This window comes from Ensifer adhaerens (genome assembly GCF_020035535.1).
Lineage (GTDB): Bacteria > Pseudomonadota > Alphaproteobacteria > Rhizobiales > Rhizobiaceae > Ensifer.
This window is the reverse complement of record NZ_CP083350.1, coordinates 2,010,068-2,125,410: the sequence shown is the minus strand read 5'-3', so window position 1 is coordinate 2,125,410 and position 115,343 is coordinate 2,010,068. Positions and strand designations below refer to the sequence as shown.

Sequence of the window (115,343 nt, the reverse complement as noted above, 5' to 3'; positions counted from 1 at the left end):
GGTGCGGGCGATCACCGGACGGATGCCGAGAGCCGCGCAAGAATCGAAAAGCTCGCTGTGCGGAAAGCCGACGATGTTTTCGACGCCTTCAATTTGAAGGACCTTTGCTACCAAGTCGCTGCCTGTAAGTTTCATCTTTTTTCCTCCTTAGGAATTCGGGGCTGACAGAACGCGGTCCTTCAGCCAATTCACGTATTCATGCATCCGTTGTCTCAGGGGCGCTGGAGCCCACCCGAACTCAGTCTGCATTCGGCTGATGTCGTAAGCTCCCCATTGCCCTGCTCTACGGTCCGGGTCGCACTTCACGTTCGCCTTCGCCAGGTCCGTTTCCGTTGCGCTCACCGGCAGAATTATCGCGACGTGGTCCACGAGGTCGCGGACTGTCTCCGCGCTTCCATAGGCGACGTTGTACGCTTGATGCTGCACCGTTTCGGCGACGACGAGGCATCGAAGTGCTTCGGCCACGTCCGCAGTGTTTATCCAGTCCCCGACACCTTCGAAGGAATGCACCAGCAACGGCTTGCCCGCGACGGCGAGGCTCGCCACGAGATTGGGCGTTCCTTGAACGTTCCGGACGTGGTTGGGCCTGTCCATGGGACCGAAAACCGACGCGAGTCTGGCCGACACCACCGACAGGCCGTAAAGCTCCCCGTACCGGCGGACGATCATTTCCGCGGAATACTTGGAAATCCCGTAGAGCGTCTGGGGAGCGACATAGCCCTCTTCAGGCAGCGGCTGCCCTGGTTCGGCGGGACCAATGTCGCCGTACACCGAACCGGTGCTGACATAGACGAAACGCCTTATCCCACCCCGGTGGCGTGCAAACTCCAATGCCGCGACCGTGCCTCCTACATTAACTTCGATGACCGTAGTGGGGGCCAAGCGTTCTGGATCGCAGGTAGCACCGGTCGACGTTACGTATGGGTGGGGCGTAACAGTCGCCCCGTGGACTATCGCGTCGATGTCCAGATGCGCGATCTTGGCGCTCCAGCCCTCCAGATCGAGTATGTCTGTCTGGACAAAGTCGATGCGATCCTGGACCGCTTTCAAAAAGCGCGCGCATTCGGCGTCGGCCGGGGACGCATCCAGTATCGTCACGCGAGAACCGGGGTACCGTTCCAGCCAGTGACGCACGAAGTTACTCATGACGAACCCATGTCCGCCCGTGACAAGCAGATTCATTGTCTCACCTGTAATGTTTCAATGTGAGGTCGCGTGCGGGGCGAAGCCCGCTACGGGTTCATTCCCGTCGGTTTGTGGTCAGCATGCGGTGTACCCTCCGTCGACAAGGATATCGGTGCCCGTAATGAAGGATGCCGCGTCACTGGCGAGGAAGCACACTGCTTCCGCCACCTCGGCCATCGTTCCTAAGCGGCCAATCGGGTGCATCTTGGCCCCCCACTCCTTTTCGGCGATTTCAATGCCGCCCCACTGATCGGCCATACCCTGCGTGGCTATGCCGCCCGGCGAGACCGTGTTTACCCGAATACCGTCAAGTGCGTGATCTAGCGCCATCGCCTTCGCCATCACGAGCAGCGCGCCTTTGCTCGCGCAGTATGTCGCCTGGTACTTGCGGGCGACGTGCCCCATCTGGGAGGCGACGTGGACGATGCTGCCCCCTCCCGAGCGCTTGATCACTGGAATGGCGTATTTCGACATCCGAAACACGCCACCGACGTTCACCGCGAAAGAGCGGTCGAACTGTTCCTCCTCGACCTCGGGCAGGACCGCGTCCTGCATGAAGAACGCCGCGTTGTTGACGAGCACGTGCAGACCGCCGAAAGTGTCGAGCGCCATCGACGTAGCTCGCTTTGCGTCGACGCTGCTACTAACGTCACCACCAAGCGACACACAGGCCCCGCCATCCACATTGATGGCCCTGGCCACTTCGGCGGCGCGCCGCTCATTCAGGTCCATGCACACGACCCGTGCTCCTCGATTGCAGAGCATCATAGCGATGGCTCGCCCGATATCGCCGCCGGCTCCGGTTACTATCGCAACCTTCCCTTCCATCGCTCTACTCATTTGGCTGCTCCTGATTGTCAGTGTCATCGTGCCCCGCCCAGAAACCGGTGTTGTCGAGATAATCCAGCAGTATTCTCTTGGCGTGGAGGATATGGGCCCGCATTAGCTCTCTCGCAGCGGCAGCATTACGAGCTAGCAACGCGTCCTGAATTCCTCGGTGTTCGTCCACATGTAGGCGCTCGGCGACACCGGGATCCGCCATCTCATGGGAACAATAGCTCCCGAGGAAAAGTGCTTCGAGATCCCGGATAACGCTAACGAGCGTCGCGTTTCCCGCGGTCTCCTGGATAATGTGGTGAAAGCCGCGAATAGACTCGCTCACTTCAACATTAAGCTGTCGATCGCAAACGTCCCGCTCCGGTCCAGGATGAGCGCGCGTCTGCACATCGCTGGACGCCTCAATCAGCCTTCGATCGAAGTCGTCGTCAGCGCGCACGCATGCAAGATACGCCGCGTAACCTTCAAGTTCCGCCCGGAGTTCGTAGACCTCCTCGATCTCCTGGCGGGTAAGGACGCGTACCGTCGCCCCCCGGTTGGGGGCGAGCGTGACAAGCCTCTGGGCCTGCAGCTTGCGTAGCGCTTCCCGGATAGGTGTTCTGCTCACACCGAACCGGGAACAAAGCTCCTCCTGCCGAAGCTTCGACCCGGGCTGCAGCCTCCCTGCGAGTATATCGCCCTCGAGCTGGAACGCGATCTCGTCAGCCAGCGTTGTCTCGGTAAGAAGTTCCTCATCGAGCTGTGCCATGGTCAGACCCGCGTGTGGTTCTGGCCTGTCGCCAGTAATGGGCTGTCGGGCCCAAACTGCGCCAACCAGTGTTGGGCAATGTCATCGCGACGCATAAATCGAATTTCCGGGCGCGAGACGCAGTGATCGAGGATGTCCCTCAATGCCGAAGCTCTGTTGGGCTGCCCCGTCCAGCGCGCATGGACGGCGATCGTCGTCATGCGGGGACCCGCGTCCGATGCTTCGTCGACCATGTAGTCGATCGCCCGGACACTGTCCTCGTAGAAATCTCGCGGAGAACTATATCCCGGACTCACAAGGAAGCGGCTATCGTTCAGCAACTTCGAATAGGGAACGACCAACAAGGGTCCGCCCTTCGTACTCGTGTAGTAGGGAATTTCGTCATTGCATGGATCGGAGTAGTAGAGGAATCCCCCATCTTCGGCGATGAGATCGAGTGTGTTGACGCTCGGGAACGACCTGCTGTTCCAGCCGAGCGGGCGTTCGCCCAAGAGGTCCCGGTAGAGACTAAGAGCGCGCTGAAGATGTTCGCGCTCGTCGCTCTTTTCCATTTCCCAGGATTCCGTCCACTTCCAACCATGGCCGAGAACGTCGTGGCCTCGCTCCTTGAGCCAAGACACAACCTGCGGGTTTCGCTCAAGCGCTCGTGCGCATGCCGACATGGTCACTGGAATTGCGTACCGGTCGAAAAGCCGAGCGAGCCGCCAAATTCCCACCCTGCTGCCGAACTCAAAATGCGTTTCTGTTCCCAGATCGCGGACTTTCGGCGATATCCTCAGGTCGAATTCACCCCAGTTGTCGTTTCGTCCATCACCGTCGTAGTGGGAGTACTCCGCGCCTTCCTCGTAGACGATCACCATGTTGATCACGAGCTTGGCGTCACCAGGCCAGGTAAAGGCTGGAGGGCGTCGGCCATATCCAACAAAGTCGCGTTCTGGTCCCAGACAACTCACTTTCACGACAGCCTCTCCTCTCTCATGCTCATACCTGTGTTCGACGCCAGATTTAGATGGGCTCCGTCGGAGTCCGTGCGATGCGAGCCGGAAGGCCGCTTGGAAAAATTCGGCAGATCCTCGACTGCCAGATGGCACTCGATTATGTGGCCCGGCTGAGGCTCTCGAAGAGGCGGTGACTGCTCTTCGCAGATTGCGCCGATCTTTCGCGGGCAACGGGTATGGAATGGGCAGCCGGATGGTCGGTTTGCCGCGCTGGGGACAACACCGTCGAGTCGTATCTGTTCGCGGCGGTCGTCCGGATCTGGCACTGGGACGGCGGAGATCAACGCTGCTGTGTAGGGATGGTTTGGCCCTCCGAAAATCGCATCGACGGGCCCCCGTTCGCAAATGCGGCCGAGATACATCACGAGCACGCTGTCCGCGATGTATCGGACGACGCCAAGGTCGTGGCTGATAAACAGCAGACTGGTTCCGAAACGCTTCTGTAGCGATACGAGGAAGTTGAGCACTGAAGCTTGAACGGAAACATCGAGCGCCGATGTGATTTCGTCGCAGATGACCACGTCCGGTTTACCAGCAAACGCCCTCGCTATCGCGACACGCTGCTTCTGCCCACCGCTGAGTTTGTCCGAGCGCTGAGCCGCCACGTCCGGATTCAAGCCAACGGAGTCAAGCAAGCCACGGACGGCTTCCGACTGGTCGCGACGGTTTACAAGTCCGAATAGCCGAAGTGGCCTTGCTATGATGCGGCCGACCGACAACGACGGATTGAGCGTACCGCCATGGTCCTGAAACACCATCTGCAAGAGGCGGTGGGCCAAAGAGCTGCGGCTCCTAACCGGTCCGCTGATGTCATCTCCCCGTAGCAATACGGCACCACCGCTGGCGTGCGTCAAACCAACAATTGCACGTCCGAGGGTGGTCTTGCCGCTCCCGCTTTCGCCTACCACAGCTGTGATGGAGCCTTCCACCAAGTCCAGACCCACGCCGTCTACGACCCGCATTTTCATGGTGCCGGCGGTGATACCTCGCGGGCGCAGTTCATAGGTAACGCTGAGGTCCCGTGCGGTAAGCACCTCAAGTTTGCTGCGGGCCGCTGTCCGGACCGCGGCGCGCGGTTGGGGGGAGGCAGCCATCGGGTGGCCGGTTTCCTTCCAGCGAAAACAACGGATCGACCTATCGATCTCGGTCGTCAGGTCGGGCCTCGCCGAACGGCATTGATCGGAGCTGAACTCACATCTCGGCGCGAAAAGGCAGCTTGTCGCCGCGGCGAAAGGACTTGGGAGAAATCCGGGGATGGGCTGCAACTCGGCCCCGGATACGCGGTCTAAACGAGGCACGCAGCGCAACAGGTTTATCGTGTAAGGATGGCGCGGATTGCGGAATAATTGCCGCGCGTCCGCCATCTCGACCAGCTCGCCGGCGTACATGACGCCCACACGCTCACAAATTCGGGCGATGACGCCAAGATTGTGTGCAATCAGCAGCATCGCGACGCCCGTGCGCTCGCGAAGTTCGTGCAGAAGATCGAGCACAACGGCTTCCACCGTGACGTCGAGGCCGGTTGTAGGCTCGTCGAGGATTAGCAGTTCCGGACGGCTAAGAAGCGCAGCTGCGATGACGACGCGCTGCTGCTGCCCCCCGCTCAGTTCATGGGGATAACGTTCCATGATTGCGGACGGATCCGGCAGCTTCACCTGCGTGAACAATTCCACCACGCGGTTATGCGCCTCGGTCGGAGACATTTTCTCATGAACGATCAGGATCTCGGTGAGCTGTCTGCCGATCTTGAGTGTCGGAGTCAGAGCTCCTGCGGGATTCTGGTGAACCATCGCGATCCGCTTGCCCCGCAGTTGCCGCAAACTTTCGGGCGTCGCTTGCAGAATGTCGAAACCGTCGAAGCGGATCGAACCGGCCGTGCGGACCTTGCCGCGACCGAAGTCTCCCATGACGGCGTATCCGAGCGTGCTCTTACCGCAGCCGCTTTCACCGACAAGGCCGACGATCTCGCCTCTGCCGATCGACAGTGTCACGTCTCTGACCGCATGAACCGAACCACTTGAGGTCCGAAAATCGATGGAAAGGTTCTCTACCGAGAGGAGCGTTTTCGCTTTCATTACGCGTCCTCCTCCTGAATGACGTCCACTACTAGGTTCAGGCCGATAACGAGCGACGCGAGAGCTATTGCCGGGATCGCGGTCATCCAGGACGATACTGCGAGCCACCGAACACCCTGGTTGACCATGCCGCCCCAATCGGGGTTTGGCGGAGGAGTGCCCAGTCCGAGGAAGCCCAGCGTCCCGATGGCGAATGATGCGTATGCGACGCGAAGCATGGCATCAACCAGGATGGGACCCTTTGTATTCGGAAGGAGCTCCACCAAGAGGATGTACCAGAACCGCTCTCCCCGCACCTGTGCCGCATGGATGAAGCTTCGGCCGCGCAGTTCGATCACGGTACTTCTCACGATACGCGCGATCCCCGGAGCCGAACCCAGCGCAATTGCCACCACGATGTTCATGTTGGACGGTCCAAGCGCGGCGATGATGAGCAGATAAAGCAAGATCGCGGGAAACGAGATCAGAGCGTCGTTTATGCGCATTACAATCTGATCGAACAGTCCGCCAATGTAACCCGACACCAAGCCAATCGATGCTCCGATGGTCTCGGCAAGGAGAACAGCCATTGGTGCGAGAATGAGTACTGGACGTGCTCCCCAAAGGGTGCGGGACAACACGTCCCTTCCGAGGTCATCGGTCCCCAGCAGAAATTTCCAGCTCGGTCCCTGGAGTGCCGGGCCCACCAAATCGTTCGGCGGAAATGGCGCGAGGATCGGTGCCGCGACCGCTGCAACTACCCAGAACAGCACGACCAGAAGTCCGGCCGTTGCCTGTCTTGAACGGAGGACCGAGCGCAATATTGGAAACCTGACGACAGGCGACCTATGTACGCTTTCATCCGTGGCAGCGAGATTGTCCAGAATTGTCATGCCAGTCCCGCTCCTATCCGAGGGTTGAGCCACGCATTGAGGAAATCTGCGGCGACCTGCGAGCAGACCGCCACGACCGCGAACACCAACGCTCCTCCCTCAAGCAAGGGGACGTCCTTCTGATTTGCAGCGGTCAGCATCAGTAATCCGAGACCCGGGTATCCAAATATCGCTTCAGTCACGACGATGCCGCCGATCAGCCAATTGATGTGGAGCATCAGCACGGTGATCGGAGTAACCAGCGCACTGCGCATCGCGTGCCTTACGACAATCCTCCTGAAGGGCAGCCCGCGCAAAACGGCCGCTCTAATGTAGCTTGATCCCATCACATCAATCATGCTGACCCGCATCATCCTGGCCAGGTACCCAATGTCCACGATCGCGAGTGTCATCACAGGTAGAATGAGCCGCGTAGGATCGGACAGAGGCGTCGCCCCACCGGTCATCGCGCTCGACCCTGGAAGAATCCGTAAGTGGACAGCGAACAAGAGCAGTACGAGTACTCCCACCACGAATTCGGGAGTCGAATTGGTGGCGAGGCTGCCGGTGGAAATCATTCTGTCCAACCGGCTTCCGGGATAGAGCCCGGCGAACGTACCAAGCAAAAACGCCAGAGGAGTAATCACCGCTAGCGCCACCGCAGCAAGGATAGCCGAGTTCGCGGCGTGCCGAAGGATCAATGGACCTACGGGTTGCTGCTGAGAGGTCGAGAAACCGAAGTCGCCGGTTAGAGCGCCACCTACCCAGTGACCGTAGCGCTCCAACACAGGCTTATTCATTCCCAGTTTTTCGTTCAACGCATCGACGGCTTCCTGGGGCGCGAACCGCCCCAGCATATCGCGACCGACGTCTATCGGCAGCCCTTCGGCGGCAACGAAAATCAGCACTGAACTCACAAAGAGCGTAAAGCTAAGCAGAACGAGTTTCTTCACTAAGATAGTGTGCATCTCAATGTACTCTCGCTGAAACGGTAAGTTCTCCGGTAAAGGCAGACCAGACCGGGTCGCGTCACGCGTCGACCCAAGTCTCGTCGAAAGCCCCGAAACGGAACGCCGTTGCCTTGAAGTTCTTGACCCGCTTTGTGTGCGCTGCGAGCGCGTATATGAAGAGCGGCTCGGCGAACGGGCCGTTCTCACGAAGGTACGGCTGCAGTCGTCCATAGGCCTTCCGCCGGTCGTCAACGCTCACCGTGGCCGACGCTTCGTCAAGTAACTTCTCGAATTCCGGGTCGCTGAAATGTGTCTCGTTCCATGCCGCTCCCGATCGAAGAGACAGGCCTAGCAGCATGGTCGCGAGGGGACGATGGCTCCAGTAGGATGCGCCGAAGCCCCATTCGAGCCACTTCGCCCAGTAGGCCTCCGCGGGCATCGGAACGAGATTGATCTTGACGCCGATTTGTGACGCGTTCTGAGCGAAGACCTGGGACGCTGCCCCAATGAACTCGGGCGCGGCGGGATATCTCATTTCCGTTTCGAACCCGTCCGGGTAGCCGGCCTCTGTCAACAGCGCCTTTGCTCGCTCGAGATCCTGCTTCGGCGTGTCCATGGAAGCCCAAGCAGGGTCCACGCCCGGTGCAACCATGTCGTCCGTCCCATCGAATGCGGTATCGCCCAGTGCCAGGGAGATGATCTGTTCACGGTTCTGACAGAGCTTGAGGGCCATGCGTACCCGCGGATCGTCAAACGGCTTCACGTCGACACGCATGCGGAAAAGCAGCGTACCGGCACTCTTGGTCTTTGAGACTACTATGTCGGGCTGCTCCGAAAGTGCCTTGTAGGACGATACATCGAGCCCGAGCGCCAGGTCGAACTCGCCGCTGACAAGCCCCGCGATTTGCGCCGGCGCTTGTGACTTGATGTCGACCGAGACGACTTCATCGAGATACGGAAGCGCCTGTCCGTCAGCGTCCTTGCGCCAATAGTCCTTCCTTGCGCGAAGCGTGAACGACTGGTTCGGGACATATTCCACGAGATCGAACGGCCCCGTTCCCCAAGGTTCCGCTAAGAAGTCTCCCTTGAACTCACGCGGCATAATTGCCCCTGCGTAATGGAAGAAATCGTAAGCAAGTGAGTTCGTTGCGTTGGAAAGATGCAGCTTGATAGTTCGCGCATCCACTTTTTCGATGCCGTCAGGCTTAAGGTACGGTTGAAGCAAGCCAGTCATCGACGATCCCGTCGCGGGATCCAGCCAACGCTTCAAATTGAAGATGACGTCATCCGCATCGATCTCCCTCGGAGTCGGCATGTTGAAGACTGGACCGCGGCGGACAACAAGCGTCCAGGTTTTCAAATCGGCGGACGCGTCCAGCGACTCGAGGAGATGCGGATGTGGAACGTTGTTTTCGTCAACACGTGTCAGAAACTCTGCAACGCCACGGACGGCATCGGATGCTCCGAGTGAATCGACGGCGGCAGGGTCGCGGAACGGCTTTAGAGTGTCGGTGTTGGCGTACTTCAACGTGCCGCCGCGACGAGGCGGCCCATCCGCAGTGCCAGCAAGTGATCCCGCGCGAGCGAAGCCACATTGCAAAGCAAGAATTGAGGCTGCGATCGCGGTACCGCTCTTCAGCAGGTTGCGTCGAGTAAGTTGAGAAACATGCTTGTAGACGGTGTCCATTTCAGTTCCCCTTTTCGGATTTATGTATCCATTAATGAGAGTATCCTGGAGGATAACGGGCATTTCAAACTGCGTTCCCGCCATCCCAGATAGCTTTTCCGACATGGCCAAAAGATTTTGGATCCAACTTGAGGTAATCGGCCATCAAACCCGGACGTTTGCACCGGGAGGTCGGCACGCCAGGCTGATCACAATTTGTGAGTGGAAATCGTTCTCTGAAGAGAGCCTGGGAGAGTTCCGGCAACAACTGTCCGGTGCTACAAGTGTTCGCCCGAACTTGGCTGACGAAGGCACTTCGCCAAGCACACATCTCCGACCCGAATTTGCGCTGATGTCCTTCCCTTTTAGAAAGGCAGCATCGATGCGTTTCAGAACGGTTATGGGGTCAAATGGCCTCGGTCGACCCTTCGACAATTGATCCCCATGTCGGATTGTCGAGCGACGCCGGTGAAGCAAGGCCGACATGCTGGGGAAGCCCCCGGCATGTCGGAGCAGCGGTTCACCTGCTGCATCTTCCTTATTCGGCCGCCGAGCACTCGAACTCGCTGATAGGTTCGAACGATGGAAGTGGCAATCGAACAAATGGTCGATCGCAAGGTAGAAACTGTCCGCGGCCTGGTCGGGACTTTACTACCCCGTCCTCCCAGACGACCTCTCCCCGAGAGATCGTAACGATAGGCCAGCCGCGGACACGCATATCCTCGTAGGGGGTGTGGTCCGTCGCATGGTGGAGCATGTCGTTCTTGATCGTCACTTCGCGGTTGGCATCCCAGATCGCAAGATCCGCGTCCGAACCGATGGCGATCACGCCCTTCCGAGGATAAAGGCCATAGAGCCGCGCGGGCTCCGTCGCCGTCACTTCGGCAAACTGCTGAAGCGTCATGCGCCCCGTGTTCACGCCGCCCGAAAACAGGAGCGGCAAGCGGGTTTCCAAACCTGGCAACCCGCCTGGGACGCGGTTGAATGGAGCGTTTGGCCCGGCTGCAATCTTTTCGACATAGTGAAGGGGCGAATGGTCAGAAGAAAAGACGCCCAGAGTGCCATCCAGAATACCACGCCAGATTTCCGGCTGATTGGACCGATGGCGAGGCGGAGGTGTGCAGATGCACTTGGCTCCTGACAGATCTTTGGTGTCCAGATCCGCGGAGGAGAGGAAAAGATATTGTGGGCAGGTCTCCGCGAATACTGGCAGGCCGCGCGCACGTGCCCGGCGGATCTCGTCCACCGCTGCCGCGGACGCGACATGAGCGATGAGAATGGGCGTCTCGAGCAGTTCTGCCAGACTTATGGCCCGATGGGTCGCCTCACGATCCGAAATCGTGGACCGTGCCACTTCGAAGTACCTGAGTTGGGTCTTTCGCTCTCTGAGTAGATGTTCGGTGAGCCAGCGGATACAGCCGTCGTTTTCGGCGTGAACCATTACCATGGCACCTTCGCGCCGGGCCAGTTCGAAAATCTTCAGAGCTTCATAATCGTCAAGCTTGAGACCATCGTAGGTCAGAAAAATCTTGATGGACGTGCAGCCTTCGTCGACCAGGGTCTTCACCTCCTCGAGTGTGGTCTCGGAAGCGTCACCGACGATCATATGGAATGCATAGTCGATATGGGCTTTCGGAGCCGCGCGAAGATGGTAGTCATCAACTATGGCCCGAATCGAGTTGCCCTTAACCTGCATCGCGAATGGGATCACGGTTGTGTTGCCACCACACAGTGCTGACAGCGTGCCGCTCTGAAAGTCGTCGGAGGTGGTTCGGCCCTCCCAGGGCTGCTGATCCATGTGGCAGTGGCTGTCAACGCCTCCAGGCAGCACAACTTTGCCTTTGGCATCGTACGTCTCGCGGCCACCGCCAAGGCCTGCCTCTAGGGCGACGATGCGCCCGTCTCTTATGCCAATGTCGAGCTGTTGTGGCCCATCACGCAGCACAACGGTTCCGTTGCGCACAACGAGATCGAACTCAGTTTGAATAGCGCCAGTCATCCGCCTTTCCTCCGAAAGCGATAAATCCCCTCGCTCAAGGTATTCCGCGCCGACCCAGACACAAATGCGCGAATCCGACATGATCGACAGGTTTCTCGACGCGGCTACGAAGTGTTGTCGGCGTCTTTCTGGGGTCGCGTAGCTTTGGCGGCCCGCTCGGCGGCCGGGGTTACGCCAAAGTGAGCCCGGTATCGGCGAGCGAAGTGGGTGGCGGAAGAATAGCCGCAGTGCTGAGCAACCACATCAATAGACAGACTCGTCCTAGAGACAAGTTCATGTGCTCTCTCCATTCTAAGCGCCGCGTAGAACGCGACCGGCGTCCGCCCGAGATGCGACAAAAACAGCCGTTCCATCTGGCGGGACGATAACCCCACCCGGTGCGCCAGAACTTCGACCCCAATAGGAGCTTGGACGCTATTTTGCATAAGCCGGACTATACTTGAAAGCCGGTCATGAGTAATTCCGTAGCGGGCTTCCGGCGTCATCCGTTGTGACTCGCCTTTGCCTCTTATCTGCGGATGGTTGAACTGATCGGAGATTGCCACGGCGAGTGTCCGCCCATGAAAAGACTCAACGATGCTCAGCATCATATCCAAGGTGGCCGTTCCACCAGAGGAAGTGATGAACGGTCCATCCGCGGTAAAAATATCGTTGGTTGCAAGCACATTCGGGAACGCCTCCTGAAAGTCAGCGGAGTTCTCCCAATGAACGGTGCAGCGCCGTCCATCGAGCAGTCCAGCTCGAGCCAACAGGTAAGCTCCCGTGCTTATGCCTCCCAGAAGGACGCCCTGTCGGCTCAAGCGCCTGAACCATGTCAAAGCACCTCTCTTGAAGTAGCGTGCCGGATCAACGCCTGAGCATACAATCACCACATCGCAATGTGGCGCGTTGTCGACGCCACAATCGATTGGCACAGCGAATCCGGCACTGTTTTCGACAGGGGAGCCGTCAAGGGAAATTAAAACCCATTCGTAGAGTGGATGTTCGTTCAGGCGATTAGCTTGTCTCAAAGGGTCCAAAGCTGCCGAGAACGCCAAGAGCGGAAAGTTGGGCGTCAAGTAGAAGCCTACCCGGACGCACTCCGTTGAAGGCTTCGACGTTCTCAACGCAATCTCCCTACTGCCTGCCAACACGGCCCGCTACGTAGAATTAAGGCCCATCCTGCGACACTACGGAGAGGTCGTTACGACATCTGCATGCGATCGAACGACGGATCCGTTTAGTGTCGCTGATCATGCCCGGCGTACCTCTATGTTCTCGAGGAACCACTTTTGCCCGATCGCACGCGTTGGCACCAAAGCAGAAGGAGGGGATTTGACGTACAACGCATGGCAAATTCCTGACCTTCTTCGCCAAAGAAAACCCCGCCAGGCGATCGTACCACCCAATCTTCGTCGTGCAATCGCACTTCCGCGCGCGACAGGGCAAGAAAGACGGTAGGATGCTTGCGGCGATGATCCGGGAAGCGACCGTAGGGTGCCATTATAGTTGCACCGATATGGACATCATCGCGCTCCTCCATGCCACCCGGTCCCACCATTAATGCATGGGCGTGTCCACGAACGAAATTGATGCTGGCGAAAGGGCCGGTTCTCGACCGATACCAGCGAAGATCGGGCGCGATCGCGTTAATCGCCTTTGCCAGTTCTGCGATTGGTCCGCCGCCCTGAATGGCGGTCGACAAAGCCTCAGCAAGATGCCCAGACGCCGGAAGTGCATTGCCACCGACCCCGTACATCGCAGCCGGTCTAGAAAGCTGGTGAAAAATCTTGCCTGCCGTGTACCGGGACATGGAGGGGACATCGTGGGCCAATAGGAGGTTGCCCAGCGCGTTGATGAGTTGCCGCAGAGCAAAGGGCCGTTGTCCCCATATCGCAATTGGTGCCTGGCCTTGTGGCGAAGGATCGCACTCAGCAGGATTTCGAATGGCCTCGGTCGTCATCTCTCACCTTCCATGCAAATCTCGGATTCACATCACGTACTCCTGTTGCCAAGCCGAGCACGCATCTAGCTGGGATGTGGGCGCTTGAGAACCAGGCGTCCGCATCTCAGAGATCACGTCGATCATCAAGCCAGCACCGGCAACAGTTTACCTATCGACTCCTTGGCGTCGCCGTAGAACATGCGGGTGTTGTCCTTGTAGAACAGCGGGTTCTCGATGCCGGAATAGCCGGTACCCTGGCCGCGCTTGGAGACGAATACCTGCTTGGCTTTCCAGACCTCGAGCACCGGCATGCCTGATATCGGCGAGTTCGGATCTTCCTGGGCGGCCGGATTGACGATGTCGTTGGAGCCGATGACGATGACGACATCGGTTTCGTGGAAGTCCTCGTTGATCTCGTCCATCTCCAGAACGATGTCGTAGGGAACCTTCGCTTCGGCCAAGAGCACGTTCATGTGGCCCGGCAACCGGCCGGCGACCGGATGAATGGCGAAGCGCACGTTCTTGCCGGCCGCCCGCAGCTTGCGGGTAAGCTCGGAGACCGATTGCTGTGCCTGCGCCACCGCCATGCCATAGCCCGGCACGATGATGACGCTGTCGGCGTCGTTGAGGGCTGCGGCCACACCTTCGGCATCGATGGCGATCTGCTCTCCGGTGATTTCCATGGCCGGGCCTGTGGTGGCACCGAAGCCGCCGAGGATGACGGAAACGAAGGAGCGATTCATCGCCTTGCACATGATGTAGGAGAGGATCGCGCCCGATGATCCGACGAGCGCGCCGGTGACGATCAAAAGGTCGTTTCCGAGCGTGAAGCCGATGGCAGCAGCCGCCCAGCCGGAATAGCTGTTCAGCATCGACACGACCACGGGCATGTCGGCGCCGCCGATGCCCATGATCAGGTGGTAGCCGATGAAGAAGGCCGCGAGCGTCATGGCGAGCAGCGTCCAGGTGCCGGCACCGTTGACGTAGAGCACCAGCAGCACGAGCGAGAGCAGTGCGGCACCTGCATTGAGCAGATGACCGCCCGGCAGCTTCTTTGCCTTGCCGTCGACCTTGCCGGCGAGCTTGCCGAAGGCGATGACGGAGCCGGTGAAGGTGACGGCGCCGATGAAGACGCCGAGGAAGACCTCGACCTTCATGATCGACAGTTCTACCGGTTCCTTGTGCGCAAGGATCGCGGCAAAACCGGTCAGCGCAGAGCGGGCTGCCGCGTCGAGACCGGCGACGTCAACCGCTTCGATATGGGCGTTGAAGCCGATGAACACGGCGGCAAGACCGACGAAGGAATGCAGCGCTGCCACGAGCTGCGGCATCTCGGTCATCTGGACGCGGGAGGCGACAAAGTGGCCGAGCACGGCGCCGCCCGCAATCATCAGCACGATGACAAGCCAGTTGCCGACGTCAGGTCCAAAGACCGTGGCGACAATCGCAAGGCCCATGCCGGTCATACCGTACCACACGGCGCGCTTGGCGCTTTCCTGGCCAGAGAGCCCGCCGAGCGAGAGGATGAAGAGAACGGCTGCCGCGATATAGGCGGCCGATACGATACCGATCATCATAATGATTACCCCTGCCCGATCAGGATTTCTGGAACATGGCGAGCATGCGCCGTGTGACGAGGAAGCCGCCGACGATATTGATCGTGGCGATCAGCACCGAGAGTGCCGCAAGCAGCACCACCAGCCAGTTGCCAGACCCGATCTGCAGCAGAGCGCCGAGAATGACGATGCCGGAAACCGCGTTGGTGACAGCCATCAGCGGCGTGTGCAGCGAATGCGAGACGTTCCAGATGACCTGGAAACCGACGAAGCAGGCGAGCACGAAGACGACGAAGTGGCTCATGAAAGCCGCCGGCGCAAAGGCCCCGACGAGAAGCAGCAGCGCCGTGCCGACGGCGAGCAGCGTCAGCTGGCTCTTCGTCTGGGCCTTGAAGGCTGCGGCCTCGGTGGCACGCTTTTCCTCCGGCGTCGGCTCCTTCACCTTTTCCTTGGGCTTCTGTGCCGCGATCGCAGCGATCTTCGGCGGTGGTGGCGGATAGGTAATGGCCCCCTCGAAGGCGACCGTCGCGCCACGGATGACGTCGTCCTCCATGTTGTGGACGAGCTTGCCGTCCTTGCCGGGTGTCAGGTCGGTCAGCATATGCCGGATGTTGGTGGCATAGAGCGTGGACGCCTGCGCGGCCATGCGGCTCGGGAAGTCGGTGTAGCCGATAACGACGACGCCGTTGTCGGAGACGACGCGCTGATCGGCAAGTGTGAGATCGCAGTTGCCGCCGCGTTCGGCCGCAAGGTCGACGACCACCGATCCCGGCTTCATCGCCGCCACCATGTCGGCAAGCCAGAGCTTTGGCGCATCCCGGCCGGGGATCAGCGCCGTGGTGATGACGATGTCGATCTGAGGTGCGAGCTCGCGGAACTTCGCCAGCTGCTTTTCGCGGAACTCCGGCGAAGAGGGCGCCGCATAGCCGCCGGTTGCAGCACCATCCTGCTGACCGCCCCCCTCACCATCGGCGAAGTCGAGATAGACGAACTCGGCCCCCATGCTCTCGATCTGCTCGGCGACCTCAGGACGCACGTCGAAGGCATAGGTCTGGGCACCGAGCGAGGTGGCGACACCGATCGCCGCCAGACCGGCGACGCCCGCACCGATCACCAGCACCTTGGCCGGCGGCACCTTGCCGGCGGCCGTTACCTGGCCGGTGAAGAAGCGGCCGAAATTGTTGCCGGCCTCGATCACCGCACGGTAGCCGGCGATATTGGCCATCGACGACAGCGCATCCATCTTCTGCGCGCGGCTGATGCGCGGCACCATGTCCATGGCGATGACGTTGGCGCCCTTCGCCTTGGCTAGCTCAAGCAGTTCCGGGTTCTGGCCCGGATAGAAGAACGAGATCAGCGTCTTGTCCGCAGACAAAAGCGCGACCTCGCTCGGCTCAGGCGGCCGCACCTTGACAATCACGTCGGCCGAAGCCCAGAGCGCGTCCGCCGACGGGGCCACCTCAACGCCCGCGGCCCGATAGGCATCATCGGAAAAACCGGCCGCGACGCCCGCGCCCGTCTCGATGATGCTGCTGTAGCCAAGTTTCGCAAGTTGCACCGCGCTGTCAGGTGTCAGCGCCACGCGACACTCGGCCGCGAGTAACTCCTTCGGCGAACCAATCTTCATGTACAACTCCTCGTCACTGTAGTGACCGTCTCTCTATGACACGACCATGCTCGAGGCCACCCTCTCCCGAGGATGGCCGATAATGGCTTGGGTTGATGATTTGCTAGTGGCTGCACACCCGCGCCGGGCGTCAGCGAAATGCTGCAGTCGGAGCGACGACGCTCTCGCCTGCACTGATCAAGAGCGCTATCTGCCTGTAAAGACGGGTTTTCGCTTTTCACCGAACGCGCGCATACCCTCCGCACGGTCCTCGCTGGCCGCGAGAAGGGCAGACAAACTACGCTCGAAGCGCACACCTGCTGTCAGAGGCGTTTCGTAGCTCTGGAGTACTGCCTGTTTCGCGAGTTTGACCGCCACCGGGCCATTCGTTGCAATCTTGTCCGCGATCGCGAGCGCCTGTGCTTCCACCTGACCCGCCGCAGTAACGGTGCTCACAAGCCCCCGTGCCAGCGCCTCGCTGGCATTGAGCCGGCGCCCTGCGAGGATCATTTCCATCGCCAGGGTTTTCCCGACCACGCGAACAAGGCGTTGCGTGCCTCCGGCACCGGGCACAGTTCCGATTGCCGCTTCGGGCATGCCAAAAACCGCGCTCTCGTCACAGACGACGATGTCACAAATCAAGACCAGTTCTAGCCCTCCTCCAAGGGCGTAACCAGAGACAGCTGCGACCAGGGGCTTCGAAATCGTTGCCACCTCATCCCAAAGCTCACTGAATCCGCTGCCATAGAGTTCGACAGGTCCAGCCTCTGCCAACGTCCCTATGTCCGCGCCAGCGGCAAAAGCACGGGCGTCGCCGGAAATCACGACCGAGCGTATATCTGGGTCGCCGTCGAAAGCGCGTAGCGTCGCAACGAGTCTTTCCAGCATTTCGCGGCTGAGCGCATTGCGCTTCTCCGGTCGGTTCAGCGTGATATGCCCCACGTGGCCGCTCTGCGTGACGCGGACGACCGAATTTGCTTCAGCGTTCATGACTTGCGCCTCTCTGTCAAAAGTTTAACGGTCTCGTCTCGGTCCATCTTTGCGATGCTTATTTCCTCGTCACTCCAATTGTAGAAGCCCCGCTGCGCCTTCGTACCCAGCGCGCCTGATGACACCAACTTCTCGATAATCGGCGAGACGCCTTCGCTGCGGCTCAAAGCGGGCATGAGTACCGCCGATACTTTCGCAACCGTATCCAATCCTGCCATGTCCATCAGGCGCAGCGGTCCTGCAGAAGACCAACGGGGGGCGAGAGTTGTTTCCACGGCGCGATCCACGTCTTGTATAGAGGCGATTCCTTCTTCCACGAGATGAAGAGCTTCGCGCAGCATCGCGTACTGGAGCCGGTTGATCACGAATCCAGGGATTTCGTTCTTTACCTCAATGGATTCCTTGCCGAGTCCATTGCAGAGTGCCTGTGCTTTCTCGACAACGCTCTCGCTCGTGGCTTTTCCACGAACGATTTCGACCAGGGGCATCACTGCCGGGGGGTTGAACCAGTGAAGACCGACCAGCCGATGGGGTTGCCGCATTGAAGACGCAATCGAACTGATCGGAACGCTCGAGGTGTTGGTGGTCAGCAAACAGGTAGCGGAGACTTTGCTTTCAACCAGCGCGAAAAGGTCGCGTTTGAGATCTGCGTTTTCCGCGATGTTTTCGCTGACGATTTCTGCTCCGTCCAAGCATTCCTCAATATCCGTCGAGAAGCGAACTTTATTCGCCACATCGCAGAGAAGGGTGCGCGCAGTTTCAAGAGTCGCCTGTCCGCGGGAATACAGTGCGACGTCGAAACCGGCGCGCACGAACACGCCCGCAATACCCGCACCCATCGTGCCCGCACCGATAACGGCGACACGAGTTTGTTTGTTTGTCACTTTTCTCTCCTTGCGGCTCAGATGATGCCACGTTGGCGCAGGCCGGACAGCTGCTCAGTGGAAAGGCCGAGTTCGCGACCCAATACTTCCATCGTATCGGCTCCCAACATTGGGGCAGCGAGATTAGCTTCGGCCGAGGCTCCGCTAAAGCGTACGGGCTGGGGCATAACTTTCAGAACACTGCCACTCGGCTGCTTGATGTCGCGCAGCAGCTGACGATACTGAGCATGGTCGCTTTCCAGAACCTGTTTCAGATCCCAGATCGGCGCGGCGGGGACTCCAGCCTCTTCGAGCTGATTGATGATATCGTCGACTTCAAGCTCACTCGTCCACTTCTCGATAATTGCGTGGAGTTCGTGACGATTCACGAAACGCTTCGCATCGGCTTCATAACGCGGGTCCTTCGCCAGCGAGGCTTGGCCCATGGCGTTGGCGAGCTTTACGAAAAGCGGATCGTTGGCGACGGCTATGACGACGTGGCCGTCTTTTGCAACGAACGAGTCCATTGGAGCCGACACAGGGTGCGAATTCCCAATTCGGCCGGGCGCGGGCAACCCCCCGGCGATTTGAGAGAGAGTCACCATTTGCAAAGAGGCCATCGCATCCAACATTGCGACGTCGACGTGTTGGCCCTGTCCCGTCGCTTGGCGCTGCAGCAACGCGGCCAACGCGCCGAAAGCGCCGTATAGGCCGGCGACCACGTCACCGACTGCGTCCCCGATGCGGGTCGGCGAACCATCGGCCCAGCCCGTGATGCTCATGATACCGCCGATCGCCTGAACGATGTGGTCGTAGGCGGGACGGTGAGCCAATGGTCCGGTCTGACCAAAGCCAGAAATGCTCACATAAACGAGACGCGGATTGAGCTTGCTCAACGTTTCGAAGTCCAGTCCGAGTCGGGCGGTGACACCCGGTCGGAAGTTCTCCACCAGGACATCAGCTCCCGCAACGAGGCGGCGAACCAGCTCAAGACCTTCCGGCGACTTCAGGTCAACAGTGACGCTTTTCTTGCCGCGGTTCACCAACATGAAATAGCAGCTTTCGCCGTCCAGGAACGGTCCGAATGCGCGTGAGTCATCCCCGCGGCCGGGAAGTTCGATTTTTGTGACGTCCGCGCCTAGATCAGCAAGGATCGAAGCACAGAGCGGGCCAGCGAGAACGCGGGAAAGGTCAAGGACTTTGACGCCAGCGAGAGGTGAAGTTGCGTTGGAGCTTGTGGCCATGATGTTTAAAGCCTTGTTTGACTGGAAAGGGCATTTGAAACGGCATTGGCGAGCCTGCCGTTGTCGATGAGGTTTCGGACCGCCTGCAGATCCGGATACATTTCGCGGTCTTCGTCGCGTGGGGACACGACTTCTCTGATTTCAGTCAACGCTGCGCCCGTACCGCGACCGGCTCGCAGGGGCCTATGAAACTCGAGCGCCTCGGCGGCACATAGGAACTCGATGCTGAGAATGCCCGCAAGATTTTCCGCAGCCGACATAGCTTTGCGGGCTGCTGCGACCCCCATGGACACGTGGTCCTCTTGCCCCGCGCAAGTCGGGACTGTGTGAACCGTTGCCGGTGCGGCGTACATGCGATTGTCGGCTGCAAGACCCGCCGCAGAGTACGGTGGGATCATGAACCCGGAGTGTGCGCCGCTGCCACTCGCAAGGAAAGCAGGCAAGCCACTCATGTGGTGGTTTGTCAGTCGGTCTGACCGCGCCTGAGATATCGTCGAGAGAGAAGCGATCGCAATTGCCAGGAAATCGAGCGCGATCGCAGTCGGCGCGCCATGACCGTTGCCCCCCGGCAACGCCCGCAGTTCGTTGTCCTCGAAAACAAAGACGGGATTGTCGGTAACCGATCCGATTTCCGTTTCGATAATCCGTTTGACATAATCGATCGCGTCACGGGCTGCGCCATGGACTTGAGGCATGCAACGGAGGCTGAGTGCATCCTGCAGCCGATGGTCCCGGTTCGCTTCCATAATAGCGCTGTCAGCGAGCAGATCGATGAGGCGAGCAGCCGTTGCTACTTGGCCGACATGGGGCCTCATACTGTGCAGTCGCGGATCGAAGCCCCGGGTATTGCCGCGCAACGCTTCGATGCTCATGGCACCGGCCACATCTGCGAGTTCGACCAGACGCTCGACCTGATGGACTGCGAGTGCGCCGAGGCCAGTGATTTCGTAGGCATTGCTGATCAAAGCATGCCCTTCGCGAGGTCCGGGATCGTTGACAGCGATGCCTGCGCGTCTCAAAGCTTCCGCACCGGGCAGTAGCTCTCCCTCGAACCAAGATCGACCGTGACCAAAAATTGACAGGCCAATGTGCGAGGTCGCGATCAGGTATCCAACAGACCCGCTGATGGGAGCCCAGGGCGTAACGCCGCGATTGAGCATTTCGACCATCGTCGTCACGAGCAACCGAGAGATTCCGCTGAATCCCTGCAGGAAAGCAACAAGCTGCGCGGCCATAATGGCCCTCACGTTCCGACGCGAGAGTGGCTCTCCGACTCCGCTTGCGTGGCTCTTGAGCATATTGAGTTGGGCGCGTGCAATTTCGTCAGGCCGAAGCGTTACGGAATAGAGATCGCCGACCCCGGTAGTCAGCCCGTAGATCGCCTGCCCGCTTTCCATCGCCTGACGAATGTGGTTGTGGCTCGCGCTCACGCGCTCAAGACCCGCCTCATCCAAGACGATAGGCATGCCGTCAGCAATTGCGGCGATTTCCGCCACGCCGACATGTTTTGCGCCCAGGCGCACACTCGGAGTCACCGGCGCTGCCTCCGTTCTGCTCTCGACGGACACTTGTTACTCTCCTGATTCTATCGGTAATGCTTGTGAAGTTGTCCGTGAGACGCGGCAGGCGCGCCGCGTCTCACTTTGCCGGGTTTAGTTCAAACCCTTTTCAGCCAACCAATCACTGGCAACGGCGTCATAGCCTTCCTGAGCCGCGAGTTTGCCGTTCATCTTGATGAGATCGTCCGTGGTCAGAGCCGTCGAGACGGCATCAAGCGTCTTTTGGACGTCGTCGCTGACCTTGGGTGTAGCAATGATCGGCACGATGTTCTGCGCGGGGAAGAGGTTCTTCGTATCCTCCAGCGCAACGAGGCTGTTGGCTGTCATTGCCGGATCAGTGGATGTCATGTCCGCCGCCTGGACTTGGCCATTGACGAGTGCGGCCAACGTCAGCGGTCCCGCGACATCAAGTGTCTTGAACGAATGAAATTCCAAGCCGTATACGTCCCGCAGGCCGACGACACCCTCCTTGCGGGTTTTCCATTCGGGCGGGCCTCCCAGTACTAGTTCGGGGGCATGTGCCTTCAGGTCTTCAATTGTTTTCAGGTTGTACTTGTCGGCTGTAGCTTTCGTCACAGCAAGAATATCGGAATTCTGCGCCCCTGAAGGTGTCAGCATCGAAATCCCCTCTGGGAGGGCAGCCTTCAGGGCGGTCGCAACATCTGCAGGCGAGTGCGCGGTTGCCTGTTTGTCGAGATAGCTCAACGTTGCGCCTGCATACTCCGGCAGAAGATCGATAGATCCATCGAGGAGTGCCGGCATGTAGACCTCTCTGCTGCCGATGCTCAGTCGTGTCTCGGTCTGGATCCCCTTCGCAGACAGAGCCTTCGCGTAGATGGTCGCCAGGAGCTGGCTTTCAGGAAAGTCTGCGGACCCGACGATGATTGTCGAGGTGTCGGCGCGCGAGGGCGTGTCCGAAGCCAACGGATCGTTCGCAAATGCCGGAAACGCTGCAATTGCAAGAAACGCGAGTGGGCCTAAGGTCTTTTTGATCTGCAAAGCCATGCGGTCTACCTCCAGTTAGACGTTTAGTTTTATCAGATATGTCAATGCGTTAGTTCAGCGTCTCTGCGAGATCCCCGGAGAGACGGCAAATCGGGAAACAACTCCGATTATGAGGTCGACACCCAAAGCCAGGGCACCGACAAGGATCGCTCCGGCCGCCATCTGGTAGTAGTCGTTCTGGGCTCTACCATCGATAATCAGGCGTCCGAGGCCTCCCAAAGAGACAAAGGCTGCAATTGTCGCTGTGGAAATAATTTGAAGGGTCGCGCTCCGAAGTCCCGAGAAAACGAGCGGCAGCGCGCAAGGCAACTCCACAGCGAAAAGGATGCTCATCGGCCGTTGTCCCATGCCACGCGCGGCGTCCACGACAGACGGGTCGACGGCGGCTATCCCGGCATACGTGGACGTCATGATTGGGGGTACGGCGAGCAGTACCAGAACAATCAAACTTGGCACGAGGAATGCCAGATCGGAAGCGAAGATCGGACCGAAGAGAATTACTAGCAGTACAATCAACCCAAGGCTCGGAAGCGCCCTGAGAGCGTTTGCGGCTCCTGCAACCAAGACGACACCCCTACGCGTATGGCCGACATAGAGACCGATCGGCAGGGCAATGGCGCACGCCAAGGCCAATGCTATGGCGCTATAGGTTAGGTGCTGGACAAGCAGCACCGGGATTCCGTCCGGACCGCTCCAATGCAGAAAATCCTTGAACCAAGCGACGAGAGAGGCGAACATGAATTAGTGTCCCTTTGGTTGCCACAGCGTTAGACGCGCCGCGAGCCAGACGACCAGTCCATCAAGCAAGGCCGCGAGAACGACACAGAGTGCAATTCCAACGAAAATCGGCGTAAGAAAGCGGAGTTGGAGGCCTTGCGTGAAGAGCATCCCCAATTGCGGAGTTCCCACGAGCGCAGCCACCGAGACAACACTCACATTCGATACGACCGCGACACGCAACCCGGCCGCAATCACCGGGACCGCCAATGGAAGCTCAACAAAAAGAAACCTGGGAATGCTCCGGTATCCCATCGCTGTTGCAGCTTGAAGTACTTCTGGCGAAACCGCCTCCAGGCCGTCGGATACAGTCCGAACCAGTAGCGCGAGGGCATAGATCGTCAAAGCTACGACCACATTGAGCGGGTCTAGAATCTTGGTCCCGAGTACCGCCGGCAGGAGCACGAACAGCGCCAATGACGGTATCGTATAGAGGAGCCCTGACGCGCCCAGCAGTATCGTCCTAAGGGGCCCGGCCCGTTGGGCGAGCCATCCCAAAGGGAGGGCCAACAACAAACCCAATATTACCGGGATCACCGAAAGGCTGAGATGCCAGAGAAACAGCTCGCCAATTCGTCCTGATTCACGTGCAAGCCATTCGAAGTTCATGCCACCCCCCTGTTCGAGGGGTTCTGAATGGCGCCAACAACGTCCTTGAGCGTTACGGACCCCACTAGCTCGCCAGTTTCCCGAACAACTACACCACGGCCTGACGGCGAACTGAGCGCAGCATCGAGAAGGTGACGCAGGGAGCTTCCTTGGGGTGCAAGTGTGCCGGAAAGGTTGATGTCTCCCTCTCGCAACCGGCCACGAAGGCTTTCGGTATCAGCCCAACCGATCGGGCGCGCGGAGGTGTCCGCTACGAGAACCCACCGATCAAGCGCCACTTTCTTTGCGTCTTCAGGGCTCACGCCCAATGAGACGACAGGTTCGTTGACTAGGTTCAACGAGCCATCGAATTCCGCGAAGCTCAAAATCCGATATCCACGATCTCGCCCGATAAAGTCCGCCACGAACGAGTCGGCCGGGCGCGCGAGCAGGTTTTGCGGCGTCGCGATCTGGGCTAGAGTGCCACCAGTGCGCAATACAGCTACCTGGTCCCCCAACTTCAGTGCCTCATCAATATCGTGTGTGACCATAATGATGGTCTTTCCGATATCTCTTTGCAGACGCAGAAATTCGTCCTGCAACTGTGCGCGCACTACGGGATCGACGGCACTGAAAGGCTCGTCCATCAACATATACTTGGGGTCCGATGCGAGCGCGCGCGCAACACCGACGCGCTGCTGCTGACCACCGGAAAGTTGCCAAGGATACCGATCTGCGAAAGCGGCAGTCAGACCGACGCGCTCAAGGAGTTCATGAGCGGTTTTCAAGGCCTTCGCCTTCGGAATACCATTCAACCTCGCCGTCGTGGCGATGTTTTGGACAACCGTTCTGTGAGGAAAAAGGCCTGCATGCTGGATTACGTAGCCAATTCGGCGACGTAGCAAAGCAACATCCATGCGATCGGTCGGCTCACCGTCGAGGAGTATCTTTCCGGATGTCGGCGTGATCAGCCGGTTCACCATCCGCAACGATGTGGTTTTGCCACACCCGGAGGGCCCCACAAAGACAGTAAGCTTACCTTTTGGTGCCTCGAGCGACAGGCCGTTAACGGCCGCCGCCGCACCAGCGTAACGCTTGGTGACGTCGTCAAAGACAATCATAGCAAATCTTTCGTTCCGTCTGGAGGGTCGACTAAGTGGCCTCCCTGGGTCGACCGTCGATCTTGTCTATACAAATACAAACACAATGCAAAACGACCCGCAAGTCCGGCCCGGGCGAATTGTGGGAAGTTTTAAAAAAAAGTGCCGATCAGCGCTTCACTCGGTCCGAAACCATAGAGAAAATCCGCTAGTTCCAATTGATTTTATTGATAATACCTTGAGGATAAACGCTTTCTCGCTCTCAAGAATCATTTCTTCGACGCACCAGCGAAAAACCCAAAGTTGGCTATACAACTCCGCATCCGCAATCTAGAGATAGTCCAGATGGGTACTGCGGCTCAGATCAGCTTTCGAGCCAGTATGATTGTATATGTAAGTTCCTGAGCGGCGCGTAATTCGCTTGCGGAACGAAGCGCCCACCACGTAGGCTTGAGTAACGAAACTTGATTATCAACAGACGAAGGATGGGTGGTTATGCCTTGGATCGACATCGATCCCGCGGTTGAGAGTTCCGCAAATCGAGGAAAACCGCTCTACGAGCGTTTGAAAACAGAAATACGGGAGCGCGTCGACAGCGGCGAATGGCCCGAGCATACTCGTATTCCTTCCGAAAACGAGTTGGTCGAGAACTTCGGCGTGAGTCGAATGACCGCAAACCGTGCGTTGCGAGAGTTGGCCTTCGAAGGCCTAATCGTACGAATTCAGGGTAAGGGCTCTTACGTGGCCCCGAAAAAGAAGAGCGCACCGTTCATGGAGGTGCGTAACATTGCAGAGGAAATTGCCGAGCGGGGCAGTACACACCTCTCCGAAATTGTCGTTGCTCAGCGCGCAATATGCAGTCCGGAATTGGCAGAATCGCTCGGCGTCGAAATTGGGGCACCCGTCTTCCACTCAATCATAATCCACCATGAAGACGATGTGCCGATCCAAATGGAGGACCGCTTCGTAAATCCGCTTGTAGCTCCTGATTATCTAGCGCAGGACTTCAACAAAAGCACGCCGAACGCCTACCTGAGCGCAGTAGCGCCAATCACTCATACCGAGCAATTCGTGGAAGCGGCGCTTCCCCATCCCTGGCAATGCAAGCTCATGGCGATTTCCCGTTCCGAACCGTGCCTGCTGGTTACCCGCCGCACATGGTCGGCAGATCAGATCGTAACGTCTGTGCGCCTCCTGTATCCCGGATCTAGGTACCGGTTCTGCAGCGCGTTTTAGTCGCCCATGCACTTCCAAGAGCGCCACGTGCATTGGTCGGGCGCTCTTGGTTTCGTCGCGCTCGGCCCGACCGGTCCTCGCTCCTGGCTGTCAGGCAAGCAGCTCTTTTAGAGCTTTCGCATACCCACGCTCAGCCTCGTCACGCAACCGATGGCGGCCGCCCATGACCTGCTTAACGCCGCGCACCCACACATCGACAGGTGCGGTGCGGCCCGCGAAAATCCATCCGTCAAGCAATGCGTCATCGCTGGCATGGCCTAATCGTTCAAGGCCCAACGATACGAAGTCGGCCGATGCGCCGACTTTCAGGCCGTCCTGGGGGCGCCCCATGGCGATGTTGCCCCCTTCTACTGCTCCGTCAAACAAGGCTCTGCCTGTCGACCCTTCGACTTCCGCCAAAACATTCCGGGCGCGGTGCTGAAGGCGCAACGAGTATTCGAACTGGCGCAATTCGTCAGCTATTCCAATGAGCACGTTTGAATCCGAGCCGATACCGAATTTTCCGCCAGCGTTGCCGAACACCGTGGCATTGAAGGTTCCGTCACCCAAATTGGCTTCTGTGATGGGGCAAAGACCCGCAATTGCTCCAGCGGCGGCCATTCTTCTGGTTTCATCGTCCGTCATGTGGGTCGCGTGAATGAGGCACCACCGCGATGACAACTCCTGACTATCCAAAAGCAAATCTACCGGGCGTTTTCCCGACCAGGCAACGCAGTCTTCGACTTCCTTCGTCTGTTCCGCGATATGGATATGGACCGGCGCGTCCGGCAGGAGATTGGATACGGTTGCTAGTTCCTCAAGCGTCGCCGCACGAAGACTGTGGGGGGCGACACCTAAAACGGCGCCGTCAAAGTCCACGATCGCTCTCTGGCAACCCGCGATGAGCCGCTCGAAACTGTCCGGATCATGGATAAAACGGCGCTGCCCTTCGTTCGGCTGCACACCACCGAACGTGGAATGCGCGTAGAACACGGGAAGCAACGTTAGTCCGATACCTGAGCGGCGTGCAGCCGACGCGATGCGCACTGCCATTTCCGCTGGATTCGAGTAGTGAGTGCCATCGCGGTCGTGGTGGAGATAGTGAAACTCTCCAACCCGCGTGAAGCCGGCCTCCAGCATCTCGACATAGAGGCGCAAGGCCACAGCCTCAGCTTGATCAGGCGACATGGTGAGCGCGAACTTGTACATGATTTCGCGCCAACTCCAGAAAGAATCGGAGGACGGACCGCGGCGTTCCGCCAGTCCTGCCATGCCGTATTGAAATGCATGGCTATGTAAGTTTGGCATGCCGCTAACGATAAGCGCATGACGTTCGTCCTCAGGGAGAGCAGCCACGCCGACCTCAATCGTCTTGATCCTGCCGTCCGCAATTGTGATCCGAACATCGCGGCTCCAGCCCCCCTCCAGGAGAACTTTGTCCGCATAAACCGAATGAGTCACTGCTTCGAATTGTACTGGGGCGGTCATAGCCGTCCACTCCTCCCTTTCCTGGGCAAGCATCGACTTTTTACCAAAATCGACGCCGCTTGGTTTTTCCGCTTTACCGTCTCACTATTATGTATATACATTATCTTCATCGGGGGAAGCGAGAAAATGCCGGGTGAAGCAGCAAACTGAGTTTTGCCTGCCTGTGCCAACCGCTGAAATCCATCCTGAACCGCATCGAAGAGGAGCGAAGCATGACCATGAACAATCCGCGCCACAACATTCGCGACGTGCGCGCCCCCCAGGGCACGACGCTCAATGCCAAGAGCTGGCTGACAGAAGCGCCGCTGCGCATGCTGATGAACAACCTGGACCCGAACGTCGCGGAGAACCCGCACGAACTCGTCGTCTACGGCGGCATCGGCCGGGCGGCGCGCACCTGGGCCGATTTCGACAAGATCGTCGAGACGCTCAAGGACCTGAACGACGACGAGACACTGATGGTGCAGTCCGGCAAGCCGGTCGGCGTCTTCCGCACCCACAAGGACGCCCCGCGCGTTCTGATCGCCAATTCCAACCTCGTGCCGCACTGGGCGAACTGGGATCACTTCAACGAGCTGGATAAGAAGGGTCTTGCCATGTACGGCCAGATGACCGCCGGCTCGTGGATCTATATCGGCACGCAAGGCATCGTCCAGGGCACCTACGAGACCTTCGTGGAAGCCGGCCGCCAGCATTATGGCGGCAACCTTAAGGGCAAGTGGGTGCTGACCGGCGGCCTTGGCGGCATGGGCGGCGCCCAGCCGCTGGCAGCGGTCATGGCCGGCGCCTCGTGCCTTGCCGTCGAATGCAATCCGGACTCGATCGATTTCCGTCTGCGCACCCGCTATCTCGACGAAAAGGCCGAGACGCTGGACGAGGCGATGGAGATCATCGCCCGCTGGACGAAGAACGGCGAAGCCAAGTCCGTCGGCCTGCTCGGCAACTGTGCCGAGATCCTGCCGGAGATGGTCCGCCGCGGCATCCGCCCCGACATGGTCACCGACCAGACCTCGGCACACGACCCGGTCAACGGCTACCTGCCGAAGGGCTGGACGATGGCCGAATGGAAGGCCAAGCGCGAAAGCGACCCGAAGGCTGTCGAAAAGGCCGCACGCGCTTCGATGCGCGAGCATGTGGAAGCGATGATCGCCTTCCAGGACATGGGCATCCCGACCTTCGACTACGGCAACAACATCCGCCAGGTCGCCAAGGAAGAAGGCCTCGAAAACGCCTTCGCCTTCCCGGGCTTCGTTCCGGCCTATATCCGTCCGCTCTTCTGCCGTGGCATCGGCCCGTTCCGCTGGGCGGCCCTGTCCGGCGATCCGGAAGACATCTACAAGACCGACGCCAAGGTCAAGGAACTGCTGCCCGACAACAAGCATCTGCACAACTGGCTGGACATGGCGCGCGAGCGCATCTCCTTCCAGGGCCTGCCGGCGCGCATCTGCTGGGTCGGCCTCGGCGATCGCCACCGCCTCGGCCTCGCCTTCAACGAAATGGTCAAGAACGGCGAACTGAAGGCGCCGGTAGTCATCGGCCGCGACCATCTCGACTCCGGCTCGGTCGCCTCGCCGAACCGCGAGACGGAAGCGATGAAGGACGGCTCTGACGCCGTTTCGGACTGGCCGTTGCTCAACGCTCTGCTCAACACCGCTTCGGGCGCCACCTGGGTGTCGCTGCATCATGGCGGCGGCGTCGGCATGGGCTTCTCGCAGCACTCGGGCGTCGTCATCTGCGCTGATGGCACGGATGATGCGGCCAAGCGCCTGGAGCGCGTGCTCTGGAACGACCCGGCAACCGGCGTCATGCGCCATGCCGACGCGGGTTACGAGATCGCGCTCGATTGCGCAAAGGAAAAAGGCCTGCGCCTGCCGGGCATTCTGGAGGACTGAAGAATTGGAAATTCTTCGTTCTACCGACTATAAAAGCATGCCGTGGAAGAACGGCAAGGGAAAGACGGTGGAGATCGCCGTCTTCCCGACCGGTGCATCAATCGATAATTTTGATTGGCGCATCAGCACCGCAATTGTCGCGGAAAGCGGGCCTTTCTCGACGTTTAAGGACATCGACCGGACCCTGTATGTTCTGACCGGAGATGGCATTGTACTTTCCGTCGAAGGAAAAGAAGACGTAGAGCTCTCATCCAAGTCAACGCCACATGCCTTTCCAGGCGACGTAGCGACTAGTGCGAGATTGCTAGGCGGTGAAGTCACCGACTTTAACGTCATGACGAACCGAAAGAGGAGCTTTCACCGCGTTACACCGGTATCCGTTGAGGGTGAGTTCACAATCCGGGCAGAAGCGCCACTGACGTTCATCTTCGCAGCCTCCGGGCACGTGGTTGAAACGACGTCAGCAAAATTGAACTACCTTGACGGTCTAGTTCTTAGGCCGGGTCAGCTGGTGGCCCTTCGATCAAAACAGCGTGCCCCGGTGCTGCAGATTGAAATCTTCGATCGTTGCACAGACGGAGTTGCCCTCACCACGCCAACAAGAGCGTGACCGAAATGGTCGCGAAGGTGGAATAAGGTAAAATGCTCACGAGGCACCGGCGAAGCGAAGCGCAACGGGTTCACTATCGGGCTACGGCGTGTTCGGCCTCTTCTTCGGTGTCGTCGTCAGCAATTTTTCGTAATAGGTAAGCTAAGGCGACCCGTTCTGCCGAATTCAGTTTTTCGACCGTCTTCTCAGTGATCAGACGTGCTCGTAGGTACATAGTTTCCAAGAGAGCCTCGCCGGGTGGTAGCAACGCCATGATGACTATCCGCCGATCACTTTCGTCGCAGGAAATGCCAATCAGACCCGCGCTTTAAGGCGGTCGATGATGCCCCGAATGGTCGCTTGATCAACGGCAGTCGCTTTTACCAGTTCGGACTGCGAGATTGGCCCAAGATCATGCAGAGCACACAGGGTGACGAACTGTACCGAAGGTTGGCCTGCGAACGATAACGACGCATTGATGCCCTAGAACTTCAAGCAGTAACGGCCTCACGTCATCGCTTACGCTGCACGGCATCTAGGCGGCGAGGAATCCTTCGAAATCATCCCAAGGGATCATGTGACACGCGCTCTCGACGCGGACTTTGCACCCAGACACTTTGCGAGAAAGCGACAGCCAACCTACCCTCACCGTCCCCACTCGCGGCCGATCGCTGCAACATCGTCTTTCTTGAACCGAAATTCCTCACGTCGCCAAGTCGCGACCTTGCGCTCCCTGGACAGGCTATACGAAAAAGCATTCAGATGCCGTCGAACCGACGATCGGCGAAACGATCGGTCTGCCGAACAAAGGACGATGCACACTCAGGAAGGACGCCAAAGTCGCCGCCACATCTGCAAAGGTTTCCCTCACGCCGAGATCCATTGCTGGTTCGATCGAATGTCCTGAAAACAAGATTGGGACGTACTCCCGTGTGTGATCGGATCCTGCCCAGGTTGGATCGCAGCCATGGTCGGCTGTCAGTACGAGCATGTCGTCGGCGCGCATTCTGCTCTGGAGTTGCGGCAAAAAGCGGTCAAATGCCTCAAGCGCGTCGGCATAGCCTTCGGGGTCGCGCCGATGGCCGTACATTGTGTCGAAATCAAGGAGATTCGTGAACACAAGACCACCGTCACCACACTGTTCGAGGGCGTTGAGGGTTTGCGAGCAACAAGATCCATTGTCGGCGCCTGGGTGATGGTGGGTGATTCCCCAACCTGCAAATATATCGCTGATCTTCCCAACTGCGTGCACTTCCCGGCCAGCGTCCCTGAGAATGTCCAGCAACGTGTCATGCGGTGGCGGCGTGGTGAAATCCTTGCGTCCCGCGCAACGCCCAAAGTTGCCCGATACGCCATGGAATGGGCGCGCGATCACCCGTGCGATGCCCATTTCGTCAAATATCGCTTTTGCCGCACGGCATATTTCATACAGCCGTTCTAGGCCAAAGTGCTCCACATGCGCCGCTATCTGGAAGACGCTGTCACTGCTTGTATAGCAAATCGGAAAGCCGCTGAGTACGTGGGCATCGCCGAAATCACGGATCACGTCGGTGCCACTACCGTGTTGATTGAACAAGCTGCTCTCTATCCCACAGATGGAATACCAACGCTGCATCAGGTCTGGTGGAAAAACGGACGCCGTCAGATCCGGATTGCGAGCAAAGTAGCCCCATTCGAAGGGCACCGGACAGCCCATCAGTTCCCAGTGACCACTCGGTGTGTCCTTGCCGAGGCTGGTTTCGCGTGCAACGCCATACGCACCGCATACGGGTGGGTCGGTGACAAGGCCTTGAGGCCATCGACCAGTAGCGCGCCGGGACGCGTGGGCCAGCCCAAGAGCAAGCAGGTTGGGTAGTCGCAGCGGACGACGGTGCTCAGCGCACCACGTGGCGATGTGTCCAAACGTGTCAGCGCCGGCATCTCCGAAGCGTTCTGCGTCTGGAGCCGAGCCGATCCCCAAGGAATCGAGAACAATTACAATGGCGCGGGTCATATTTAGCTCTCGAAACGCTGGATCATCACGGGTCGGGGGTCGATCGCGGTCTGGCTGAGGACAAACAGGCGCCCCAAGTCGCGTTGCGCCCTCTCTGCTTGTTCGACAGTTGCACAATGAGCCCTAGCGATGAGGTCACCCCGAGAGAGTTGGCACCCGATGGAGGCGACCTGGGAAAGCCCGACACGCTGGTCGATCTTGTCATCCGCGTTCTTGCGGCCGCCGCCAAGTTCAACGACAAACAGCCCAATATCGCGGGTCATCACCTCGGCAAGCCAACCATCAGAATCCGCCACAACGTCGACAATGAACGGAGCCTCCGGCATGTAGGCTCCGGGGTTGTCAGTGAAATCCTCAGGGCCTCCTAGCGCGGCGACCATCCGCGCAAATTTTTCCAATGCGGCTCCATCTGCGATCACGTCGTCCACACGTCGCAGCGCGTCGGGGATACTCGGCGCCAAGTTGCCGAGCAATAGCATCTCCGCAGCCAATCCCCGAACAAGCTCCAGAAGCCGCGGTTCGGATCGTTCATTTCGCAGAAGACTGATCGCCTCACGAACCTCGAGCGCGTTGCCACATGTTGAGCCGAGCACCTGCCCCATATCTGAGATCCAGGCGCGGGTAGGCAAGCCTGCCTTGCCCGCTATTGAAACGAGCGATTCTGCCAGCTCAGTCGCATCTTCCAACTTCGTGGAGAATGCTCCATTTCCAACTTTGACGTCCATAACCAGGCCCTGCAGGCCCGCAGACAGCTTCTTAGATAGGATGCTGGCGGTGATAAGCGGCAGCGAGTCGACCGTGCCGGTCAAATCACGGATCGCATAGAGACGCCTGTCGGCCGGAACGAGCTGTGCGGTTTGACCGACGATGGCGCAACCGGCCTCATGCATCACTTTTCGGATTTCATCGGCCGACACCGTGGTTCGGTAGCCCGGGATCGCCTCAAGCTTGTCCAGTGTTCCACCCGTGTGTCCAAGCCCGCGGCCGGAGATCATCGGCACGTAGCCACCGCAAGCGGACACGATGGCCGCCAATGGCAGACTGACCTTGTCACCGACTCCGCCCGAGGAGTGCTTGTCGAGGATCGGCCCGGCCAGCCCGACCCCAGACCAATCGAGCGCGCTGCCCGAGTCCTTCATAGCCAGTGTCAGGAAGGTTGTTTCCTCCTCCCTTAGGCCCCTAATGAACATCGCCATCGCCATGGAGCCAACTTGAGCGTCGCTCCACGAATTGTCGACGAGTCCGCGAACGAATTCCTCGATATGGTCTCGCGTGAGCGTGTGTGACTCTCGTTTGAGGCGGATGATCTCTTGTGCCAGCATATGTAGTCGTTCTCAGTATCCGGTTGAATCTATGATCACGGCGCCATGGCCCACTGCCGCTTCGAGGTTATCCAAGAGGCTGCTTGCGCCGATCCGGAACCGTTTTGGCGTGAGCGAGTCCTTGCCAAGTATCTCTGCCTGAAGGGCGAGATAGACGGCGGCATCATCGAGTGTGCGGACTCCACCCGAGGCCTTGAACCCGACTTGTCCGCCGGCATCGCCGCGCGCCGCAATGCGGTGTAGCATCACACATGAGGCCGCTGGCGTTGCGCTAACCGGCGTTTTGCCTGTGCTGGTCTTCAGAAAGTTTGCGCCTGCATCAATGCTCAGGTCACTAGCGCGGGCGATGAGTTCGGGATGTTCGAGTTCTCCCGTCTCGAGAATGATCTTCAGCACTCGCTCTGGGCATGCGTCTCGCACCGATCCTAGAAAATGGCGCACATCTTCCAACCTCCCCTCGCGCATCGCATGGTATGGTAGGACGACGTCGATCTCATGCGCCCCGGCCTCGATAACTGCCCGAGTTTCTGCAACCGCAAGGGCAGCATCGGCGTTGCCGCACGGAAAGTTGACAACAGTGGCAACGCCGATCGCTTGGGGGAGCAAACTGCGCGCAAGCGATACAAATCGCGGAGACACGCAAACAGCCGCCACCGAAGCAATCGGGCCGCTCGCGCGAGCGCAAAGTGTGCGGATATCTTGCTCACTATCGTCTTCGTTAAGACATGTCAGGTCCATCAACGAAATAGCCAGACGGGCTTTCGTTTCGGACGAGGTATACTCATGCATTACATAAACTCTCAGTAACGTTTCAGATCGGCTATCCGGCCGGGCCGTTCGGTTCGCGCGTCATGGCCAAATTGTCGGGTCCAAAGCTTGATGGCAGCAGTTCGCCCATCGTGAACCAGTGGCGGATATGCTGTCGATCCGCGACAAGGACCGGTAGATCTGCTGCAGCGAACTCGCGTAGCTTCTGGCGACAACCACCGCACGGCGTCACGAGGGCTTCTCCGTCGCCGACAACCAGTACCGCGCGCACTTGTCGGCCACCGGCGAGTACCATCGCACTAAGCGCACCACTCTCTGCACAGGTTCCCAACGGATAAGATGCATTTTCGACGTTGCAGCCAGTGTGAATCTTACCGTGCTCGTCTAGCACGGCAGCACCTACAGGGAATTTTGAATACGGGACATACGCCTGCCCCTGCGCAACCCGAGCGAACTTGAGCAACTCTTGCTGGAGTTCTTCGGCGAGGAGTTCGGGCGGGCAATCGCTGGTGTCGGACATGGTTTTCCAATCTAATTCGAGCTAGTCGGCAGACGCATGCTGGCGTTAAGCAGGTCTTTCGTGAACGCATGTTGGGGATCGTCGAAAATCTGATCGCGCGGGCTGTTCTCGACGATCTCGCCGTTACGCATGACCACGACCCGGTCCGCGACTTGTTCCACCACGGCCAAGTCATGGCTGATGAACAAACAGGAGAAACCGTGCTGTGCCTGAAGATTTTCGAACAGTTCAAGGATCTGCGCCCGCACGGTAACGTCCAGGGCCGAAACCGGCTCGTCCGCAATGATGAACGCCGGACGTCGCGCAACGGCGCGGGCGATGGCGACACGTTGGCGCTGTCCTCCCGAGAGCTCGTGCTGATATCGGCTTGCGTAAGCCGGACCTAGAGCGACCTCGTCCAGAACCTCACGGACACGTTCCCGCTTGGCGGCCGCCGTCATGGTTCTGACCGGGTGCAAAGCTTCGCCAATCAGCGCTTCGACCGTCATGCGCGGATCAAGCGAGGAAGCCGGATCCTGGAACACCATCTGGCACTGAGTGCGGTAGCGTTCGAAATGGGCGCTGCCCCTCTCGATCTCCCGTCCCTCGAATAACACCTTGCCAGCTTTCGGCTGAATCAGGCCAGCGATAGTCCGGCCCAGCGTTGTCTTGCCGGAGCCCGAACCTCCTACGATGGCAACCACTTCGCCCGGCGAGACCCGCAGATCAATCGACTTCAGTGCCAGATGCGACGGTCTCTTGCCGAGCATTCCTTTCGACCCTGGATACTCGACTGTGAGTTGGTTCACCTCGATGATCGGCGTCGCCTGGGACACTGCTCGGGTCTGGCCACGCTTGGGAACCGCTGCGAGCAACTTCTGCGTATAGGCCCTCCTCGGCGCAGACACGAGCTCGCGCGTCCGGTTCTGCTCGACAATCTTGCCGTGTTGCATGACGATAATCTGGTCGGTATAGCGCGCAACAACCGGAAGATCATGGCTGATCATGATGACGGACGTGCCGAAGTCGCTTGTCAGCTCCTTCATTAGGTCGAGCACGTCGCGCTGCACGATTGCGTCAAGCGCGGTAGTCGGCTCGTCGGCAATGAGTAGCGCCGGGCGCAGAAGCATTGCCGAAGCCAACATAATTCGCTGGCGCATGCCGCCGGAGAAATGATGCGGATAGGTATTCAATGCCGCCTGCGGGTCCTTGATGCTCACTCGTTCTAGCATCTCCAGCATGCGTAGACGCCGATCGGCCGCATCCAGTTTGGTGTGCAGACGCAGCCCTTCTTCGAGCTGGCGCCCGATGGTCATCGATGGGTTCAGCGAGGTCATTGGCTCCTGGAACACCATCCCAATGCGAGCGCCGCGGAGCTTGCGCAACGCAGCCGGTCGCAAAGTCACCGTGTCCGTTCTCTCGAACAGGATCTCGCCGCCATTCACGCGCACCGTGGGAGGCTCAAGTCCCATCAGCGCGCGCGCCACCATAGTTTTTCCGCTGCCGGATTCGCCGACGATTCCTACGGTTTCGCCTTGGCGCAGCGTAAAGCTGACATCTTTAACTAGCTGGTTTCCATTCGAAAGCGCGAGCGAGAGGTTGCGCACGTCGAGAAGGATTTGATTGTCGATCATTTCAAACGCCTCGCATACGGGGATCGAGCCAGCTACGAAGGGCATCGCCCAGGAGATTGATTCCAAGTAGTGTCAGCGAAATGCACAATCCGGGGAACAAGACCAGCCACGCGGCATTCGACATAAAGGGGCGACTGGCTGCGAGCATATTGCCCCAAGTCGGTTGCGGCGGTGGGACACCGAGACCGAGAAAGCTCAACGCGCTCTCGGCCAGGAGAGCCCAACCGAACATCGACGTCGCCAGCACTATGAGAGGCGCCATGCAGTTGGGTAAGATGTGCCGGGCAACGATGTAGATATTGCTGTTGCCAATTATCCGAGCTGCCGCGACGTAATCCATCTCGCGCAGCGAAAGAACGGTACCTCTTACGATGCGGGCAATCGACGGAGTATAGGCGAACCCCAGGGCGATCACGATGCCATACTCGTTCGCTCCGGTGATGTTGAGGAACCCTAGCGCAAGCAAAATACCCGGGAACGCCAGCAGCGCGTCGTTGAACGCCATCAAAATGCGGTCTGTCCAGCCCCGTGCATACCCGGCAATCACGCCGATTGCGGTTCCCAGGCAAACAGCGACAATTAAGGTAATCAGACTGATGCGCATGCTTGTGGAGGCGGCGGTCATCAGCCGGCTCATCACGTCTCGGCCAAATTCGTCCGTACCGAGCAAGTGTTGCGCCGACGGCGCAGCCAGGCGCTTAGCATAGTCAATCGCCAGCGGGTCGAAGGGCGTCCAGAACAAGCTGACCAAGCCAGCGCAAAGCATGAAAATGATGATGGCACCGCCAAGGGCGGCGTTTGGTTTCAGGCGTATCATTCCTCAGTCACCCGCGGATCGAACAATGGGTAGAGCAGATCAACGACGAGGTTGACCATGACGTAGACAAACACGATGAACAGCAGGCAGCCTTGGATAACCGGGTAGTCGCGGCCGAAGATCGAGTCGACGAGGAGACGACCCAGCCCAGGTATGGTGAACACTGTCTCGACCACTGCGATGCCGCCAAGCAAATTGCCGAGCACCAATCCGATCAATGTCCAGGTCGGTCCGAAGGCGTTGCGAAAGGCGTGACGGCAGAGCACAGCAGTTTCAGAAAGGCCCTTGGCACGCGCATGGGTGATGTAGTCCAACCGCAGCACCTCCAGGGTGCTGGCTCGCGCCATGCGGACTAGTATGCCCACCTCATGCAACACCAACGTAGCAATAGGCAGGATAAGGTAAAGCGCCGCCATTCCCGCGTCCTCGGAGAATGATACGTAACCAACGACCGGCAACCAACCAAACTTGTAGCCGAACACGTAAAGCAGCATCAGTCCGAGCCAGAAACTGGGGATGGACAGGAGCACAGTTGCTGCGCCGACGAGGCCTATATCCAGTTTGCTGTCCTGCTTCCATGCTGCCAGCATGCCCGCTGGGACGGCGATTAAACTAGCCACGGCGACGGCAACGAAAACAATCCCGGCGCTGACGATAAATCGATCGAAGACCAGGCGAAGCACTGGCTCGTCGGTTCGGATTGACATCCCGAAATCGCCTTGCAGTAACTGGACCACCCACAACACGAACTGTGTCGGCAAAGCGCGATCAAGGCCCATGCGTTGGCGCAAGTCCGCGAGACTAGACGCATCGACCTGGTCGCCCAGCATCAACGACGCGGGATCACCGGGTATCAGGCGGATCAAAAAGAATACCGCGGCCGCGCTGATGAGCATTGTTGGTAGCGCCAGCAACAGCCTTCGGACGATGAATCGAAGCATATTGAACTTCCAGATTGGCTGTGGATGCGCGCGGCCCATCGGTGAACCGCTGTCGACGGCAACGGTTCACTCTACAGGTGGTCAGACAGAACTGCCGTCGCATCACCATGTTTTCATAGGAATTATTGAGCCAGCTCGACGTTCCAGAGGCGCATTTTGCCCTCCCACGGCGTGAAACCCTGAACGTCCTTCGCATGCGCCCAGACGGTCAACCCGTTGTAGAGTATGATGAGCGGCACATCGCTGAGCATCGTTGTGTGCAGATCATCGAATAGAGCCCGCCGGGCCGCTGCGTCGGAGACGGCACGGGATTGTTCCAACAGCTCCAGAGCTTTGGGATTGTCCCAGACCTTGCGGGGCTGTTTGCCCTTGTCACCGGTAAATTGCTCATAGCTCAGCGCCGGATCGAGGCGGGCGGAGTAAGAAAATGACATCATCTGGTAGTTGCCACTGTTGTAGCGGTCGAGCTGCGTTGCCCACTCCAGCACTTCTATCTCAACATTTACGCCGATCGCCTGCAGCATGGCCTGGGTCACCAGTGCTACCTGAAAACTAGGCATCGGCGAACGCTTATTGGCGATAATCTTGATGGGCTGTCCCTGATAACTACTTTCGGAAAGCAGTTTTCGCGCGTTATCCAGATTGGCATCAAGACCGCTTTTCTGAACTCCGTCGAAATACACCGAGCCAGGAAACACCGCAGAGTTGTTCGGGGTGGAAAGTCCGTCGCTCGCGACATCTACCAACTGATTGTAGTCAAGGGCAGCGGCGACGGCTTGACGAAATTTGACGTCACCCACGACAGGGTCCTCGGTGCGGAACAATATGGCGTGCTTGGAGGAATCCGGTGATGTCAACGTCACGATATTTGGATCGCTCTTCAGCTCGGACACGTCCGTCGACGTTATTTGAGCCACGTCGATCGAATGCGACGCTACGGCCAACTTGATGGTAGCAGGGTCTGGAATGACCTCGAGTTCGACCAAGTCGACATGGGGATCCTTCTTTCCCACATAGCCATCAGCGGCCGCCCCTTCCGGGGACTTGTACTCTTTGAAGCGCGTAAGCGTAACGCTCCTCCCTCTCTTCCAATCGGTGAATTCGTATGGACCTGTACCGATCGGCTTGTCCCAGCTTCCGTCGGCCTTGAGCGAGTCCTTGTGGACGATACCGGTCATGCCGCAATCGGTGCGCGCGAGAGTGTTCAGAAACAATGCACTCGGATGATTGATCTTCATTACGAAAGTCTTCGGATTGGGCGCTGCAACTGAAACAACCTGCAGACCATTGCGCCCGTCGAATTCGGCAAGGCAACGCCATTCCGTCTTCGGGTCCATGTAGCGCTTCCAGCTCCAGAGGACATCGTCAGCGGTCAAAGTGCTGCCATTGTGAAACGTCAAGCCATCGCGCAACGCGAAGGTGTAAGTCAGGCCGTCATCCGACTGGGTGACTTCCCTGGCCAAAAGTGGCCTGACGTCGCCGCCGTCATCGTAGCCGACAAGTCCCTCGACGACGTTGAGCATTACGCTGTCGGTGTTGTCGTCGCGGTTCACTCCGGGGTTACTGCTACGGATATCCGCCGTCAGCGCCACTTTTAGCTTGGTCTCAGGCTGCGCAAAAGCGATGGATGCGACGGCGGTAAGCGCGAGCGCCAACGCAGCGGGCGTTTGGTATTTCATCGAAGTTCCCTCTTTCTAAATTGTATTGGGTATCAGCAGTCCGCTGGAGGCATCAACGCCGCAATCTGCCAAGCCTCCGGACGAAGAATTCTCGTGCAATATCAAGTGACGGGAATGGCGTGTGCCCGACACCCGTCAGCAAGTGAAATTCGGTCTCCACCCCGGCATCGTCCAACGACTGACGCAATGCGGCCAAGCGCTCGGGACGCGTGCGCCCTGCAGAGTTTGCCTCGGGCATCCAGTGTCGCCCTCCTTCCTTATGTGTGATCTCGCGTGTGTCGAGGTCTGCATCGCCGACAATGAGCTGCACTGCGACATCGCGGAGCGCTTCCGCGTCAAGCGTACGACCAAAGCGCTGCTCTAGATCGCGGGTTCCAACCCACCAATCGCGCGCGTCATCGACGAGTGTCACCGATCCCGGAGCAACTATCGACGCAGCCCAGAGATGATCCGGCCGAAGCAACAGAAAACGGTTGGCAAACTGTGCTCCGCCCGAGAAGCCGAACAGGGCGAAACGCTTGTTCGCCAGCCCGTAGCGGGCGCAAACTTCCCCCACGATGTCGAGCAGCACCGCGTCATAGCGCAGCCCCTGCTCCTCGATGTATTTGTAGCCGTCCGCATTGCCGTCGCCATTCACTCCAACGGGAAAGAGCGGACTCAGCACAATGACGTTGTTCCGCTCCGCAAAGTCGGCGAACATCTCCCGGAAATCCATGAACGTGCGTGGAGTTCCATGCACAGCAACGAGCAACTCCGCCGCCGTCGATCGGCTGCTGAAGTTACTCGGGACAAACAAACAGTAGGAGAAGCGGGCGTCCGATCGCGCGCTGTAAACCGTGGTGTTTCCCAAATCATAAGGACCGAAAGGAACTGGAGATATCATCATACTCTGCGCTCAGATGTGATCTAATTTTGGATTTAAAATGTGATCCAATTTGTGATTGGATATTTGTTGCTTTTTTTGACGCGGCGGGTCAAGTTCTTTTTCGTGACTGAAAACGACCTTTTTTTTTGAGGCTTTCGCGCCAGATTCCGCCAGAAGCGGGTGCCATCCAGGATGCGGAAAACGGGGACACACGAGAAGACGCGAGAATTATGAATACCAACAATTCTGCTGAACGAACGGACGCGATCATCACGGCCGTTCTCAATGACATCAACGCCGGAATTCTGACCAACGGCAGTTGGCTTAAACAAAACGATCTGGAGAACTGGTATGGCTGCTCACGCGCGGATGCTCGCCGCGCGTTGGAGAAGCTGGCAATCAAGGGCGTGATTCAGCACATTCCCAACCGCGGCTTCTATGTCACCAAGATCGATGAAGCCCGGCACAAAGAACTAATCGAGGTCCGCATCATCCTGGAAACCGCCACCATGGTGGATGCCGTAAACAACGCCACCTCGGAAGACGTCAAGGAACTGCGTCGGCTCGCGGAGGTTTTCGCCGCGCTCGTGCGCGAAGGCGACGCGTTAGAAAAATTCAACGCAAACAGGGCGTTCCACAGCTATCTGACGCAGCTCTGCTCCAACAAAGAACTCGTGAACCTTACGCTTGAATACCGCGGCAATCTGCCGACCACACCAATTGTTCAATGGCGCTCGCTGGCGCGTATCGAACGCTCAGCAGAAGAGCATTTCAAGATGGTCCAAGCGCTGGAAGACAAAGATCTTGCAAGGCTGATCGAGCTGACGCAACTGCATATCCGCCAACCCGCTCAATAGAGACGAAGGCGCCAGGATCGCATCGGGGCGCTACCTTCATCGCATTTCTTCGACAACCGAGAGATGTTAAATAAATCAATGCAACGATTCGCTGTCGCGGCAATTTCTGCCACGCCCGAAAACCCCTCGAAACCATTACCCATTGTGCGAGCGTAAAACGATGAAAAAATTCGGCCTTGGTACCACCGATCTCCCCGTGTCATCCGCCATTCTCGGCATGATGCGGATCGCCGACCTCAGCAATGACGCCATTCGCCGGCTCTTCGGCAAGGCCAGGGATGTCGGCATCAACGTCTTCGACCACGCCGATATCTATGGCGGCGAGTTGCATGCCTGCGAGCGACGCTTCGGCGAAGCGCTGCAGCTATCGCAAGCCGAACGCGAAACGATCGTAATTCAGAGTAAATGCGGGATTCGTCGCGGCTACTTCGATTTCTCCAGGGAGCACATCCTGAGGGCCGTCGATCAGTCACTTGCGGCGCTGAAGACTGACTATCTCGACCTGTTGTTGCTCCATCGCCCGGACGCGCTGGTGGAACCCGAAGAAGTGGCCGATGCCTTCGACGAGCTTCAGGCATCCGGCAAGGTCCGGCATTTCGGCGTGTCGAACCATACGCCGCGGCAGATCGATCTCCTGAAAACGGCGGTGCGTCAGCCGCTCGTCGCCAACCAGATCCAACTCAGCATCGCCCATGCGCCTTCCATCGCCTTCGGAATTGCTGCCAACATGGCGGGCCTCGAGCAATCGATCGACCGCGACGGCGAGGTGGTCGCCTATTCGCGGATCAACCATATGACCCTCCAAGCTTGGTCGCCGTTCCAGCAGGGTTTCTTCGGCGGCGTCTTCGTCGGTGACGAGGCGAATTTCCCCGAGCTCAACAGCGTGCTGGACGAACTCGCAGGGAAGTACGGGGTGTCAGCTTCTGCGATCGCCTACGCCTGGATCGCCCGCCATCCCGCAAACATTCAGGTGGTTCTTGGGACGACCAGTCCGGAGCGCCTGGCCGACATCGCGCCTGGAGCCGATGTCATATTGTCGCGTGAAGACTGGTATCGCCTATTTACTGCGGCCGGGCACGTGCTTCCCTAGGCGATCTTAGTGGCTGCGAACGAGACCGCGCGGTTCTGCTCACGCTGATGCGAGAGACGCAGAACCGTCGCTCACACGTACCCGGTTGATGCTGCCTCCTTGCAACGACCTCGGCTTGGCGCCGATAGCGAGCCTCAACCAAAGATATCGCTCTCATCGAAATCCTTGTGCTGACGGATCATCCGACCGACCACCCGGTCGCGAGACTGTTTAACGTGACGGATGACGGCACTGCGAGCTCTCCGGCCGTCTCGCAACGCCAATGCCTCGATGATCTCGTCATGGTCGTGCTCAAGCTCTTCACCGTCTCCGTGCCCAATATCGGCAAAAAGCAGCCGCTGGATTTCGTCGAAAATCTGGCTGGTGGCCCGCCGCAGGCGACCGTTGTCTGCAATCTCGGCGATTTTTTCGTGAAAGTCCTGATTGGCCTGCATGAAGTTCCGATAGCTGGCCTTGTCCCCGACAACCAGATTGGTGTTTGAAAGACGCTGCAACTCGACGATTTGTTCGTCCGTAATGCGTGGCGCAGCCAGTTCCGCTGCCGCCCCTTCGATGATCAGTCGCATTTGTACGAGTTCATGAAAATCTTTGAGGCTGAGCTCGGTAACAGCATAGCCACGTCTGGCGATAACCCTGACGAGGCCATCCTGTCGAAGGCGGGTCAGTGCTTCGCGTAGCGGCGACGAACTGACCTTGTAGCGCGCGATCAGGTCTGCCTCGTTGAACACGACCCCCTGGCGTATTTCACCAAGCGTTATGGCGGTCCGCAAATCATTGTAAACGCGATCCCCGAGCGATTGTCTGGGAATGGACGCAGAATCATCTTTCATAAGAGCTCCGTACTGAGGATCGCTATGCAGGTGACAACCGATTGGCGATGCGCACCCATTCCCGTTTGCCACACGACGGCCGACCATGACAACAACGTCAAGCCTGCCGGGCGACGCCTTGTGGACCAGGCGGCGCCCCTGTTTCAGTTAATCGAACTCCCTATGCCTTCAGGGGCTTGGTCCGCGCTTCCATATTCATGAAGCGTTGGACGACAAGAACCAGGACAAGCGCGGCCGACAAGCCGAGAACGCCCACCGTCAGGAGACCTGAGGCAACGCTTCCGGTCTGGGTTTTTAAGAGCCCGAGGCCGTACGGAGCAAGGAATCCTCCCAGGTTGCCGAAGGAGTTGATGATAGCGATGCCTGCTGCGGCAGCCGTGCCTGCAAAGAGTTTGTTCGGCATCTGCCAGAATACCGGGATCGCGCCATAAGCACCGGCCAGAGCAAGCGCGAAGGCTGCGATCGTCAACGGGGCATTGTTGTAGATCGGCATGGAAAGGGCGACAAAAGCGAGGCCTCCGACTACAATCGAACCCACGCACTGGGCGAGCGGCCGCTGAGTCCGGTCGGCCATCAGACCGTTGAAGATCATTGCCGCCGAGCCGCAAAGCGATACACCGGAAATGATCCAGCCGATGGTCGCGATATTGTCGAATCCTGTTTCACGAACGATCGTCGGGCCCCAGAAGGCGGCCGTCGCATTCATGACGATGACAAGGAAGTAGACCGCGGTGAATATCCACAGGCGCCGGTCGCGAAGGACTAGCGACAACGAATGCTGGCGTTCGCCCAACTCCTTGCTGTCGCGGTCGAGATCGGCGCGCAGTTCAGTTCTTTGTTGGGACGTGAGCCAGTGAGCGTCTTCCACCTTGTCGGTGAGATATTTCAGGACGAAAAGGCCGATAAGTACCGTCGGCAAACCTTCAAGTAGGAAAAGCCACTGCCAGCCGGACGTCCCCCAATATCCATGCAGATGGGTCATGATCGATCCTGCAATCGGCCCGCCGATCACTCCGGAAAACGCTACCGAGGACATGAAGATTCCAAAGACCTTGGCGCGACGTTCAGTCGGAAACCAGAGCGTGAGATACATGATCACGCCCGGAAAGAAGCCCGCTTCGAAGGCGCCAAGCAGAAATCGCAGCGTATAGAACAGCGCCGGGGTCGTGGCATGCGCCATCAGCATGCAGATCACCCCCCAGCCTATTGCGATGCGGGCAATGGTTTTGCGGGCCCCGATCTTCTGCAGGAGCAGATTGCTCGGAACTTCGAAGACCAGGTAACCGATATAAAAGATGCCTGCGCCGAGGCCGTAGACTGCGTCGCTGAACTGTAGCTCTTCCATCATCTGCAGCTTGGCAAAGCTGACATTGACGCGATCGATCCATGCCAGGACCCAGAGGACCATCAGTATGGGTATCAGTCGCCAGAAGACTTTCTTGTAGGTCGCATCCAGGTCGCCAGGCGCGGAAGCCGTTCCGCCCGCGTGAAGATTGACGCTCATTTTTCGGGGATCCCCTCTTGTTCTTTGAACGTTGAAAATTGCGCGGACACGTTTTCATCGTCCGCGGTCCCGCTTGATACATCATAAAAACATTATGAGTCAACGATCTTGGGCGTTTCGACCTTTGCTATGAAAAGAGCGGCTCACAATTGTAAGTTTTTTCCTTGATTACGTGTGGCATTTGGATAATTACAAAATATCATAAAAACATTGAAAGGAATTTTCGTGTCATCACGAGTACGTTTTACGGCTGCAGGCGATATCGTCGTGCGCGATCGCCTCTATAAGAATGGCGTTCCGGTTCACCGGGACTACGAGAAGACGATGGCTTACCTGCGCGCCGGTGACGTCGTGTGGGGCTCGTGCGAAGTTCAGTTCTCAACAGCTGGCCATCGAACCGACGCACCGATTGCCTATCTCGTAGATCCGGCAGTTGCCGAAGATCTTGGCCGCGCTGGCTTCAACCTGATGACGGTTGCGACCAATCATACAAGAGACTTCGGCATTGGCGCATTCCTGGACACGATTTCACACCTTGACCGGGCGGGCATCGCCACTGTCGGAGGCGGACAAGACCTCGCCGCTGCACAGGCTCCTCGGATTGTCGAGGTCGGAGGAACAAAGCTCGGAATCATCGCGGTTTCCTGCCTCTTGCCGCCTGACTATGCCGCGATGGCCGACCGCCCCGGTATCTCCCCGGTTCGTGTCGAGCAGTGGCCGGAAATCCATCCGGTGCTGCTAGCAACCGAGCCCGGCGCTCCCATGAAGATGCGCAGCCGTGCCGTTCCGGAAGATGTCCAGCAGCTCATTGGGCAAATTGAGCGCCTGCGCCCCAATGTCGACGTCCTCATTGTAAGCGTCCACTGGGGATATGGACGTGGAAATCCAAGGGCCGAATACCAGCAGCCGCTTGGGCACGCGCTCATCGAAGCCGGCGCCGACATGATACTCGGCAACCACCCCCACAGCCCGGCCGGCATTGAAACCTATCGCGGCAAGCCGATCCTCTACAGCCTCGGAAATCACATCGCTCAGCAGGACTGGGTAAATGCCACTCCCGTCCAGAAGGACATCTTCTCACAGATCGACCCCTGGTCGATGGTTTGCTCGATCTCCATCGAGGACGGCCGGATCGCGCAAATGGAGTTCCGGGCGACCCAGTGCAACTCCGAGGGCATGCCCGTGCTCATCGATGACGAAGAAGAAGCCGCCCCAGTGCTAAGTGATTTCCAACATCTTTCAGCGACGCTCGGCACTGAGATGCTCATCGACGGAGCGCGGATGGTTTGCCACTTTGAACCGCGACAGAGGATTGGCGCCACCGCCTGAGGGCTGTCGCCGCTCTATACCGGTCGCAGTTCGCTTCGATACGACCTTGCGACCGGTCACGGCCGCCGTCGGCAACGATCGGCCATTCGATGATAATACCGAAAAAAGGAAAGAGCCTTGCTCCCTCGCGTTCTCATCGTGTCTCTTGGCGGCACGATCACCATGACTGGCGATCCGGTCGACGGTCTCGCCCCGACGCTGGCGGCGAACGATCTCCTGTTGAGCGTCCCAACTGTTGCCACCATCGCCGCGATCGAAACTTGGTCACCTTTCAAGCTTCCAAGCGCCTCGTTGACCGTCACCCAGATAGCGGCGCTGGCTGAGGAGCTTCGCCGCCGCCTGGCAAGCGGCTTCGACGCAGCAGTCGTGCTGCAGGGAACCGACACACTTGAGGAAACCGCCTACCTTCTTGAATGCCTGACCGGAGATGAGAGCACAATCGTTTTGACCGGGGCTATGCGTGGAGCGGCGGCGATAAGTGCCGATGGCCCCTCCAATCTGGAGGCAGCGGTCAGAGTGGCGGCTGATCCGTCGAGCCATGGCCGCGGTGTACTCGTCGTTTTCGACGACGAGATCCATTCTGCCCAGTTTGTCAGGAAAACACACACAACGAGATTGTCGGCGTTCCGCTCGCCGAATGCTGCTCCGGTGGGGACATTGATTGAGGGTGTAGTCCAGTATCACTGGCGAGCGCCTCGCCATGACGCGCTGACATTGCAGTTCAACGCCGACAGCAAGCCGGTAGCGCTGTTGCGGTTCGCGATGGGAATGGACGGCCGCATCCTTTCGACGTTGCCGGATCTCGGCTTTGCTGGTCTCGTCATCGAGGGGGCAGGCGGCGGCCATGTCTCGGCCGCACTCGCTCCGGAGCTGGAGCGGCTGGTCAACGCCATGCCCGTAGTCCTGTCCAGCCGATGCGAGACGGGTCCGGTCCTGGAGGTCACCTACGGTTACCCGGGTTCCGAGATGGACCTCATCGCGAAAGGAGTCCTTCCTTCGGGCCACCTGGATGGGCTTAAGGCACGATTGCTCCTGAACCTTCTTCTGGCCACCAACATTCATCCCACAGAACTCGCGGCCGAGTTCCGTCGGCGCTCACATTAGCCGACCGCTTCTTCAAAGATTCGAGGAATACATAGATGTTGAATACGGACCCCACCCTTCGCGTGGAATCCGATGCACTGGGCATGGTCACGCTACCTGCGGACGCGCTCTACGGCCCACAAACCGCAAGGGCGATTGCAAACTTTGACGTGTCGCGCGTGGCGCTCAGCGATTTTCCGAGCTTTGTGCGCGCATTGGCCTACGTCAAGAAAGCCGCAGCAGAGGCGAATGGCCGTCTAGGGCTATTGGAGGTTTCATTGCGGGAGTCGATAATCGCTGCCTGCGACGAGATACTTGCGGACAGGCACCACGATGCATTCGCCGTCGGGATGTTCCAAGGAGGCGCGGGCACGTCCTCCAACATGAACGCCAACGAGGTAATCGCCAATCTGGCGCTCCAGCGGCGAGGCTTGCCCCTCGGGAGCTACGATGTGATCCATCCGAACGATCATGTGAACCTGTCCCAATCCACCAACGACGTCTACCCGACCGCCATCCGAATTGCGCTCCTCTTCGGCAACCGGGACCTGCTGCAAGCGATTGGCCGCCTCGCGGAAACTTTCGAAACGCGGGCGAGTGAATTCTCGACAATCCGCAAACTGGGTCGAACTCAGCTTCAGGATGCGGTGCCCATGACGCTGGGGCAGGAGTTTCAGGCATTTGCTTCGACGCTGAGGGAAGACATCGAGCGGCTTGAGGAACTTTCGAAGCTCCTCGGACAGATCAATCTCGGCGGAACGGCGATCGGCACTTCGATCAATGCGTCGCCCGAATACCAGTCCCTGGTCGTCCCTATTCTTGCCGAGATGACGGGCCTTCCGTTGGTTGCCACAACGGACCTCATTGAAGCGAGTTGGGATACAGGTGTTTTCGTTCTCTATTCCGGGATGCTGAAACGCTCAGCGACCAAGCTTTCGAAGATTGCCAATGACCTGAGACTGCTTTCTAGCGGGCCGCGAGGCGGGATCGGCGAGATCAATCTTCCGCCGCTCCAGCCGGGTTCTTCGATCATGCCCGGCAAAGTTAACCCAGTCCTGCCGGAACTTGTCAGCCAGGTCGCCTTCCAAGTGATCGGTAACGATGTCACCGTAACGATGGCATCGGAAGCGGGTCAGCTCCAACTCAACGCGATGGAGCCTGTGATCCTCTACAACATCCTGAACTCGGTCTCCCTTCTGCAGCGGACTTGCGACGCATTCGCGACCAGGTGCGTATCCGGCATCACCGCTAATCCCGATACGTGCTCGTCACATCTGGAAAGAAGCACCGCATTGGTCACGGAACTGGTGCCGTTGGTCGGCTATGAGAAGGCCTCACAAATCGCCTATCGAATCCTGGGCGAAAATCGATCCGCGGGAGAGATCCTGTCGGAGGAACGGTCCTTTGCGCTTGCAAAGCTTGGCTCGGAGCTGGAGCCATGATCGGCTCCGTTGCCGAAGTGATCGCGTGGCGCCGCGAGCTGCACCGCATCCCAGAGCTGCTCTATGATCTGCCTCTAACGTCGAGTTTCGTGGCTGAGCGCCTCCGTGAATTCAACGTTGACAGCCTCGCGACCGGGGTCGGCGGAAGCGGTCTTGTTGCCACCATCCGCGGGAACAGGGGAAGAGGAAAGTCGATAGGGCTACGAGCGGACATGGACGCGCTGCCGATTACCGAGGCAACCGGCCTTGACTACGCATCCAAACATGTCGGCCGCATGCATGCCTGTGGCCATGACGGGCACACAGCAATGCTTCTGGGCGCGGCGCGCCAGCTTTCTGCTGAACGCGATTTTGCGGGCACAGCCGTCTTGTTGTTTCAGCCCGCGGAGGAAGGTGGCGCTGGGGCAAAGGCGATGATCGACGACGGCGTGCTCGAGCGCTTCCAGATCGACGAGATCTACGGCCTACACAATATGCCCGGCATTGCCCCGAACAGCTTCGGGTTTCGTCGGGATGCGATCATGGCTGCGTCCGACATCTTTGCCATCCGTTTGAGCGGCCGCGGCGGGCACGCAGCAGCTCCCCATTTGTCGGACGACCTCGTTCTTGCTGGGGCTTCGCTCGTGCAGTCGCTGCAACAGATCGTTGCGCGTAACGTCGATCCTCTTGCGGCGACCGTCCTGTCCGTAACTTGCTTCAATGCCGGGTCGGCAGAAAACATCCTTCCCTGCGAAGCTCTACTCAGGGGAACGGTGCGGTCGCTCGACGAGAGGGCACGCGGAAGCGTTCAAGAGCGTCTCCAAACGGTCACAGACGCAATTGGCTGGTCACAGGGTGTCAAGGTTGAAGTCGACTACACAAGGCAGTACCCCGCCACCGTGAACGCTCCGGAACAGGCAGCGATCGCCGCAACCGTGGCCGAAGGGCTCGTTGGCAAGCAATCCGTCAACCTTCAAACACCACCGCAGCTCGCCTCAGAAGACTTTGCATACTTCCTTCAGCAGCGGCCCGGAGCATTCGTATTTCTCGGAAACGGCAAAAGCGCTCCCTTGCACAATCCCGCCTATGACTTCAACGACGCCATTATCCCGACCGGAGTGCAGTTTTGGTGCAGCCTCATGAAGGCAACGGGGGCGAGCTGAGCCTCGTCTATGCTAGACCGAAGGGGCAGCGCCCAGGTCACGGCTGCTGTGATGGGGCGCAGGACGAATATCCGCCGGACATAACAACGCTCTTCCGAGGCAAGCTGAGTTTGACGTTTAGATCGGATCTCTTACGCGAACCATCGCTCGACCTCGGGCTGTGGAGGGCCGTTCAGAATCATCGATCGACACCGTCCCGCTCTGGGCTGAAACACCGCCACCGGATAGCGGAGCCAGAATGGTCACGATTGCCAACAATACTCCAAGGTGCTCGGTGGGAATCGAAAACCAGCGGTTTCGGTTGGCCCTGGCTTCCGAGACAACCAGACCACACGCCATTAGCTCGTAAAGGTGCTTGAACGTGGCGGACTGCGAGAGGCCTAGTATACGCGCCAATGTTCGCGCCGACCGAGCCCCGCCTCGAGACAATATGGTTACAACCAAAAGCCGGGAAGGGTGCGACAGGGGCTTGAGCAATCGAACCGCTGCCTCAGTTCGCTCTGTAGTCCAAGCTGGATCGTCCAAAACTTGCGTTCCTCTTGGTCTGACCGGAATTCGCGATGGCTCTCGCTGCGGCTACAATGAGGCGAAACTATGGGAAGGCGGATGGCCAGAGTGATGCATGCGGGAGAAGTTGCCAGGATCTGAGTAGATCGAGGTGGGGCAGTCTTAAATGTCGAGCAAGAAGTCCGGCTATTCGTCACGAACTGTTGAAGCCGCGCGTGTAGACTGCATTTCACAAGCTTCCGCTTCCGGCACAACGTCAAGCCCTGGACGCTAGGACTGAGGCGGCATCCAGATGGAACGTCCATCTTCTGCCGAGGTGCCATGGCCCGGTGCGCCGCCGCCACCCCTGCCCCTTCGAGGTAGGATCGGGGGGCGCCCCGACAGCACAGGCGCTACGATTGAGCCCGCGATACGTGCCCGACAAATTTCTTGCAGGTATGAAGGGGCAACATCTACTGAACGGCACAACGAGTTTTGATGCTCTCTCTGAGCAAATGGCCGAATTTCCTTCGGCCCCAAGTGACTTTTCAACCAATTGTGACGAAAAGCCCAGCTAACCGCGTTGTTATATTTTGTGGAAATCCCTTGTACGCGGCCCTGCCCTTCCATCTTTCCGATGACAAGGATTTTCTGGCCTGCCAACCTTTTTCGCGTCAATAGGAGGGGAACCATGACAACGACAAACGAAATCGCTGACAACATCGCTGCTACACACGGCCTGACCAAAGTGCAGGGGAAGGCCGTCGTCGAGGCGGTATTTGCGGCGATCACCGCCGCAGCAGTCTCGGGAGACGAGACGTCAATTCCCGGCTTCGGCAAGTTCAAGATTAAGGATACGCCTGAGCGCGAAGCGCGCAATCCGGCGACGGGGCAGACCATTAAGGTCGCGGCTGCAAAGAAACTCAACTTCGCGCCAGCCAAGGCGCTCAAGGATGCTCTCAACAAGTAGTGAGAGAACGAGGCTCCGGCGCTGTCGGAGCCTCGGGCGCAAGCCCCTGCCGTCAGAATGGCCTAACGTTTTCGGCCTTATTTTTGCCAGTCCTGCGGTCCTGGCCAAGGTCATAAGATACCGTCTGCCCTTCCTTCAGGATATCGCCATATTGCAACGCGGACACATGAACAAACACGTCAGTGCCTCCGGCGTCCGGTGTAATGAAACCGTAGCCCTTGTCCGCGTTAAAAAACTTCACCTTGCCCGTCGCCATGTTTGCCTTTGCCTGTACGTCGCGTTGCGCGTCTAACCTATTTTTTGCAGGACGCTAAAACAAGGTAGTAGTACGCAGAAAACGGATGGCCCCACAGCCTTTGGAAGTCATGTCGACCAGCAGGTCCGTGCGGAGCTTGCACGAAGGGATCGTACGCATAGCCTCGATGAGTAACGTCGTAGAGCTTTTGGCGGATCCGCTTCCAAACCTGGCAAAGTAGATGAGCGCCTGGGCTTAATTTCCCGCCACGTGAGAGAAGTACATCGTTCTGCCGCTTCAGTCTCCGCAACACGTGCCCGACAATTTCTGCGGGTATGGAAGGGGCGACATCTACGGAACGGCAGAACGAATTTTGCATGCTCTCTCTGATTTGCTCGGCCGAATTTCCGTCGGCCACAAGACGCCTTCGACCGTATGTGACGAAAAAGCCGTGCATCCAATGATCCAAACTAGATTCTATATATTCGGAGATTTCGAGCAGGTTATAACCGATTGAAAACACTGAATTAATCAGAGGGCAGAATTTTTAATCCCCTAAGATTCCGCACAAGCTCCCCTAAAATTCCCACCATTCTAATTAAGCCATGCCGAATGCGCGCGAATTTCCCGCTACTTCCCTAAGCAATTAGCCTAACCACTAGGGAACTCGCTTGGGGAAGTAGCGGCTAAATGTAGGGAATTACCCCGGCTGGTGGCATCGTTATTGTTACGTCAAATCGAACAATGCCGAACTTTATTCCGAATTGCCGAACGATCAGTCGAGATCTCGAATTTTTGGCTTCTATTTGATCGAAATCTCGAACGGAAAGTTCCACTTCCACAATGGCAGATTGCGAACGGCAAGTCTGCAGCTCTGACGCAACTCGAAAGTAGCATTCGGAATCTCGAACCAGCCGTTCGAAATCTCGAACCGGAAATTCGAAAAATCGAATGGCTGCACCTACGTCCATCGCAAATCCAACTTTGTTTTGCGGCCTCAGCAAGTGGAGGCGTCTAAAGTGAAACGGGGTTGGCCCGTGCGGCTTGAAAGGTTGGTGGCGAACGCTCTGTCTTTGGGACGTTACGCGGCCAGCTTGATGCGAGCTTCCCCACAATCGCTTATCTCGAACGCAAGCCGAACCGCGCATTCGGAATCTCGAACCAGAAATTCGAAAAATCGAACGCCGGACAATCTTATCCCTTACTGCGGAAGGTCTGTTGCGGGATCTATTGTCTGGCCGCGACAGAACCGCAATCCGACCGGCGCCGAACACATCCGCCTGCATAAAGTTTTACGAGTTGGCTTATCGACGCCGCAACATATGTCCGGGTATGAGACACCCCCAGTGAAACCCCGGGGGCGGCATGAATTCAAAGTCGGAAGCACTCGCAGCAGCAAAGAAGCGAATAACCGATCTGCAATCGCAGATGACGGCGAAGATCCTCGCCATAGCGGCCGAAGTCGAGAAGCTAATGGACGTTACCCCAGAGCGCGAGGTCCGGGACTTCCTGCGCGTCACCTGCAACCTCCCCTCTAGCGAACTCGGAACCTACATGGGATTCGGCCGAACACTGAAGGGCAGCGAAGCGCTGTTGCAGAAGGCGCGCGTAACCTTCCCTGTCCTCAAGGCGCTGGTCGCCGCCGATGCTGAGACTCGCCAGGAAATCGTGGAACGTATGGATATCGGCGCGAGGATCGACACGAAAGAGATTGCGGTCGTACGCAAGCGCCTCACGGAAGCCAAGCTTACACCCGAAGCGCTGATGGCCCAGAAAAACGTCAGGCTCGTAGCCGCAGCCGCTCGCAAGCGCAGTGCCGATACCGCCGCGCTCTTCCGCGAGAAGCTCGCCTCTTTCGCTCTGCACTTGAGGAAGATGAATGCGTCTGATCTGGCTTTAGCCAGCCTGTCAGAGACCGTTCGCAATGATGCTCTTGAACTGCGAGAGCAGTTCACGGACATCTTCGGGACGAGCCGAAGATCCCTGAACAAGATCAACTTGAATTCACCAGCATTTAGAGTCGCCGCCGCGAACGACGCCCTGAAGCGTATCTGTGAGGGACGGTTTGGCAATTCGTCGCACTATGCTGGCGTGAAGAAGTGGCCCGCGTCCGACTCGCAAATCATCGATGTGCTGCTTTTGCTGTCTGGTCACCCGGTGCCGCGGCGCGGCTGGGTCCGGGGTCGAAACGCGATCACCGAGCTGCCGCCTCATCGCTACCGTCTGAAAGCAATCGAACTGTGCGCGGGTGCCGGAGGCATGTCGATCGGGTTGGAGCGCGCAGGGTTCGAGCACGTGGCGCTCTTCGAGTACAATGCCGATGCCGCCGCGACGCTGCGGCAGAATCGCCCTGACTGGAATGTGGTCGAGGCCGACATCACAAAGGTCGACTTCAAGCCTTATCGCCGCATGGATATCGACCTCGTTGCGGGAGGCGTGCCCTGCCAGCCGTACTCATCCGAGGGCGATCAGTTGGGGCAGGAGGATGAGCGCGACCTCCTACTCGAAAGCTCTAGAGTGATTGCCGAAGTCAAGCCGAAGATGTTCATCATCGAGAATGTGGAAGGCTTGCTCCATGCCAAACATGGCGACCACGTCGCAGAATTCCTTCGACGAGTTGCAAAAGCTGGCTACCAGACGGAGATAAACAGAATCCGGGCGGAAGATTACGGGGTCGCACAGGAACGCCATCGAATCCTTCTGATCGGAATCCGGCGGGAACTTGCGGGGAGCTTCAGAATGCCCCCTCGCTTCCCGGAGCGACGTTCGAACCTGGGCGATGCCCTTCTCGATCTCATGTCGGAAAACGGTTGGACTGGAGCGCGCGAATGGGCCCGGCAACGTCGAGATTGCCCGGTCTTCGATAGACAGGGCAATCTCATTGCGCATGGTGTCCTTGCGTCAACCGTCGTCACTAGAAGAGGGACGCCGCGCACGAAGGAAGCAGCGCGTTGGGGCTCGAAGGGGATCAACATTGGTGGTCTCCCGGCAGCAGCTCCCACGGACGCGGAGGCATCGAAGCCTGGATATCTGCCCGGTCTGACAGCACGCATGCGTGCCCGGCTCCAGAACTTTCCAGACGACTGGAAATTCCATGGCGGGAAGCAAAGCGTGGCCGATCAGATTGGTAACGCCGTACCCGCAAGGCTGGCCCAAGCTGTTGGACTAGCTGCTTTCGCCGCCATCCGCGGTGTGAGCTTTGATTGGGAGGCAATGCTGTGGCCAGGAGATCGCGGGAGATTGCAAATGACGACACCTGCGCTGTATCTGGACCAGCCGCAGCTCGCTCCAGGTCGCAAGAAACCTGAGCAGAACGTCCGCACTGTCGAGTCAGCGGGTGATTGGTGAGGGCGTGAAGGCTTCCAAAATCAGCGCGGGGAATGCGCAGTGCGCCCCGGCTTTGTAAGCACCATCAGCACTACCGTAGGCGCTCTACTGTGAAGGAATTGCATTGTTCAACTTCATTCCCAAGTTCGGCAGATTTATCGCTAGCCAAAGTGAATGGGCTTCAGTGCCTCTAAGTCTTCTACCTTATGGCTACAAGATCCAGCGGAAGATAGTCAACGGTCGGAACCTCTATCGTGTATCGGGGCCAGCGATCCCCCTGACCACGGCGCGAAGCATTGAGCATGCAAGATGGATGATCGCGGAGGCGGTTCGTCGGTCGAAGGAACAATCGAACGGCTTGATGCAGGACGACGCTCGTCAAGAGGAAGCCACCTACGCAGCTGCGCTAGTCGGTTTCACGCGCGACGAGCACGGGGACGATCTCATCTTCATCATCGATGAGATGGGCGCAGCCGAATACGGTTCGTACGATACACTGGGCGACCTTGCTGACCCGCTGAAGGATTGGATCGTCAACAGTGCCGATGTCATAGACGATCTGGCTTCAAACAGTTGCGGTCTACTTTTCGACCTGAACTCCCAAGAACCGTTCGCCTGGTTTGAGGAGTCTGGGTTTGTCGGAAGCGAACGCTTCTCCGAGGTCGAGGATCTGTCGATCCAGTTCTCTACGACGCTGGCGCGCTAGCACTCCGCTCCGTCGCATACTTAAAGGCGGCCAAAAGCATGTCCTCGGATATCGCGGGCGTGCCGTCCCGCTTTTTCGCGCCTAGAAGCCGAACCACGCTCGCATGCTGGAGATCTAACGCCGCTCCCATACCATGAACTGCCTCAATTTCCCTCAGCGCATGCAAGTTGGCCTTAATGCATTCCCAATGGCCCCGCGCCTGCGGCGATGGCGAGACGGCGACTAGCTCGTCGTACAGTCCGAAAAGCCTCTCGGCAGCTTGGCTTAGTCCGGCAGCCAAAGCAATTTCCAGTGTCCTAAGTCGAACTCGATCCCTCCCGGTGATGTCCTCATAATCGATCTTCGGTAGGTCCCTGGCCATGGCTATCCATCATCAATTGTTTCGACGATGGTGAGACGTCTATTCCACCGGCGCAATTTCAGACTCCCGCTATCCCCTGCACCAGACACGCGCTGACAAGGCCGCAAGGTTCCAACGAATGGCATTAGAAATCGGGGACGCAGTTCCTTCACGCTACGCGCGTCATCAATTCCTCACAGAACGGACGACATCTCCGAAACGGCGAAGCGAATTCAGTTCCCCACCGCAGTTCGTACTTTTGCTCAACGTGGACGTGTCGCCTAAAACCGCGGTTCCACACGAAAATCCGAATAGCCGATGAGTCAAGCTCAGCTGCCGCCAATGCTGCATCACCTCATGACACCCGACTCAATAAACAACTTCTAATAAGTCACCGCGCACGTTTCGCGCAAGCCAAGCGCACGATTACAGATTGTACCGTTTCAAGGAGGGTATACTTTGAGTCTTTATGGAAGCATGAGAACTGGCGTGTCGGGTATGAACGCCCAGTCCAACCGTCTGGGGACCGTTGCCGAAAACATCGCGAACGCCAACACGACCGGTTACAAGCGCGCCTCCACCGAGTTTTCGTCGATGATCTTGCCCTCGGGTGGCGGCAACTACAATTCCGGCGGCGTAGAGACTCAGGTGCGCTACTCTATCTCTCAGCAAGGCGGGTTCAGCTACACAACCTCTGGATCAGATCTGGCAATCGATGGACAAGGCTTCTTCATCGTGGAAGGAGCCGCGGGATCATCGTATCTGACGCGAGCCGGTTCCTTTGTTCCGGACAAGAATGGCGACCTCGTCAACACGGCCGGATATAAGCTGCTTGGCTATCCCTTCACGAACAGCGACCCGACGGTCGTGGTGAATGGCTTTGACGGTCTCGTTCCCGTCAACGTGAAAGGCAGCGGCCTGAAAGCGGAGGCGACCACTCAAGCGACCTTCGGTGTCAATCTGCCGTCCTTTGCCGATGCAAAGGGCGTCGGAGTTGCCAACGTCTCCCCAGCCGACAACACGGCGTACAGCATCTACACGAAAAAGCTTACCGTGAGCTCCCAGGAGGCTGGGCTCGGCATGGTCTATACCGACATTTACTACACGAAGCTTGACGACAATAAGTGGGAAGTCACTGTCTTCGAAAACTACACAGGCACGCCGTCTTCATTTCCCTACGATCTGTCGACCGGAAGCGGCATTGTTTCAGCCTCGACCGTTCTGGAATTCGACCCCGTAACCGGCGCCATCCTCAGTGGCAATCCGGTTCTGGTTCCCGACCCGTCCGATCCGGTCATCTATGATTTCTCCGACATTTCGCAGCAAGTCTCCGGGACAGGCTCCGCACAAGGCATAGAGTTCGCCTGGAATCTCCCTTCCGACGCGCCACTGGTCGACACCGCTGGCGGCGAACTCCCCGCAAGCGCAAACGACCCTGCAAGCGTAGCACATCAAAAATCACGTCTTTCCGGCTACGCTGGTTTCCCTGCAAATATGCAGCTCGACGTCTACTTCAGCCGCACTGGACCAACCACTTGGGAGGTTACCGCCTATGATCCAGCCCTGGCGGCTGCTGGGGGCTTCCCGTACGGAGCGGCAGGTGATCCGCCACTCGCCACGATGACACTCACATTTGACCCAGCAACAGGGAATCTTGTCGGCGGCGGCAGTCTTTCAGTTCCCTTACCCAGTGGCGATACGCTACCGTTGGATTTCTCCCAATCGGTCTCATTGCCAGATGGAACACCGGGCTGGACCGACAAGATCGTCGGCTCCCTAAACCTTCCTGCTTCCGCGCCGGCTGTTGTACCATACGTTCTCGGAACCACCCCGGCCGACAATCTTCCTTCGAGTGTTTTTAACGAGAAGAGCTCGATGGTGGTCTACGACAAGCTTGGCCTTCCGGTCCAACTCGACTTCTTCTACACGAAGGGAGAGCAAGGCCGCTGGGAGGTCACTGTATTCAACCATGCGGACGCGTCGCCGACTTCAGGCACGTTCCCGTACGGCCTGCCTGGTTCCCCACCGCTGGCCACGACGGTCTTGGAATTCGATGCACTCGGCAATCTGGTGTCGAACGGTATCCTCGATGTGCCAGTCCCAGGTGGTGAGACTGTCCGCGTCGACATGTCCAGTACCGGACAGATAGGCTACGAATTCTCTCCGGGACGGGCCGATGTGAACGGAATGGCGCCGAGCAAGATCAGCGGTTTTGAGATCGCGTCGGATGGGACTGTGTTCATGAAGTATGGGGACGGTTCTCTCGATCCGGCCTACCGAATTGCACTGGCGAATGTCCAGAGTCCCGACAGGCTGCGTCCCGAGACAGGCAACGTCTACTCACAGAGTGCAGACTCGGGCGTGATTGTTACCGGGTTCCCCGAAAACGGAGCGTTCGGAAACATTCGTTCCCGGACCTTGGAGAACTCCAACGTCGACATTGCCAACGAGCTCACGTCGATGATCGAGTCCCAGCGCAATTACACCGCCAACTCCAAGGTGTTTCAGACCGCCTCCGACCTGCTCGATGTGCTCGTCAACCTGAAGCGGTGATGTGTCTCCAAGCCCCTTTCATGGACAGTGGCGCGCGGAACCGGAACTTTCGCGCGCCCCTGGCCGACAAGGCGTGCCCCGCGTCACCGCCGAGACTTCAGCGTGCAGCGAGGCCCGGCCGTTCGCGGGGGCTTTCGTATTTAGAGGGCCGAAGTGGACACACCGTTTCGGGGCCTAACGGTATATGTCGAGCGTCCGGTTCCGGTGGTTCGGATGGGTGCTGTAAACGAAGATGCGATTGAGGTCGCGGTCCGTCAGCAGACGCAGGAAACGCGCCTCGATGACGTTGTTGGCATGCACCCGCTTCAGAAGGCAACCGACCATCTGAATACGCGCGCTCGGAATCTCCAGATAGAAATTTTGCGGCAGCCGAAACTGGGTTGCGATGCCGAGCACGGCGCCGCTTTTCGACAGCTTCAGGATCTCGCAACGGCGTGAGCTGAGCTGGGTCATGCCTTTCTCGGTGTACTCGATGCGCGCCTCGTTCCGGGTATCCTCCATCGGAAAGTTCGCTTCCCGATCGTACATGAAGGACTCTTCCTTGTTCAGGAAGTGCTGCTGCATTACAGGCGCCGCGCCTCTCATCGATATGCCTTTCTTATCCCATTTTGGGACGTATTAGCTGTGCGACATTAACAGAGACTTTTCGGGGTCCAAAAATCCAGTAATCGCCCCAACCTTCCGTCACCCAACTTGACCTTTGGAAACTCTCTTCTTCAGCGCCTCCCGTCGTTTTCCCTGAGACACGATCTTGGGGCCAACCTTTGCTGGCTCGAATCCGACCTTTGCTAGCGCTTCCTCAAGCGTTTCGCTTCTATCGACTTTTCCCCCCGCCTGATTAGCGTCGCCGGCATTGCCCGGGCCCCTCTTCTCGCCACCTGCCATGTGAATTCTCCCAGTACAGATACCCTAGAGACGACGAAATGCAGCCCTAGGAAGAAGCGATCCTTCCACGGCCGATGACCCGCGCCACCTCAACGCCAGGAAGCAGCTCGCGCTCCCGCACGGCTTCCGCGATGCGCACCACATCTGCCCGCCGCTCCAAGATGATTTCTTCCGCGCGCGCCAGTTCGTCAGCCAGCAGCCGTTCCACCCTCCGTCGCAGGACCGGATCAGTGCGACGGAGTTCATCGAGTTCTCTTGCACTGGAGAGGTTCGTGAACCCGAGCGACTGAATGCCGTGAGCTGCAATGAGGATGGTGGCGATGTCGGATGCCCGGTGGAGATCCGAGCCTTCGGCTCCGCCGGAACCATCATAACATTCATTGAGGATTGCCTGTTCTGCGGCTCTTCCCGCGAGGATCATCGCAATCTCGTCCCGATAGGCCTGCAGGGATCTGTTGCGCAAGACCGGTCTGCGCCATTCGACGTAACCGGCACCGCCGTCGTGATGTCCCGCCTCGCGGGCAACGACGATTGCTTCCACATCGCCGACGCCCAGAGCGAGCCCAACCACCGCGTGGCCCGCTTCATGGATGCACACAGGCCACCGCTGCTCCTTCCCCAGGGTGACGACGGGAGGCACGATCGCGAGGAAGTCCGAGCCTGACACTGGTCGTCGTTGTTTCCGAGCAACGCGGCGCGCGTCCCGGGCGAGCTGACGCAATGCCGCTCCGGAGTAGCCTCCGGTAGCAAGAGCGATCGCCCTCAAGTCGTCGGCTGGCAGAGAGAGGCCGACATGAGCCGAAAGGATCTGTTCCCGTGCCTCCCTGTCAGGCATTTCGACGGCGATGTGACGATCGAGACGTCCGGGGCGCAGCAGAGCTTCATCGATATCATCGGGCCTGTTCGTCGCTGCAATCACCACAACACCTTCGCGACCGTTAGCGCCGTCGAGAAGCTCGAGGAGTGCGTTGATCACCTGAAGTCCGTAGGAAGCATTGTTGCCCTTCAGGAGCTTGCGGGAACCGAACGAGTCGAATTCATCGAGGAAGAGGATTACCGGGGCATCGGCGATCGCCTGGCGAAACGTCTTCCGCATCGCCCCCAACATGTCACCAAGATGACCGCGAGACTGCCATTGCGCACTTGATGCAGCCAGGAAGCCCACGCCGCACGATCTGGCCACCGCGCTCGCAAACAGAGTCTTCCCGCAACCTGGCGGGCCGCTCAAGAGCAACCCGGCATCGACGTCGCTCCAGGAGATAGTGCCATGCCGCCACGCCGAGATGTCTTCGGCGAGATCCAGCGCCCACTCAGTAGCCTTGCCGTAACCCGCAAGTTCCTCCACCCGCGGCTCCCAGGCAGATGCCTGTTTCTTCGTCACGGAGGCCGCCAGTTTCTGCAGTGTGACTTCGATGGGCCGCGAATGCCGAATCGCGGCAAACAGAAGCGATGGCGGAAAGTCGACAAGCACCTCCGCTTGCTCCATTGTGATGTTCAATTCCGTCACCGCCCTTGCGGCAGACAGAAGATGGTACGGCTTGAAAGTCCCCACTTCCACGATGTGGTCGAGCGAGATTGTGACCTCCAGCGGAAGTTCGGCGGCGTGCGAAATGAGAACAATCACTGCCTTGGCAGACGACAGTGCTGCGAGAGCTTCGCCTACATCAGCCTCCTGCCTGAAACTGCTTACTCGGACAATCGGCACAGCGTAACGGAGAGCGTCGGCCTTGGTCAGGAGCATCATGACCGCACCGTAGTATTTGTCGAGGGCGGCCCCCGGCGGCAGCACCAGCCCCACCGTTCTTTCGCCCTTTTGGAAGATGCCACATCGACTCAGGGCGACCCACATGGAGTTTGCATAGGTTGTCACCTCAAGCCCCTGCTTTCTCTGGTTGAAATCGAACTCCTTCATGGCCGCTCTCCTACGGAAGCGCGGCGAGCCACCGTGTGCGACCCGTGAGAGCGTGCAAATACCAAGGACGGCTGCGGCCAATGGACGGCGCGATCGAACCATCGGGGCGGAAGGCGAGGGAAACCGGATGTGTATGACCTGAGGAATTCGCAAGCAGGATTGCCTGCGGCGCGAGCCGATGAGGCCGTCATGACCTGTCCTCCGAAGAATAGAATGTTGAAGCGTTACCGGGAACGATCCCAGGTCGATCAACCTATTCGGACGATGAGGGCGCGGTCATTGCTCATAAAAGAACATTTAGAGAACAAATATATTCGCGTCAAGCCGCTAGATAAAACCGGTTGCCACCTTGACGCAAAGCGGGTGGCCCTTCCCGTCTCGGAGCGGGATAGGGCGAGGCTTCTGCCCTGTCGGTCTCGCTGAGAGACGTCGTAAAGATTCTATATATTCGGGAAGTTCGAACGGGCCGTACGGCATTGAGTTTACTGGCTAAACCAGTTCGCAAAATTTTTAGTTCACTAAGAATCCGCACACCCCCCTAAAGTTTGCACACTACTTATTTAGCTATTCCGCATTTGTCCAAAATCCACGCTACTTCACTACGCAAGCTCCCTCACCATTAGGGATGTTCCTTAGTGAAGTAGCGTTCCAGCGTAGGGAATTTCGCTTTTGAGCGCCGAAATATTGTTCCGATAGGCCGAACAATGTCGAAATTTGTTCCGAACGTCCGAATTATTGTTCTACTTCTCGAATTTTCGAGACGTCTCCATTCACGATCTCGAACGTCAGCGAATTTTTCGGCCACTCATGATTGCAGGCGAGACTTTTGCAGGTTACCAGCGAGTCGAACCAGGCGTTCGAAATCTCGAACCGAGAATTCGAAAAATCGAACGCCCCATCGCGAGCCTGCTCCTCCGCCCAGACTTACCGCAAGTGTTTGATTTATTTAAGCTGGCGGCGCGCCGCATGCTCCATTGTTCTGCCCCTCCGAACACGTCGGACTATTATTCGGCGAGAGCGACTAATCTGGTACACAATGGCGCTGCTGCAATTTCGAACATGGCGAGGAGTCAAAGCTTGATTGCAGCCGCCGCGGCGGTCGCCATTAGCGATCTCACCCTCGCGCAGCATCAAGGCCGATCTCCGCCGAACGCGGATCGCGGTTCCGTTCAGCGATTCGACCTTTCAGGACGCGCGCATCTGGTCGGCAGACGCGTTCACACGTCAGCACTCGAACGACCTACTTTTGTAGCTCCCTACGCGGCAACGCTACTCCACTAACAAAGCCGCCTAAAGTCTAGGCAGGTTGGTTAGTGAAGTAGCGTGATTTTTCGCGTTTTCTACGCGATAAGGGCTGTTTCCGGGAGGTCCGAACGATGCATCCCACGATTTGCGGGGCGCCAGTCCTATTTGTCCCCTTCCGCTTGCCAATCTATCGCAGGTTAGTTCACCCTAGCGGCTCGTGTTACCTGGTTTCAATTTGAGCTCAGGGCTGATATCACGTGAGCACGACTGCGTTCTATACTTTCAACCGCTGTTGCCAGGGATCAAATCCATCGGCCAGACTTCCTGCAATTTCTCAGCATTCAAGGTTTCGCGTTTAATTTCCCCCAGCACCATTTCTCCGAGCCTCTCGCCATATTTTTTGATGTCGACGTGGAAACAAGTTAGCGACGGGGACAGATAGCGGCAGACCGGATTCTCCCGGAACCCGATCACCGCTAAATCTTTCCCGGGCTCCAATCCGGCCTTGTAGAGGCGTTGATAGAGGCCCATTGCCATAGTCTCCTGAATAAGGAGGGCTCCAGTTGGCCTTTCAGGCATGTCCAGAATTGCGCCACCGAGTTCGGATCCGCCCGAAATGCGATCATAAAGACGAAGCACCAGTTTGTCGTCAAAAGGCAGGCCAGCCTCCCTCAAGGCCTCCTGATAGCCGCTGAGGAACAGGTAGTTGTTGTTGGTTTCCTGAGCTGTCAGTCCCAATACTATAAGCTTGCGCCCTTGTTCGATCAGCCGTCGTACGGCCTGCTTCGCTACCCCAGAAAAATCTAAATCGAGCGCGGCGTAGTCGCTCCTGATATCACTTCTGCCGAGAACGACGAAGGGCATGTCGACACGGCGAAGATAATCGATGCGCTGGTCAAAGCGCTGCACATTCGTAATGATAAACGCGTCGGCGAACTTGCGGTCAACGGCGCGGTAGAGGAACTCGTTCTCATCCTGATCAGATGCACACGGTAAAAGAGCCAGATCATAGCCAGCTCGAGCCAGCACGCTTTGCAGGCCGTCACTTAGGGCCATGAAAAATGTTTCCCCCGACGCGGTACGACCCGTGTCGGTGCGGATCGTCATCGCGATGACATTCGTTGTACCGCTTCGAAGGCTCCGGCCCGATTGGTTTGGCTGATATCCTAATCGCTCGGCCTCTAGCAGAATTCGTTTGCGGGTCTCTTCATTCACGTCGCGCGTGCCGTTCATGGCGCGGGAAACAGTGCTGACCGCCAAGCCCATATGTGCGGCGAGATCCCTAATCCCGACTTTACCCGATTTCTTCACTTTCCACCGCCTCTGCTCATGGAGCAGCTATTGACACAGCCATTCCCTCATGGCAATCGGCGGAAACGTTTCCGGATTGGTACCGACGCATTCGGCCCCGAGTCGGGTCACGCTATCGTTTTGGGCGCGTATTAAACGAAGTACCACTCAATATCGTAGGGCCGCACAAAGAGACACTTTTGAGCAAAAGTTCCGGAAACGTTTCCATAGAGATTCAAAACAACACCGAACCATCACGGTTGGGATTACACTCAGTGACGAGTCAGGGAGGAAAAATGACTGTCTCGGAAAAGCAAATTGTAAGGAAGCTCACCTGGCGTCTCCTGCCAGTTCTCATATTTTCGTATTTTATCGCCATTGTCGATCGCGCGAACATAGGCGTTGCCGCGCTGACCATGAACCAGGACCTCGGCCTGAGTGCTACAGCCTTTGGCTTTGCGGCCGGCGTTTTCTTCATTCCGTATGTATTGCTCGAACTTCCTTCAAACCTCGCTCTGGAGCGGTTAGGGGCCAGGTGGTGGATTGCGCGTATCATGCTGACCTGGGGCTTGATCTCAGTCGCACACGCGCTGGTGTGGAATGATACCAGCCTCTACGTACTGCGCGCTTTACTCGGCGCTGCCGAAGCGGGCTTTTTCCCCGGTGTGGTATTCTATCTCACCCTTTGGTTCCCTGCTGCCTATCGCGGGCGCATAATCAGCGCGTTTATGACGGGAATCCCGATCGCTCTTGTAGTCGGCACCCCGCTATCCACGCTCCTGCTTCAACTCGACGGACTGATGGGAATGCACGGCTGGCAATGGATGTATATTGTCGAAGGTATCCCAGCCATCATTCTAGCCTTTTTCATTCCTTTCCTCCTTCCGAGCAAGCCGAACGATGCTGGTTTTCTAACTGAAACGGAACGCAAGTGGCTTGTCGCCCGCCTCGACGCGGAACGACACGAAAGGGAAGCGCTTCAACTTGGCAGTCGGCGCCCGCTGAAAGCCTTGTTCACGTTACCAGTTTTGCTTTTCTGCCTGATGTATTATGGCCTCACCAATCTTAATGGCGCCGTAAGCACATTCCTGCCCCAGATCCTGAAGGAATTTGGCTTCGGTCAGATCGAGACAGGGTTTCTCGCTGCTATACCTTATGCCTTCGGCGCTGCGGGAATGCTGCTGCTGGGTCGCCTCGCCGATCTTCCGGACCGTCGTGCCATCGCCAATTATGTAGCTCTCGGCATTTCGATCATCGGGCTGATTGCCTCGGCATCAACTAGTGACCCAACTCTCAAGCTCCTAGCACTCTGCATCGCGGCATTCGGCGTTTTTGGGGCGATGCCCGTCTTTTGGGGCTTGCCGACGTCCATTCTCAGCGGCGCGACCGCTGCGGGTGGCATCGCCTTCATCAACTCACTTGGAAACCTTTCCAGCGTCATCAATCCCTGGGTAATCGGCATCATCCGCGACAAGACCGGAAACTATAACGGCGGGCTCTATTGGCTGTCACTCATGGCGACCTTGTCGATTTTTATCCTCACGATAATCGTATCGCTCTACGGTCGTAAGCTAGCGGTCGCGGAGAGTGCTCAATAAGCAAAGATCACGCAGTAGAGCGCGCGCACGCGCTCTACTCCTTCGCCCGACAACACGCCTCATCCGAAAAACACCAACCTCTTTCGGAACCACGTTTTAAAGGCTCCAATATTATGCGCATTACCGAGGTCCGCCTCCGCCAACTACGGGGCACGCTTCCTACTCAAGGCAATCTGTGGGAAGCACGGCTTGTCCGGCCACTGGACGTCTATCCTGAATATCGGAATCGCGATGATTTCGAAGGTGGCGAACAAACGGAAGACGGCTTCAAAATCGTCACTCACTTCGTCGAAATTCATACGGACGAAGGCGTAACTGGTCTCGCGGGTCCTATTCCGGAAACAGTTGCTTTCATCATCGCCAAGCACCTGCGCCGCCTGCTGCTCGGCCAAGACGCCATAGCGGGCGAAAAACTTTGGGACCAGATGCACCGCGCCATGGTGCACGGACGTCAAGGAGACGCAATGCTTGCGATCAGCGCGGTAGATTGCGCGCTTTGGGACCTACGGGGCAAATGGCTTCAGCAACCGGTCTATCGATTGTTGGGCGGCCCGACCCAAACCGCAATTCCGGCCTATGCGTCGATGCTTGGTTTCGACACCGAGGATTTGGCCAAAGTTCATTCGCGGGCGGTTGAGTTCAAGGAAAAGGGCTATCGCGCCCAGAAGTGGTTCTTCCGTCACGGCCCGATGAGCGGCCACGAGGGCATGAAGAAGAACGTCGATCTCGTTCGCACGCTGCGCGAGGCTACCGGGGACGACTACGACCTGATGTTCGATTGCTGGCAGGCCATGGACGTCGGCTATGTAACGGAACTCGCTGATCGTATTGCCCAATACAAGCCGCGCTGGTTGGAAGAATGCGTCATGCCGGATCGCCTCGACAGCTACAAGAAGCTGGGCGATAGAATCCGTATTCCCCTCGCCGGGGCCGAGCACGAATATACACGCTGGGGCTTCAAGACCTTTATTGATCTGGGAGCTCTCGAAATCATTCAGCCGGATATTTACTGGTGCGGCGGCCTGACGGAAACGCTGAAGATTGCGGCCTATGCGACGGCTCATGACATCATCACGATTCCCCACGGCCACTCCAGCTTCGTGACAGCGCATTTCTCAGCCGTTCAGTCACCGATCCATACGCCCTATCAAGAATATCTGGTGAAATGGAATGCTGTGCATCAGCACTTCCTGGTCGATCCGCTCGACGTTGTGGAGGGAGTGATCACTATTCCAGACCGTCCAGGTCTAGCGATGGCAATTGACGAGAGTAAGATCGAGCAACAAGCAATCGTATTTGAGGCATAAGGGGTACCACGGAAGGCACCTCTAAAGTTCGGGTCGGCTGAATCCACTGTGATCTCATGCACGGGGTTAGAGCAGTCTCAACGGTGATCGTGAATCGATCGAAGCATGCCCTGGCATGTCTATTCTGCCCGACCGTACCGGAATCGCAGAAACCTTCACCGTAAGCGTCCGGTGAGCGGATTTTGCTGAACGAGCCAGTTAGGCGATGTTCTGGCATTAGAACCAGCATTAGTGCTGACACTAATTCCAGATCTGAGAGGTTGGCATGGCTCGCATGGAGATCATTTCCGGCGTTGAGCGTAGGCGGCGATGGTCGAAAGAAGCTAAGCTGGAGATATTGGCAGAAGCCGACCGGCCTGGCGTCCGCATTGGTGATGTAGCTCGTCGCCATGACATCTATCCGGCTCAGATCCGTTTATGGCGGCAGACACTTAGCCACTTCGAGGCGTCAACCTCGTTTCTTCCGGTACAGCTCGTCGACGAAGTAGGCCTCGGGCAGCCGCCTGTAGCTTCGCCGACGCCAGTGTTTATCGAGATCTCGCTCCGAAACGGGCGGGGTTTGAAAGTTCCAGCAGACATCGAGCGAAAGACGCTGGCATCGTTGATCGCCTGTGTGGAGGCAGCATGATCGGGCCATCGGGGAATGTGCGGGTCTATTTGGCCTGTGGGGTGACCGACATGCGTCGTGGGATTGATGGTCTCTCGGCGCTGGCCGAGACCGTCATAAAGGAAGCGCCAGGGTCCGGCGCCATCTTCGGGTTCCGCGGCAAGCGCGCGGATCGGATCAAGCTTTTATGGTGGGATGGCCAGGGGTTCTGCCTATTCTACAAGGTTCTGGAGCGCGGATATTTTCCTTGGCCGACGGCGAAGGATGGCGTGGCGCACCTGACACAGGCCCAACTTTCCATGCTTATCGAGGGGATCGACTGGCGTCGACCGGCGTGGACTTCCGCTCCCGGCCGAACGGGGTAAACACCTTATTTTACAAGGGAATCCAGGCAAAGATGCTAGCGCTTGAGGCGCAAATCGGCTACGTTTTTGGGCATGAAAACAACGCCGCTGGACAGTCAGGACGAGCTTGCTGCTTTGCGGGTGCTCGTCGCTGAACAGGCGGCGAAACTCAGCGAGCAAGAAGCGGAGGTCGGCAAACGCGACTCCATTATCAGCCTTCTGCGCGCGCAACTGGAACTGCTCCGCCATCGGCAGCATGGCCCTTCTTCGGAAAAGATCGATCGGAAGATCGAGCAATTTGAGCTGATGTTGGAGGAGATCGAGGCCTCTCGCGCGGAGGCCGAGATGCGCTCCGGGAAAGCCCCCTTGCCGGAGTTGGATGACGCACCTGGTAAGCCGAAGCGCAGACCTCTGCCGGATGGCCTGGCAACCGAAGAGCTGGTCTATGCGGCCCCCTGCCGTTGCCCGACCTGTGGTGGCAGGTCTTTCCTGAAGGCGGCGGACAAGGTGGTCCAGGTGATGGAGCACGTACCGGCGTCAGTGAAGATTGTCCGCCACGTCGAAAAGCGCATGATCTGCAAGGACTGCGATACGACGGTATCCGGCGAAATGCCGACCTTGCCGATCGAGCGAGGCAAACCCGGACCGGGCTTGCTCGCCCATATCATGGTCGCCAAATTCGACGACCACATTCCGCTCTATCGTCTATCCGAGATGTACGACCGGCTGGGGATAGACATCTCCCGGTCCGTGATGGCGGACTGGATGGGCCGTGTGTCCGTTCTGCTTTCGCCCCTCATTTTGCTGATCAGAGCCCATATCGCCGCGGTCGATCGAATACATACGGACGATACCCCGGTTGATGTTCTCGATCCTGGGCGAGGAAAGACAAAAACCGGTAGGGTCTGGGTCTATGTCTTCGATGGCAGTGGCTATCAAGATCCAACTCCCAGAGCCACTGCTTATTATTATAGCCCCGACCGCAAGGGCGCACATCCCGCAGACCACCTCGCTGACTTCAGCGGCGTGATGCATGCGGATGGCTATGGTGGCTATAAGAAGCTTTACGGCAATCAGATCATCGAGGCCGCGTGCATGGCGCATGTGCGCCGCAAGTTCCATGACGTGATCAAACTCAAGCCATCACCGATCGCCGGGGAGGCGCTGACGCACATCGGCGCGCTCTACGATATCGAGGATCGTATCCACGGCATTCCGGCTGATGAGCGACGCGCACTGCGCCAGGAACATGCCAGGCCCATCCTGAGGGACTTGAAGGTGTGGATCGAGGATACGCTTCCGACGTTGCCGCAGAAACAGAAGCTGGCGGAAGCGATGCGATACGCACTCTCGCGATGGGACGCATTGAGCGTTTACATCGACGACGGCCGTGTCGAAATCGACAACAATATAGCCGAACGTGCGATGCGCCCCCTCGGGATTGGCCGTAAGAACTGGCTCTTCGCCGGCTCGGACAAGGGCGGAGAGCGCATCGCCAATATCCTGACCATCATCGAAACGGCCAAACTGCATGGCCACAATCCCGAAATCTACCTCACGGACGTCCTAACCCGGATCAAGGATTACCCAATAGACAGGCTGGAAGATCTGTTGCCATGGAATATGCTCCCAGCAGGTTCCGCACTGCAGAAGGCTGTATGATGGCTCGTTCGATGCACATTTATACGATCGAAAACGTCGCCGCCATGATCGGCGAAAACCTGGAACTGCTCAGAGAAATCTCCGCCAACTCGGACAATATCGACTACGGCGAAATGGTGCACGTCCACGACCGAAGAGGGCACAACCGGCTTCACGGACCGAGGCGTCGAATGCATCGAGGAGTTCCTAGCGGATATCCGGACATGGCACGGAGGAGTTCGCCAGTTTTTGGTCGATGAACAATGCGACCCTGAAACGATCGAGCGCATAATGACCGACGAGCTAAAGCGCGCGCCCTAACTCTGCGCCTCGAGCACGGCAAAAAATGCATTCGCCGGACGCTCACCCTTCACCGGTTGAATCTAGCATAGAAGTATAGCTTTTCCCCGCGTTCAGCGAGCCACCTGGATGCGGCTTTGCCCCGCCTTACGGCGGGGCCTTTTTCTTTCTACCCTGCTCGTGTGGGACGTCTGCCACTTATGGACACTTGGTGACGCGAAGAATGGCGCCGCTGGTCTGCCCCTCCTCTCAGGACCCTTTACGAATGAAGATTCCTGCGTCGCGTCAGGCCGGATTGTCGCATAGTCTTCGGGATCACCCACGGTCTTTTTTGCCAGTTAGAATTCCCGACGCATGTTCTGGCTCTTGTCCCTCAGTATTCTGCGCAAGGAGCCAAATCGTAGACGATAGTGTCCAGGTATCGGGCTGGTCTGAAAAGTCGGCTATTCGGATTTTCGTGTAGAATCGCGAATCCTCTGACCGTTACTAATGACGATGTTCGGAGCTCAGGGTTGTAGTCCGATTTCCGCCGGCGTTTGACTCGCGCAATTGCGGCGCGCAGGTAGCGTAGCGCTGCACTTTAACGTCGCAGTTCGGCATGAACTCACAGCTGAAGCTCCAGCGACTGTGCAGCGGTTCTTTCCAGCATTTGGAATGTATGTTTCGTTAGCGCTGCCCCGTGAGATGCAATATTTCGGGGTTCCCAAAGAAGCCAGGCAACCCGCCAGAATGGAGGAAGATCGTCTGTTCGCCTGGTCTCACAAGTCCCTCTCGAACGGCTGCGATAAGGCCCGCGAATGCGCGACCGGTATAGATGGGATCCAAAATGATCCCCCCATACCGAGCCACCAATTGGAGTGCCTCTTCCACTGGTTCGGTCAGGTACGCGTATCCGAGCCCCACCTGGTCTCCTCGGATGCTGAGCGGCTCGGAGTAGTCCTCTTTCGCCATCGCCGAAATCAACGCTCTTACCCGCTGCTCGGGATCGCTCACTGCGCCAGCATCGACGCCGTGAACACGCGTTCCGCCGAGGGAGTGGACAAGGCCAGCCATTGTTCCACCAGACCCAACCGCAGTAAACACATGCGCCAAGTTGGGGGCTTGCACCTTCAACTCATCACCACAGTCGGCATAACCGTGCGCGGCAATGCTGCTCGACCCACCAAACGGAATAAACGCAACTGGCGTCCCCTCCTCTTCGAGGCGCCGGACTTCCTGCCTTGCACGCTCCTCCAAAGCCAGGTCATCAACATCTCCTGCCCAGAGCATTTCGGCGCCTAGCAGCCCATTGAGAGCGAGATTCCCTGTGAAATCCGTTGGGCGGTTGCCGGCCAGGACGAGGACTACATGCAAGCCAAGTTTCGCTCCCGCCGCGGCGGTTAAACGCGCGTGGTTGCTCTGGGCAGCACCGACCGTCACCAAGGTCTTCGCGCCTTCTGCGAGCGCCTTGGCACACGTATACTCAAGTTTGCGAAGCTTGTTTCCACCGCCGGCAAGACCCGTCAGGTCGTCCCGTTTGAACCACAGATCACCTGCGCGCAGTCCAAGGGCGATTGCCAACCTGGGTGATGCCTCTAATGGCGAGGGCCAGGTGGCCAGGTGGATTTTCTCAGGTCTATCCATGTAATCGATCCTCAGTACGTCTCTTTCATTAGAACTCAGGCAACACGCACCGCAGCCGGCATTGCGTCTGTCCGCACAACCGATTCAGCAGCTTCGATGATGGACTCGGTGTCAATTCCGTAATGGGCGTAGAGATCCGCGACCGTGCCAGTCTGTCCGAAGTGCTCGACGCCGAGCGATATTGTCCGATGGCCCTCCACAGATCCGAGCCATCCGAGCGTTGCCGGATGGCCATCAGTGACGGTAATCAGACTTGCAGTTCGTGAGGCGGCCGAAAGTAGCGTCTCGATGTGACTCCGCGCGTGAATAGCACCGTGGCGTCGTGCTCGTTGCGCGGCTGTCCAGCCCGCATTCAGCCGATCCGCACTGGTGACAGCCATGACGGCGACGTCCCCATGTGTTTCGGCAAGTCGTCCTGCTGCCAGCAAGACTTCGGGCGCGATGCAGCCTTGGTAGGCGAGCACAATACGGGTCCTGACGGATGGCGGTCGCAACCAGTATGCGCCGTCTATGACCCCCTGTCTGAAACTCGCGTCCCCACGCCTCGTAGCAATTTGCTCGAGTGGCCGCGTTGTGAGCCGCAGGTAAACCGAACCACCGGTCTCGTCCCGCAGCCAGGTCCGTGGATCGTGTTTGGCTTCGCCACTAAGCTGCATATAGTCAAAGGCCCAATCCATGATGATCGAGAGTTCGTCAAGGTAAGCCGGTTCGAAGCTAGCTAAACCGTCCTGGCTCATGCCAATGAGCTGTGAGCCGATTGACTGGTGGGCTCCGCCCTCCGGTGCCAATGTGATGCCGGAAGGCGTTCCGACAACCATGAAGCGTGCATCCTGGTAGCAAGCGTAGTTTAGCGCATCGAGCCCCCGTGCGACGAAGGGATCGTATACCGTGCCGATCGGTAAGAGGCGCTCGCCGAAAAGGGAGTGCGATAAGCCAGCAGCGCCTAGCAGGAGGAACAGGTTCATCTCAGCAATGCCGAGTTCGATATGTTGGCCGGATGGTCCAAACTCCCATTTCTGCGCCGAAGGCACGCGCTCGTCACGGAACGTGTCGGCCACCCTCTCCCGCGCGAAGAGCCCCCGCCGGTTGACCCAAGGGCCGAGGTTGGTCGACACAGTTACATCCGGCGCCATGGTAACGATCCGCTCCGCCAGCGCGTCTCCGCGTTGAGCGAGAGCATCGAGGATCTTCCCGAAACCAGCCTGAGTTGACAGTTCTCGGTCGTCAAGGAAGGCAGGTCCAGAGGTTAGCACAGCTGGCGCTGTGAAGCGCCGCGTGCCTTTGGCGAAGAAGGGTACCGCCTTGAGAAAACCACGCAATGGACCGGGCGACGTGACGGCACCGAATGGTTCCCATTCCGCCCCCGGCTTAACACCAATTCGTTCCTGAAAGGCCGCCATCTGGGCTTTGGTCATCAAGCCAGCGTGATTGTCCTTGTGACCCGCTAGGGGCGTCCCCCAGCCTTTAATGGTATAGGCGAGGAAGACGGTTGGACGGTCGTGATCTATGTCGCCGAAGGTCCTGACCAAGGTTTCCAGGCAGTGGCCGCCGAGATTGCACATAAGATCGGAAAGCTGGTCGTCGGTCCTACCTGATAGCAGCTCTGTAACACCGGCTTCACTCCCAATTTCGTCGCTTAGGCGCTTGCGCCAAGCCGCGCCTCCTTGGAAGGTCAGGGCCGAATAGAGCTGGTTCGGGCACCGTTCAATCCAGTTCCGCAACGTTTCGCCGCCGGGCTCGCAGAAGGCTGCCTCCTGCAACACTCCGTGTTTCAGCACTTTCACGTCCCAACCAAAGGCACTGAAAATGCCCTCGATGCGCTGCCACAGACCTTCGCGCACCACCCCGTCGAGGCTCTGGCGATTGTAGTCGATCACCCACCAGGTATTCCGAAGGTCATGTTTCCAGCCCTCCTGGAGGCATTCGTAGATGTTGCCTTCGTCGAGCTCAGCATCCCCCACCAACGCAATCATCCTGCCCGCCGGTCGGCTTCCCCAGCGCTTGGAGCCGATATAATCCTGCACCAGCGAAGCGAACGCCGTAATCGCCACGCCTAGTCCAACCGACCCGGTTGAAAAATCAACGTCGTCGATGTCCTTGGTCCGACTCGGGTATGATTGCGCACCACCGAAACCACGGAAGTTTTCAAGCTTATCCCGCGTTTGGTTGCCCATGAGGTATTGAACCGCATGATAGACAGGCGAGGCGTGGGGCTTAACGGCTACACGGTCTTCAGGCCGCAATATGTGAAAGTAGAGTGCCGTCATAATTGAGGCGATTGACGCCGACGACGCTTGATGTCCGCCAACCTTCACCTCGCCCTTTTCGCGCAGGTGGTTGGCATTGTGGACCATCCAGCATGCATGCCACAGTACCTGTCGCTCCAGATCCCTCAAGCTTGCCAGTTGCTGGGGCGTCAAAGCCGATCCGGTCATTTCCCTCTCCTTCAATCCACGAATTTTCCGTTTAACAGACGACGATGCTCGCGCTGAGCACGTCCGTACTCAGCCCTTGATTTGAGATTTTTGCTCAACGACACGAGAAGCAACAGAAGCTGAAATCAGCATCTGTTTGGCAAACTCAGATAGCGGCTTCGCTCTGCTTTGTGTTCATTATCCACAAGACCTCGGCGTCTGCGTCCGACGCATTTCGAATGCCGTGAGGCAGCCCGCTTGAGAATTGAAAGCTATCGCCCTGCTCCAGGACATAACTGCTCCCATTCACGTCCAGAACGACCTGACCGCTTACGACCAAGCCCGCCTTCTCTCCTGATCCGATCAGGACATCAGTTTGATTGACCCCTGGGCGCAGCGTAATTTTCATGAACTGGATGTCGTGATCACCCACCGGTGACAGCATCTGTTTGGTCACGTCACCGTGCTTGAACTCCATGACAAGTCGGTCACTCTTGCGACGGATAATCGAATTTTGCGAAACACCAGGCTGGTCCGATGTCTCAAGCAACGCCATCAACGGAATGTCCATGGCTGTGCGGAGCCGCTCTAGAATACGAATGGAAGGACTTGAAATATCGCGCTCGATCTGACTGATCATACCGACCGAAACGCCGGCGAGATTTGCCACTTCTTTCACAGTCATCTTCCGCTGGATACGAATCTGACGCAGGCGCGAGCCGACGGTCTCCTCAGATGGCGTTGTCTCAGCTGAATTCAGTTTCGAGCGCATAGGCATGTTATTTAATCTCGCACGTCAATGAAAAGACTAGGTCGAGAAGGCCTTGCGGCCTTCTCGACGCATGATTGATCTTGCAGATCCTTATAGAATTCCGTCCATTCCCCACTTTGCTAGTATCTTCTTAAGCGTTCCGTCCTCTTTCATCTCGGTTAGAGACGCATTGATTTTATCGAGTAGATCCTTGTTGCCTTTACGCACTCCAAACGCAACATCTTCCTTGAGAAGAGGTTCATACTCCTCGACAACATGCATTCCTTGCAGCGCACCAGCCGCCTGTTGTCCCTTGATGATCGGGTAGTCGTTCATTCCGGCGACAACTCTCCCCAAGGACACGTCGCGAGCCAGGTCAGCAGCACTGTCGTAAAACTTCACTTCTTTCGCGACATTAAGGTCCTGCAGCATGGAGCCGTACGTAGTGCCGGCCATCGCCCCCACAACCTCATCCTTGAAGTCCTTTGCCGTCTTAAAGGTCTTGCTTTGATCATCACGTACGAAGATGCCTTCGCCGTAGGCAAGAATCGGCTGTGAAAAATCAACGAACTTGGCGCGTTGCTCATTGGGGGTCATGCCGGCAACGATCATGTCGATCTTTCCGGCGATAACCGATTGCACCAGCGTCGCGAAGATCACGGCGTCAAACTTCAGGTCGAGGTTCTGACGCCGAGCAATTTCCAACGCAATCTCTGGCATATAGCCTTCGATTTTCCCCGTTTTTGTATTCAGGAACGTGGAAGGAGCGCTTGAGGGCGGAGAGCCTGCCGTGATCGTGTCAGCCAAGCTCGGGGTCGAGAACGCAATGGCTGCGGACAGCGCCCCTGCGACGAAACAACGTTTTTTTCCCATGCGAAGCATTGTTCACCTCATATGTCAGCGCACGCAAGTTCGCCTTTGCAGATGCGCTTTTTTGTTTGGGCCAGCATGTTCAAAGTGGCATCGAATGCAATTGTTGCATCGACGTTTTTCACGATATTGAACTTTTCCGCTTCGTCAATCGAAAAATAGTGAATTAGCGTTTCAAAAAATATGAACCGCACTCAACGGAAATTTACCCTTAGATCTCAATGCATTATTCGAACATTCGGCGGAAAACAGGCTGCATCTGACTACGAGTTGAAGAAAACCTGCTTGACTCACTTTTCAAAGAATGTTCACTAAATTGAACTACGAAGTTTGAACGGAGGGGGAGACCATGATCGCATGGGACCAGCTGGGAGAGTACGCGCCTTTGCTATTAATGGGCGCCTTGGCAACGGTTCGGGTAAGTGTTGGGGCGATTTTGCTCAGCATTCCCCTGGGGCTGCTGTGGGCCTTAGCGACCCTCTCCGGAAAAGCCTTGCTAGCAAAGCCGGTGACGTACCTGATCAATCTCGTCCGCGGGACGCCGATGATCGTTCTCCTGTTTTATATTTACTTCGTCGCCCCTGATCTCGGCGTCCAACTGAATGCGATGGATGCTGCGATACTTGGTCTCGGGTTCGCGTACTCAACGTACCTCGCTGAAATATTCAGGGCCGGGATTGAAGCCGTTGACGCCGGTCAAATGGAAGCTGCACGCTCCATCGGCATGGGGCGCGTTAAAGCAATGCGTCGGGTCGTGCTCCCTCAGGCTTTTCGGCTGGCACTGCCACCGCTCGCAAACATGTTCGTCATGATGGTCAAGGACTCCGCTCTGGCATCCACCATTTCAGTGAACGAGGTCACGCGACAGGGACAGCTCATCGCGGCTTCCACATTCGATAACACAACCGTCTACACCCTGGTGGCCGTGCTGTATCTGGCTATGACGCTGCCTTTGATGTCGTTCACAAAATGGCTTGAACAGCGCTTTGGCAAACATCGGGACCGCTAACATGATCGAGCTCACAAATGTCCACAAACGCTTTGGAGAATTCGAGGTTCTCAAAGGCGTCTCGCTTGCCGTCTCGAAAGGGGAAGTCGTCTGTTTGATCGGAGCGTCCGGCTCCGGTAAGTCGACGATGCTGCGGTGCATAAACGGGCTGGAGACCTATCAAGCGGGAAGCATAAAGCTGCTTGGTAATACCGTCGATTCAAAAAGCAGGGAGATCAACGATCTGCGTCGGCAGATCGGAATGGTATTCCAGCGCTTCAACCTGTTCCCACACCGCACCGCGCTCGAGAATGTGATGGAGGGCCCAGTGCATGTAAACGGGGAACCAGCGAGCAAAGCGAGAGAGAAAGCAGCTGCGTTGCTAGAAAGAGTGGGACTGGGCGGCAAGTTGAACTGCTACCCCTCCCAACTTTCAGGTGGCCAACAGCAGCGCGTGGCAATCGCCCGATCACTCGCGATGTCGCCAAAGGCCATCCTGTTCGACGAACCGACCTCCGCTCTCGATCCCGAACTCGTCGGTGAAGTACTGCAGGTCATGCGCGACCTCGCAGATGAGGGTATGACCATGATCATCGTGACGCACGAAATGCAGTTCGCGCGCGAAGTGGCTGACCGGGTCTGCTTCCTTCACGGAGGCCGGATCGTTGAAGAGGGACCTGCTTCGGACGTTCTCACCTCCCCCAAAGAGGAACGCACGCGCGACTTCTTGAGGCGGGTCTTGCATGACACCGTCCCAAATTCGTCCCGACATAGCGGAAGAAGCTCATCCTTGGCGTGACGATCACGTCATTCGCAAAGGCAAGATTGGAACATAGCAGATGTCGTGTGCACCCCTTAGCCCGGACAACTTTATTTTGAGAGATATGTATTCGAGCGACATAGCCGCCGCACACGCTCTATCGAATAGGCTCCGCTGGCCGCACCGCGCCGAAGATTGGGAACAAATGTATCGCCTGTGCCGAGGAGTGGTAATCGAGACTCCTGAAGCGGAGGTTATTGGAACGAGCCTGGCTTTCCTCCAGGGTGACGTCGGGACAATCGGCCTGGTCATTGTCGATCCCAGATACCAGGGCATGCGATTGGGACGACGGCTGATGGAGGCTAGCCTCTCCCTCACCGGTAGAAGGTCCGTTGTCCTCAATGCGACCGACGCAGGAGTTCCACTCTACCGGAAGCTCGGCTTCGAGGAGACCGGCGCAGTCTCCCAAATCCAGGGATCATCAGCGTTTTCTACCGGTGGCGACACTCGCGACCGGATCAGAGCAGCGACCGCTGATGACCTCGAAAAGTTGGTCGTCCTGGCGAGTTCCGCTGCGGGCTTCGATAGGCGCGAAGTCATCACAACATACTTTGCCTCGGCAAACAGCACGGTTGTCTACATGGAAAATGCGGGCCTTGCAGGCTTCGGGATCTGTCGGCGTTTCGGCCATGGATATCAAATTGGGCCGGTTGTCGCAGCCAATAGCGAACAGGCGCGCGAAATCGTCACGGCCTTGTTGGCCGACGTGCGGGGCGAATTCGTGCGCATCGACTGCCCTGAGCACGATGAACTAGCCAGTGTTCTTGGCCCAGCGAGCCTCCGATGCGTCGGCCAAGTGCGGACCATGTGCCGTGGGAAATTAGTCCTGCCGCAAAGCGTCCGGCAATTCGCCATTGCAAGCCAAGCGCTTGGATAGCTTGCAGGCCCATTCCACTCAGACCGTACAGATCCGCCTCACTTGAAAATAAGGACGGCAATAATGCCTATTCAACTCGAGACAGTTCAAAGTAGTACCGTGTTCCCCAAGCAGGTGGATGTAGTTGTCATCGGTGCAGGTGTGATCGGAACATGCGCAGCATATGAGCTAGCGCGAAGGGGTGTTTCGGTCGCCTTGCTCGAAAAAGGGGTTGTTGGAGGGGAGCAATCCAGTCGAAACTGGGGATGGATCCGTCAACAAAACAGAGAGCTTCCGGAATTACCTCTGGCGATCTATAGCGTCCGGCGCTGGGATGAACTCTCGGCCGAAATCGGCCGGGACCTGGGTTTCCGGCGCGAAGGAATTCTGTTCTGTACCGACAAGCAGGAAGAACTCGCGCGCTGGGAGAAATGGGGCAACGCCGCGCGGCAGCAAGGATTTAACTGCGAGATCCTGACGGCCAAGCAGACCGAATCCCGCTCCGAAGGAAACAATCGATCATGGTTGGGCGGCGTCTGGTCTCCGACGGACGGCAAAGCAGAACCAAGCCTTGCGGTTCCAGCGATCGCTGAGGGAGCCAAAAAGCTTGGAGTGCACCTCCTGCAGAACTGTGCGGCTCGCGGGCTGGAAATCAAGGGCCGTGATGTCGCTGGTGTCTGGACCGAGCAAGGCCTGATCAAATGCAGCGCTGTCGTATGTGCCGGAGGCGCTTGGAGTTCTCGGTTTTCCCGTCGCCACGGCATCGATGTTCCGATCGCAAACGTCGAAGGCACCGCGCTGCGAACCACCATCGCCAAGAACGTTCTTCAGGCAGGCTGCATTTTCACGCCCAACTATGCTCTTCGGCGCAGGATCGACGGTGCGTATACCGTGGCTGTTCCGGGCTATGGGACGGTCAACATTGCACCGCAAGGGCTTCGGTACGCCACCAAATTCTATCAGATGTATCAAAGCAATCTCACCAAGAAGCTGAGTTATCGCATCAACAGCAGTTTCTGGAACGGACCAGAAGCGGCGGGAAAATGGGAGTTCGACGAGATCTCACCGTTTGAAAAGATCCGTATCCTGGATCCTTTGCCGAACAAGAAACTTGTCGATTTGGCGATCAAAAACCTGACAACGGATTATCCGGAGCTGGGTGGCATAAAAGCCGCCGCTTCTTGGGGCGGGATGATCGATACCACTCCCGACCTTGTTCCGATCGTCTCAAAAGTAGCGAACCTCAATGGCTTTATCGTTGCTGCCGGATTCAGCGGCCACGGGTTTACCCTCGGCCCCGGAACTGGCCGACTAATCACCGAAATGGTGCTTAACGAGACGCCATTCACTGACGTCGCACCCTACAGCCTTGAACGATTTAGCGATGGGTCCGCAATCCGCCGCCCGGAAATGATGTGACCACCATGCCGATTCTTCTACATAGTCAGGCAGTTCGCTGATGACCGCTACCTTTGACCCACGCAACGTCCCCCTCCCCAAAGGCCATTGGATCAATGGACGCTATTTGACCGGAGTACCGCTGATCGAACTGCTAAGACCTTCTGACGCGTTCGCCTATGCAGCTTCTCCTGTGGCTGACGACGAAGTTGTCGATCTTGCGGTTACAAGCGCTGCGGCAGCACTACAACGTTCAGGCTGGACGACATGTCGACCGACAGAGCGCGCGAACATATTAAAGCGCTGGGCCAGTCTCATCGAAACAAATGCTCAGCGTCTGGGCCAGCTTGAATCGATAGCATCGACACGGCCGATTGCAGAATCTGTTTCTATCGACGCGGCGGTCACCGCGGAGCAAATTCGCTTTTTCGCGGAATTCGCGGACAAAGAAGGTGGCGACGTCGTCCCGACGGACAGCGATCACCTGGGCATGATCTTGAGTGAACCTTACGGGGTGGTCGGCGCGATCACGCCCTGGAACGTGCCGCTGTCGATGGCAGGGTGGAAGATCGGCCCTGCGCTTGCTGCCGGAAATGCTATCGTATTGAAGCCATCAGAACACACTCCGTTTTCAACACTCTTTTTGGCCGAGCTCGGAACTGAGGCTGGCATCCCCGCAGGCATAATCAACATCGTCCTTGGAGACGGCCTTACAACCGGCGCCCACCTCGTCGCTCACCCTGGAATAGCCAAAATTAGCTTCACAGGCTCGACCGTCGCGGGAGGAGCAATACTAAGAAACATCGCTGGTGCACAGATAAAGCCCGTGACGCTAGAGCTCGGGGGGAAAAGCCCGCAGGTGGTATTCGCTTCTGCCGATATCGAAGTAGCCGCACATTGCGTCGCACGTGGCATTCTTCTGAATGCCGGTCAAACTTGCGTGGCCGGATCTCGAGTGATTGTCGCGAAAACCGCAGAAGACGCATTTATGGCTGCGTTGAAAAGAGAAATGTCCAAGCACCAGCCAGGACTGACCTGGGATTCGGCAACCAACTACTCACCAATCATCTCCGAACGTCAGATAAACCGCATACATGGAATTGTTGAAGCGGCGGTTGCCCATGGAGCGGAATGCGTCCTCGGAGGGAAACGGCTCGACAGAACCGGCTATTTTTTCGAGCCCACCATTCTCGCCGGCGTTGCGGCTGACTCGCCGGCACTCACTGAGGAAATCTTCGGCCCGGTGGTCACCGTACAGACTTTCAGCGATGAGAATGAAGCTTACGCGTTGAGCCGACATTCCACCTACGGTCTCGCCGCTGGCGTCTATACGCAGGATCTGTCGCAGGCCATGCGCGCGGTGAAACAGATCGAAGCAGGCACGGTATGGGTGAACCGCTACGGCCGGTCGCGCGATCACATCCTCCCGACTGGAGGTTACAAGGCGTCAGGAATTGGCAAGGATTTGGGGAAGGAAGCCTTCAGATCAAACCGCCGCCAGAAGAGCGTTCTCATAAAAATCTAACCGCAAACAGAATACGAAGAGGGAAAATATGTCGCTGTTAAAGACGATCAACACCAAGAATCTCTCGGACGGTCGGCAGTCCAGAATTTCAGACGACAGGCGCCTCGAGGGCGACCCGCTACTCACGACCTGGGAGCAAGATACATACAACGGGAGGGTGAACACGGGCGTTTTTCAGGCTGAACCTGGCAAGAATATCTCCCGCAAGGGCACCAATTACGAATTCTGCTACATCCTCGAAGGAGTCGTCGAGATTACCGAGGACGGTAAGGATGCTGTGATTTACCGAGCGGGCGACAGTTTCGTGATGAAGCCGGGTTTTGTCGGTACATGGCGAACGATCGAAACGATGAAGAAGATCTATGTCACCATGAACCAGTCCGGGTAGGCGCTGGGCGGCCCAACTTCATAGCATAATTTCCTGAGCCAATAGGGAGCATCCATGGCTGATGTTGTCGATTTACTACGTGCTCTCGTCGAGATCCCTTCGGTGGTGGGAAAATCAAATCACGCGGTAATTTCTTGGTTGAAAGGCTATTTGGCTCCATACGACGCCAGGATTACCGAAATCGTTGGTCCAGAGGGCGATAGATCGAATCTCTTCGTTAGTGTCGGCCCTGTTGGTCAACCCGGCATCGTGCTGTCGGGCCATATGGACGTTGTCCCTGCTGCCCGCGCTGAATGGACATCAGATCCTTTCCAATTGCGCGTTGATGGCGACCTGCTTTATGGGCGCGGCACGAGTGACATGAAGGGTTTCTTGGCTTCAGTTCTTGCAGTTGTGCCGGAACTGAAGCCGGAGCTGCTGAAACGACCTGTCCACATCGCCCTTTCTTACGACGAAGAGGCGGGCTGCCGCGGCGTACCACACCTCATTAAAGAGTTGCCTCATCTCTGCGCGAAGCCGCTCGGCTGCATAGTCGGCGAGCCAAGCGGAATGGTACCGGTGCGGGCACACAAAGGGAAAGCAGCTGTACGCGTTTCGATCACAGGCCGAGCTGGACATTCCTCCCGCCCAGACCTTGGGTTAAACGCGATTCACGCCATGTCACGTGTGATGGCACAGGCATTGCAACACGAAAGCAACCTAAAAGTTTCGTTGCGGGATCCGCGATTTGATCCTCCATACTCAACATTGCAGATCGGATTGTGCAGCGGAGGCTCTGCGCTGAATATCATCCCGGCGCACGCGGAATTGGAGATGGAGGTCCGTGCTATTCCCGGTGCCGACCCGCTCGATCTAGCCAACGGCGTCCTAGAGATTTTGCCGCGTCTCGAAGCAATAGGGTTCAAAACGAATGTTGAGCGCCTCTCACATTATCCGGCACTACTGCTTGAAGAATCTGCCCCTTTAACCAGGCTTCTTGAACAAGCGACGGGAACGGCCTCGGTCGATGCTGTAAGTTACGGCACCGAGGCGGGTCTATTCCAAGCGGTGGGAATTCCCGCGATCATCTGCGGACCCGGAGACATCAACAGGGCGCACAAGCCGGACGAATACATTCGCGTCGATGAGCTTCACAATGCGATGTCGATGCTTCGGAGTGTCATCGACAGTACATGTCGTTGACACAGCTGGTTTCCAACACCCCCTCCGGCAGCAGGAGAAGCGAAGCATTCTTGCAAAGCTTCCTCTGGGATCCGGCTGTTCGGATTTGCGTGTGGAGACGCGTTTTCACGCGACACCTCCAAGCAGAGGTGATGCCCAAACTACAGCGTGATCGCCAGCAACGGAAAAAGTCGACAAGCATTACGCGTTCGAGCCTAGAGGCAGATCCCTCCCCCGGCCTCTAATGCCAATGACCAGTGCGGCCGCGACCAAAGCCGAAAGGATCGATCCGATCCACAGAAGATCGTAGGAGCCGGTTTGATCAAACACGGCTCCGCCTGCCCACGCACCAACAGCACCGCCAATTGCGTGCCCGGCAGAAAGAACGCCCATTGAAAGCCCCAACAATCTAAGCCCGAGCCGAGCCTGTAAGATGCTGGCGGTAACCGGCACGGTTGAGTAATCAAAAAGACCAAACAGGATGGCGAACGTAATCAGCAGTGAGTAATTGTCAGCGACGTGCAGCAACAACAAGAACGCAATGGCTCGCGCGGCGTAAATTGCTGACAAGAGAAATGGCCCGTGGACCCGATCTGACAACCAGCCTGCGGCGATCATTCCGAAGAGATTGACCGCAGACAGGATGCCATAGGCAGCAGCACTCGGAACAGGCGCAAACCCGCACAACGCCGAGTAGGGGATCAGGTGTGTCTCGATGACTCCGCTCGTTGTGAAGCCGCAGATCGTGTAGCTCCAAAATATTGCATGAAAAACCGGCGCACGCGCTAAGGTGCGCAGGTCGCCCTTAAGGTCTCCACGATGGCTATCACTCTCAGCCAAGCGAGCGGGTTTCGCCACTGGGTCCCGAAGGGCAAGCCATACCAACGGTACCAACGCAAAACACACGAATGCCATTAAGAGGAACGACATCCTCCAATGGCCCGCCTGCGTCAAGAAGGCGAGCAGCGGCATTAACACCAACTGCCCAGCAGTCGATCCCGCCGTCCCCACACCAATCGCCAGCCCGCGATTTACGGAGACCTGTTGTGCTATTGCAGCGGCTACGACGTGTTGCGCGACAAGACCGAAGCCGAGCGCGCCGATTCCCGCAAAGCCCAACGGAAGTAGCCACGATGTCTCGCCTGGTTGCGCCGCCGCGGTGGCAAGGGTGCCAATGGAAACTGCAACCATTCCCCAGCTCATCATTGAACTCGCGCCTCGCCTGTCGACGAGGCGACCAGCTAGCGGAGCAACTACAGCCATCACCAGAAGGGCCGTTGCTGCAACGCCGGAAATTGCCTGGCGAGACCATCCAAATTCAGCCTGCCACACGGGCATCGTCACCGAAACCGAACCGCGCACGGCATAGGTGAGAGCCAGTGCTGCAAAACCTAGCGCAACAACGTTCCAGCCACCGGATCGGAAGCGCGAAGTGGGACTGCGCAGGCTGCCATTCTTCCCCGTGTCTTGTTCGGGTAGGGGTTCACTTAAGGGTATGATAGGCGCCATTTCCTGCGTCATCATTTGTCTCCTAACGCGCGCCGTCCTTAAGGAGATATGCGCGCACCCTGTCGTTCTTATTGGTACGTCGATTAGCATATCAACTAATCGTTTTCAACCACGCAGATTCACCGGTCCCGTCCCCGGGGTCCCGTTTCAGGGGGAGCTGTTGTTTCGATTAAGTCAGCGTTCTAGGTCGTGTTGACAAAGTCGATCTCAAACAAGGCTTCGTTATCGATCTTTTGTTTCCACAACACTGAGGCTGAATCCCGAACCCTCGTCATTGCATTGAAGTCGCCACTTACCCGCATGCGTTTTGTCAGGGGCAAGTTCAGCGCGGATTATCTTGCTAAACAGACTCGGTTCGGTAACTTCGAAACCTGGAAACGCCTCTTGGACAACTTGGCCAATCCATCCCTTAGGATTGCTCTTGCGAATACGGACGGACTTGGTGTGCCCACGATATTCAATTCGGTAAATGAAAGTCGGCATCAGCCCTCTCTTTGGATTACAAATCCTGAATAGGCGGCTTAACGATCTATAGCTTGTCGAGAAAGTATGGGAGCCAAATTTTTGCGGCAGCCATAGCTAGAAGCGCTGCATATGATGTTTTGGTTTTGTCGTAGCGGGTGGCGATCCGGCGGAATTGTTTGATCCGGTTGAACATCCGCTCGATGCGATTGCGATCCCTATAAGCATGATAGTCGCAAGCCGGTGGGTTCTTGCGGCCTGCTCGCGGCGGGATAACCGGGCGTGTGCCGTGAAATAGAAGCTCCTGGCGGATGCTGTCGGCATCATATCCCTTGTCCGCGAGGAGACGACGAGGCCTGTTTACCGGCATCGCGAGAAGATGTGGAACAGCGAGATAATCGTAAGCGTGGCGTGATGACCGCGGGGAGTGCTTGGTCTGAAGTTGGATAGTGTCCACTATTGTTTTAAGTGGACACTATGGCTGGGAGGACCAATTCCAGGGGAGGAGTTCGTCGATCTTGTTTGCGGGATGATCGGCGATGCGATTGATGATGTCTGCGAGGTAGGCATGCGGGTTGATGCCGCCCATTTTGCAGGTCTCGACGATCGTGTAGATGACAGCGGCGCGTTCGCCGCCGGCGTCTGAGCCGCTGAAGAGATAGTTCTTTCTTCCAAGGGCCAAAGGCCGGATTGCCCGCTCGGCGGCATTGTTGCTCATTTCGAGGCGCCCGTCAGTCGCGTAGACGGTAAATGCCTGCCAGCGGGACGTGATATAGCGGATCGCCTTGGCGAACTCGCTCTTTCCGCTGATGCGGGCGAGCGTGCCGTCGAGATGGCGTTTCAACGCGTCCAACACGGGGACGGACCGGGCCTGCCGCGTGGCAAGCCGCATCTGTGGACACGCGCCGTTGACCTCTGCCTCGATCGCAAACAGATCCGATATCAGGTTCAGAGCTTGTTCGGCTGCCGGCGAGCGGTTGCGAAGGAACTCATTGTACAGATCGCGACGGGCGTGTGCCCAACACATGACTTGCGTCAGCCGTGTCTGGCCCGTGAGCTCATGGCCCTCATAAAGCTTATCGAAGCCAGCATAGGCATCTGCATGCAGAAAGCCGCGACACTCCGACAGCAGTTGATGGGCACGTTCTCCCTTGCGATCTGGGGAGTAAGCATAGAAAGCGGCGGGTGGTACGGTCGATCCCCACGGCCGTTCGTCTCGAACCACAGTCCAAAGGCGGCCGGTTTTAGTCTTACCGCGTCCGGGATCAAGGACCGGAACGGGTGTGTCATCGGCATGCACCGTTTCACCTGCCCGGACATGGGCACCGATCCTTTCACTCAGGATCTTGAGCAGCGCCGCCATCGCCCCGACCCATCCGGCAAGCGTCGAACGATCGAGGTCGATGCCTTCTCGAGCATAGATGTCACTTTGGCGATGCAAGGGAAGATGGTCGCAATATTTGGAGACCAGGACGTGGGCAAGCAGGTTGGGGCCAGGCCGGCCGCGCTCGATCGGCAGCGACGGCATTGGCGCCTGCACGATCGTCTCGCAGGCCCGGCAACTCATCTTCGGCCGAAGATGCACGACCCGCTTGAAGTGCGAAGGCACATATTCCAGTACTTCGCGCTCATCCGTGCCGATCTTGCTGAAGACGGTCCCGCCGCACTTCGGACAGGAACAGACCGGTGGATGGGTGATCGTCTCGCTCGGCAAGTGGGCCGGTAAGGGTTTGCGCCCCAGGGGCGACTTCATCTTCGCGGCAACGGTGGGCGGCAAGAGCGATGAACAGTCTTGTCTCTGTTCGACGCCGGCCTGCGCCTCAGTTTCCTCCAGGTCGGTGATCGTCAATTCGAGTTGCTCGATCAGGCGATCGAGTTTCTCAGACGAACGACCAAAACGGGCCCGCTTTAACGTCGCAAGCTGCGCCTTCAGCTTCTCGATATAGAGGTTCTTGGCATAAAGCTCCGCCTGCAACTGCGCGGTCAACGCACGCAATTCCTCCAGTTCGGCAAGCGGATCGGAAGCAACAAGAGACATGCGTCTCTGTAGCACAAGGAGCCTTATCCTGCTACGAGTTTCGCTCGCAAAAACAATGCGTTACTACACCATCGCCGGCTTCGGCAGAGCGTCGGGCATCCGCGTTCGCCGCCAGTCCATCCCTTCAACGAGCAGAGAAAGTTGGGCTGCCGACATCTGCAGAACGCCATCGACGATCGACGGCCAAACGAACTTGCCATGCTCCAATCGCTTGGCAAAAAGGCACATCCCAGTTCCGTCCCAATAAAGAGCCTTCAAATAGCCGCCTCTTTTCCCCCGAAAGAGGAAGAGATGGCCACTATAGGGATCGGCATTCAGTGTGTTGGCGACCTCCGCCGACAGACCATCGAACCCACGGCGCATATCGACCGGCCGGCAGGCCAGGTACACCTTTGTCCCTGCAGCAATCTGGATCACGACGCCTCACTCAGCGCCGCAAGAACACGCCGCAAAGCCTTCTCGTTGACGAACGCGTCAACTCGAACGCGAACACCATTGGCAAGATCGATTTCGATGACGCCGGGGCGCTCGTCCAATGTCGGCCCTTTGGGTGGCAACACCGATTTTGGCCGCACCGAACTCTCCACCGGGGGAACGGGCGCAGCAGGGGTGACCGGTATTGCCATCGCTGGCCCTTCGTCATCGCCTCGTCCAAACACGCCGATCGGAATGAAGTCCAACGTGGGTTTCGGCAGAAGCACAAGGGAGGCCGGCGGGTGACCAAGTTCTCCAACCTCGGCTGCCCGCATCCAGCGGAAAAGCAGGTTGCTGTTGACCCTGTGGCGGAGCGCCACCTCCGCTACCGAATTGCCGGGAAGCCGCGCCTCTTCAACAATTCGCCATTTCTCTTCCAGCGACCAGTTTCGTCGACCGCGCTTCGTCGCTTCGCCTATTCCCGACATCGGATACCGCCATAGTGTCCACTTACAATTTGGTGGACACTATCTCACTCCAGGGCGGCGCCGGTAGGCGGCCATCACGCCACGCTTACAGATAATCGGAAGTCTCGCCACCCGTCAGGACAAAGCCAAGAGGGCGTCCCTTACCGTCCGCTCGGGCATGGATTTTTGTCGTAAAGCCGCCGCGTGATCGACCAAAAGCCTCCTTATGAGTCCCCCTTTAGCGCCCGCTGCCTGCGAATGGCCGCGAACTGTGGTGCTGTCCAGCATATGCTGCCAATCATCCGTAAGGCCGAGTTCGACAAGCGTTTCCAGGAGCGCATCCCATACCCCTTGCTCGGCCCAGCGACGAAACCGGACATAGACGGAGTTCCACTTTCCGTATCGCTCATGCATATCACGCCACGGGCAGCCCACTCGAAGGACGTGCAGCATGCCGTTCATGAACTGGCGGTTATCATGGGAAGGACGGGACTTACGCCCTCGCTCCGCAGGAAGAAGCGGTTCCACGATCCGCCATTCCGCGTCGGTTAGGTCTCCACGCGCCATCTCTGCCTCCCAAAAAGGCAGCTTTGAATCAGACGTTAGATGATTTGAGAAGGCACTTTGTCAACACGACCTAGTTCGGGCTCATAGTAACTCGATGTTACGAGCAAACTCGGTAAAGGCACCCTCGATCCTCTGGAAATATGTGAATTTCCCGATCCGAAGGGGACGCAGAAACCCTGCCTGTGTCAAAATCTTCAAGTGCGCGGACGCGGTCGCAGGAGAAACACCGAGCTTCTCAGCGATATACAATCCGCATACTCCCTCGGCCGAATCTATACGCTGATCCGGCCCGAAGTGGCTTTCGGGGTTTTTCAACCACGCGAGGATCTGAACCCGGTTGGAGTTAGATAACGCGTTCGCTTTTTCCACCACTTCGCTCATACTAAGTTAGTTAGCCTATTGACTAATCCAATTCAAGAAAGACTGGAAGATGCAGCGGATGGGCGGTAATGGACGCACACGGCCCTTTGCTCGGTCCAGCGTCTCTTAATTTGGGCGGACTAGCTTTTCACGCGCGAATGTCCACCTGCTCGTCGGTCGTGATCCAGAGCCACGGTACCGATCGTTGTTTGATAGCTACTTCCCAGGCTCGACTTGCGAGCGGTGCTGGAGAACTATCTACCGCCGCCGCCAAGTTAACGATCGCCGCGAAAACCGGCGTCGATGGATGTTTGGAAGCGACAACTATCAGTTAGAGAGTAGACCCGCCACTTTCAGGTCAGCGACCGACGCGGACTGTTTCCCCAACGCGATCCTTAAGGGGGGGCCATGTGTGGCTCCGCTGGTGAGGGACCGGATCGCCTTACAGCTAGGCGTCGGCCACACTCCGGTCCGGGAGTCTATTCGTCGACTGGAGGCCGAGGGGTTTGTTGTCAATGCATCGCTAAAGGCGCTACCGGGGGCCGGCGGATTGATTCCGTGCCGGAATGCCGGAAGCGCGGTCAATCCACCTTCAGTTCGCGTTCGTAGGCGCATGAAGCAATGCCTCGATCACGGCCTGCGTCCGATCGTAGTCATTCGCTCCGAGATGGTGATAGCGAACTACTCCTTGACGATCGATGACATACTGCTCCGGCCAGTAGCTGTTGCTGTATGCCCTCCAGATTTGATAGTCGTTGTCGATCGCAACCGGATACCCGATATCATACCCCTTAACCGCCCGCTCTAGTCCGGAACGATCCTTTTCGAACGCGAATTCAGGGGAGTGGACGCCCACCACTACCAGTCCATCCTTTCCAAACTTTTCCGTCCAAGACGTAATCCTTGGCAGGGCACTGACGCAGTCGCCGCACGCATAGGTCCAAAAATTAACTAGAACGACCTTTCCCTTGAGATCATCTCGTCGCAACGCGGGTGAATTAATCCAGCCTGTCGCGCCGTCGAATGAGGGGAATCTGCCGATGGCTGGGAGCGCACCAACACCAGCTACCGAGACTGGCGTGGCTTTAGTACCGGGTTCAAGCGGTCGATCAATCTCAGCCGTCTCCCGACTGCCAACCACTCCAGCGCCAAGCGCCAGCGCATTCGAGAGATCCGTCGATGGGAAACTTGCGCCGACTAAAACTACAATCGCAACGCCAGCCAGAGAGAGTGCTCCAAATTTCGTTCTCATCGATACATCCCGTAATCGTGCGCAGGTTTCTATGGTTTGCGAGGTGCTTTAGCCCTGAAGGTGGCCATGCCGCCACTGGGGGCAGGTTAGGTTTGGGCATGTATCGGGGATATTTCGAACGCCTCCCCCAGATGTATCGAATTGTCGGCGCCTCCCACCGCTTCTCCGAGCACAGCGAATGGTGAACGGGAGACAAGCTCGCACCGCCTGCAGCCTGCTGAGCGGTAGTTATCCGCCTGCTGACTGTACACTGGGACTTCGGTACAGATATCTCAGCCAAACTCTGAACGCGTGAATTGGGTGTTCAGCACCCTCTAATCTTCGAGGGTGTCTGCAACGACGAAGTCGCCACAAGAGCTTTCTCAGAAAGGCTGTCCTCGTCCATCGCGGCTAAAACTTACGCGTTAATTTTCCAAAAAGCGCCGCTTGCCTTCTTCTCCCACATCCACATGCAAGGAAGGCGGCTACCGGTCGCCGCCTTCCCCATTCCCGAGCGCGGGTGCAGGGATGTGCGCTCAGAAATTCTGCCAGCCATCCGCGGCCGGCGCCGCGGCAAGGTTTGTTCGTTGACCGCCGCGCGTGGCGCGGGCGGTTGAACGCAGCCGGGTCGGCTGCGCGCGATCGTCGAAGTGGCGGTTCGCGTCGATGATCTGGGCTTCATGGCCGTAACGGAACTGCCTCAGGAGTTCGTGCAAGGCTTCGGCTTCGCGGGCCATGGCGTGGCTTGCGGCCGTGCTTTCCTCGACCATCGCGGCGTTCTGCTGGGTCGCCTGGTCCATCGAGTTGACCGCCTGGTTGATTTCCTTGAGGCCGGTCGATTGTTCGCGGGCAGCCTCGACGATCGCCGAGACGTTGGCGTTGATTTCCTGGACCTGGGTCAGGATTTCTTCGAGGGCCGTGCCGGTCTCGCCGACGAGCGACACGCTGTTTTTGACGTGTTCGGTCGAGGCGCCGATCAGTGCCTTGATGTCCTTGGTCGCACTGGCCGATCGTTGCGCCAGTTCGCGCAACTCCTGGGCGACGACCGTGCTCTGCGACATGCGCATCGAGGCTGTGTTGAAGCGGCTGCGGAAGGCCTCGTCCACCCCTGTCGGCAAACCGCCGACCGTGCGGACAACGCAGAAGCAAGCCAATAACCCAGCCTTCGATGTTCGCACCGCCCTGTACGGCTTGCTCGGCTGCGACATCACTCAGATTCACGGGCTCGGGCCCTATCAGACGCTCAAATTAGTCGGAGAGTGCGGGACCAACCTCTCGGCCTGGACGAGTGCCAAGCACTACTTCACCTCCTGGCTGTGCCTCTCACCAAGCAACAAAATCTCCGGCGGCAAAGTGTTGTCGTCACGCACCCGACGGTCTGCTAGCCGGGCCGCGGCGCTACTGCGACTTGCCGCGCTTGCGGTTGGGCGCACTCAGACCGCGTTGGGGGCATTCTATCGGCGTCTGTCCGCACGCGTCGGTAAGGCCAAGGCGGTCACTGCCACAGCCCGCAAAATCGCCGTCTTGTTCTACAACACCCTGCGGCACGGTATGGCATACAGCGATCCGGGAGCCTCCCACTACGAGGAGAATTACCGTCGACGCGTACTCACCAATCTCGAGCGAAGAGAAAAGTCGTTCGGGTATACCCTACAACCCGCGCCAACATCCGGCTGAATGTTTCTTAGGAATGCCGGTGAGACGCTCTGGTCAGAGCAATACCTACTCGGGAAGCGGCTTGCCCGCATGTTCGGCCACCATGTAGGCCGCATACCAATCCGGCCAGTTATGGTCGTGCTCACCACCGTTGCGCTTCTCGTGCTCGCCATGGGCGGCAGCAGCACGACGCAGGGCCGCCGCAAGGTCACCGACGGAAGCAAAGTCCGCCACCTCGGTATCCACGCGCCCGGGCAGACGTTCGGTCACCTCCTGCAGCAGCCAGCCGTTGCCATCGGGGTCGCTGAAGGTCGCATAGGAACGGTAGCTGCGGCGGGCCGGGTCACGGCCGTTGATCGCCGGCTTTCCCGGACCTTCGCGGTGGAAGATCTCGCTGACCTCCGCGCCACGTTCGACCAGTTCAGCACGCGCGGCTTCGATATCCGAGACCACGAGATAAAGACCGCTAGCCGAGCCTGGCGTGGCCGAAGTCAGCCCGGTGCCGAAGTGGATCGATGCCGGCGAGCCCGGGGGCGTGAACTGCACAACGCGAAACGCATCGCCGACGGGAAAGTCGGCATCCAGCCGCCAACCGAGGCGACCGTAGAAATTTTTGGCGCGATCGACATCCGCGACCGGAATGACGGCGACCTCGAACTTCAAGTCCACGGTCGCGGGGCTGTTGTTGCTCACGGCACCTGTCATGTCACTTCTCCTTGGTTGCGACGGTGGGGCGCGCTTTCGCACGCCCCCTCCTGTCAGCTCGGTTGACGCAGTGACTTGAATGAAACCCTCAACTCGTCGACTAGGGCTTGCGGCTGTTCCCAGGCTGCAAAGTGCCCGCCCTTGGCGAGACGATTATAATGGATGAGCTTGGGGAATGCCTTCTCCGCCCAGGATTTTGGTGCCTGATAAAGCTCGTCCGGGAAGGCGCTGACGGCCACCGGGATCTGCACGCCCTTCGGCTGGAAGAAGGCAAGCTTGTTTTCCCAGTAGAGCCGCGCCGAGGAGACGGCCGTGTTGGTCAGCCAGTAGAGCGTGACATTGTCGAGCACGTCATCGCGCGTCAGCCCTTCCGGCTTGCCATCGAAGACGCGGGCGATCAACTCGTAGCTGCGGGCATCGTGGTCGAGCATCCAGCTCGCAAGTCCGATCGGCGAATCCTCGATCGCATAAAGTGTTTGCGGACGTTTGCTCATCTCCTGCGCATAGGAAAGCCCGTTCCGGTAGAAGAAGTCGAGCTGCTCATAGGCGCGGCGCTCGTCGGCCGAAAGGTTCGCTGGTGCCGGCTGGCCGGCATCGAGGCTCTTCTGGATCTCGTCAGGCACGGTCGCCGGCATGTTGGTGTGGATCCCGAGCAAGCCCGCCGGCTGCTGCAGCGCCATCTGCTCGGTAACGGCGTCGCCCCAGTCGCCACCCTGCGCGACGTAATGTGAGTAGCCGAGACGCTGCATCAGCACTGCCCAGGCGCGCGCGATCCGCACCGGGTCCCAGCCGCGCTCCGTCGGCTTGCCGGAGAAGCCGTAGCCGGGAAGCGAGGGGATGACCACGTCGAAAGCATCGGCTTCCGTGCCCCCGTGGGCGGTCGGATTGGTCAGGGGATCGATGATCTTCAACTGCTCGATGATCGAGCCCGGCCAGCCGTGGGTGACGATGAGTGGCATCGCATTCTTATGCTTGGAGCGCACGTGAATGAAGTGAATGTCGACGCCGTCGATATTGGTCACGAACTGCGGCAGGTCGTTGAGTGTCTTCTCCACCCGGCGCCAATCGTAGTTTGTTGCCCAATAGTCGGCGAGCTTCTGCATGGTGGCAAGTTGCACGCCCTGGGTGCCGTCCGCCACCAGTTCGCGATCCGGCCACTTGGCCGCCGCGATGCGCTGCTTAAGATCGGCAAGCGCGGCATCACTGGCGTGGAATTGGAACGGACGGATGGATTCGTCGGCCGCGGGTCTTGCCGCAGCCGTGATCTGGGCGCTGGCCGCCGAGGAAGCCCCTGCGGCATGGGCGGCGAGCGGAGGAAGCAGGATCGCGATCGCTCCGGACAGCGCGAAGGCAGCCAAGCGACTGCTCCTGGCACTTGGCAAATGGCGTCTGGACATCATCATTCTCCTCGTTCGGTTGTGGGGGCGATGCCAGAGACATCGGCCGGATCGAGGGGACTATGTTGCCGTGGTGTATCCGGGATATGTTCGCTGCAGCGAGGCTGTGTATCCCAATGTGTACTGGCAAACTTTCCCGACGTTTCGCGAAGTTAGACGGGGTAGTCGTCAGAAGATTCCCACAAGGGGGTCTGCTGGCGAAACTCAAAACCGGACGGATGTGGATGGGCGACCTCAAAGACTCTGTGTACCCGTCTCGGCGGTCAGCGACCCATCTCGGCGGAACAGGCATCCGACCGCATGAAGGCGTTTCAGCAAGGATTGCCAGCAGACGGGCATTCACCGCAGGGAAAAGGCCGAGGCGAAAGCGATCGTCGAGCGATCGAAGCTTCCGGAGGAAGTGGCGGCCATCGAGACGAAGATCGTCAAGCACCGAGCCAGCCCAGACGTGACGAAGGACTCGGCGCCGGACAAACATCTGCTGTGCTGAAGTAGCTTGAACGGAGCGGATGGATTCGATCCAGGTCTCGAATTCGCGGCCCGCGATTCGCGCTGCGCCAGGACAAGCGTCGGCTGGCGTTCCTTGACGTCTCACGGCCGTTGGTCTCGGCGGTTCTATCATCAGTTGAAGAATGGATCGGCAAGCTCCTCGCGCGGCGCCTCTTGCAGCAATCCTGCTCCCTGCTCAGCAACCGCTGCTGATCCGGAACCGGAGACGAGTGCGGCAAGAAGCGAGGGCTCTCTCGGGTCGCTATCCCAGGCGCATGGCGCAGCCGCGAGCGCGGCGATGGCGAAAACTGTTGCGAAGATACGCATGGTGGCTCCTTCCGTTGATCATGACCGCAGCGGCGTTTCGCCGCCAAAGGCTCGAAACGTGCTCGCAGCCAGAGTGTCATTTGGGCGTATCGCGGGTGTGTGCAGCCCGCCGCGAAACTGTATCCTTGTGTCCGAACTGGCTTGGCCCGCCGGGAGGCCCCACGGCTCCTCATCAGCTAAGCAGCACTGTCCGCTACAAGCACGGGCTTCTCGCGAAAGAGGCCCGGGAACAGGCGATGTAGAGCGCCGATCTTCGGTTGCTCGTAGATGACGACATAGGGCTGGCCCGGATTGTTGTAGACGTAATTCTGGTGATAGGCCTCGGCCTGATAGAAAGCCTTGCCGGGCTCGATCGTCGTCGCAATCGACCGGGCGAAGACGTTTGCCGCGTTCAGTTGCGCGATATAGTCGGCGGCAACCTTCGCCTGCTCGTCATTGCGCGGGAAAATTGCGGATCGATATTGTGGTCCACTGTCGGGTCCCTGCCCGCCAAGCTGCGTCGGATCATGGGCGACGGAGAAGTAGATCTCGAGCAACTTGCCGTAGCTCACCTGCTTCGGGTCGAACGTTATTTCCACTGCTTCAGCATGCCCGGTGGTGCCGGTTTCCGTCTGCTCGTAGGTCGCCGTACCTGCGCTGCCGCCCGCGTACCCTGACGTGACACCCGTAACGCCGGCCACATGTTGAAACACGGCCTGCACGCCCCAGAAGCAACCGCCGGCCAACACCGCCGTCTGGCGTCCTTCGGCCGACGCGATATCGTGAAGTGCCTTCGGCACAGGCTTTGCCTCCTGTGCCGCCGATTGCCCGTCGAGCGCGAAGGTCAATCCACCGCCGACCATGGTCGCGGCGACGACAAGTCGGGTGAAGACGGACCAGGTGCGCCCCCGCTGCTTTTGTTTGTCGCTCATGTCCAACTCTCATCCAAAGGTGAAAACGAAAGCTTCCGCGCCGGGCTCCAGAAAGCGGATTTCGAACGTCCGTTCCCGCGAAGCTCCTGACTGACGCACAAGCTGGTAAAGGCGGGTCACCGTGACGGCACCTTTGCCATTCTCGTCGATATCGGCACCATGGTCCGCGCCGGGCGCGGCCCCATCGACCGTCACCTGAAATGGGATTGGCTTGCCGCCAGCACCGGCCCCAAGCACCAAGTGCAGGTCGCGGGCCCGGAACCGATAGGTGATACCTCCACCTGCCGCATTGAGGCGCGCCTCTTCGGCGCCGACAGTCCAGTTGCCGGTGAGGCCCCATTCGTTGAGGCGGGGCTCGCCAACGGTGTAGCGCTGGGCGGCGTCGGCCGAAACGCCTTCCGGCGAGACGAATTTTTCGGACCGCGCATAGCCGACATAGGTCTCGCCGGAGCCGAGCCGTGCGAGGTCAGGCGCGGCTTCCGCGCCCGCGGCCTTGGGCGCGACGAACCCGTTTTCAGCCTTTTGTTTGCCCGCAGCCTCCGCCAACAGTTCCTGGATCACCCGCTCGGAGCCTTCATAGTCGCCCTCGCCGAAATGGGTGTAGCGGACCTGTCCCTCGGCATCGATGAAGTAGTGGGCCGGCCAGTAGCTGTTGGAGAAGGCGCGCCAGATGGCGAAATCGTTGTCGATCGCTACCGGATAGGTGATCTTGAAATCGCGCACCGCCTTTTCGACGTTGCCGATCTGCTTTTCGAAGGCGAATTCCGGAGCGTGCACGCCGATGACGACGAGGCCCTGATCCCGATACTTCTCGGCCCAGGCCCTGACATAGGGGATGGTGCGAATGCAGTTGATGCAGGAATAGGTCCAGAAATCGACGAGGACGACCTTGCCGCGAAGCTCGGCCGGGGTCAGCGGCTTCGAATTCAGCCACTGAACCGCGCCGTCGAGCGACGGAAATTGCCCTTCCACCGGGAGGTCACTTCGATAGGCCGCCTGTCGCGTATCCTTTGCGGCAAGGGCCATACGGGTGCTTGCGACGTCCACGGGCGATGCAGCGCTGCGCAGGCGATCGAGGATCGACTGTTCGACGCCCGACGTGCTCGCATAGGAAAGCTGCGCCAAAAGTCCGGTGTCGAGGCCGAGCGCGATCGCGCCAACGCCGCCGAGCACCGCGATGCCGAGACCCTGGCGGATGCGGTCGCCAATGCCGAGGAAGCGCTTCATCGCCGCGAATACTCTGGCGCCTGCCAAAACAGCGAGCGCCAGCGAGGTCGCAGCACCGGCCGCATATGCGACAAGCAACAGCGTCGTCTGCACATTCGCGCCGTTCAGCGCCGCCCCGGTCAGCACCAGGCCGAGCACCGGTCCGGCGCAGGGCGCCCAGAGCAAACCGGTCGCAACGCCAAGGAGGATCGAGCCGCCGACGCCGCCCTTCTCCCCGGTCGCCGCCTTCCTCGACAGTCGGTTGCCGAGCTCGACGAACGGACCGGTCACAAAGGCGGCAGCCCGCGTCGAGAGCAGTGTCACGCCGAAGACGGCAAGTAGCGCGATCGCGGCGTAACGGCCGTAGGCGTTCGCCTGCACCGCCCAGTTGCCGCCGAGTGCTGCAAGCGAGGCGATACCTGCAAAGGTCACGATCTTGGCGAGCAGCATCGGGAGAATACTGGTGGAAAAAGGCTGGCCTGCGCGGGCGAATACGAATGGCAGAACCGGCAGGATGCAAGGGCTGACAATCGTCAGCACGCCTGCGAGGTAGGCTACAACAAAGAGGATCATCATCGTCTCTCCGCACTGGATCAATGCCTAACGGGTGAGCGCTTGGCATGCGGAGCAGAGAACCATCGGGACGTATCGATGGTATTTCGGGTAACAGGTGTAATTGTATCCTATTGCAGCCAAGCACTCCGCCGCCGTTACGCTGCCTGCTGCGAAGCCTAAGGGGTTCGCAACACTTCAGTCGCGAACCCCTTCCACTGTATTGCTATGAGGCGGTCAATCGCTGTCATCTGACCGCTGCCGTCCAAAGTCACATTCTAGGATCAGCAACTGGCATCGAGGTTGATGCCACGTCGGCAAATGGGCAGCCTTTTTGCCCGCCACATTGTCAGCGCAGGGACTTGAAACTCGCCCTCAGTTCCTTGGCAAAGAGCTCGGGCTCTTCCCAAGCGGCGAAGTGCCCACCCTTGTCTACTTTGTTGAAGTAGATCAGGTTCTCGTAGCTTTGCTCAGTCCAGCTCTTCGGTGCTTGATAGATTTCGCCAGGAAACACAGTAACCCCGACAGGTACCTTTTTGATCGTACGTCGGGTGAACGGACCCCCACCCAGCTGGGCTGCGTCCCAGTAGGAACGTGACGAAGACGCACCTGTGTTGGTAAGCCAGTACAGGGTGATGGCATCCAGAATTTCGTCCTTGGTAAACGCCTTTTCAGGATGCCCGTCTGTATAGCTCCACGTCGCAAACTTTTCGTAATAGAAACCAGCCATCCCGACTGGCGAGTCCGCGAGGGAGTAGCCGAGCGTCTGCGGCCGCGTGTTCATCATTTCGGCATAGCCGAAGCCCTGGTTGTAGAAGACGTCCAGAGACTTATACGCGGCCCTTTCATCGCTTGACAGGTTCTCGGGCGCGGGTTGACGCGTCCGGACAAGCTGGACGATTTCCGGCGGCACGGTGCCTGGCATGTTTGTATGCACTCCGAGCAAACCAGCTGGAGCCTGGATTGCCATCAACTCGGAGATGATCGCTCCCCAATCCCCACCCTGTGCAACGTAGCTTTTGTACCCAAGCCTCAACATGAGTTCGTGCCAAGCCATGGCTACGTGAGGCGGAGCCCAGTCTCCTTTCTTGGGCTTGCCAGAGAAGCCGTATCCGGGATAGGTCGGCAAAACGAGATGGAACGCGTCTTCTTCGCGGCCGCCGTGGGCGGTGGGGTTCGTGAGCGGTTCAACGACTTTAATCAGCTCGAAAATCGACCCGGGCCATCCGTGGGTCAGGATCAACGGCATTGCATTAGCGTGCTTGGAGCGGATGTGGGCAAACTGAATATCAAGTCCATCGATCTCTGTGATGAACTGCGGCAGCGCGTTTAATTTTGCTTCCGCCTTGCGCCAATCATAATCGGTCGCCCAGTATTGAACCAGCGGCTGCAAGGTCGCGAGTTGGACGCCCTGGGTTTGGTCACCTACCGTTTCTGGATCTGGCCACCGTGTCGAGGCAAGGCGACGGCGGAGATCATCGATATCGGCTTGGGGCACCTCGATCTTGAACGGGCGAATTTCAGCGCTTCCAGTTTTCGCCTTGAGCGCCGTAGGCAGCAAAGATACGGCTCCCGACACGGCCGTTGCAGCGAGGAGCGCTCTCCTGGTGATTGAGAATGGCGGTTGAGTCATCATAGAATCCCTTGAAATTGTTGAAGACCCCGCAACCGCGTGCGCGCCGAGCTCGACGTCAGATGGTCGGCGGGCGGCCGGACAGGACGTTTCCGTCGCATTGCGGCAGGAGGCAAACCGCATCTGCACCTGCGGTTTGCCTTCCACACCAACGTAACGGCGACAGCAGGAAACCAAGCCCGTATATCCGGCCTGTTTCAAGAATCCGCGGAATTGAAAGCTCATGTAGTTCGGCTTGGCGGAGGGCTCGCCTTGCGAAGGGCGATTGTTGCGATCCGTTAGGTTGCGGACCCGCTTGAACTTCGCCTCCCGGCTTAAAGTTTCATCTCGGAGCTGCTTCCGGCCCGCGTCCAGGACTCGACGTTGCGCTGGAAGCGAAAGCTTCTGAAATGCAACGACGCGTGCGGCTTCACCGTTCCTGACGAATAGCCGGTGCTCGTGGACGCCCTGAGCAAGTAGTTCTGCGAATGAGCTCCGATTTGGTCGGAGCCTCATGGACACGAACCTAATCCAACTAACGGAATTTCTCGACTCGTCACGGACGTAGTAACCGCCGTCCCCTCAGCGGAATCCGACCATCGGAAACAGTTTCAACGGGAATCTCGGTTAAAGATGTTTGGCGAGGTCGGTAAACCGATCCAGCAGTTGCTGAAGCTGCTTGTTTTGCTGCCGTAACTTTTGCGCCAGTTGCACCCTCAACTGCGCAACCTCCTCGTCAAGAGCGATGACTTCATCGGTAAATGTTAGCGGCTGTTGCACATCATTAGCTTCATGCTTCCCCCCTTCCGACTCTTGGTCGGCGACGTTCCTAACTGGTCTCCGACCCCGTTGCCGCTTCTTCGCGGATAGTTTTCGGAGAGGTTCTACCTGTTTCGCGGGAGGGTTATCGTCGGCACCTGGCTGCTCAGCCGAGGAGGCACCGTTTCCGTCGCCCGTGCCGGCCGGTGTAGCTATGTCGGGTGCAATATCAGGATCGCGAGCGAACGCACTTGACATTTCTCTCGTGAGGCTCGTCCTGCCATCAGCCAGGTCCAACGGCACCCGTGCTTGTTCAGCCGGTTCCTTTGACGGCTCGTCTGGTCGCGAAGTCTCGATTTCGGGAGGGCCGTCCGACTTCGTTGCTCTCCGCCCCTGAGACGCCAGTTCAACCAAGTACTTCCATGGTGACTTCATAGCATCCCCCACCTACAGCGATAGCAGCGGCGTGCCATTACTATGGCGCTGAATGGAACGGCGAGGCCGACCGTAGCCGATCGGCCTTTGGCAGAATCAAGCGAGGCCAAGCCGCTTGCGTAGGTCCGCGTTCTCAGCCCGAAGTTTCTCGGAAAGAGCCTTCCGAAGCCGCGCGTTCTCTTGTTCAAGCTGAAGCAAGTCCGCGATATCTTCGGCTACAGGTGCTGGAACTGCCTTCGCTTGCTTTGCCACTGTATTTTTTCCCACGGCCTTAGCCTTGGTTTTTGCAACTGACCCCACGGACGCCTCGCTCGGCTTCGCCTCGGCTTTTTTCCGCCCCCTCGCCGGTTTTTCACCGACTGTGACGGGCGCTCCTGCAGCTGCCTCTGACGGTACCTTCTTCGGCTGTGGCCCCCTGCGCTTCTTCGGCGGCGCAACTACTTCGGGAGTTGTCGCCTCGATGACCTGAACGTTGCTTTCGTCTGCCACTAGTTGTTCCCCTCTGTTCAACAATTTCATCTTTCTCCAACGGACGCGAATTGGAGTCAACAATCCCGTTTGTCCCGTAGGTGGACGGCGCCCCAATCCGACGTCCGGATGATATCCTGCAGCTCCTCAAGGCAAACGCACAAAATGTCCTTAGACAACGTTCTTGCAATCTTCGAGTTGCGCGCGCCAACGGCGTCAAACACTTCGGCTCATCGTCAGCGATAGCAAACCGCCGAAGTGGCCCTGCGATCAGGCCGTTACGATTTCCTTGTTGGCGAGGGCGGTGAACGATCAATCCTTTCGTTCAACGAACTATTAGCAATCGAGGGACGGGCTTGCATTGGCTTTAACGGCAAAGGTTGATAATTGGCCGATCGCCCATCGCCGGTCCTTCCTCGATGTCCGGTCGCGCGCTCCGGCGCATGGGCGTGCCAGCGCGACTGGAGAAGACCCCTCTCGCCGCCCGCAATCTGGGTAGTTTCCCCCAGCGGTTCTGCCGCATTCGTTAACGTCATTCGAACATCTTCTGGCGGCGGGGTTGCCGCAAACGGGTTCATGATGATGCCGATTAAACCAATACATTTTCAACGGCATCATCATGACTAGTATCCTGACGAACATATCGGCGGCGACGGCGCTGGCCACGTTGCGAACCATCAGCGAGCAATTGAATCGGCATCAAGCCATGGTCTCGTCCGGTTACAGGATCGGCTCTGCCACCGACGATGCCGCATACTGGTCAATTTCAACGACGATGCGATCGGATGTCGGCTCTATATCGGCGGCACAGGATGCAATGGCATTCGGTGCAGCGAAGATTGACACCGCCTATTCGGGCATCGAGGCCGCGATCAGCGTCGTTGATGCGTTCAAGGCGAAGATTGTCGCGGCATCGGAGCCGGGCGTTGACCGGGCCAAGATCCAGAAGGAACTCGAACAGCTCAAGCAGCAGGCCGTATCCATCGCGACTTCGGCAAGCTTCTCCGGTCAGAACTGGCTCAACACCGCGATCACGGACATCTACGATGCCGCCACAAGCAAGGAACTCCTGACGACTGGCTTCGTGCGAAGCGGTTCATCGGTGAGCGTCACCACGAGCGAGATCGACCTAGCCGCTATCGCGCTCTTCAACACCACCGGTGGCGGAATTCTTCAGAAGGACGACCGGAGCCCCGGCTCCATCGGGGGATTGCGCAACACCAACGCGTTCACCTACGGCGGTGGCGCAATGCAGAGCTTCACTTTCGACGGACCGCTTGTCTTTACGGACAATTCGACCGCCATCGCCTTCAGCCTCGTGCTCGATGCCGACAATCCCGCCAACACCACTTCCCCTGGAAGCGGGACAACCGTCAACGTCACCCTCAACCGGACGCTGATGGACCAGGTGTATCCGACGCTGAACGGAGTGATCTCCTCGCGCGACCAGTTCGCATGGCTCATGCGTGAGGCACTCATCCCGCTTGGCGCACAGTTCGCCACCCGCAGCGACGTTACTGACGGCTACGCGCTTCTCTCGCGGGAGACCTCCGGCCTGACGGGATCATCGATCCAGGTTCTCAACGTGTCCTCGACACTCGCCAGCGGCAAGACCGGCGGCCTCACGGCTACGGGAACCAACTACGGATCTCGCCCGTCCGTCGTGAGCTACTGGGACGAGCCGTTCACGGTGCACGCCACCGCCCAGATCTACGTCCCTGTGACCGTGAATGGCACGACAACGACGTTGGAGATCGACCGGGATCTGGTGGATCAGACGCTCGGAACCACCACCGGCGAAGTGACCTCGGCCGACGACCTGGTGTTCCTTCTCAACGCGGCCATGCAAGCGAAGAACGTCGGCGTTACCGCAACGAATGCCGGCGGATACATTCTCTACGAAGCGGACGAGACCATTCACAAGGCCTCCGGCGGCAAGACCTCCATCGGCATCGGCCCCGCCAGTGACGGGTTTGGAGGACTCCCGAATTTCGGCCTCCTCGATGTCAGTGTCACGGCGAACGGCGCTGATCTCAAGGAGTACCTGAGCGGGGTCGAGGCCATGCTCAAGAAGCTCACCGATGCCGGCTCAACACTTGGCTCCCTCGCCAAGAGAAATGCGATGCAGACCGACTTCCTCAAGTACCTTACGGACTCCATCGAGAGGGGTGTGTCGCGCCTCGTGGATGCCGACATGGAGGAAGCAGCCGCGCGCCTCAATGCGTTAAAGACGCAACAACAGCTCGCTATCCAGAGCCTTCAGATCGTCAACTCGCAACCGCGGGCCGTTCTCAGCTTGTTCCAGTAATTCTGCTTAGATGGCCAGCGTCCAGGCGTTCGATCCCACGAGCCACGGTTCTGGGATGAACGTTGTATAGGCGGGCGACATCCTGGAGCGAGGACCCCGAGTGGATCGCGGCGCGGATTTCGAAGCATTGCGCCGGACTCAACGCCGGCCGTCGCCCTGGGCATTTCCCACGTGCCTTCGCCGCCTCGATGCCCGCGATTGTTCTTTCGCGGATCAACGATTTCTCGAACTCGGCGAGCGCTGCGAGGATGTGGAAGATCAGCTTCCCGCCCGCCGATGAGGTGTCGATGTTTTCTGTCAGGGAAAGAAATCCGATGCCGCGCCGACAAAGCTTCTCGATCACGGAGATCAGGTGCCGGATTGACCTGCCCAACCGATCAAGTCTCCATACAACGAGCACATCGCCTTTGCGAAGCGCCTTCATCATGGAGGTTAGGCCGCATCTCGAGTCCTGGCTTCCTGACACACCGTGGTCCTCGAAGACCTTCGCGCAACCCGCACTCAGGAGGGCATTGACCTGCAAATCCAAATGCTGATCCGCCGTCGACACTCTCGCATATCCAATCCTCGCCATGAATCCTTCCAAATTGATCCTGTAGTCCCGGACCGGCTTGACAGAAACGAACGGATTCGCGGCACTGGCGGACGGGGATGTCGGAAAAGCACTGGAAGCAACATTTACAAAGGCTTACGCATGGAACAAAAAGAATCTGTGCGTCGTGACAAAACGGTTGGTTTCTGTCCCTTCATGCTGGCTGTGTTGCCGCCGGATGCCGACCATGAAGCGGCATGCGACCTTCGAGCAGATCTCCAGGCTTCTGATGGATTCCTGGATTTCAAGCCCCGAAGGACTTGTGAATCCTGAAAGTCTCTACAGTCCTTTTCTCGGAATGCTGCGGGCCAACATGATCCTGCTCGTGTTCGATACCCGGCCGTCGAATCCCGAGGAATTCCAGCTCAATTTTGTTAAGTGCTACGACCTACCTACCGGAACAGCCAGACTGCCCTTCCCGCAGCGTACAGGATCCGTGGTGGACTTCCCGGATCAGCGGTATCTGCATGGGGTTTTAATCCCCGAGTATGCCAACGCCGCAGAACGACAGCGTCCGGTGATGGGGAACGTTGTGTCAAGGATCCTCGACATGCATGCTGCCTACGACCAGATCATCCTGCCTCAAAAGAATCCCGCTGGGCGAAGTGACTGGTGCATCGGCCTACTCGGCATTCGTCTCATGTTGCCGACGGGACCAAGGACCGATGGACTAGACGATGCCGACCTCGCGGTGCTGCAACTGCTCACGCAGGGAGCATCAATACGGGAGATCGCCGCAACTGCCAACTTGTCAGCGCGAACAATCGAGCACCGGATCGAACGGTTGAAGTCTAAGTTTCAGGCCAGGAACATCACTAAGCTCGTCGTGCTGGCGATTTCGGCGGGCATAGCTAGCAGCGGTTGGCAGGAACACCGATATTCGCAAGGAATGCTTGACAGGCGCCGCATGCCTCTTGAAGACGCAACTAACATAGGGTCGCAGCCTTAACAGCTGCGACCCCGAGCTAGGTTCTAAGGCAATCTTTGAGTTTCGCGCCGGTAAACGGAGTCTGGATCCGCAAAACGATGCCTACGCAAGCGCAACGCCTTGCCTGTCAAACGTGTGAATCTTGTCGCCCATCGGCTGCATTCCTACTATGTCACCTGCGGTAAGATGGGTCTCGGTAGGAACCGCAATCGTAATCGCATCGGTCAAGCCTTCCGTTTCCACAAAAGCGTAGGTTTGCGCGCCGAGGCGCTCGATCAGTTCGACCCGTCCACGAATGCCTCCCTGTTCCGGCGGAATAATCGTGATGTCTTCTGGCCGGACTCCCGCCGTCACCGTTTCCGCAGCTTTCCAGGTATATGCCCGCTCAATCGGCGCTCCATGAACTTTGAGGGTTCCGTCCGCTACCGAAGCCGGAAAGAAGTTCATAGAAGGGGCGCCGATAAAGCCTGCCACGAAAGTATTTGCAGGACGCTCATAGAGTTCCATAGGAGCACCGACCTGCTCAATCTTGCCCTTGTTAAAGACTACGATTCGGTCTGCGAGCGTCATGGCCTCCGTCTGATCATGAGTTACGTAGATCATCGTGGCTCCGAGCCGTGCGTGAAGGCGCGCAATCTCGAGACGCATATGCACCCTCAGCGCCGCGTCGAGGTTTGATAGCGGCTCGTCAAATAGGAATATCTTCGGCTGGCGAATTATAGCGCGACCAATGGCGACGCGCTGTCGCTGCCCCCCCGATAGCTCACGGGGAACTCGGTGGAGGAGAGGACCGATCTTTAAGGTGGCCGCGACATCAGCCACCCGACGGGAAATCTCGTCCTTCGCCACGCCAGATAGCTTCAGCCCGAAGCCAATGTTCTCCGCCACTGTCATATGCGGGAATAGTGCGTAGGACTGGAAAACCATTGCGATTTCTCGCTTGGACGGCGCGGTCGTGGTCACGTCACGGCCGGCGATGCCGATCGTGCCGCCCGTAACATCCTCGAGGCCGGCGATCATGCGAAGCATCGTCGACTTCCCGCAACCGGAAGGGCCGACGAAGACTATGAATTCCCCTTCTGCGACATCGAGGTCGACCCCGCGGATAACCTCAAGCGCGCCATAGGATTTGCGGATCGAGCGAAGTGCAAGCTGTGTCATAATCAACCCTTTACCGCGCCCATGGTCATGCCCTTGATGAAGTAGCGCTGGAAAAACAGAAAGACGAAAAGCGTGGGGAGGCTTGCGACGAGCGAGAGTGCACCCTGCACGCCCCAGGCGACGGAATACTGGCCCTTAAGATTGACGATACCGATCATAATCGTTCGTTTGTCATCGGACTGGGTGAAGATCAGCGGCCATAGGAAATCGTTCCAGATCCAGGTAAACTGCAGCGTCGCAAGAACCGCAAGCGCCGGCAGGCTGAGCGGCAGCACGACACGGGTCAGGACTTGCCATTCGGTGGCACCCTCAAGGATTGCCGCCTCACGCAACGCCGTCGGCACGGTTGCGAAGAAGTTGCGCATCAACAGCGTACAGATCGGAATTCCGAGCGCGGTATGGACGATAAAGACCGGCCATAGCGTATCGATCAGACCCATGCCGTTGAAGAGGCGGAAGAGCGGGACGAGGATGACTTGCGGCGGGAAGAACATGCCCGCAACGAGGACGAGGAACAGCATGTTGGAACCGCGAAACGGCAGCTTGGCGAAAACATAACCTGCCAGCACGCCGAGCGCCGTCGATGCCAGCGTGCCCGGCACCGTTACTAGCAGCGTATTGAGGAAGTAGCGGTGCACGGCGGGGTTCGACAGAACCTCTACGAAGTTGCCGAGATAAAACGACGTCGGGAACGACCAGAGACTGCCGAGTGCGATCTCGCGGGTCGTCTTGATGGAGGCCAGCAGCACACCGAGCGTCGGCAGCAGGAAGACGATCGCGAGGGAAAGCAGCATGGCGAAGATCGCCCCGCGCCATGGATTGAAACGGCGGACAGCGGAAGGATTAGCCATAGATCCGGTCCACCTTCTTAAGTTGGCGAAAATAAATGCCGATGATCGTGAGTGCGATTAGAAACAGCACGACGGAAATGGCACTGCCGTATCCCATCAAATATTTGCGGAAGGACTCGTTGTACATGTGCATGGCAAGGGTGTCGGAGCTGTTGAACGGTCCGCCGCCGGTCATGATGTAAAGGATATCAAAGCCCTTGAGCGAATTAATCACCGAAAGGGCGATGACGACGACGGTGGACGGAGTGAGCAGTGGCAGGACAACGAAGACGATGCGTTGCCAGAGTTTCGCGCCCTCAATCTCACAAACCTCCAGGAGATCCTCCGGAACCGCCGTTAGTCCGGCAAGATAAATCACCATGGAAAGGCCGGTCTGTTGCCAGGACCAGGCAAGTATCACAGATCCGAGCGCCGTATCCGGCTTAGCCAGCCAGGCATAGCGCATCTTCTCGCCAGTGATATTGGAGAGCACCGTGTTGAGCAGGCCCCAGTCTGGCTGGTAGATCCATATCCAGATCTGCCCCACGATAACGGCTGACAGGCAGATCGGCAGGTAGAACACCGTCTTGAAGGCGCGACCGCCCGGAACTTTGCCATCTAGCAACAGCGCGAGCCCGAGCCCAAACAGCGTCGGCACCACGATCGCTGCAACCATCCAGATCGTCGTGTTAATGGCCGCGTTCATGAATAGCTTGTCGGTAAAGATCTTGCTGAAGTTGTCGAGGCCCACAAAATCGTAGTTGGCACCGAAGCCGTTCCAGTTCGTCACGCTGTAGAAGAAGGAACTGAACAGCGGCCAGATCACGAAGACGGCGAAGACGGACAATGGCGGTGCCAGCAGCGCAATGCGCCACAAGTTGTTATGCCGCTCCATCATTATTCCTTTCCGGGAAATCGCGACCCGCGATGGGCCGCGACCCTCACCCCTGTTACTCGTCTACTGCTTGAAAGCCGTCTTCGCATCGGCGGCCACAGCCTTTAGGATATCGTCCAGCTTGGACGGATCGTCGATGAAGCGCGTGAACATCGAAAGACCGACTTCTGCAACAGGCGGTGCCGTGGCAAGATCGTAGTTGAAGGCGAAGGCTTCAGCTTCGGCAACAGTCTTGGCCGCCCCCTGCATGACGCTGTTATAGGTCTTGGGGTCGACATTGACATTGGCCGAAAGCGCGCCCTGCGCTTCAGCCCATTTCGCCTGGACATCGGCGTTCGACATCATGAATGCCAGGAATTTCTCTGCTCCCTCCGGATTGGCGGCGTTAGCAGAAACGACCAGACCGTCGACAGGTCCGACCGCGGCATTCGGAATACCGTCCTTGATCTTCGGGAACGGAAAGAAGTCGTAGTCTTGGCCTGGAACAAGGCCGACGCCATTCCAGTAGCCGGTGATCCAGGTACCCATCAGGGTCATCGCTGCGTCGCCACGAGCTACCTTGTCGGCGGCGTCCGTCCAATCGTCCGCATTGGCATTCTCCACAAAGAAGCCCTGATCGAGAAGGTCCTTCCAGAGAGACATCGCTAATACGACTTCCGCGTCATCATAGGACGCCTCACCTTTCATCAGCTTGGCCCGATACTCGGGACCGGCGGTGCGCAGCAGCAGGTAATCGAACCAGAACTGCGCCGGCCAGCGGCTCTTGGAACCGAGCGCGACCGGGGCGATGCCCTTTTCCTTTAGAGTCTTGCAAAGCGCAATGAACTCTCCCCAGGTCGCCGGCGGCGCCGTCATGCCCGCATCGGCAAGCACCTTCTTGTTATAGAACAGTCCCGCATAGTGATAGTTGAGCGGCACGAGGAAGCGCTTGCCGTCATAAAGCGTTGCACTGTCGGCAATTGGCTTGGCGACGACGCTATCGAGCTTCTCGCTCACCCAGATTCCGTCGAGGGGACGCAAGCTATTGGACTTTACAATGAAGTCAACACGCGCACCGGCCCAATAGCTGAAGACGTCGGGGAGGCTGTGACCCGCCGCCCGAACGAGAATGTCCGTCTTGAAATCCTCGTGGCCTACCGGACTTTCCTTCATCTTGATGCCGGTCGCCTGCTCGAATTTTTCGACCTGATCATTGAAGGCCTTCAACCCGAGCTCGCCTGTGAAATAGTGGCTGATAGTGACTTCACCCGACTGGGCGAAAGCGGGGCTGGCGGCGCTCGCCGCAGATGCCAGGAGCGCTGCAAGCATGAGCGAGCGCCGCGTGATGGAAAACATAGGGACCTCCCGAAAGTTTGCGATTGTTAAACTTATTGCCTCGCAAAACCAGAATTCTGCAAATTTGTTGCCGATGTCAACACAAAAGTATTGCATTTCGAAACAAAGTCAGCAATTCATCGGCATATCGGCGGTAAAAGTTGATCTAGTTGTCATATGCTGTACTTAAGTTTAGCATGGCGCAAATCAGCAGACCCCGAAGGAGTTTTTACCGATGCGCCTTTTGCAATCTCTCACACGTGGCCTCGAAGCCCTCGATTTCCTTGCAGCAAGCCGGGAGCCTGCCCGGCTGACTGATGTCGCCGAGGCGCTGGGCGTGGATAAATCTAACGCATCGCACCTGATGAAGACCTTGGTCGCCGCCGGTTATGCGACCCAGGATTCGGCACGCCGCTACCAGCCGACCGATAAGATCGCCCGGCACACTGCAAGCCGCCATTCGCTGATCGACATAGTCTCCGTGAAGGAGGCCTGGCGTCCTGTGCTGGAGCGTTTCGTCGCCGAGACAGGCGAATGCGCCCATATGGCGGTGCTCGTCGGGAGTCGCGTCTGGTATATTGATAAGATCGATTCCTCGCTGCCGCTTAAGGTCGATCATCCGATCGGCGCCCTGGCACCGCTCCATTGCACGGCGCTCGGCAAGGCGTTCCTGGCATTCGGCGATGCCCATGTCGATGGCCCCTTCCCGTCGTTCACTCCCCGTACGCTGACCACACGCCGCGCGCTCGATGACGAAATCACCCGCACCCGCGCCCGCGGCTATTCGATCGATAATGAGGAGTTCGCTCACGGCATCCGCTGCGTTGCGCGTCCCATCTCCGATGATCACGGCCGCATGATCGCCGCCGTCGGCGTTTCCGGTCCCTCCGTCCGCGTGACCGACGAGCGCCTCGCCGAACTCGGCCATATCATTACATCCGTTTCCATGCCCCCATTAGAGAAAGGCCTCTTGCATGAGCATCAGCCCGATTAGGGTCGCCGTTATTGGCACCGGTCGCATTTCCGATCTCCATGCGATCGAATATCTCCAGAACCCGGCAAGCCGCATCGTCGCGCTTTGCGACCGCGAGCCGGAACTGGCCGCAACCAAGGCGAAGCAATGGGGTATCGATCGTGTGGCCATCGAGACCGATCTCGATGCCGTCCTGGCAAGGCCTGACGTCGACCTGGTAGAAATCCTGCTGCCGCACCATCTCCACCTCGGCGCCGCGCTCAAGGCGATGGATGCGGGCAAGATCATCTCGCTGCAGAAGCCGATGTGCGTTTCGCTGGAAGAAGCCGACCAGCTCGTCGCCGCCGCCGAGACCTATGATCGACCAGTCAAAGTCTTCGAAAATTTCATCTTCTATCCGCCGGTACTGAAGGCTCGCGACCTGATCGACCAAGGTGCAATCGGCGAGCCGCTTTCGATACGCATCAAGTCCAATCCCGCGCGTAGTGCCACCGCCTGGGACGTGCCTGCCACCGCGAATGCCTGGCGGCAGAAGCAAGATCAAGCCGGCGGCGGGCCGCTGGTCTTCGACGACGGCCATCACAAATTCGCGCTTGCCTGGCATTTCATGGGCGAACCTGACGAAGTCCATGCCTTCATCGGCGATACCGAGGGCCCCGGCGGCATCCGCTTCGACGCCCAGTCGCAGATTTCCTTCCGCTTTCCGGGCAACCGTATCGGTAATCTCGAGATCGTCTATTCGCCCGAGATGGAACTGGCGACACGCCACTATGCGCAGGACGACCGCGTTGAGATCACAGGCACCAAGGGTGTCATCTGGATTAACGGCGGCCATGGACGGCTGGCCGATGTTCCGCCGGTCGTACTCTATAACGACGGCAAGCTGACGGAGTTCCGCGACATTGCAACGGGCTGGGAGCAAAGCTTCGTACTCTCGACCCGGCACTACATCGACGCGATCGGAAGCGGCGGGCCCCCCGTGCTCACCGCCCGCCAGGCCCGTGAAATCCTGCGCTTCGCGCTCGCCGCCGAGGAATCCGCGCGCATCGGCCGTCCCGTGGACCTCAGAAAGGGGAGGTCGGCATGACCATTCTTCCGTTTCCCGACGGCCCCACGCATACCGCTGCCGATCGCGCTGCCTGGCTCAGCGCCGCTGGCGGACTAAAGGCCGCAATAGACGCGGAACGCCTCAGCACGCCCGTGACAATGCCGCTGGTCGAGGCACTGGTTCTCGGCCTGATGCGACAGGGTGTGACTAAATATCTCGCGATCTTCGGTCATGGCAGCACTGCGCTTGCCGATGTCCTCGACGCATATGAAGCGCAGGGGCTGGTGCGCTGCTGGCAGTTCCGCAACGAAGTGGAGATGGCGCATGCCGGAACGGCCCTGTCCTGGGTCTACGGCGAGGTCGGCGCCGTTGTCACCTCCATCGGTCCGGGCGCCTTCCAGGCCATGGCCGCGTCACTCGCCGCTGCGTCCAACGGCGTCGGTCTCTATCACCTTTACGGGGACGAGACGACACAGGGCGAAGGTTACAATATGCAGCAGGTGCCGAAACCGGCACAGGGCGTTTTTGCCCAAATTACCTCCCTTATGGGAAGCGCCTATACGCTGCATACTCCGGGCGCGCTGCGGGATGGACTACGCAAAGGCGCGACCTGCGTTTTCCACCCGTGGCGCCCCGGCCCCTTCTACATGAACCTGCCACTCAACACTCAGCCCGCCCCGGTGACGCTACGGCTCGACGCCTTGCCCGACCGGCCCGTCTTCCCCGCTCTCGCGCCTGCTGACGACAGTCCGCTTCGGGCCGCGGCGGATGCAATTCGCGCCTCGGCCAAGGTTGCGATCAAGCTTGGCGGCGGCAGCCGCACGGCCTCGAGGGCCGTCCGGAAACTGGCCGAAGCGGCGGGCGCGCTCGTCATCTCCAGCCCCGGCGCCAGCGGCGTCCTGCCGTCCAATCATCCACAGAACATGTGCGTCGGTGGCTCCAAGGGATCGATCAGCGGCAACTGGGCGATGAACGAGGCCGAGCTCCTCATCGTCATTGGCAGCCGCGCTGTCTGCCAGGCGGATTGCTCAGGCATCGGCTGGCCGAAGGCGCGTCATGTCGTCAACATCAATGCCGACCCCATCGACGTACAACACTACAACAACACAATCGCGCTGACTGGAGATGCCTCCATCGTCGCCGACCGACTAGCCGAGATGCTGGGGGCGCACGGGCCCGATCCAGGCAAGGCGGCCTGGCTGGAGGCCGGTCGTGCAAAACGCGCGGAGTGGGACAATTTCCTTGCCCGACAGGCCTCCTCGCCGCCGCTCTTTGATCCCGTCTGGCAGAAACCGGTGCTCACTCAACCCCGCGTCATCCGGGTTGCCGCCGACTTCTGCCGCCGGCACGGCTCGTTGAAGTTCTTCGATGCAGGCGACGTCCAGGCTAACGGTTTCCAGATCGTCGAGGACCAGGCGCCCTTCGAAACCTTCACAGAGACCGGCGCGTCCTACATGGGATTTGCAGTCAGTGCGCTGCTTGCCGCTGGGATCGCCGACAACGGGCGCCATGGCATCGCCTTCACCGGTGACGGTTCGTTCATGATGAACCCGCAGGTACTGATTGACGGCGTCGAACATGGCGTGCACGGCACGATTCTGCTTCTTGACAACCGACGTATGGCCGCCATCAGCCACCTGCAGCACTCGCAATATGGTCGCGAGTTCCGCACCAATGACGGTGTTGCCGTCGATTACGTGAGGCTTGCCGCTGCGGTGAGCGGCGTTCGCGCACTTTCCGGCGGCGAGGACGAGGAGAGCCTGGTGGCCGCGCTCGAAGAGGCGCATGCCTGGTCCGGCCTCAGCCTCATCCACGTCCCCGTTTATTTCGGCGAGGACCCCGCCGTCGGCCTCGGTGCCTATGGTCAATGGAACGTCGGCAACTGGGTAGACGACGTCCAGCGCCAATATGCTCGCACCCTGATCTGAGAGGACGACCATGTATGAACAATTCGGACTGTTGATCGACGGCCAGTGGCGCGCCTCGCGTACCGGGCAGACCCGCCCGGTCATCGACCCCGTCGATGAAAACGTCATCGGCCATCTACCCTCGGCGGGGGCCGCCGACCTCAATGATGTTTTGACCGTCCTCGCCCGAGAGGCGCCCCGTTGGGCCAAGGTTTCGGGATGGGAGCGCAGCGTTTTTCTGCGCCGTATCGCCACGGAAATGCGTGCCCTCTCCGAAGACGCAGTGCGCGACATGTCAGCCGAAACAGGTAAGCCCATTGCGGAAGCGGCAGGCGAGTGGAATGCCGCCATCGATCAGTTCGACTGGTTTGCCGATGAGTCGCGCCGCATCTTCGGTCACGTCCTCGATGGGCGCCACCCCGATGTGCGTCTGAACGTCCGCTTTGATCCGGTCGGTCCGGTCGCAGCCTTCACCGCCTGGAATTTCCCGGCCCTGCTTCCGGCCCGCAAGATCGCCGCCTCGCTCGCGGCCGGCTGCCCCGTCGTCATCAAACCCTCAGAAGAGGCACCCTCCAGCACTTTCCACATCGCCGCTGCTGCGATTAGGGCAGGTCTGCCAGACGGCGTCCTCAATGTAGTCAGCGGGAAGTCCTCCGAGATTTCCGCCCACCTGATCGCTTCGCCGGTAATAAGGAAGGTCTCGCTCACCGGCTCGGTCCCCGTCGGCAAGCTGATCCTCAAGCAGTGCGCCGACACGGTGAAAAAGGTGTCGATGGAGCTTGGCGGTCATGCGCCAGTGCTGGTGCTGGAGGATGCCGATCCGGTAGCAGCCGCAACAGCCTGTGCCCGCGCAAAGTTTCGGAATGCGGGCCAGGTGTGCATCTCGCCGAGCCGTTTCTATGTGCACGAGTCTCTCTACGAACCCTTCGCCCGCACGATGGCGGATATAGCCAACGGGCTCAGGATCGGTCGTGGCAGCGACAACGGCGTCGAGATGGGGCCGATGGCGAATGCCCGTGGCCGCGAACGCATCGTCGGAATGGTTTCCGATGCCTTGACCAGAGGGGCAACCCTGCTTGCAGGTGGGGAGATCCCGGTCGATCGCAACCGGGGCTTCTTCTATCGCCCGACAGTTCTCGGAGACGTTCCGGACGATGCGCTAATCATGAGGGAAGAGCCGTTCGGCCCCGTAGCACCGATCGCGCGCTTTTGCGAGTTTGACGACGCTATCAAGCGCGCCAACGACGTACCCTTCGGCCTTGCCGGCTACGTCTTCTCGCGCTCACTTGAAGGCGCGAACAAGGCGGCAGAAGCGCTCGAAGTTGGCATGGTCGGTGTCAATGACATGCTACTTGCCGCAGCAGAGATCCCCTTTGGCGGGATCAAGGAGAGCGGCATGGGCCGTGAGGGCGGCCAGCTCGGGATATTCGACTATCTCGAAGCCAAGTACATCAAGACGCGGGTCGTGTGAGGAGGACGCCATGTGTGACGACAAGAACAACTCCGGCAAGGACAAGGGTTTTGCACGCGGTCTAACCAATTATGGAGACCGGGGCTTCAGCATGTACCTGCGCCGCTCCTTCGCTAGTTCGATGGGCTATAGCCGCCAGATGCTCGACAGGCCTATCGTCGGCATCGCCCACTCGGCGAGCGGCTTCAACAACTGTCACCGGCACTTCCCGGAAATGATCGAAGCGGTGAAGCGCGGCGTCCTCGCCGCCGGCGCCCTCCCCATCGAGTTCCCAACGATCTCGCTCGGCGAAGTATTCCTCAGTCCGACCAGCCTCAAGTTCCGCAACCTCATGTCCATGGACGTTGAGGAAATGACCCGCGCACAACCAATGGACTCAGTGGTCCTGCTCGGCGGCTGCGATAAGACCGTTCCCGCACAGCTTATGGGCGCTGCCTCCGCCGGCCTCCCGTCGATTCAGCTCGTTGCCGGCCCCATGTCGACCAGCCGCCATCGCGGTGAACGGCTCGGGGCATGCACCGACTGCCGCCGCTTCTGGCAGCGCTATCGCGCGGGCGACGTCGATGACAAGGGCATCGACGAAGTCGAAAAGCGGCTCGCGTCCACCAGCGGCACTTGCGCGGTGATGGGAACCGCCAGCACCATGGCTTCGCTTGCCGAAGCCATCGGCATGATGCCGGCTGGCTCCGCGGCAATTCCCGCGGTCGACGCGGATCGCCTACGCATGGCTGAGGAAACCGGCCGTATTGCCGTATCACTGATCGGCACGGACAAGACGCCCAAGAAGATCATCACGGAAAAAGCACTCGAAAACGGCGTGCGCATCCTGATGGCGATCGGCGGTTCCACCAACGCCATCATCCATCTCGCCGCCATCGCAGGCCGCCTCGGGCTGAAGATTGATCTCAAGCGAATGAACGAGATTAGCGATACGACACCCGTGCTCGTCGACCTCAAGCCGACCGGCATCGCTTACATGGAAGACCTCCACGCGGCCGGTGGCATCCCTGCCGTCATGCGGGAATTGAAGCATCTCCTCCATCTCGACTGCGAAACGATCACCGGCGAAACCATTGGCGACCGCATCGAGGCCGCAGACCCCTGGGTTGATCGCAACGTCGTAAAGCCGTTCGATCGTCCCATCCGTGATAACGGCGGGCTTCTTGCGTTATTCGGGAACGTGGCGCCGCGCGGCGCGATCATCAAACGCTCGGCCGCTGACCCGAACCTCTTCGAAAGAACGGGCCGCGCTGTCGTCTTCACCTCGTTGCAGGATCTTGCAGCTCGCATCGACGATCCCGACCTCGACGTGACTCCAGATGACTTCCTTGTCCTCCAGAACGCCGGTCCGCTCAGCGACGCCGCCATGCCGGAGGCAGGCTATATCCCGATCCCGACCAAGCTCGCACGTGCGGGCGTCAAGGACATGGTGCGCATCTCGGATGCGCGCATGAGTGGAACCGCGTACGGAACGATCGTTCTGCATGTCGCGCCGGATTCTGCTTCCGGTGGTCCGATCGGTTTGATCCGTAATGGGGACGCTATCTCGCTGAGTGTAAGAGATCACTCGATACGCCTCCTCGTCTCCGATGAGGAACTGGAGGCCCGGCGGGCTGAGCCGACGATAGAAAAGACTCCGGCGCTTCGAGGATACGATATGCTCTACCGAAATCACGTACTGCAGGCGGACGAGGGTTGCGACTTCGACTTTCTTCAAAGTGCACAGGAATCCTGATGCGTCGACCGTAAAGGACCTTACGACTTTTCCCTTTCCTCCTTCATCGCGGGCCATTTCTCGAGGTTTGTATGCAGCAAAACGGTGCGGTCGTAATCCTACTGCCGCGCGCCAAATTGCAAGAATAGCCGACGAGGTTTTAGGGGATTCGAGACGCCCGCACAGATTCCGTCGCATCCAGGCTCGCCGAAAATATCCCTTAAGCGGAACCATCGGCGAGTGGAGAAGTGCTTCACGTAGCGAATCCTTGCCATCAACAACCCTTGGCGATCGCGAATCCTGTGGGGAAGCGATGCCAATGCCCTGTTGACCACGTGACCGTGCAGTCAACGTGCTGAAGATCGACCGCGCCGGTCTGCGCCTCACCGCCAACTCACCTAGAGTTTGTGCGTTATACGAACAAAGTTTTTATAACGCACAAATACTTTGCGCCAGTACGGTGAGTAGATTTACCTTCATCCCCGCTGGAACGGTAAGGGGGATGCACGATGGCTTGGGACAGCGCGCGCGGAGAATACCTCATCAAAGGCGGGGCAATCATCACGGTCGACCCCACCATCGGCACGCTGCCCTTGG

At 58.3% G+C, this 115,343-nt stretch carries 97 protein-coding genes and 6 pseudogenes (2 of these 103 running past the window's edge); 36 read left to right on the top strand and 67 right to left on the bottom strand.

What is annotated here, in order from left to right; translation table 11 throughout:
- The 22 genes from LAC81_RS29965 to LAC81_RS29860 all read right to left on the bottom strand — a co-directional run.
- Positions 1-135, bottom strand: partial view of a thiamine pyrophosphate-requiring protein gene (locus LAC81_RS29965; protein ID WP_223728300.1) — the start only. The gene continues 1,515 nt to the left of window position 1, outside the view; only the first 135 of its 1,650 coding nucleotides appear in the window; the start codon lies at positions 133-135; its stop codon lies beyond the left edge, outside the window.
- Positions 136-147: 12 nt separating this feature from the next.
- Positions 148-1,182, bottom strand: coding sequence for an NAD-dependent epimerase/dehydratase family protein (locus LAC81_RS29960; RefSeq protein WP_223728299.1), 1,035 nt, complete (start codon positions 1,180-1,182; stop codon positions 148-150).
- Positions 1,183-1,260: 78 nt separating this feature from the next.
- Complete coding sequence (locus LAC81_RS29955; protein WP_223728298.1) at positions 1,261-2,025, bottom strand: SDR family NAD(P)-dependent oxidoreductase; 765 nt, start codon at positions 2,023-2,025, stop codon at positions 1,261-1,263.
- Positions 2,018-2,770 carry a GntR family transcriptional regulator gene (locus LAC81_RS29950; RefSeq protein WP_223728297.1) on the bottom strand — a complete coding sequence of 251 codons (753 nt, stop codon included), beginning with the start codon at positions 2,768-2,770 and terminating at the stop codon, positions 2,018-2,020. The genes LAC81_RS29955 and LAC81_RS29950 overlap by 8 nt, the downstream gene beginning before the upstream one ends.
- A gap of 2 nt (positions 2,771-2,772) precedes the next feature.
- Positions 2,773-3,630 (bottom strand): polysaccharide deacetylase family protein, encoded by an 858-nt coding sequence (locus tag LAC81_RS29945; RefSeq protein WP_223728296.1) that lies wholly within the window; start codon positions 3,628-3,630, stop codon positions 2,773-2,775.
- 95 nt (positions 3,631-3,725) lie between these two features.
- Entirely contained in the window at positions 3,726-5,843 is a 2,118-nt protein-coding gene (locus tag LAC81_RS29940) for an ABC transporter ATP-binding protein (RefSeq protein ID WP_223728295.1), read from the bottom strand.
- Positions 5,843-6,715 (bottom strand): ABC transporter permease, encoded by an 873-nt coding sequence (locus LAC81_RS29935; RefSeq protein WP_223728294.1) that lies wholly within the window; start codon positions 6,713-6,715, stop codon positions 5,843-5,845. Before LAC81_RS29935 ends, LAC81_RS29940 begins: the two co-directional genes overlap by 1 nt.
- Positions 6,712-7,662 carry an ABC transporter permease gene (locus LAC81_RS29930; RefSeq protein ID WP_223728293.1) on the bottom strand — a complete coding sequence of 317 codons (951 nt, stop codon included), beginning with the start codon at positions 7,660-7,662 and terminating at the stop codon, positions 6,712-6,714. The genes LAC81_RS29935 and LAC81_RS29930 overlap by 4 nt, the downstream gene beginning before the upstream one ends.
- 61 nt (positions 7,663-7,723) lie before the next feature.
- The gene (locus LAC81_RS29925) at positions 7,724-9,331 is read right to left on the bottom strand and encodes an ABC transporter substrate-binding protein (protein WP_223728292.1); all 1,608 of its coding nucleotides are present in this window, start codon (positions 9,329-9,331) and stop codon (positions 7,724-7,726) included.
- A gap of 517 nt (positions 9,332-9,848) precedes the next feature.
- Positions 9,849-11,309, bottom strand: a complete 1,461-nt coding sequence (hydA, locus tag LAC81_RS29920; RefSeq protein ID WP_223728291.1) for a dihydropyrimidinase — start codon at positions 11,307-11,309, stop codon at positions 9,849-9,851.
- A gap of 104 nt (positions 11,310-11,413) precedes the next feature.
- A complete protein-coding gene (locus tag LAC81_RS29915; RefSeq protein WP_223728290.1) occupies positions 11,414-12,415 on the bottom strand; it encodes a GlxA family transcriptional regulator in 1,002 nt (333 codons plus the stop codon).
- Between the two features lie 143 nt (positions 12,416-12,558).
- The gene (locus LAC81_RS29910; protein WP_223728289.1) at positions 12,559-13,251 is read right to left on the bottom strand and encodes a dimethylsulfonioproprionate lyase family protein; all 693 of its coding nucleotides are present in this window, start codon (positions 13,249-13,251) and stop codon (positions 12,559-12,561) included.
- A 125-nt stretch (positions 13,252-13,376) separates the two neighbouring features.
- Positions 13,377-14,810 carry an NAD(P)(+) transhydrogenase (Re/Si-specific) subunit beta gene (locus LAC81_RS29905; RefSeq protein WP_223728288.1) on the bottom strand — a complete coding sequence of 478 codons (1,434 nt, stop codon included), beginning with the start codon at positions 14,808-14,810 and terminating at the stop codon, positions 13,377-13,379.
- A 19-nt stretch (positions 14,811-14,829) separates the two neighbouring features.
- Positions 14,830-16,416, bottom strand: coding sequence for a Re/Si-specific NAD(P)(+) transhydrogenase subunit alpha (locus tag LAC81_RS29900; RefSeq protein WP_223728287.1), 1,587 nt, complete (start codon positions 16,414-16,416; stop codon positions 14,830-14,832).
- Positions 16,417-16,602: 186 nt separating this feature from the next.
- On the bottom strand, positions 16,603-17,385 hold the full coding sequence (locus LAC81_RS29895) for an enoyl-CoA hydratase-related protein (RefSeq protein WP_223728286.1): 783 nt from the start codon (positions 17,383-17,385) through the stop codon (positions 16,603-16,605).
- Complete coding sequence (locus LAC81_RS29890) at positions 17,382-18,269, bottom strand: 3-hydroxyacyl-CoA dehydrogenase family protein (RefSeq protein ID WP_223728285.1); 888 nt, start codon at positions 18,267-18,269, stop codon at positions 17,382-17,384. The genes LAC81_RS29895 and LAC81_RS29890 overlap by 4 nt, the downstream gene beginning before the upstream one ends.
- A gap of 17 nt (positions 18,270-18,286) precedes the next feature.
- Positions 18,287-19,492: a CaiB/BaiF CoA transferase family protein gene (locus LAC81_RS29885; RefSeq protein ID WP_223728284.1), complete on the bottom strand. Its 1,206-nt coding sequence runs from the start codon at positions 19,490-19,492 to the stop codon at positions 18,287-18,289.
- 5 nt (positions 19,493-19,497) lie between these two features.
- Entirely contained in the window at positions 19,498-21,060 is a 1,563-nt protein-coding gene (locus LAC81_RS29880) for an HAL/PAL/TAL family ammonia-lyase (RefSeq protein ID WP_223728283.1), read from the bottom strand.
- An 84-nt stretch (positions 21,061-21,144) separates the two neighbouring features.
- Positions 21,145-22,056 carry an ABC transporter substrate-binding protein gene (locus tag LAC81_RS29875; protein WP_223728282.1) on the bottom strand — a complete coding sequence of 304 codons (912 nt, stop codon included), beginning with the start codon at positions 22,054-22,056 and terminating at the stop codon, positions 21,145-21,147.
- A 54-nt stretch (positions 22,057-22,110) separates the two neighbouring features.
- Positions 22,111-22,794 (bottom strand): ABC transporter permease, encoded by a 684-nt coding sequence (locus tag LAC81_RS29870; protein ID WP_223728281.1) that lies wholly within the window; start codon positions 22,792-22,794, stop codon positions 22,111-22,113.
- A gap of 3 nt (positions 22,795-22,797) precedes the next feature.
- The gene (locus LAC81_RS29865) at positions 22,798-23,442 is read right to left on the bottom strand and encodes an ABC transporter permease (protein ID WP_223728280.1); all 645 of its coding nucleotides are present in this window, start codon (positions 23,440-23,442) and stop codon (positions 22,798-22,800) included.
- A complete protein-coding gene (locus LAC81_RS29860) occupies positions 23,439-24,542 on the bottom strand; it encodes an ABC transporter ATP-binding protein (RefSeq protein WP_223728279.1) in 1,104 nt (367 codons plus the stop codon). Before LAC81_RS29860 ends, LAC81_RS29865 begins: the two co-directional genes overlap by 4 nt.
- Before the next feature lie 474 nt (positions 24,543-25,016).
- On the opposite strand from LAC81_RS29860, the gene hutC reads away from it, so the two are divergent.
- Complete coding sequence (gene hutC, locus LAC81_RS29855) at positions 25,017-25,757, top strand: histidine utilization repressor (protein WP_223728278.1); 741 nt, start codon at positions 25,017-25,019, stop codon at positions 25,755-25,757.
- A gap of 90 nt (positions 25,758-25,847) precedes the next feature.
- Here hutC and LAC81_RS29850 read toward each other — a convergent pair whose 3' ends face one another.
- Positions 25,848-27,224, bottom strand: a complete 1,377-nt coding sequence (locus LAC81_RS29850; protein ID WP_223728277.1) for a formimidoylglutamate deiminase — start codon at positions 27,222-27,224, stop codon at positions 25,848-25,850.
- A 218-nt stretch (positions 27,225-27,442) separates the two neighbouring features.
- On the opposite strand from LAC81_RS29850, the gene hutU reads away from it, so the two are divergent.
- Both hutU and LAC81_RS29840 read left to right on the top strand, forming a co-directional pair.
- Entirely contained in the window at positions 27,443-29,116 is a 1,674-nt protein-coding gene (hutU, locus tag LAC81_RS29845) for a urocanate hydratase (protein WP_223730360.1), read from the top strand.
- 4 nt (positions 29,117-29,120) lie between these two features.
- Positions 29,121-29,726, top strand: a complete 606-nt coding sequence (locus LAC81_RS29840; RefSeq protein ID WP_223728276.1) for a HutD family protein — start codon at positions 29,121-29,123, stop codon at positions 29,724-29,726.
- A 73-nt stretch (positions 29,727-29,799) separates the two neighbouring features.
- Here LAC81_RS29840 and LAC81_RS29835 read toward each other — a convergent pair.
- The 10 genes and pseudogenes from LAC81_RS29835 to LAC81_RS29790 form a co-directional block, all read right to left on the bottom strand.
- Positions 29,800-30,152: pseudogene (locus LAC81_RS29835) on the bottom strand (MarR family winged helix-turn-helix transcriptional regulator); the annotation flags it as partial.
- 295 nt (positions 30,153-30,447) lie between these two features.
- Complete coding sequence (locus LAC81_RS29830) at positions 30,448-31,698, bottom strand: phosphopentomutase (protein ID WP_223728275.1); 1,251 nt, start codon at positions 31,696-31,698, stop codon at positions 30,448-30,450.
- Positions 31,699-31,700: 2 nt separating this feature from the next.
- The gene (gene deoA, locus LAC81_RS29825; protein WP_223728274.1) at positions 31,701-33,020 is read right to left on the bottom strand and encodes a thymidine phosphorylase; all 1,320 of its coding nucleotides are present in this window, start codon (positions 33,018-33,020) and stop codon (positions 31,701-31,703) included.
- Between the two features lie 12 nt (positions 33,021-33,032).
- A complete protein-coding gene (gene deoC, locus LAC81_RS29820) occupies positions 33,033-33,809 on the bottom strand; it encodes a deoxyribose-phosphate aldolase (protein ID WP_223728273.1) in 777 nt (258 codons plus the stop codon).
- A gap of 31 nt (positions 33,810-33,840) precedes the next feature.
- Positions 33,841-34,308 carry a cytidine deaminase gene (locus LAC81_RS29815; RefSeq protein WP_223728272.1) on the bottom strand — a complete coding sequence of 156 codons (468 nt, stop codon included), beginning with the start codon at positions 34,306-34,308 and terminating at the stop codon, positions 33,841-33,843.
- 11 nt (positions 34,309-34,319) lie between these two features.
- Complete coding sequence (locus LAC81_RS29810) at positions 34,320-35,921, bottom strand: dipeptide ABC transporter ATP-binding protein (protein ID WP_223728271.1); 1,602 nt, start codon at positions 35,919-35,921, stop codon at positions 34,320-34,322.
- 1 nt (position 35,922) lies between these two features.
- A complete protein-coding gene (locus LAC81_RS29805) occupies positions 35,923-36,738 on the bottom strand; it encodes an ABC transporter permease (RefSeq protein WP_223728270.1) in 816 nt (271 codons plus the stop codon).
- Positions 36,735-37,679 carry an ABC transporter permease gene (locus LAC81_RS29800; RefSeq protein WP_223728269.1) on the bottom strand — a complete coding sequence of 315 codons (945 nt, stop codon included), beginning with the start codon at positions 37,677-37,679 and terminating at the stop codon, positions 36,735-36,737. Before LAC81_RS29800 ends, LAC81_RS29805 begins: the two co-directional genes overlap by 4 nt.
- Before the next feature lie 122 nt (positions 37,680-37,801).
- Positions 37,802-39,358 carry an ABC transporter substrate-binding protein gene (locus tag LAC81_RS29795; RefSeq protein WP_223728268.1) on the bottom strand — a complete coding sequence of 519 codons (1,557 nt, stop codon included), beginning with the start codon at positions 39,356-39,358 and terminating at the stop codon, positions 37,802-37,804.
- A gap of 52 nt (positions 39,359-39,410) precedes the next feature.
- Complete coding sequence (locus LAC81_RS29790) at positions 39,411-40,241, bottom strand: alpha/beta hydrolase (protein ID WP_223728267.1); 831 nt, start codon at positions 40,239-40,241, stop codon at positions 39,411-39,413.
- A 212-nt stretch (positions 40,242-40,453) separates the two neighbouring features.
- On the opposite strand from LAC81_RS29790, the gene LAC81_RS29785 reads away from it, so the two are divergent.
- Together LAC81_RS29785 and LAC81_RS29780 are read left to right on the top strand one after the other, a co-directional pair.
- Entirely contained in the window at positions 40,454-41,080 is a 627-nt protein-coding gene (locus tag LAC81_RS29785) for a GntR family transcriptional regulator (protein WP_223728266.1), read from the top strand.
- Positions 41,081-41,240: 160 nt separating this feature from the next.
- Positions 41,241-42,170, top strand: coding sequence for an aldo/keto reductase (locus tag LAC81_RS29780; protein WP_223728265.1), 930 nt, complete (start codon positions 41,241-41,243; stop codon positions 42,168-42,170).
- Between the two features lie 134 nt (positions 42,171-42,304).
- Here LAC81_RS29780 and LAC81_RS29775 read toward each other — a convergent pair whose 3' ends face one another.
- Positions 42,305-43,000: a GntR family transcriptional regulator gene (locus LAC81_RS29775; protein ID WP_223728264.1), complete on the bottom strand. Its 696-nt coding sequence runs from the start codon at positions 42,998-43,000 to the stop codon at positions 42,305-42,307.
- A 160-nt stretch (positions 43,001-43,160) separates the two neighbouring features.
- Positions 43,161-44,504, bottom strand: coding sequence for an MFS transporter (locus LAC81_RS29770; protein ID WP_223728263.1), 1,344 nt, complete (start codon positions 44,502-44,504; stop codon positions 43,161-43,163).
- 225 nt (positions 44,505-44,729) lie between these two features.
- Between LAC81_RS29770 and LAC81_RS29765 the strand changes: the two genes are divergently transcribed.
- From LAC81_RS29765 to LAC81_RS29750, 4 genes are all read left to right on the top strand, one after another.
- The gene (locus tag LAC81_RS29765) at positions 44,730-45,833 is read left to right on the top strand and encodes a CapA family protein (protein ID WP_223730359.1); all 1,104 of its coding nucleotides are present in this window, start codon (positions 44,730-44,732) and stop codon (positions 45,831-45,833) included.
- Between the two features lie 117 nt (positions 45,834-45,950).
- Positions 45,951-46,937 (top strand): asparaginase, encoded by a 987-nt coding sequence (locus tag LAC81_RS29760; protein ID WP_223728262.1) that lies wholly within the window; start codon positions 45,951-45,953, stop codon positions 46,935-46,937.
- Between the two features lie 35 nt (positions 46,938-46,972).
- Positions 46,973-48,358: an aspartate ammonia-lyase gene (locus LAC81_RS29755; RefSeq protein ID WP_223728261.1), complete on the top strand. Its 1,386-nt coding sequence runs from the start codon at positions 46,973-46,975 to the stop codon at positions 48,356-48,358.
- Complete coding sequence (locus LAC81_RS29750; RefSeq protein ID WP_223728260.1) at positions 48,355-49,500, top strand: M20 aminoacylase family protein; 1,146 nt, start codon at positions 48,355-48,357, stop codon at positions 49,498-49,500. The genes LAC81_RS29755 and LAC81_RS29750 overlap by 4 nt, the downstream gene beginning before the upstream one ends.
- 117 nt (positions 49,501-49,617) lie before the next feature.
- Here LAC81_RS29750 and LAC81_RS38585 read toward each other — a convergent pair whose 3' ends face one another.
- Positions 49,618-49,944 (bottom strand): helix-turn-helix domain-containing protein, encoded by a 327-nt coding sequence (locus LAC81_RS38585; RefSeq protein ID WP_223730358.1) that lies wholly within the window; start codon positions 49,942-49,944, stop codon positions 49,618-49,620.
- 733 nt (positions 49,945-50,677) lie between these two features.
- Between LAC81_RS38585 and LAC81_RS29740 the strand changes: the two genes are divergently transcribed.
- On the top strand, positions 50,678-50,956 hold the full coding sequence (locus LAC81_RS29740) for an HU family DNA-binding protein (protein WP_223728259.1): 279 nt from the start codon (positions 50,678-50,680) through the stop codon (positions 50,954-50,956).
- 52 nt (positions 50,957-51,008) lie between these two features.
- Here LAC81_RS29740 and LAC81_RS29735 read toward each other — a convergent pair whose 3' ends face one another.
- Positions 51,009-51,212, bottom strand: a complete 204-nt coding sequence (locus tag LAC81_RS29735; RefSeq protein ID WP_223728258.1) for a cold-shock protein — start codon at positions 51,210-51,212, stop codon at positions 51,009-51,011.
- Between the two features lie 1,344 nt (positions 51,213-52,556).
- On the opposite strand from LAC81_RS29735, the gene LAC81_RS29730 reads away from it, so the two are divergent.
- The 4 genes and pseudogenes from LAC81_RS29730 (at position 52,557) to LAC81_RS38460 (ending at position 58,117) form a co-directional block, all read left to right on the top strand.
- Positions 52,557-54,539: a DNA cytosine methyltransferase gene (locus LAC81_RS29730; protein ID WP_223728257.1), complete on the top strand. Its 1,983-nt coding sequence runs from the start codon at positions 52,557-52,559 to the stop codon at positions 54,537-54,539.
- Between the two features lie 103 nt (positions 54,540-54,642).
- A complete protein-coding gene (locus LAC81_RS29725) occupies positions 54,643-55,224 on the top strand; it encodes a hypothetical protein (protein ID WP_223728256.1) in 582 nt (193 codons plus the stop codon).
- A gap of 799 nt (positions 55,225-56,023) precedes the next feature.
- Positions 56,024-56,740, top strand: a pseudogene (locus LAC81_RS29720) (flagellar hook-basal body complex protein); the annotation flags it as partial.
- Between the two features lie 318 nt (positions 56,741-57,058).
- Positions 57,059-58,117, top strand: a complete 1,059-nt coding sequence (locus tag LAC81_RS38460; RefSeq protein WP_328717884.1) for a flagellar hook-basal body complex protein — start codon at positions 57,059-57,061, stop codon at positions 58,115-58,117.
- 174 nt (positions 58,118-58,291) lie between these two features.
- On the opposite strand, the gene LAC81_RS29710 is transcribed toward LAC81_RS38460, so the two are convergent.
- The 4 genes from LAC81_RS29710 to LAC81_RS29695 all read right to left on the bottom strand — a co-directional run bounded on the left by LAC81_RS29710 (position 58,292) and on the right by LAC81_RS29695 (position 63,470).
- On the bottom strand, positions 58,292-58,702 hold the full coding sequence (locus LAC81_RS29710; protein WP_223728255.1) for a hypothetical protein: 411 nt from the start codon (positions 58,700-58,702) through the stop codon (positions 58,292-58,294).
- A 99-nt stretch (positions 58,703-58,801) separates the two neighbouring features.
- Positions 58,802-59,002: a hypothetical protein gene (locus LAC81_RS29705; protein WP_223728254.1), complete on the bottom strand. Its 201-nt coding sequence runs from the start codon at positions 59,000-59,002 to the stop codon at positions 58,802-58,804.
- A 46-nt stretch (positions 59,003-59,048) separates the two neighbouring features.
- On the bottom strand, positions 59,049-60,914 hold the full coding sequence (locus tag LAC81_RS29700; protein ID WP_223728253.1) for an AAA family ATPase: 1,866 nt from the start codon (positions 60,912-60,914) through the stop codon (positions 59,049-59,051).
- Between the two features lie 1,527 nt (positions 60,915-62,441).
- Complete coding sequence (locus tag LAC81_RS29695; RefSeq protein ID WP_223728252.1) at positions 62,442-63,470, bottom strand: LacI family DNA-binding transcriptional regulator; 1,029 nt, start codon at positions 63,468-63,470, stop codon at positions 62,442-62,444.
- A 275-nt stretch (positions 63,471-63,745) separates the two neighbouring features.
- On the opposite strand from LAC81_RS29695, the gene LAC81_RS29690 reads away from it, so the two are divergent.
- The 6 genes and pseudogenes from LAC81_RS29690 (at position 63,746) to LAC81_RS29665 (ending at position 69,267) form a co-directional block, all read left to right on the top strand.
- Entirely contained in the window at positions 63,746-65,047 is a 1,302-nt protein-coding gene (locus LAC81_RS29690; protein WP_223728251.1) for an MFS transporter, read from the top strand.
- A gap of 113 nt (positions 65,048-65,160) precedes the next feature.
- Positions 65,161-66,354: an enolase C-terminal domain-like protein gene (locus tag LAC81_RS29685; RefSeq protein ID WP_223728250.1), complete on the top strand. Its 1,194-nt coding sequence runs from the start codon at positions 65,161-65,163 to the stop codon at positions 66,352-66,354.
- Positions 66,355-66,619: 265 nt separating this feature from the next.
- A complete protein-coding gene (gene tnpA / locus LAC81_RS29680) occupies positions 66,620-66,982 on the top strand; it encodes an IS66-like element accessory protein TnpA (protein WP_223728249.1) in 363 nt (120 codons plus the stop codon).
- Entirely contained in the window at positions 66,979-67,326 is a 348-nt protein-coding gene (tnpB, locus tag LAC81_RS29675; RefSeq protein ID WP_223728248.1) for an IS66 family insertion sequence element accessory protein TnpB, read from the top strand. Before tnpA (LAC81_RS29680) ends, tnpB (LAC81_RS29675) begins: the two co-directional genes overlap by 4 nt.
- A gap of 72 nt (positions 67,327-67,398) precedes the next feature.
- A complete protein-coding gene (gene tnpC, locus LAC81_RS29670) occupies positions 67,399-68,967 on the top strand; it encodes an IS66 family transposase (protein WP_223728247.1) in 1,569 nt (522 codons plus the stop codon).
- Positions 68,967-69,267, top strand: a pseudogene (locus LAC81_RS29665) (hypothetical protein). Before tnpC (LAC81_RS29670) ends, LAC81_RS29665 begins: the two are co-directional and overlap by 1 nt.
- A 645-nt stretch (positions 69,268-69,912) precedes the next feature.
- Here LAC81_RS29665 and LAC81_RS29660 read toward each other — a convergent pair.
- The 4 genes from LAC81_RS29660 to LAC81_RS29645 form a co-directional block, all read right to left on the bottom strand.
- Positions 69,913-70,869: a D-cysteine desulfhydrase family protein gene (locus tag LAC81_RS29660; protein ID WP_223728246.1), complete on the bottom strand. Its 957-nt coding sequence runs from the start codon at positions 70,867-70,869 to the stop codon at positions 69,913-69,915.
- A 35-nt stretch (positions 70,870-70,904) separates the two neighbouring features.
- Complete coding sequence (locus LAC81_RS29655; protein WP_223728245.1) at positions 70,905-73,304, bottom strand: transketolase-like TK C-terminal-containing protein; 2,400 nt, start codon at positions 73,302-73,304, stop codon at positions 70,905-70,907.
- Positions 73,305-73,449: 145 nt separating this feature from the next.
- Positions 73,450-74,055, bottom strand: coding sequence for a cupin domain-containing protein (locus LAC81_RS29650; RefSeq protein ID WP_223728244.1), 606 nt, complete (start codon positions 74,053-74,055; stop codon positions 73,450-73,452).
- Positions 74,056-74,145: 90 nt separating this feature from the next.
- Positions 74,146-74,916 carry a substrate-binding periplasmic protein gene (locus LAC81_RS29645; protein WP_223728243.1) on the bottom strand — a complete coding sequence of 257 codons (771 nt, stop codon included), beginning with the start codon at positions 74,914-74,916 and terminating at the stop codon, positions 74,146-74,148.
- 337 nt (positions 74,917-75,253) lie between these two features.
- On the opposite strand from LAC81_RS29645, the gene LAC81_RS29640 reads away from it, so the two are divergent.
- From LAC81_RS29640 to argE, 7 genes are all read left to right on the top strand, one after another.
- Entirely contained in the window at positions 75,254-75,913 is a 660-nt protein-coding gene (locus LAC81_RS29640) for an amino acid ABC transporter permease (RefSeq protein ID WP_223728242.1), read from the top strand.
- A gap of 1 nt (position 75,914) precedes the next feature.
- Complete coding sequence (locus tag LAC81_RS29635) at positions 75,915-76,691, top strand: amino acid ABC transporter ATP-binding protein (protein WP_223728241.1); 777 nt, start codon at positions 75,915-75,917, stop codon at positions 76,689-76,691.
- 85 nt (positions 76,692-76,776) lie between these two features.
- Positions 76,777-77,589 carry a GNAT family N-acetyltransferase gene (locus tag LAC81_RS29630; protein WP_223728240.1) on the top strand — a complete coding sequence of 271 codons (813 nt, stop codon included), beginning with the start codon at positions 76,777-76,779 and terminating at the stop codon, positions 77,587-77,589.
- A 63-nt stretch (positions 77,590-77,652) separates the two neighbouring features.
- Entirely contained in the window at positions 77,653-78,987 is a 1,335-nt protein-coding gene (locus LAC81_RS29625) for an NAD(P)/FAD-dependent oxidoreductase (RefSeq protein ID WP_223728239.1), read from the top strand.
- 40 nt (positions 78,988-79,027) lie between these two features.
- Positions 79,028-80,491, top strand: a complete 1,464-nt coding sequence (locus LAC81_RS29620) for an aldehyde dehydrogenase family protein (protein WP_223728238.1) — start codon at positions 79,028-79,030, stop codon at positions 80,489-80,491.
- 28 nt (positions 80,492-80,519) lie between these two features.
- Positions 80,520-80,879, top strand: coding sequence for a cupin domain-containing protein (locus LAC81_RS29615; RefSeq protein WP_223728237.1), 360 nt, complete (start codon positions 80,520-80,522; stop codon positions 80,877-80,879).
- A 54-nt stretch (positions 80,880-80,933) separates the two neighbouring features.
- The gene (gene argE, locus LAC81_RS29610) at positions 80,934-82,061 is read left to right on the top strand and encodes an acetylornithine deacetylase (RefSeq protein ID WP_223728236.1); all 1,128 of its coding nucleotides are present in this window, start codon (positions 80,934-80,936) and stop codon (positions 82,059-82,061) included.
- A 180-nt stretch (positions 82,062-82,241) separates the two neighbouring features.
- Here argE and LAC81_RS29605 read toward each other — a convergent pair whose 3' ends face one another.
- The 9 genes and pseudogenes from LAC81_RS29605 to LAC81_RS29560 all read right to left on the bottom strand — a co-directional run.
- Positions 82,242-83,561 carry an MFS transporter gene (locus LAC81_RS29605; protein WP_223728235.1) on the bottom strand — a complete coding sequence of 440 codons (1,320 nt, stop codon included), beginning with the start codon at positions 83,559-83,561 and terminating at the stop codon, positions 82,242-82,244.
- Positions 83,562-84,078: 517 nt separating this feature from the next.
- Positions 84,079-84,417, bottom strand: a pseudogene (locus LAC81_RS29600) (transposase); the annotation flags it as partial.
- A 69-nt stretch (positions 84,418-84,486) separates the two neighbouring features.
- Positions 84,487-86,049: an IS66 family transposase gene (tnpC, locus tag LAC81_RS29595; protein ID WP_223728234.1), complete on the bottom strand. Its 1,563-nt coding sequence runs from the start codon at positions 86,047-86,049 to the stop codon at positions 84,487-84,489.
- Positions 86,050-86,112: 63 nt separating this feature from the next.
- A complete protein-coding gene (gene tnpB, locus LAC81_RS29590) occupies positions 86,113-86,466 on the bottom strand; it encodes an IS66 family insertion sequence element accessory protein TnpB (protein ID WP_223728233.1) in 354 nt (117 codons plus the stop codon).
- On the bottom strand, positions 86,463-86,951 hold the full coding sequence (tnpA, locus tag LAC81_RS29585) for an IS66-like element accessory protein TnpA (RefSeq protein WP_223728232.1): 489 nt from the start codon (positions 86,949-86,951) through the stop codon (positions 86,463-86,465). The genes tnpB (LAC81_RS29590) and tnpA (LAC81_RS29585) overlap by 4 nt, the downstream gene beginning before the upstream one ends.
- Before the next feature lie 91 nt (positions 86,952-87,042).
- Positions 87,043-87,497 (bottom strand): annotated as a pseudogene (locus LAC81_RS29580) (IS5 family transposase); the annotation flags it as partial.
- Between the two features lie 81 nt (positions 87,498-87,578).
- The gene (locus LAC81_RS29575) at positions 87,579-87,878 is read right to left on the bottom strand and encodes an ArsR/SmtB family transcription factor (RefSeq protein ID WP_223728230.1); all 300 of its coding nucleotides are present in this window, start codon (positions 87,876-87,878) and stop codon (positions 87,579-87,581) included.
- Positions 87,879-88,449: 571 nt separating this feature from the next.
- On the bottom strand, positions 88,450-89,109 hold the full coding sequence (locus LAC81_RS29565) for a redoxin domain-containing protein (RefSeq protein ID WP_223728229.1): 660 nt from the start codon (positions 89,107-89,109) through the stop codon (positions 88,450-88,452).
- A 515-nt stretch (positions 89,110-89,624) separates the two neighbouring features.
- Positions 89,625-90,134: pseudogene (locus tag LAC81_RS29560) on the bottom strand (methyl-accepting chemotaxis protein); the annotation flags it as partial.
- Positions 90,135-90,147: 13 nt separating this feature from the next.
- On the opposite strand from LAC81_RS29560, the gene LAC81_RS29555 reads away from it, so the two are divergent.
- Positions 90,148-90,765, top strand: coding sequence for a transposase (locus tag LAC81_RS29555; protein ID WP_328717467.1), 618 nt, complete (start codon positions 90,148-90,150; stop codon positions 90,763-90,765).
- Between the two features lie 45 nt (positions 90,766-90,810).
- Here LAC81_RS29555 and LAC81_RS29550 read toward each other — a convergent pair whose 3' ends face one another.
- From LAC81_RS29550 to LAC81_RS29515, 8 genes are all read right to left on the bottom strand, one after another.
- A complete protein-coding gene (locus LAC81_RS29550) occupies positions 90,811-91,449 on the bottom strand; it encodes a VOC family protein (RefSeq protein ID WP_223728228.1) in 639 nt (212 codons plus the stop codon).
- A 53-nt stretch (positions 91,450-91,502) separates the two neighbouring features.
- A complete protein-coding gene (locus tag LAC81_RS29545) occupies positions 91,503-92,846 on the bottom strand; it encodes an epoxide hydrolase family protein (protein ID WP_223728227.1) in 1,344 nt (447 codons plus the stop codon).
- A 621-nt stretch (positions 92,847-93,467) separates the two neighbouring features.
- Positions 93,468-93,662, bottom strand: coding sequence for a hypothetical protein (locus LAC81_RS29540; protein WP_223728226.1), 195 nt, complete (start codon positions 93,660-93,662; stop codon positions 93,468-93,470).
- A gap of 176 nt (positions 93,663-93,838) precedes the next feature.
- Positions 93,839-94,573 (bottom strand): peptide-methionine (S)-S-oxide reductase MsrA, encoded by a 735-nt coding sequence (gene msrA, locus LAC81_RS29535; protein ID WP_223728225.1) that lies wholly within the window; start codon positions 94,571-94,573, stop codon positions 93,839-93,841.
- A gap of 9 nt (positions 94,574-94,582) precedes the next feature.
- Positions 94,583-96,352, bottom strand: coding sequence for a cytochrome c biogenesis protein DipZ (locus tag LAC81_RS29530; RefSeq protein WP_223728224.1), 1,770 nt, complete (start codon positions 96,350-96,352; stop codon positions 94,583-94,585).
- A gap of 328 nt (positions 96,353-96,680) precedes the next feature.
- Positions 96,681-97,964 (bottom strand): epoxide hydrolase family protein, encoded by a 1,284-nt coding sequence (locus LAC81_RS29525; protein ID WP_223730355.1) that lies wholly within the window; start codon positions 97,962-97,964, stop codon positions 96,681-96,683.
- A gap of 606 nt (positions 97,965-98,570) precedes the next feature.
- Entirely contained in the window at positions 98,571-98,723 is a 153-nt protein-coding gene (locus LAC81_RS29520; RefSeq protein ID WP_223728223.1) for a hypothetical protein, read from the bottom strand.
- A 510-nt stretch (positions 98,724-99,233) separates the two neighbouring features.
- On the bottom strand, positions 99,234-99,656 hold the full coding sequence (locus tag LAC81_RS29515) for a SyrB-like regulator (RefSeq protein ID WP_223728222.1): 423 nt from the start codon (positions 99,654-99,656) through the stop codon (positions 99,234-99,236).
- A gap of 568 nt (positions 99,657-100,224) precedes the next feature.
- Here LAC81_RS29515 and LAC81_RS29510 point away from each other — a divergent pair.
- Positions 100,225-101,913 carry a flagellin gene (locus LAC81_RS29510; protein ID WP_223728221.1) on the top strand — a complete coding sequence of 563 codons (1,689 nt, stop codon included), beginning with the start codon at positions 100,225-100,227 and terminating at the stop codon, positions 101,911-101,913.
- Here the strand turns inward: LAC81_RS29510 and LAC81_RS29505 are convergent.
- Positions 101,897-102,487: a recombinase family protein gene (locus LAC81_RS29505; RefSeq protein WP_223728220.1), complete on the bottom strand. Its 591-nt coding sequence runs from the start codon at positions 102,485-102,487 to the stop codon at positions 101,897-101,899. The genes LAC81_RS29510 and LAC81_RS29505 overlap by 17 nt on opposite strands.
- 37 nt (positions 102,488-102,524) lie before the next feature.
- On the opposite strand from LAC81_RS29505, the gene LAC81_RS29500 reads away from it, so the two are divergent.
- Positions 102,525-103,454 carry a response regulator transcription factor gene (locus tag LAC81_RS29500; protein WP_223728219.1) on the top strand — a complete coding sequence of 310 codons (930 nt, stop codon included), beginning with the start codon at positions 102,525-102,527 and terminating at the stop codon, positions 103,452-103,454.
- Positions 103,455-103,535: 81 nt separating this feature from the next.
- On the opposite strand, the gene LAC81_RS29495 is transcribed toward LAC81_RS29500, so the two are convergent.
- From LAC81_RS29495 to LAC81_RS29480, 4 genes are read right to left on the bottom strand one after another with little or no spacing between them, the layout of a single operon-like run.
- Positions 103,536-104,594, bottom strand: coding sequence for an ABC transporter ATP-binding protein (locus tag LAC81_RS29495; RefSeq protein ID WP_223728218.1), 1,059 nt, complete (start codon positions 104,592-104,594; stop codon positions 103,536-103,538).
- A 2-nt stretch (positions 104,595-104,596) separates the two neighbouring features.
- On the bottom strand, positions 104,597-105,445 hold the full coding sequence (locus LAC81_RS29490) for a carbohydrate ABC transporter permease (RefSeq protein WP_223728217.1): 849 nt from the start codon (positions 105,443-105,445) through the stop codon (positions 104,597-104,599).
- Entirely contained in the window at positions 105,438-106,322 is an 885-nt protein-coding gene (locus LAC81_RS29485) for a carbohydrate ABC transporter permease (RefSeq protein WP_223728216.1), read from the bottom strand. Before LAC81_RS29485 ends, LAC81_RS29490 begins: the two co-directional genes overlap by 8 nt.
- A gap of 60 nt (positions 106,323-106,382) precedes the next feature.
- Complete coding sequence (locus LAC81_RS29480; RefSeq protein WP_223728215.1) at positions 106,383-107,654, bottom strand: ABC transporter substrate-binding protein; 1,272 nt, start codon at positions 107,652-107,654, stop codon at positions 106,383-106,385.
- A gap of 214 nt (positions 107,655-107,868) precedes the next feature.
- On the opposite strand from LAC81_RS29480, the gene LAC81_RS29475 reads away from it, so the two are divergent.
- The 6 genes from LAC81_RS29475 to LAC81_RS29450 form a co-directional block, all read left to right on the top strand.
- Positions 107,869-108,627 (top strand): IclR family transcriptional regulator, encoded by a 759-nt coding sequence (locus LAC81_RS29475; protein WP_223728214.1) that lies wholly within the window; start codon positions 107,869-107,871, stop codon positions 108,625-108,627.
- Positions 108,608-109,693, top strand: a complete 1,086-nt coding sequence (locus tag LAC81_RS29470) for a Gfo/Idh/MocA family protein (protein WP_223728213.1) — start codon at positions 108,608-108,610, stop codon at positions 109,691-109,693. The genes LAC81_RS29475 and LAC81_RS29470 overlap by 20 nt, the downstream gene beginning before the upstream one ends.
- Positions 109,690-111,582: a thiamine pyrophosphate-dependent enzyme gene (locus LAC81_RS29465; RefSeq protein ID WP_223728212.1), complete on the top strand. Its 1,893-nt coding sequence runs from the start codon at positions 109,690-109,692 to the stop codon at positions 111,580-111,582. The genes LAC81_RS29470 and LAC81_RS29465 overlap by 4 nt, the downstream gene beginning before the upstream one ends.
- Before the next feature lie 10 nt (positions 111,583-111,592).
- Positions 111,593-113,032: an NAD-dependent succinate-semialdehyde dehydrogenase gene (locus LAC81_RS29460; protein WP_223728211.1), complete on the top strand. Its 1,440-nt coding sequence runs from the start codon at positions 111,593-111,595 to the stop codon at positions 113,030-113,032.
- Positions 113,033-113,042: 10 nt separating this feature from the next.
- Positions 113,043-114,767, top strand: a complete 1,725-nt coding sequence (locus LAC81_RS29455) for a dihydroxy-acid dehydratase (RefSeq protein WP_223728210.1) — start codon at positions 113,043-113,045, stop codon at positions 114,765-114,767.
- Between the two features lie 488 nt (positions 114,768-115,255).
- On the top strand, positions 115,256-115,343 hold the beginning of the coding sequence (locus tag LAC81_RS29450; protein ID WP_223728209.1) for an amidohydrolase family protein. 1,268 nt of this gene lie beyond the right edge of the window; only the first 88 of its 1,356 coding nucleotides appear in the window; it begins with the start codon at positions 115,256-115,258; the stop codon falls past the right edge of the window.

What these genes read in the sequence shown, in the direction of transcription:
- LAC81_RS29830 (WP_223728275.1), bottom strand. Translation starts at nt 31,698, where the DNA reads ATGACCCGCGCCATTGTAATTGTTCTCGATTCCTTGGGGATCGGCTCG.
- LAC81_RS29730 (WP_223728257.1), top strand. Translation starts at nt 52,557, where the DNA reads ATGAATTCAAAGTCGGAAGCACTCGCAGCAGCAAAGAAGCGAATAACC.
- LAC81_RS29475 (WP_223728214.1), top strand. Translation starts at nt 107,869, where the DNA reads ATGCGCCTTTTGCAATCTCTCACACGTGGCCTCGAAGCCCTCGATTTC.
- LAC81_RS29860 (WP_223728279.1), bottom strand. Translation starts at nt 24,542, where the DNA reads ATGATTGTCTTTGACGACGTCACCAAGCGTTACGCTGGTGCGGCGGCG.
- hutU (WP_223730360.1), top strand. Translation starts at nt 27,443, where the DNA reads ATGAACAATCCGCGCCACAACATTCGCGACGTGCGCGCCCCCCAGGGC.
- LAC81_RS29635 (WP_223728241.1), top strand. Translation starts at nt 75,915, where the DNA reads ATGATCGAGCTCACAAATGTCCACAAACGCTTTGGAGAATTCGAGGTT.
- LAC81_RS29545 (WP_223728227.1), bottom strand. Translation starts at nt 92,846, where the DNA reads ATGTCCAGACGCCATTTGCCAAGTGCCAGGAGCAGTCGCTTGGCTGCC.
- LAC81_RS29645 (WP_223728243.1), bottom strand. Translation starts at nt 74,916, where the DNA reads ATGCTTCGCATGGGAAAAAAACGTTGTTTCGTCGCAGGGGCGCTGTCC.
- LAC81_RS29750 (WP_223728260.1), top strand. Translation starts at nt 48,355, where the DNA reads ATGATCGGCTCCGTTGCCGAAGTGATCGCGTGGCGCCGCGAGCTGCAC.
- LAC81_RS29905 (WP_223728288.1), bottom strand. Translation starts at nt 14,810, where the DNA reads ATGATGATCGGTATCGTATCGGCCGCCTATATCGCGGCAGCCGTTCTC.
- LAC81_RS29780 (WP_223728265.1), top strand. Translation starts at nt 41,241, where the DNA reads ATGAAAAAATTCGGCCTTGGTACCACCGATCTCCCCGTGTCATCCGCC.
- LAC81_RS29790 (WP_223728267.1), bottom strand. Translation starts at nt 40,241, where the DNA reads ATGATATCTCCAGTTCCTTTCGGTCCTTATGATTTGGGAAACACCACG.
- LAC81_RS29710 (WP_223728255.1), bottom strand. Translation starts at nt 58,702, where the DNA reads ATGAGAGGCGCGGCGCCTGTAATGCAGCAGCACTTCCTGAACAAGGAA.
- LAC81_RS29900 (WP_223728287.1), bottom strand. Translation starts at nt 16,416, where the DNA reads ATGAAGATTGGTTCGCCGAAGGAGTTACTCGCGGCCGAGTGTCGCGTG.
- LAC81_RS38460 (WP_328717884.1), top strand. Translation starts at nt 57,059, where the DNA reads ATGCAGCTCGACGTCTACTTCAGCCGCACTGGACCAACCACTTGGGAG.
- LAC81_RS29650 (WP_223728244.1), bottom strand. Translation starts at nt 74,055, where the DNA reads ATGCGCTCGAAACTGAATTCAGCTGAGACAACGCCATCTGAGGAGACC.
- LAC81_RS29785 (WP_223728266.1), top strand. Translation starts at nt 40,454, where the DNA reads ATGAATACCAACAATTCTGCTGAACGAACGGACGCGATCATCACGGCC.
- LAC81_RS29755 (WP_223728261.1), top strand. Translation starts at nt 46,973, where the DNA reads ATGTTGAATACGGACCCCACCCTTCGCGTGGAATCCGATGCACTGGGC.
- LAC81_RS29800 (WP_223728269.1), bottom strand. Translation starts at nt 37,679, where the DNA reads ATGCTTCGATTCATCGTCCGAAGGCTGTTGCTGGCGCTACCAACAATG.
- LAC81_RS29700 (WP_223728253.1), bottom strand. Translation starts at nt 60,914, where the DNA reads ATGAAGGAGTTCGATTTCAACCAGAGAAAGCAGGGGCTTGAGGTGACA.
- hydA (WP_223728291.1), bottom strand. Translation starts at nt 11,309, where the DNA reads ATGACTGGCGCTATTCAAACTGAGTTCGATCTCGTTGTGCGCAACGGA.
- LAC81_RS29870 (WP_223728281.1), bottom strand. Translation starts at nt 22,794, where the DNA reads ATGTTCGCCTCTCTCGTCGCTTGGTTCAAGGATTTTCTGCATTGGAGC.
- LAC81_RS29540 (WP_223728226.1), bottom strand. Translation starts at nt 93,662, where the DNA reads ATGCGTATCTTCGCAACAGTTTTCGCCATCGCCGCGCTCGCGGCTGCG.
- LAC81_RS29925 (WP_223728292.1), bottom strand. Translation starts at nt 9,331, where the DNA reads ATGGACACCGTCTACAAGCATGTTTCTCAACTTACTCGACGCAACCTG.
- tnpA (WP_223728249.1), top strand. Translation starts at nt 66,620, where the DNA reads ATGGCTCGCATGGAGATCATTTCCGGCGTTGAGCGTAGGCGGCGATGG.
- LAC81_RS29515 (WP_223728222.1), bottom strand. Translation starts at nt 99,656, where the DNA reads ATGAAATTGTTGAACAGAGGGGAACAACTAGTGGCAGACGAAAGCAAC.
- LAC81_RS29485 (WP_223728216.1), bottom strand. Translation starts at nt 106,322, where the DNA reads ATGATGGAGCGGCATAACAACTTGTGGCGCATTGCGCTGCTGGCACCG.
- LAC81_RS29955 (WP_223728298.1), bottom strand. Translation starts at nt 2,025, where the DNA reads ATGAGTAGAGCGATGGAAGGGAAGGTTGCGATAGTAACCGGAGCCGGC.
- LAC81_RS29655 (WP_223728245.1), bottom strand. Translation starts at nt 73,304, where the DNA reads ATGACCGGATCGGCTTTGACGCCCCAGCAACTGGCAAGCTTGAGGGAT.
- LAC81_RS29810 (WP_223728271.1), bottom strand. Translation starts at nt 35,921, where the DNA reads ATGATCGACAATCAAATCCTTCTCGACGTGCGCAACCTCTCGCTCGCG.
- LAC81_RS29490 (WP_223728217.1), bottom strand. Translation starts at nt 105,445, where the DNA reads ATGGCTAATCCTTCCGCTGTCCGCCGTTTCAATCCATGGCGCGGGGCG.
- tnpA (WP_223728232.1), bottom strand. Translation starts at nt 86,951, where the DNA reads ATGTCGGGAATAGGCGAAGCGACGAAGCGCGGTCGACGAAACTGGTCG.
- LAC81_RS29940 (WP_223728295.1), bottom strand. Translation starts at nt 5,843, where the DNA reads ATGAAAGCGAAAACGCTCCTCTCGGTAGAGAACCTTTCCATCGATTTT.
- LAC81_RS29550 (WP_223728228.1), bottom strand. Translation starts at nt 91,449, where the DNA reads ATGACAGGTGCCGTGAGCAACAACAGCCCCGCGACCGTGGACTTGAAG.
- LAC81_RS29775 (WP_223728264.1), bottom strand. Translation starts at nt 43,000, where the DNA reads ATGAAAGATGATTCTGCGTCCATTCCCAGACAATCGCTCGGGGATCGC.
- LAC81_RS29910 (WP_223728289.1), bottom strand. Translation starts at nt 13,251, where the DNA reads ATGACGACCGAGGCCATTCGAAATCCTGCTGAGTGCGATCCTTCGCCA.
- argE (WP_223728236.1), top strand. Translation starts at nt 80,934, where the DNA reads ATGGCTGATGTTGTCGATTTACTACGTGCTCTCGTCGAGATCCCTTCG.
- LAC81_RS29685 (WP_223728250.1), top strand. Translation starts at nt 65,161, where the DNA reads ATGCGCATTACCGAGGTCCGCCTCCGCCAACTACGGGGCACGCTTCCT.
- LAC81_RS29795 (WP_223728268.1), bottom strand. Translation starts at nt 39,358, where the DNA reads ATGAAATACCAAACGCCCGCTGCGTTGGCGCTCGCGCTTACCGCCGTC.
- LAC81_RS29660 (WP_223728246.1), bottom strand. Translation starts at nt 70,869, where the DNA reads ATGGATAGACCTGAGAAAATCCACCTGGCCACCTGGCCCTCGCCATTA.
- LAC81_RS29565 (WP_223728229.1), bottom strand. Translation starts at nt 89,109, where the DNA reads ATGAGAACGAAATTTGGAGCACTCTCTCTGGCTGGCGTTGCGATTGTA.
- LAC81_RS29525 (WP_223730355.1), bottom strand. Translation starts at nt 97,964, where the DNA reads ATGACTCAACCGCCATTCTCAATCACCAGGAGAGCGCTCCTCGCTGCA.
- LAC81_RS29575 (WP_223728230.1), bottom strand. Translation starts at nt 87,878, where the DNA reads ATGAGCGAAGTGGTGGAAAAAGCGAACGCGTTATCTAACTCCAACCGG.
- LAC81_RS29945 (WP_223728296.1), bottom strand. Translation starts at nt 3,630, where the DNA reads ATGGTGATCGTCTACGAGGAAGGCGCGGAGTACTCCCACTACGACGGT.
- LAC81_RS29690 (WP_223728251.1), top strand. Translation starts at nt 63,746, where the DNA reads ATGACTGTCTCGGAAAAGCAAATTGTAAGGAAGCTCACCTGGCGTCTC.
- LAC81_RS29605 (WP_223728235.1), bottom strand. Translation starts at nt 83,561, where the DNA reads ATGACGCAGGAAATGGCGCCTATCATACCCTTAAGTGAACCCCTACCC.
- LAC81_RS29615 (WP_223728237.1), top strand. Translation starts at nt 80,520, where the DNA reads ATGTCGCTGTTAAAGACGATCAACACCAAGAATCTCTCGGACGGTCGG.
- LAC81_RS29495 (WP_223728218.1), bottom strand. Translation starts at nt 104,594, where the DNA reads ATGACACAGCTTGCACTTCGCTCGATCCGCAAATCCTATGGCGCGCTT.
- hutC (WP_223728278.1), top strand. Translation starts at nt 25,017, where the DNA reads ATGCCTTGGATCGACATCGATCCCGCGGTTGAGAGTTCCGCAAATCGA.
- tnpC (WP_223728247.1), top strand. Translation starts at nt 67,399, where the DNA reads ATGAAAACAACGCCGCTGGACAGTCAGGACGAGCTTGCTGCTTTGCGG.
- LAC81_RS29530 (WP_223728224.1), bottom strand. Translation starts at nt 96,352, where the DNA reads ATGATCCTCTTTGTTGTAGCCTACCTCGCAGGCGTGCTGACGATTGTC.
- LAC81_RS29470 (WP_223728213.1), top strand. Translation starts at nt 108,608, where the DNA reads ATGAGCATCAGCCCGATTAGGGTCGCCGTTATTGGCACCGGTCGCATT.
- tnpC (WP_223728234.1), bottom strand. Translation starts at nt 86,049, where the DNA reads ATGTCTCTTGTTGCTTCCGATCCGCTTGCCGAACTGGAGGAATTGCGT.
- LAC81_RS29735 (WP_223728258.1), bottom strand. Translation starts at nt 51,212, where the DNA reads ATGGCGACGGGCAAGGTGAAGTTTTTTAACGCGGACAAGGGCTACGGT.
- LAC81_RS29950 (WP_223728297.1), bottom strand. Translation starts at nt 2,770, where the DNA reads ATGGCACAGCTCGATGAGGAACTTCTTACCGAGACAACGCTGGCTGAC.
- LAC81_RS29935 (WP_223728294.1), bottom strand. Translation starts at nt 6,715, where the DNA reads ATGACAATTCTGGACAATCTCGCTGCCACGGATGAAAGCGTACATAGG.
- LAC81_RS29620 (WP_223728238.1), top strand. Translation starts at nt 79,028, where the DNA reads ATGACCGCTACCTTTGACCCACGCAACGTCCCCCTCCCCAAAGGCCAT.
- LAC81_RS29460 (WP_223728211.1), top strand. Translation starts at nt 111,593, where the DNA reads ATGTATGAACAATTCGGACTGTTGATCGACGGCCAGTGGCGCGCCTCG.
- LAC81_RS29960 (WP_223728299.1), bottom strand. Translation starts at nt 1,182, where the DNA reads ATGAATCTGCTTGTCACGGGCGGACATGGGTTCGTCATGAGTAACTTC.
- LAC81_RS29930 (WP_223728293.1), bottom strand. Translation starts at nt 7,662, where the DNA reads ATGCACACTATCTTAGTGAAGAAACTCGTTCTGCTTAGCTTTACGCTC.
- LAC81_RS29850 (WP_223728277.1), bottom strand. Translation starts at nt 27,224, where the DNA reads ATGACCGCCCCAGTACAATTCGAAGCAGTGACTCATTCGGTTTATGCG.
- LAC81_RS29875 (WP_223728282.1), bottom strand. Translation starts at nt 22,056, where the DNA reads ATGGCTTTGCAGATCAAAAAGACCTTAGGCCCACTCGCGTTTCTTGCA.
- LAC81_RS29640 (WP_223728242.1), top strand. Translation starts at nt 75,254, where the DNA reads ATGATCGCATGGGACCAGCTGGGAGAGTACGCGCCTTTGCTATTAATG.
- LAC81_RS29895 (WP_223728286.1), bottom strand. Translation starts at nt 17,385, where the DNA reads ATGAACGCTGAAGCAAATTCGGTCGTCCGCGTCACGCAGAGCGGCCAC.
- LAC81_RS29555 (WP_328717467.1), top strand. Translation starts at nt 90,148, where the DNA reads ATGCGCATCGAGGCTGTGTTGAAGCGGCTGCGGAAGGCCTCGTCCACC.
- LAC81_RS29740 (WP_223728259.1), top strand. Translation starts at nt 50,678, where the DNA reads ATGACAACGACAAACGAAATCGCTGACAACATCGCTGCTACACACGGC.
- LAC81_RS29455 (WP_223728210.1), top strand. Translation starts at nt 113,043, where the DNA reads ATGTGTGACGACAAGAACAACTCCGGCAAGGACAAGGGTTTTGCACGC.
- deoC (WP_223728273.1), bottom strand. Translation starts at nt 33,809, where the DNA reads ATGCATGAGTATACCTCGTCCGAAACGAAAGCCCGTCTGGCTATTTCG.
- LAC81_RS29885 (WP_223728284.1), bottom strand. Translation starts at nt 19,492, where the DNA reads ATGGCCACAAGCTCCAACGCAACTTCACCTCTCGCTGGCGTCAAAGTC.
- deoA (WP_223728274.1), bottom strand. Translation starts at nt 33,020, where the DNA reads ATGCTGGCACAAGAGATCATCCGCCTCAAACGAGAGTCACACACGCTC.
- msrA (WP_223728225.1), bottom strand. Translation starts at nt 94,573, where the DNA reads ATGAGCGACAAACAAAAGCAGCGGGGGCGCACCTGGTCCGTCTTCACC.
- LAC81_RS29770 (WP_223728263.1), bottom strand. Translation starts at nt 44,504, where the DNA reads ATGAGCGTCAATCTTCACGCGGGCGGAACGGCTTCCGCGCCTGGCGAC.
- LAC81_RS29865 (WP_223728280.1), bottom strand. Translation starts at nt 23,442, where the DNA reads ATGAACTTCGAATGGCTTGCACGTGAATCAGGACGAATTGGCGAGCTG.
- LAC81_RS29815 (WP_223728272.1), bottom strand. Translation starts at nt 34,308, where the DNA reads ATGTCCGACACCAGCGATTGCCCGCCCGAACTCCTCGCCGAAGAACTC.
- LAC81_RS29505 (WP_223728220.1), bottom strand. Translation starts at nt 102,487, where the DNA reads ATGGCGAGGATTGGATATGCGAGAGTGTCGACGGCGGATCAGCATTTG.
- LAC81_RS29705 (WP_223728254.1), bottom strand. Translation starts at nt 59,002, where the DNA reads ATGGCAGGTGGCGAGAAGAGGGGCCCGGGCAATGCCGGCGACGCTAAT.
- LAC81_RS29465 (WP_223728212.1), top strand. Translation starts at nt 109,690, where the DNA reads ATGACCATTCTTCCGTTTCCCGACGGCCCCACGCATACCGCTGCCGAT.
- LAC81_RS29625 (WP_223728239.1), top strand. Translation starts at nt 77,653, where the DNA reads ATGCCTATTCAACTCGAGACAGTTCAAAGTAGTACCGTGTTCCCCAAG.
- LAC81_RS29630 (WP_223728240.1), top strand. Translation starts at nt 76,777, where the DNA reads ATGTATTCGAGCGACATAGCCGCCGCACACGCTCTATCGAATAGGCTC.
- LAC81_RS29510 (WP_223728221.1), top strand. Translation starts at nt 100,225, where the DNA reads ATGACTAGTATCCTGACGAACATATCGGCGGCGACGGCGCTGGCCACG.
- LAC81_RS29805 (WP_223728270.1), bottom strand. Translation starts at nt 36,738, where the DNA reads ATGATACGCCTGAAACCAAACGCCGCCCTTGGCGGTGCCATCATCATT.
- LAC81_RS29480 (WP_223728215.1), bottom strand. Translation starts at nt 107,654, where the DNA reads ATGTTTTCCATCACGCGGCGCTCGCTCATGCTTGCAGCGCTCCTGGCA.
- tnpB (WP_223728248.1), top strand. Translation starts at nt 66,979, where the DNA reads ATGATCGGGCCATCGGGGAATGTGCGGGTCTATTTGGCCTGTGGGGTG.